Annotated in this window: 93 protein-coding genes, 2 tRNA genes and 9 pseudogenes (2 of these 104 running past the window's edge); 57 read left to right on the forward strand and 47 right to left on the reverse strand. The window is 60.2% G+C overall.

Features of this window, described 5'->3' with window-relative positions:
* On the reverse strand, positions 1-597 hold the 5' end (the start) of the coding sequence (locus ETW23_RS09090) for a penicillin acylase family protein (RefSeq protein ID WP_134829801.1). The gene continues 1,878 nt to the left of window position 1, outside the view; 597 of the gene's 2,475 nt are visible here — the first part of the coding sequence; the start codon lies at positions 595-597; the stop codon falls past the left edge of the window.
* Between the two features lie 116 nt (positions 598-713).
* Here ETW23_RS09090 and ETW23_RS09095 point away from each other — a divergent pair, with 116 nt between their 5' ends.
* Positions 714-1,586, forward strand: coding sequence for an NAD(P)-dependent oxidoreductase (locus ETW23_RS09095; RefSeq protein ID WP_134829802.1), 873 nt, complete (start codon positions 714-716; stop codon positions 1,584-1,586).
* 107 nt (positions 1,587-1,693) lie between these two features.
* Here the strand turns inward: ETW23_RS09095 and ETW23_RS09100 are convergent, their stop codons facing one another.
* Both ETW23_RS09100 and hemB read right to left on the reverse strand, forming a co-directional pair.
* The gene (locus tag ETW23_RS09100; RefSeq protein WP_134829803.1) at positions 1,694-2,269 is read right to left on the reverse strand and encodes a YSC84-related protein; all 576 of its coding nucleotides are present in this window, start codon (positions 2,267-2,269) and stop codon (positions 1,694-1,696) included.
* A 151-nt stretch (positions 2,270-2,420) separates the two neighbouring features.
* On the reverse strand, positions 2,421-3,419 hold the full coding sequence (gene hemB, locus ETW23_RS09105; protein ID WP_134829804.1) for a porphobilinogen synthase: 999 nt from the start codon (positions 3,417-3,419) through the stop codon (positions 2,421-2,423).
* A 183-nt stretch (positions 3,420-3,602) separates the two neighbouring features.
* Here hemB and ETW23_RS09110 point away from each other — a divergent pair, with 183 nt between their 5' ends.
* Both ETW23_RS09110 and mfd read left to right on the forward strand, forming a co-directional pair.
* On the forward strand, positions 3,603-4,145 hold the full coding sequence (locus ETW23_RS09110; RefSeq protein ID WP_134829805.1) for a component of SufBCD complex: 543 nt from the start codon (positions 3,603-3,605) through the stop codon (positions 4,143-4,145).
* A 22-nt stretch (positions 4,146-4,167) separates the two neighbouring features.
* A complete protein-coding gene (mfd, locus tag ETW23_RS09115) occupies positions 4,168-7,632 on the forward strand; it encodes a transcription-repair coupling factor (protein WP_134829806.1) in 3,465 nt (1,154 codons plus the stop codon).
* A 57-nt stretch (positions 7,633-7,689) separates the two neighbouring features.
* On the opposite strand, the gene ETW23_RS09120 is transcribed toward mfd, so the two are convergent.
* From ETW23_RS09120 to ETW23_RS09135, 4 genes and pseudogenes are all read right to left on the reverse strand, one after another.
* Positions 7,690-9,363, reverse strand: coding sequence for a tetratricopeptide repeat protein (locus tag ETW23_RS09120; protein ID WP_134829807.1), 1,674 nt, complete (start codon positions 9,361-9,363; stop codon positions 7,690-7,692).
* Between the two features lie 60 nt (positions 9,364-9,423).
* A complete protein-coding gene (locus ETW23_RS09125; protein ID WP_247676676.1) occupies positions 9,424-10,659 on the reverse strand; it encodes a multidrug effflux MFS transporter in 1,236 nt (411 codons plus the stop codon).
* Positions 10,660-10,811: 152 nt separating this feature from the next.
* Positions 10,812-11,477: a DsbA family oxidoreductase gene (locus ETW23_RS09130; protein ID WP_134829808.1), complete on the reverse strand. Its 666-nt coding sequence runs from the start codon at positions 11,475-11,477 to the stop codon at positions 10,812-10,814.
* Positions 11,474-12,978: pseudogene (locus ETW23_RS09135) on the reverse strand (class I adenylate-forming enzyme family protein). The gene ETW23_RS09130 and the pseudogene ETW23_RS09135 overlap by 4 nt, the downstream one beginning before the upstream one ends.
* 64 nt (positions 12,979-13,042) lie before the next feature.
* Here ETW23_RS09135 and ETW23_RS09140 point away from each other — a divergent pair.
* Positions 13,043-13,666 (forward strand): helix-turn-helix domain-containing protein, encoded by a 624-nt coding sequence (locus ETW23_RS09140; RefSeq protein WP_129370794.1) that lies wholly within the window; start codon positions 13,043-13,045, stop codon positions 13,664-13,666.
* 29 nt (positions 13,667-13,695) lie between these two features.
* On the opposite strand, the gene ETW23_RS09145 is transcribed toward ETW23_RS09140, so the two are convergent.
* From ETW23_RS09145 to ETW23_RS09165, 5 genes are all read right to left on the reverse strand, one after another.
* Entirely contained in the window at positions 13,696-13,926 is a 231-nt protein-coding gene (locus tag ETW23_RS09145; protein ID WP_129370795.1) for a hypothetical protein, read from the reverse strand.
* Between the two features lie 129 nt (positions 13,927-14,055).
* Positions 14,056-14,712, reverse strand: a complete 657-nt coding sequence (locus tag ETW23_RS09150; RefSeq protein ID WP_134829809.1) for an MIP/aquaporin family protein — start codon at positions 14,710-14,712, stop codon at positions 14,056-14,058.
* Entirely contained in the window at positions 14,709-15,185 is a 477-nt protein-coding gene (locus ETW23_RS09155; RefSeq protein WP_134829810.1) for an arsenate reductase ArsC, read from the reverse strand. The genes ETW23_RS09150 and ETW23_RS09155 overlap by 4 nt, the downstream gene beginning before the upstream one ends.
* A gap of 22 nt (positions 15,186-15,207) precedes the next feature.
* Positions 15,208-16,044, reverse strand: coding sequence for a helix-turn-helix domain-containing protein (locus ETW23_RS09160; RefSeq protein ID WP_134829811.1), 837 nt, complete (start codon positions 16,042-16,044; stop codon positions 15,208-15,210).
* A 70-nt stretch (positions 16,045-16,114) separates the two neighbouring features.
* On the reverse strand, positions 16,115-17,830 hold the full coding sequence (locus ETW23_RS09165; RefSeq protein ID WP_205879955.1) for an extracellular solute-binding protein: 1,716 nt from the start codon (positions 17,828-17,830) through the stop codon (positions 16,115-16,117).
* A gap of 426 nt (positions 17,831-18,256) precedes the next feature.
* Between ETW23_RS09165 and ETW23_RS09170 the strand changes: the two genes are divergently transcribed.
* Together ETW23_RS09170 and ETW23_RS09175 are read left to right on the forward strand one after the other, a co-directional pair.
* Complete coding sequence (locus ETW23_RS09170; RefSeq protein ID WP_134829813.1) at positions 18,257-19,030, forward strand: 3-hydroxybutyrate dehydrogenase; 774 nt, start codon at positions 18,257-18,259, stop codon at positions 19,028-19,030.
* A 101-nt stretch (positions 19,031-19,131) separates the two neighbouring features.
* Positions 19,132-20,160 (forward strand): patatin-like phospholipase family protein, encoded by a 1,029-nt coding sequence (locus ETW23_RS09175; protein ID WP_134829814.1) that lies wholly within the window; start codon positions 19,132-19,134, stop codon positions 20,158-20,160.
* 1 nt (position 20,161) lies between these two features.
* Here the strand turns inward: ETW23_RS09175 and ETW23_RS09180 are convergent, their stop codons facing one another.
* From ETW23_RS09180 to ETW23_RS09195, 4 genes are all read right to left on the reverse strand, one after another.
* Positions 20,162-20,872, reverse strand: coding sequence for a DUF502 domain-containing protein (locus ETW23_RS09180; RefSeq protein ID WP_134829815.1), 711 nt, complete (start codon positions 20,870-20,872; stop codon positions 20,162-20,164).
* 80 nt (positions 20,873-20,952) lie between these two features.
* Complete coding sequence (locus ETW23_RS09185) at positions 20,953-21,867, reverse strand: pseudouridine-5'-phosphate glycosidase (RefSeq protein WP_134829816.1); 915 nt, start codon at positions 21,865-21,867, stop codon at positions 20,953-20,955.
* The gene (locus tag ETW23_RS09190) at positions 21,864-22,772 is read right to left on the reverse strand and encodes a PfkB family carbohydrate kinase (protein WP_134829817.1); all 909 of its coding nucleotides are present in this window, start codon (positions 22,770-22,772) and stop codon (positions 21,864-21,866) included. The genes ETW23_RS09185 and ETW23_RS09190 overlap by 4 nt, the downstream gene beginning before the upstream one ends.
* Positions 22,773-22,813: 41 nt before the next feature.
* Complete coding sequence (locus ETW23_RS09195) at positions 22,814-23,623, reverse strand: DUF4198 domain-containing protein (protein ID WP_134829818.1); 810 nt, start codon at positions 23,621-23,623, stop codon at positions 22,814-22,816.
* On the opposite strand from ETW23_RS09195, the gene ETW23_RS09200 reads away from it, so the two are divergent.
* On the forward strand, positions 23,622-24,773 hold the full coding sequence (locus tag ETW23_RS09200; protein WP_134829819.1) for a HupE/UreJ family protein: 1,152 nt from the start codon (positions 23,622-23,624) through the stop codon (positions 24,771-24,773). The genes ETW23_RS09195 and ETW23_RS09200 overlap by 2 nt on opposite strands.
* Before the next feature lie 15 nt (positions 24,774-24,788).
* On the opposite strand, the pseudogene ETW23_RS09205 reads toward ETW23_RS09200, so the two are convergent.
* Positions 24,789-25,420: pseudogene (locus tag ETW23_RS09205) on the reverse strand (thiamine phosphate synthase).
* 181 nt (positions 25,421-25,601) lie between these two features.
* Here ETW23_RS09205 and ETW23_RS09210 point away from each other — a divergent pair.
* From ETW23_RS09210 to ETW23_RS09220, 3 genes are read left to right on the forward strand one after another with little or no spacing between them, the layout of a single operon-like run.
* Positions 25,602-26,354, forward strand: coding sequence for an RNA methyltransferase (locus ETW23_RS09210; RefSeq protein ID WP_134831293.1), 753 nt, complete (start codon positions 25,602-25,604; stop codon positions 26,352-26,354).
* A gap of 60 nt (positions 26,355-26,414) precedes the next feature.
* Positions 26,415-27,560, forward strand: coding sequence for a heme A synthase (ctaA, locus tag ETW23_RS09215; RefSeq protein ID WP_134829820.1), 1,146 nt, complete (start codon positions 26,415-26,417; stop codon positions 27,558-27,560).
* A gap of 3 nt (positions 27,561-27,563) precedes the next feature.
* A complete protein-coding gene (locus ETW23_RS09220) occupies positions 27,564-29,033 on the forward strand; it encodes a carboxypeptidase M32 (protein WP_134829821.1) in 1,470 nt (489 codons plus the stop codon).
* Positions 29,034-29,226: 193 nt separating this feature from the next.
* On the opposite strand, the gene ETW23_RS09225 is transcribed toward ETW23_RS09220, so the two are convergent.
* Both ETW23_RS09225 and gyrA read right to left on the reverse strand, forming a co-directional pair.
* Positions 29,227-29,577 (reverse strand): DUF6614 family protein, encoded by a 351-nt coding sequence (locus ETW23_RS09225; RefSeq protein ID WP_134829822.1) that lies wholly within the window; start codon positions 29,575-29,577, stop codon positions 29,227-29,229.
* A 128-nt stretch (positions 29,578-29,705) separates the two neighbouring features.
* Entirely contained in the window at positions 29,706-32,417 is a 2,712-nt protein-coding gene (gene gyrA, locus ETW23_RS09230) for a DNA gyrase subunit A (protein WP_237454534.1), read from the reverse strand.
* Between the two features lie 223 nt (positions 32,418-32,640).
* Between gyrA and ETW23_RS09235 the strand changes: the two genes are divergently transcribed.
* Complete coding sequence (locus ETW23_RS09235; protein WP_024090192.1) at positions 32,641-32,910, forward strand: usg protein; 270 nt, start codon at positions 32,641-32,643, stop codon at positions 32,908-32,910.
* A gap of 158 nt (positions 32,911-33,068) precedes the next feature.
* Entirely contained in the window at positions 33,069-34,295 is a 1,227-nt protein-coding gene (locus ETW23_RS09240; protein WP_134829823.1) for a hypothetical protein, read from the forward strand.
* A gap of 22 nt (positions 34,296-34,317) precedes the next feature.
* On the opposite strand, the gene ETW23_RS09245 is transcribed toward ETW23_RS09240, so the two are convergent.
* Positions 34,318-35,271, reverse strand: a complete 954-nt coding sequence (locus ETW23_RS09245; RefSeq protein ID WP_134829824.1) for a radical SAM protein — start codon at positions 35,269-35,271, stop codon at positions 34,318-34,320.
* A gap of 140 nt (positions 35,272-35,411) precedes the next feature.
* Here ETW23_RS09245 and zwf point away from each other — a divergent pair, with 140 nt between their 5' ends.
* The 3 genes from zwf to pgi are packed head-to-tail and all read left to right on the forward strand — an operon-like array spanning position 35,412 to position 39,180.
* Positions 35,412-36,887: a glucose-6-phosphate dehydrogenase gene (gene zwf, locus ETW23_RS09250; RefSeq protein WP_134829825.1), complete on the forward strand. Its 1,476-nt coding sequence runs from the start codon at positions 35,412-35,414 to the stop codon at positions 36,885-36,887.
* Positions 36,884-37,555, forward strand: a complete 672-nt coding sequence (gene pgl, locus ETW23_RS09255; RefSeq protein ID WP_129370815.1) for a 6-phosphogluconolactonase — start codon at positions 36,884-36,886, stop codon at positions 37,553-37,555. Before zwf ends, pgl begins: the two co-directional genes overlap by 4 nt.
* 17 nt (positions 37,556-37,572) lie before the next feature.
* Positions 37,573-39,180, forward strand: coding sequence for a glucose-6-phosphate isomerase (gene pgi / locus ETW23_RS09260; protein ID WP_134829826.1), 1,608 nt, complete (start codon positions 37,573-37,575; stop codon positions 39,178-39,180).
* Between the two features lie 45 nt (positions 39,181-39,225).
* Here pgi and ETW23_RS09265 read toward each other — a convergent pair whose 3' ends face one another.
* The 6 genes and pseudogenes from ETW23_RS09265 to ETW23_RS09295 form a co-directional block, all read right to left on the reverse strand.
* Positions 39,226-39,564, reverse strand: a complete 339-nt coding sequence (locus ETW23_RS09265) for a hypothetical protein (protein WP_247676677.1) — start codon at positions 39,562-39,564, stop codon at positions 39,226-39,228.
* A 249-nt stretch (positions 39,565-39,813) separates the two neighbouring features.
* A complete protein-coding gene (locus ETW23_RS25105) occupies positions 39,814-40,779 on the reverse strand; it encodes a Calx-beta domain-containing protein (RefSeq protein ID WP_368075894.1) in 966 nt (321 codons plus the stop codon).
* Positions 40,737-43,235, reverse strand: coding sequence for a Calx-beta domain-containing protein (locus ETW23_RS25370; RefSeq protein ID WP_205879956.1), 2,499 nt, complete (start codon positions 43,233-43,235; stop codon positions 40,737-40,739). The genes ETW23_RS25105 and ETW23_RS25370 overlap by 43 nt, the downstream gene beginning before the upstream one ends.
* A gap of 1,018 nt (positions 43,236-44,253) precedes the next feature.
* A tRNA-Gly gene (locus ETW23_RS09285) sits at positions 44,254-44,327 on the reverse strand.
* Between the two features lie 72 nt (positions 44,328-44,399).
* A pseudogene (locus ETW23_RS09290) lies at positions 44,400-46,447 on the reverse strand (ASKHA domain-containing protein).
* A 145-nt stretch (positions 46,448-46,592) separates the two neighbouring features.
* Entirely contained in the window at positions 46,593-47,759 is a 1,167-nt protein-coding gene (locus tag ETW23_RS09295) for a CaiB/BaiF CoA-transferase family protein (RefSeq protein ID WP_134829830.1), read from the reverse strand.
* A 187-nt stretch (positions 47,760-47,946) separates the two neighbouring features.
* Between ETW23_RS09295 and guaB the strand changes: the two genes are divergently transcribed.
* From guaB to ETW23_RS09310, 3 genes are all read left to right on the forward strand, one after another.
* Positions 47,947-49,395 carry an IMP dehydrogenase gene (guaB, locus tag ETW23_RS09300; protein WP_129370822.1) on the forward strand — a complete coding sequence of 483 codons (1,449 nt, stop codon included), beginning with the start codon at positions 47,947-47,949 and terminating at the stop codon, positions 49,393-49,395.
* A gap of 36 nt (positions 49,396-49,431) precedes the next feature.
* On the forward strand, positions 49,432-50,607 hold the full coding sequence (locus tag ETW23_RS09305) for an RsmB/NOP family class I SAM-dependent RNA methyltransferase (RefSeq protein WP_134829831.1): 1,176 nt from the start codon (positions 49,432-49,434) through the stop codon (positions 50,605-50,607).
* A gap of 205 nt (positions 50,608-50,812) precedes the next feature.
* Positions 50,813-53,014: an ATP-binding protein gene (locus tag ETW23_RS09310; RefSeq protein WP_254695182.1), complete on the forward strand. Its 2,202-nt coding sequence runs from the start codon at positions 50,813-50,815 to the stop codon at positions 53,012-53,014.
* A gap of 52 nt (positions 53,015-53,066) precedes the next feature.
* On the opposite strand, the gene ETW23_RS09315 is transcribed toward ETW23_RS09310, so the two are convergent.
* Complete coding sequence (locus tag ETW23_RS09315) at positions 53,067-53,666, reverse strand: gamma-glutamyl kinase (protein ID WP_134829832.1); 600 nt, start codon at positions 53,664-53,666, stop codon at positions 53,067-53,069.
* A gap of 193 nt (positions 53,667-53,859) precedes the next feature.
* Here ETW23_RS09315 and recA point away from each other — a divergent pair.
* From recA to ETW23_RS09335, 4 genes and pseudogenes are all read left to right on the forward strand, one after another.
* Positions 53,860-54,926: pseudogene (gene recA, locus ETW23_RS09320) on the forward strand (recombinase RecA).
* Between the two features lie 155 nt (positions 54,927-55,081).
* Positions 55,082-57,733 (forward strand): alanine--tRNA ligase, encoded by a 2,652-nt coding sequence (alaS, locus tag ETW23_RS09325; RefSeq protein WP_134829833.1) that lies wholly within the window; start codon positions 55,082-55,084, stop codon positions 57,731-57,733.
* Positions 57,734-57,810: 77 nt separating this feature from the next.
* Entirely contained in the window at positions 57,811-58,098 is a 288-nt protein-coding gene (locus tag ETW23_RS09330; protein WP_027258893.1) for a DUF1330 domain-containing protein, read from the forward strand.
* Positions 58,098-58,580, forward strand: a complete 483-nt coding sequence (locus ETW23_RS09335) for an MOSC domain-containing protein (protein ID WP_134829834.1) — start codon at positions 58,098-58,100, stop codon at positions 58,578-58,580. Before ETW23_RS09330 ends, ETW23_RS09335 begins: the two co-directional genes overlap by 1 nt.
* Before the next feature lie 39 nt (positions 58,581-58,619).
* On the opposite strand, the gene typA is transcribed toward ETW23_RS09335, so the two are convergent.
* Together typA and ETW23_RS09345 are read right to left on the reverse strand one after the other, a co-directional pair.
* Complete coding sequence (typA, locus tag ETW23_RS09340; protein ID WP_129370829.1) at positions 58,620-60,440, reverse strand: translational GTPase TypA; 1,821 nt, start codon at positions 60,438-60,440, stop codon at positions 58,620-58,622.
* A 94-nt stretch (positions 60,441-60,534) separates the two neighbouring features.
* Positions 60,535-60,870: a multidrug efflux SMR transporter gene (locus ETW23_RS09345; RefSeq protein WP_129370830.1), complete on the reverse strand. Its 336-nt coding sequence runs from the start codon at positions 60,868-60,870 to the stop codon at positions 60,535-60,537.
* Between the two features lie 253 nt (positions 60,871-61,123).
* On the opposite strand from ETW23_RS09345, the gene ETW23_RS09350 reads away from it, so the two are divergent.
* Positions 61,124-61,906, forward strand: a complete 783-nt coding sequence (locus ETW23_RS09350; RefSeq protein ID WP_134829835.1) for a class II glutamine amidotransferase — start codon at positions 61,124-61,126, stop codon at positions 61,904-61,906.
* Positions 61,907-61,939: 33 nt separating this feature from the next.
* On the opposite strand, the gene ETW23_RS09355 is transcribed toward ETW23_RS09350, so the two are convergent.
* Genes ETW23_RS09355 through ETW23_RS09365 form a run of 3 tightly spaced genes read right to left on the reverse strand, consistent with a single transcriptional unit; the run spans position 61,940 to position 64,001 of the window.
* Entirely contained in the window at positions 61,940-63,109 is a 1,170-nt protein-coding gene (locus ETW23_RS09355; protein ID WP_129370832.1) for an HD domain-containing protein, read from the reverse strand.
* Entirely contained in the window at positions 63,106-63,348 is a 243-nt protein-coding gene (locus tag ETW23_RS09360) for a hypothetical protein (protein WP_129370833.1), read from the reverse strand. The genes ETW23_RS09355 and ETW23_RS09360 overlap by 4 nt, the downstream gene beginning before the upstream one ends.
* Positions 63,348-64,001 (reverse strand): alpha/beta hydrolase, encoded by a 654-nt coding sequence (locus ETW23_RS09365; RefSeq protein ID WP_134829836.1) that lies wholly within the window; start codon positions 63,999-64,001, stop codon positions 63,348-63,350. The genes ETW23_RS09360 and ETW23_RS09365 overlap by 1 nt, the downstream gene beginning before the upstream one ends.
* A 186-nt stretch (positions 64,002-64,187) precedes the next feature.
* Here ETW23_RS09365 and ETW23_RS09370 point away from each other — a divergent pair, with 186 nt between their 5' ends.
* The 9 genes from ETW23_RS09370 to ETW23_RS09410 all read left to right on the forward strand — a co-directional run bounded on the left by ETW23_RS09370 (position 64,188) and on the right by ETW23_RS09410 (position 72,101).
* The gene (locus ETW23_RS09370) at positions 64,188-64,646 is read left to right on the forward strand and encodes an Rrf2 family transcriptional regulator (protein WP_129370835.1); all 459 of its coding nucleotides are present in this window, start codon (positions 64,188-64,190) and stop codon (positions 64,644-64,646) included.
* A gap of 129 nt (positions 64,647-64,775) precedes the next feature.
* Positions 64,776-65,819, forward strand: coding sequence for a cysteine desulfurase family protein (locus tag ETW23_RS09375; protein ID WP_134829837.1), 1,044 nt, complete (start codon positions 64,776-64,778; stop codon positions 65,817-65,819).
* 14 nt (positions 65,820-65,833) lie between these two features.
* Complete coding sequence (gene sufB, locus ETW23_RS09380) at positions 65,834-67,357, forward strand: Fe-S cluster assembly protein SufB (RefSeq protein WP_134829838.1); 1,524 nt, start codon at positions 65,834-65,836, stop codon at positions 67,355-67,357.
* Between the two features lie 38 nt (positions 67,358-67,395).
* Positions 67,396-67,710, forward strand: a complete 315-nt coding sequence (locus ETW23_RS09385; protein WP_027258903.1) for a heavy metal-binding domain-containing protein — start codon at positions 67,396-67,398, stop codon at positions 67,708-67,710.
* Between the two features lie 75 nt (positions 67,711-67,785).
* Positions 67,786-68,541 carry a Fe-S cluster assembly ATPase SufC gene (gene sufC / locus ETW23_RS09390; protein WP_129370840.1) on the forward strand — a complete coding sequence of 252 codons (756 nt, stop codon included), beginning with the start codon at positions 67,786-67,788 and terminating at the stop codon, positions 68,539-68,541.
* Positions 68,542-69,822, forward strand: a complete 1,281-nt coding sequence (locus ETW23_RS09395) for a SufD family Fe-S cluster assembly protein (RefSeq protein ID WP_134829839.1) — start codon at positions 68,542-68,544, stop codon at positions 69,820-69,822.
* Positions 69,822-70,304, forward strand: a complete 483-nt coding sequence (locus ETW23_RS09400; RefSeq protein WP_134829840.1) for a YIP1 family protein — start codon at positions 69,822-69,824, stop codon at positions 70,302-70,304. Before ETW23_RS09395 ends, ETW23_RS09400 begins: the two co-directional genes overlap by 1 nt.
* Positions 70,304-70,888, forward strand: coding sequence for a YIP1 family protein (locus ETW23_RS09405; RefSeq protein ID WP_134829841.1), 585 nt, complete (start codon positions 70,304-70,306; stop codon positions 70,886-70,888). Before ETW23_RS09400 ends, ETW23_RS09405 begins: the two co-directional genes overlap by 1 nt.
* Complete coding sequence (locus tag ETW23_RS09410) at positions 70,881-72,101, forward strand: cysteine desulfurase (protein WP_134829842.1); 1,221 nt, start codon at positions 70,881-70,883, stop codon at positions 72,099-72,101. The genes ETW23_RS09405 and ETW23_RS09410 overlap by 8 nt, the downstream gene beginning before the upstream one ends.
* Before the next feature lie 117 nt (positions 72,102-72,218).
* On the opposite strand, the gene ETW23_RS09415 is transcribed toward ETW23_RS09410, so the two are convergent.
* Together ETW23_RS09415 and ETW23_RS09420 are read right to left on the reverse strand one after the other, a co-directional pair.
* A complete protein-coding gene (locus ETW23_RS09415) occupies positions 72,219-72,809 on the reverse strand; it encodes an HD domain-containing protein (RefSeq protein WP_134829843.1) in 591 nt (196 codons plus the stop codon).
* Positions 72,810-72,812: 3 nt separating this feature from the next.
* Positions 72,813-73,946 (reverse strand): gamma-butyrobetaine dioxygenase, encoded by a 1,134-nt coding sequence (locus ETW23_RS09420; RefSeq protein ID WP_134829844.1) that lies wholly within the window; start codon positions 73,944-73,946, stop codon positions 72,813-72,815.
* Between the two features lie 98 nt (positions 73,947-74,044).
* Here ETW23_RS09420 and ETW23_RS09425 point away from each other — a divergent pair, with 98 nt between their 5' ends.
* Both ETW23_RS09425 and ETW23_RS09430 read left to right on the forward strand, forming a co-directional pair.
* Positions 74,045-74,914, forward strand: a complete 870-nt coding sequence (locus ETW23_RS09425; RefSeq protein ID WP_134829845.1) for a LysR family transcriptional regulator — start codon at positions 74,045-74,047, stop codon at positions 74,912-74,914.
* A 216-nt stretch (positions 74,915-75,130) separates the two neighbouring features.
* Positions 75,131-76,240 (forward strand): hypothetical protein, encoded by a 1,110-nt coding sequence (locus ETW23_RS09430; protein ID WP_134829846.1) that lies wholly within the window; start codon positions 75,131-75,133, stop codon positions 76,238-76,240.
* 97 nt (positions 76,241-76,337) lie between these two features.
* Here ETW23_RS09430 and ETW23_RS09435 read toward each other — a convergent pair.
* Both ETW23_RS09435 and ETW23_RS09440 read right to left on the reverse strand, forming a co-directional pair.
* Positions 76,338-76,414 (reverse strand) — tRNA-Arg (locus ETW23_RS09435).
* Between the two features lie 168 nt (positions 76,415-76,582).
* Positions 76,583-77,152, reverse strand: coding sequence for a DUF882 domain-containing protein (locus ETW23_RS09440; protein ID WP_129370849.1), 570 nt, complete (start codon positions 77,150-77,152; stop codon positions 76,583-76,585).
* 348 nt (positions 77,153-77,500) lie between these two features.
* Between ETW23_RS09440 and ETW23_RS09445 the strand changes: the two genes are divergently transcribed.
* From ETW23_RS09445 to ETW23_RS09460, 4 genes and pseudogenes are all read left to right on the forward strand, one after another.
* Entirely contained in the window at positions 77,501-79,129 is a 1,629-nt protein-coding gene (locus tag ETW23_RS09445) for a murein L,D-transpeptidase (protein ID WP_134829847.1), read from the forward strand.
* 39 nt (positions 79,130-79,168) lie between these two features.
* A pseudogene (lpxD, locus tag ETW23_RS09450) lies at positions 79,169-80,241 on the forward strand (UDP-3-O-(3-hydroxymyristoyl)glucosamine N-acyltransferase).
* Between the two features lie 48 nt (positions 80,242-80,289).
* The gene (locus ETW23_RS09455; RefSeq protein ID WP_129370852.1) at positions 80,290-80,547 is read left to right on the forward strand and encodes an acyl carrier protein; all 258 of its coding nucleotides are present in this window, start codon (positions 80,290-80,292) and stop codon (positions 80,545-80,547) included.
* Positions 80,548-80,555: 8 nt separating this feature from the next.
* Entirely contained in the window at positions 80,556-81,764 is a 1,209-nt protein-coding gene (locus ETW23_RS09460; protein WP_134829848.1) for a beta-ketoacyl synthase, read from the forward strand.
* A 66-nt stretch (positions 81,765-81,830) separates the two neighbouring features.
* Here ETW23_RS09460 and ETW23_RS09465 read toward each other — a convergent pair whose 3' ends face one another.
* On the reverse strand, positions 81,831-82,469 hold the full coding sequence (locus ETW23_RS09465; RefSeq protein WP_129370854.1) for an invasion associated locus B family protein: 639 nt from the start codon (positions 82,467-82,469) through the stop codon (positions 81,831-81,833).
* Between the two features lie 495 nt (positions 82,470-82,964).
* Between ETW23_RS09465 and ETW23_RS09470 the strand changes: the two genes are divergently transcribed.
* A complete protein-coding gene (locus tag ETW23_RS09470) occupies positions 82,965-84,509 on the forward strand; it encodes a helicase HerA-like domain-containing protein (RefSeq protein WP_134829849.1) in 1,545 nt (514 codons plus the stop codon).
* Between the two features lie 109 nt (positions 84,510-84,618).
* Here ETW23_RS09470 and ETW23_RS09475 read toward each other — a convergent pair whose 3' ends face one another.
* The 5 genes and pseudogenes from ETW23_RS09475 to ETW23_RS09495 form a co-directional block, all read right to left on the reverse strand.
* Complete coding sequence (locus ETW23_RS09475) at positions 84,619-85,941, reverse strand: branched-chain amino acid ABC transporter permease (RefSeq protein WP_134829850.1); 1,323 nt, start codon at positions 85,939-85,941, stop codon at positions 84,619-84,621.
* Positions 85,938-86,948: a branched-chain amino acid ABC transporter permease gene (locus ETW23_RS09480; RefSeq protein ID WP_134829851.1), complete on the reverse strand. Its 1,011-nt coding sequence runs from the start codon at positions 86,946-86,948 to the stop codon at positions 85,938-85,940. Before ETW23_RS09480 ends, ETW23_RS09475 begins: the two co-directional genes overlap by 4 nt.
* 8 nt (positions 86,949-86,956) lie before the next feature.
* A pseudogene (locus tag ETW23_RS09485) lies at positions 86,957-87,664 on the reverse strand (ABC transporter ATP-binding protein); the annotation flags it as partial.
* A gap of 87 nt (positions 87,665-87,751) precedes the next feature.
* A complete protein-coding gene (locus ETW23_RS09490) occupies positions 87,752-88,537 on the reverse strand; it encodes an ABC transporter ATP-binding protein (protein ID WP_129370860.1) in 786 nt (261 codons plus the stop codon).
* Between the two features lie 98 nt (positions 88,538-88,635).
* Positions 88,636-89,829 (reverse strand): ABC transporter substrate-binding protein, encoded by a 1,194-nt coding sequence (locus ETW23_RS09495; RefSeq protein WP_129370861.1) that lies wholly within the window; start codon positions 89,827-89,829, stop codon positions 88,636-88,638.
* Positions 89,830-90,018: 189 nt separating this feature from the next.
* On the opposite strand from ETW23_RS09495, the gene ETW23_RS09500 reads away from it, so the two are divergent.
* Complete coding sequence (locus ETW23_RS09500; protein WP_134829852.1) at positions 90,019-91,122, forward strand: PQQ-dependent sugar dehydrogenase; 1,104 nt, start codon at positions 90,019-90,021, stop codon at positions 91,120-91,122.
* 21 nt (positions 91,123-91,143) lie between these two features.
* Here the strand turns inward: ETW23_RS09500 and ETW23_RS09505 are convergent, their stop codons facing one another.
* Positions 91,144-92,148, reverse strand: a complete 1,005-nt coding sequence (locus tag ETW23_RS09505; RefSeq protein WP_134829853.1) for a GlxA family transcriptional regulator — start codon at positions 92,146-92,148, stop codon at positions 91,144-91,146.
* A 181-nt stretch (positions 92,149-92,329) separates the two neighbouring features.
* On the opposite strand from ETW23_RS09505, the gene ETW23_RS09510 reads away from it, so the two are divergent.
* Positions 92,330-93,700, forward strand: a complete 1,371-nt coding sequence (locus tag ETW23_RS09510; protein WP_134829854.1) for a class II 3-deoxy-7-phosphoheptulonate synthase — start codon at positions 92,330-92,332, stop codon at positions 93,698-93,700.
* A 169-nt stretch (positions 93,701-93,869) separates the two neighbouring features.
* Here ETW23_RS09510 and ETW23_RS09515 read toward each other — a convergent pair whose 3' ends face one another.
* The gene (locus ETW23_RS09515; RefSeq protein WP_134829855.1) at positions 93,870-94,706 is read right to left on the reverse strand and encodes a PAS domain-containing protein; all 837 of its coding nucleotides are present in this window, start codon (positions 94,704-94,706) and stop codon (positions 93,870-93,872) included.
* A gap of 240 nt (positions 94,707-94,946) precedes the next feature.
* On the opposite strand from ETW23_RS09515, the gene ETW23_RS09520 reads away from it, so the two are divergent.
* From ETW23_RS09520 to phoB, 10 genes and pseudogenes are all read left to right on the forward strand, one after another.
* The gene (locus ETW23_RS09520; protein ID WP_134829856.1) at positions 94,947-95,843 is read left to right on the forward strand and encodes a YicC/YloC family endoribonuclease; all 897 of its coding nucleotides are present in this window, start codon (positions 94,947-94,949) and stop codon (positions 95,841-95,843) included.
* A 16-nt stretch (positions 95,844-95,859) separates the two neighbouring features.
* Positions 95,860-96,500 (forward strand): annotated as a pseudogene (gene gmk, locus ETW23_RS09525) (guanylate kinase).
* Entirely contained in the window at positions 96,497-97,018 is a 522-nt protein-coding gene (locus ETW23_RS09530) for a gamma carbonic anhydrase family protein (RefSeq protein WP_129370868.1), read from the forward strand. The pseudogene gmk and the gene ETW23_RS09530 overlap by 4 nt, the downstream one beginning before the upstream one ends.
* A gap of 70 nt (positions 97,019-97,088) precedes the next feature.
* On the forward strand, positions 97,089-98,129 hold the full coding sequence (locus ETW23_RS09535) for an ATP-binding protein (RefSeq protein WP_134829857.1): 1,041 nt from the start codon (positions 97,089-97,091) through the stop codon (positions 98,127-98,129).
* 209 nt (positions 98,130-98,338) lie between these two features.
* Positions 98,339-99,394: a substrate-binding domain-containing protein gene (locus ETW23_RS09540; RefSeq protein ID WP_134829858.1), complete on the forward strand. Its 1,056-nt coding sequence runs from the start codon at positions 98,339-98,341 to the stop codon at positions 99,392-99,394.
* 111 nt (positions 99,395-99,505) lie between these two features.
* Positions 99,506-100,978: a phosphate ABC transporter permease subunit PstC gene (gene pstC / locus ETW23_RS09545; protein ID WP_134829859.1), complete on the forward strand. Its 1,473-nt coding sequence runs from the start codon at positions 99,506-99,508 to the stop codon at positions 100,976-100,978.
* Positions 100,978-102,330, forward strand: coding sequence for a phosphate ABC transporter permease PstA (gene pstA / locus ETW23_RS09550; protein WP_134829860.1), 1,353 nt, complete (start codon positions 100,978-100,980; stop codon positions 102,328-102,330). The genes pstC and pstA overlap by 1 nt, the downstream gene beginning before the upstream one ends.
* A gap of 14 nt (positions 102,331-102,344) precedes the next feature.
* Entirely contained in the window at positions 102,345-103,142 is a 798-nt protein-coding gene (pstB, locus tag ETW23_RS09555) for a phosphate ABC transporter ATP-binding protein PstB (protein WP_134829861.1), read from the forward strand.
* Positions 103,143-103,159: 17 nt separating this feature from the next.
* A complete protein-coding gene (phoU, locus tag ETW23_RS09560) occupies positions 103,160-103,870 on the forward strand; it encodes a phosphate signaling complex protein PhoU (RefSeq protein WP_129370874.1) in 711 nt (236 codons plus the stop codon).
* A 3-nt stretch (positions 103,871-103,873) separates the two neighbouring features.
* On the forward strand, positions 103,874-104,563 hold the full coding sequence (phoB, locus tag ETW23_RS09565) for a phosphate regulon transcriptional regulator PhoB (protein WP_129370875.1): 690 nt from the start codon (positions 103,874-103,876) through the stop codon (positions 104,561-104,563).
* A gap of 79 nt (positions 104,564-104,642) precedes the next feature.
* Here the strand turns inward: phoB and ETW23_RS09570 are convergent, their stop codons facing one another.
* Entirely contained in the window at positions 104,643-105,554 is a 912-nt protein-coding gene (locus tag ETW23_RS09570; RefSeq protein ID WP_129370876.1) for a LysR family transcriptional regulator, read from the reverse strand.
* A 99-nt stretch (positions 105,555-105,653) separates the two neighbouring features.
* Between ETW23_RS09570 and ETW23_RS09575 the strand changes: the two genes are divergently transcribed.
* Positions 105,654-106,874 carry an acyl-CoA dehydrogenase gene (locus tag ETW23_RS09575; RefSeq protein WP_129370877.1) on the forward strand — a complete coding sequence of 407 codons (1,221 nt, stop codon included), beginning with the start codon at positions 105,654-105,656 and terminating at the stop codon, positions 106,872-106,874.
* A 661-nt stretch (positions 106,875-107,535) separates the two neighbouring features.
* On the opposite strand, the gene ETW23_RS09580 is transcribed toward ETW23_RS09575, so the two are convergent.
* Complete coding sequence (locus ETW23_RS09580; protein ID WP_134829862.1) at positions 107,536-109,086, reverse strand: trimethylamine methyltransferase family protein; 1,551 nt, start codon at positions 109,084-109,086, stop codon at positions 107,536-107,538.
* Positions 109,087-109,729: 643 nt separating this feature from the next.
* Here ETW23_RS09580 and ETW23_RS25875 point away from each other — a divergent pair.
* From ETW23_RS25875 to ETW23_RS09605, 5 genes and pseudogenes are all read left to right on the forward strand, one after another.
* The gene (locus ETW23_RS25875; protein WP_237454487.1) at positions 109,730-110,050 is read left to right on the forward strand and encodes a hypothetical protein; all 321 of its coding nucleotides are present in this window, start codon (positions 109,730-109,732) and stop codon (positions 110,048-110,050) included.
* A gap of 243 nt (positions 110,051-110,293) precedes the next feature.
* Entirely contained in the window at positions 110,294-110,875 is a 582-nt protein-coding gene (locus ETW23_RS09590) for an outer membrane protein (protein ID WP_129370880.1), read from the forward strand.
* Positions 110,876-111,175: 300 nt separating this feature from the next.
* Positions 111,176-112,558 (forward strand): cysteine--tRNA ligase, encoded by a 1,383-nt coding sequence (gene cysS, locus ETW23_RS09595; RefSeq protein ID WP_129370881.1) that lies wholly within the window; start codon positions 111,176-111,178, stop codon positions 112,556-112,558.
* Positions 112,558-114,191, forward strand: a pseudogene (gene cimA / locus ETW23_RS09600) (citramalate synthase). The gene cysS and the pseudogene cimA overlap by 1 nt, the downstream one beginning before the upstream one ends.
* Positions 114,181-114,956, forward strand: a pseudogene (locus tag ETW23_RS09605) (squalene/phytoene synthase family protein). The pseudogenes cimA and ETW23_RS09605 overlap by 11 nt, the downstream one beginning before the upstream one ends.
* Before the next feature lie 61 nt (positions 114,957-115,017).
* Here ETW23_RS09605 and ETW23_RS09610 read toward each other — a convergent pair.
* Positions 115,018-115,343, reverse strand: partial view of an MFS transporter gene (locus ETW23_RS09610; RefSeq protein WP_134829864.1) — the final stretch only. The gene runs 892 nt beyond the window's last position; 326 of the gene's 1,218 nt are visible here — the last part of the coding sequence; the start codon falls outside the window, past its right edge; its stop codon occupies positions 115,018-115,020.

The following is a 115,343-nucleotide window of genomic DNA, read 5'->3' on the forward strand; positions in this document are numbered from 1 at the left end:
GATCTCTTCCTTCATGTGGCCGGACAGCTGCAGCGCCATCAGCTTCATGATTGCGATGCTGTCGGCGGGCTGCCAGGGCGCAACCGGCATGTTGAACAGGAACATCTCCGGCGCACCGCGGCCAAGCGCGTCTTCGTTGATCTCCTGCAGCCGGGCGTTGACGCCGGCGGCATAGGCCTTGAGCGCGGTCATCGCTTCGGGCGACTGCACCGCCGCGGATTGCTGCGCCAATCGGTAGATATCCAGCCGGCGCAGATACGTGTCGGTCTCAACCGTGCGGGTGCCGAAGATTTCCGACAGGCGGCCCTTGGCGGTGCGCCGCATCACTGCCATCTGCCACAGGCGGTCCTGGGCATGGGCATAGCCGAGGCCAAAGTAGACATCCTCGTCGCTGGCGCCGAAACTGCCGAAGATATGCGGTACATTGGCGTTGTCGCGGACAATCTCGACAGGCGAGGAGAGGCCGGGCAGGGAAAGCTCTTTGTTGTATTCGGGCAGTGACTGCGAAGCCAGGTAATAGACCAGCAATGCGGCCAGTACACTTAGCAGAATCAGGCCGGCAGCTATGCGCAGAAGCCAGCGGAAAAGATGTCCCATCAGCGGTTGTTTTCCCTTGGGTTTTGTCATTTCCAGCCGCTTGGCAGATTGCGCCCCGCGGCGGCGGTGGTAGGGTTGGCGCCAACATAAGCGAAGACAGATCAAGGGAAAAGCAGATGGCAAAAATCGCGTTTCTGGGGCTCGGCGTCATGGGCTATCCGATGGCCGGGCACCTGCAGGCTGCGGGCCATGAGGTCACCGTCTACAACCGCACCGAAGCCAAGGCCAAGGCCTGGGCCGCCGAGCATGGCGGCCAGTTCGGTGCCACACCGCGGGCGGCTGCGGCGGGGGCGGAGTTTGTAATGGCCTGCGTTGGCAATGACGACGATCTGCGCTCGGTCTGCCTGGGGGCGGATGGTGCCTTTGCCGGTATGCGCGAAGGCGCGGTGTTTATTGATCACACCACGGTGTCGGAAACCGTGACCCGCGAATTGCATGGCGCGGCAGAAGAGAAAGGCGTGTTCTTTGTTGATGCACCGATTTCCGGCGGTCAGGCAGGGGCTGAAAACGGTGTGCTGTCAATTATGTGCGGCGGAGACGAGGCCGCTTACGCCCGGGTTGAGCCGGTGATGGCTGCCTATTCCAAAATCTGCCGCCGGATCGGCGGCAGCGGGGCGGGACAGCTGACCAAAATGTGCAACCAGATCGCCATTGCAGGGCTTGTGCAGGGCTTGAGCGAGGCGCTGCATTTTGCCGAGAAGGCCGGGCTGGACGGGCGCGCGGTGGTCGAAGTGATCAGCCAGGGCGCGGCGGGCAGCTGGCAGATGGCCAATCGTTACGAGACCATGCTGGACGATCATTTCGAGCATGGCTTTGCGGTGGACTGGATGCGCAAGGATCTGGGTATCTGTCTGGACGCAGCGGATGAAACCGGCGCCAGCCTGCCGGTCACAGCTCTGGTGGATCAGTTCTACAAGGACGTGCAAAAGATGGGCGGCGGGCGCTGGGATACCTCGTCGCTGTTCAAACGGCTGCGCAAACTGAACTGAGGGTAAGGTAAAATGGCCTTTCCGGCAGGAAAGGCCATGCCTCCGGCGGAGGTATTTTCAACCAGAAAGAAGCGAAGGCCGTGAGCCTTGGCCGTTTCCCGGGCTGATCAGGGGATGATGCGGGTGTATTTGGTGCCTTCCAAGGTCGCACCAACGCGCAGGCCTGCCTGGGCAAAGACCACTGCAAGCACCGGGGACGTCAGGGTATTGGTGTCGGCACTCAGCGCGTTGCCTTCGTCCTTGATCACATATTCCACATCCGCGCCTGCCGCCCAACCGGACGAGCGGCGGAAGCCGGCCAAGGCGCCTTCGGTCATGAAGAACAGCACGTGGGCATACTGCTGAGCGCCGATCTGCAGGCCCGCATTGCCTTTGTAAGTGGCGTAATAATCGACGGTCACATCGTTGATCCGCAGGGCGCCGCGCCCATAGGCCCCGCCAAATACAAAGCCCGCCTCAGTGACCAGCGGCATTACCAGCATGCCGGTTGCCTTATCGGCCAGGGTACGGGTGTTGGGGTACTGGCTGTACATTTGGTTCAGCGTGCTATCAACGCGGGCGTCGATGGTCGCGCCATTGCTGTTGCCTATGCCGTTGCCGCATGCGGCGGTAACGCCGGCGCCGGCCAGAGCCGTCAGGGCAAAGCCGCGGCGGGTCATGCGGGAAGAGGAAAAACTGCTCATTTCTCAGGTGCCTGTAATGATTTGCTCCAAGGCCGGTATGCTCCGGCTCTGATCGAATGTATACGCGGAAAACCGCTGCCTGTCATCTGCTGCCAGCTGGACAGCGGCGGCTTCCCGCTGAAGTGATCCGCATCTGCATTGAATGACTGGGTCAGCCGTTCAGCAGCCGGGCCGCGGCGGGTGCGAAATAGGTCAGAATGCCGTTGCAGCCCGCCCGTTTGAAAGCCATCAGGCTTTCCATCATCACCTTTTCGCCGTCGATCCAGCCGTTTTGCGCTGCGGCCTGGATCATCGCGTATTCGCCCGAGACCTGATAGGCATAGGTCGGCACGCCAAAGGCGGATTTCACCCGGTGGCAGATGTCGAGATAGGCAATGCCCGGTTTGACCATCACCATGTCGGCGCCCTCCATCAGGTCGCGCTCAATCAGCCGCAGCGCCTCGTCGCTGTTGGCCGGGTCCATCTGATAGGTTTTCTTGTCGCCCTTCAGCGCGCCCGAGGCACCGACCGCATCACGGAACGGCCCATAATAGCCGGAGGCGTATTTGGCGGAATAGGAGAGGATCGCCACATTGTGGTGGCCTGCCTTTTCCAGCGCGCTGCGCATCGCCCCGATCCGCCCGTCCATCATGTCGGACGGTCCGATGATGTTGGCGCCGGCATCGGCCTGAGCGAGCGTCATTTTGACCAGCGCCTCGACGGTGGCGTCATTGACGATCTCGCCATCGACCACATAACCGTCGTGGCCGTTGATATTGTAGGGGTCCAGCGCCACGTCAGTCATCACTGCGATATCCGGCGCCGCATCCTTGATCGCGCGGATTGCGCGATTGGTCAGGTTGTCCGGGTTCCAGGCCTCGGCGCAATCTTCGGTTTTGAGCGAGGCATCGGTGTAGGGAAACAGGCAGATCGCCGGGATCCCCAGGGCCTGCGCCTCAACCGCGGCTTCGGCAATCTTGTCCACCGAACGGCGCACCGCACCGGGCATCGAAGCGATCGGTTCCTCAACGCCTTCCCCTTCACGGACAAACACCGGCCAGATGAAATCAGACGGCGTCAGAGTGTTCTCCCGGACCAGGTCACGGATGGCCTGGCTGGCACGGGTGCGGCGCAGGCGGGCGGCGGGAAAGGGCGCGACGGTGGGCTTCATGGCGGTCTCTCGTTTTGGCTTGCCCATGGGTGGCATGGAAGCGGCCCCGGGAACAAGGGGCACAATCGCCGCGCCCAAAAACTTGTGCGGCAGGCAGGGCTTGCCTGTGCGCGCTTCCCGGTTGATATAGGGCCGGTTGACAAATTCCAGCCCGAGGATCTGCGGGCACAAGCGGGGGCTGGCGTGGATCTGCTTCATATTATCTATGAGATGATTGAGCTGCGGTCATTCTCCAACCTGTGGTACTGGATTGCGCTGGCGGTGCTCTGGTCGACGGCCAGTAACAGGATCCTGGGGGTGCCCTATGATATGGTCCAGCGGGCGCAGCGAAATGGCGGCCAGGCGGAACGCGATCTGGAGGATATGGTCCGGGTCAATGTGAACCGCCTGCTGTACATCTCCGAGGTTTCAGGCCCTTGGCTGGTGGCGCTGTCCTGTTTCGTGATGTCCGGCCTGGCTGTGCTTGGCTTTGTCTTCCTGATGGAGATTGCCCAGGCTGTGTTCCTGCTGGTGTTTCCGATGTCTGTGGTCGGGCTGATCAGCTTTTTGACCGCGCGCCGGATCGCGCAGGAAGGTGCCACGGGCGGGGAGCTGCGCAGAAGATTGGCGTTTTGCCGGCTCTATGTGCAGGTCGTCGGGGTAATCTCCATTGTGGTCACCGCGTTCTGGGGCATGTATCAAAACCTGACCATCGGGCATTTTAACAGGCGGGCTGAGACCGATTGAGGACACCCGGAAAGGAAAAGGCATGGCACAGCGTGCAATCACCATGGGCGGCGCGCCCGAAGGGTTTGATGCCCGGCTGATCCTGAAGGAAGTGCAGAAATCCGGCGCGCCGGTTCTGCATGTGGCGCGTGACGACAAGCGGATGGAGGCAATGCGGTCGGCACTTGCCTTTTTTGCGCCGCAGATGCCGGTGTTTGTCTTTCCCGGCTGGGATTGCCTGCCATATGACCGGGTATCGCCGAACGCCGATATCTCGGCTGCGCGGATGGCCACGCTGGCGGCCCTGGTGCATCAGATGCCCAAGCAGTTTGTGCTGCTGACCACATTGAACGCCGCCAACCAAAGGGTGCCTGCGCGCGGGGTGCTGCGCGAGGCGGCCTTTACTGCCCGTGTCGATCACCGGATTGACGAAGGCGCGCTGCGCAATTTCCTGGTACGCATGGGGTTCACCCAAAGCCCGACGGTGATGGAGCCGGGCGACTATGCGGTGCGTGGCGGTATCATCGATATATTCCCGCCGGGGGAAAGCGGCCCGGTGCGGCTGGATCTGTTCGGCGATGTTCTGGATGGCGCACGGCGGTTCGATCCGGCCTCGCAGCGCACCACCGAGAAACTGGAGGTGGTGGAGCTGGCGCCGGTGTCCGAAGTGATCCTGGACGAGGCGGCAATCACCCGGTTCCGTCAGAATTACCGGATTGAATTCGGCGCCGCCGGTACAGATGATCCGCTATACGAGGCAGTGAGTGCAGGGCGCAAGCATCAGGGGATCGAGCATTGGCTGCCGTTCTTCCATGAAAAGCTGGAAACCCTGTTCGACTACCTGCCGCAGGCGACGGTGACGCTGGATGATCAGGTAACACCGGCACGGCTGGCGCGCTGGGACACCATCGAGGACCAGTTTGAAACCCGCAAACACGCAATGGCGCAGAAGGGACGGATTGATACCGTCTATAAACCCACGCCGCCGGGCCTGCTGTATTTGGATGACGCCGCTTGGGAGACCGCATCGGCCGCGCACCGCGTGGTGCAACTGCACCCGCTGCCGCAGGCCTCGGGTCCTGGCACCGCGGATGCCGGCGGGCGGATCGGGCGCAACTTCGCACCCGAGCGGCAGCAGGAAAGCATCAGCCTTTTCGGTGCTTTGGCATCCCATATTAAGGCGCGGATGCAGGAGGGGCCGGTTCTTATTGCCTCTTACTCCGAAGGGGCGCGCGAACGCCTGACCGGGCTGATTGAGGATGAAGGCCTGGCAGAAGCCATCCCGGTGATGGATGGCACGCGGATCGGCAAAAGCGGCCTGCATCTGGCGGTCTGGGCTCTGGAGCACGGGTTCCAGGCGCCGGACATGACGGTGATCTCGGAGCAGGATGTTCTGGGCGACCGGCTGATCCGGGCACCCAAGAAACGCCGCAAGGCCGAGAACTTTCTGACCGAAACGCAATCGCTCAGCCCTGGTGATCTGGTGGTGCATGTGGACCATGGCATCGGCCGCTACAAGGGGCTGGAAGTAGTGACGGCGGCAGGTGCTGCGCATGAATGCATCCTGCTGGAATATGCCGAAGCGTCCAAACTGTACCTGCCGGTCGAAAACATCGAACTGCTGTCCAAATACGGCCATGACGAAGGTCTGTTGGACCGGCTGGGCGGCGGCGCCTGGCAGGCCAAGAAGGCCAAGCTCAAGGAACGCATCCGCGAGATGGCGGACAAGCTGATCCGCATTGCAGCTGAACGCGCCCTGCGCAAGGCACCGGTGATGGACCCGCCGCCGCATGCCTGGGAGGAGTTTTCTGCCCGCTTCCCCTATCAGGAGACCGACGACCAGCTGCGCGCCATCGAGGACGTGATGGAGGATCTGCACTCCGGCCAGCCGATGGACCGGCTGATCTGCGGCGATGTGGGTTTTGGCAAGACCGAGGTGGCAATGCGCGCGGCTTTTGTCGCGGCGATGTCCGGCCTGCAGGTGGCGGTGGTGGCACCGACTACACTGCTGGCACGCCAGCACGCGGCCTCCTTTGCCGAGCGTTTTCGCGGGTTTCCTTTGCAGGTCAGGCAGTTGTCGCGTTTTGTTAGCACCAAAGAAGCCAGCCAGACCCGTGAAGGGCTGGCCAAGGGGACCGTCGATATCGTTGTTGGAACCCACGCGGTACTGGCCAAGAACATCAGGTTCCAGAACCTCGGGCTGCTGATCATCGACGAGGAACAGCACTTTGGCGTTGGCCACAAGGAACGGCTGAAACAGCTGCGCAGCGACATCCATGTGCTGACGCTGACGGCCACGCCGATCCCGCGCACACTGCAGCTGTCGCTGACCGGTGTGCGGGACCTGTCGATCATCGGAACCCCGCCGGTGGACCGTCTGGCGATCCGCACCTACGTCAGCGAGTTTGACACTGTTACTATCCGCGAGGCGCTGCTGCGCGAGCATTACCGCGGCGGGCAAAGCTTCTATGTGGTGCCGCGGATCACCGACCTCCCGGATGTCGAGGCGTTCCTGCAGGCACAGCTGCCTGAACTCACCTATGTGGTGGCGCATGGGCAGATGGCTGCGGGCGAACTCGACGACCGGATGAACGCGTTTTACGACGGCAAATTTGACGTCCTGCTGGCAACAACGATTGTGGAGTCGGGCCTCGACATTCCGACCGCCAACACGATGGTTGTGCACCGCGCCGACATGTTCGGCCTGTCGCAGCTCTATCAGATCCGGGGCAGGGTGGGGCGTTCGAAAACCCGTGCCTATGCCTATCTCACCACCAAACCGCGTCAGCGGCTTACACCGGCGGCAGAGAAGCGGCTGCGGGTGCTGGGCTCGCTCGACACATTGGGCGCCGGCTTTACCCTGGCCTCGCAAGACCTTGATCTCCGCGGAGCGGGCAATTTGCTGGGCGATGAGCAATCCGGCCAGATGCGCGATGTGGGGTATGAACTGTACCAGTCGATGCTGGAGGAGGCGATTGCCAAGATCAAGGCGGGTGAGATGGAGGGCCTCTCGGACGCTGATGCGCACTGGGCGCCGCAGATCAATCTGGGCGTGCCGGTACTGATCCCGGAGACCTATGTGCCGGATCTGGATGTGCGCCTCGGGCTGTACCGCCGCCTGTCGTCGCTCTCGACCAAAGTTGAGCTGGAAGGATTTGCGGCTGAGCTGATCGACCGTTTCGGCAAGCTGCCGAAAGAGGTCAACACGCTGATGCTGGTGGTGCGGATCAAGGGAATGTGCAAACGCGCAGGCATCGCCAAGATGGACGGCGGGCCGAAAGGCGCAACGATCCAATTCCACAATGACAAATTCGCCTCGCCTCAGGGGCTGGTGGAGTTCATCCAGGGCCAAAACGGTCTGGCCAAGGTAAAGGACAACAAAATCGTCGTGCGCCGGGACTGGAAGAAAGACAGCGACAAGATCAAGGGCGCCTTTGCCATTGCCCGCGACCTGGCAGAGAAAGTCGTGGCAGAGAAGAAAAAGGCCAAGGCAAAAGCGAAAGCTTGATACGCAGAGCCAAGGAAATTCGAATTTCCTTGGCAAATGTCTTCGAAGACATTTTGCTCAGCTGCAGCACCTGTCCGGCTTCATTGCTGCCTGTGCGCAGAAACAGGACGCAGCCACCGCCTGGTCGGCGCGGGCAAGCGCCATATCGAGTTTCTGCTTTATGTGCCGGATTTCAACGGTTTCGCCGCGGGCCTTCAGGCAATCATGCAGGCCTTTCAGGCTCCAAATATTGTCCGGATGGACCGACGCGCGCGGCAGAGTACCATCCAGCCCCAAGTCCGCACGGTAGACCGCCTCGGCTTCTCCCGAGCGGCCCTGCTCAAACAGCAGCGCCCCAAGTGCGTGGCGGCTGGGCTGCATCCAGCCCCAGGGCTCATCATAAGGCAGGTTATCGTCCAGCTCGGCCGAGCGGCGCAAATGGGCAAAAGCCGTGTCATAGTTCTCTTTGCGGTACTCAATCTCACCACGCAGCATTTCGGATGCGATTTCAAGCAGATCCACGACGCGGTTGTTGTGCAGCAGGCGGGTTTCCGGAACGCGGCTCTTGGCGGCGCGGAACAGCTGCTCCTCCGCTTCGGCCTGTGACACCCGGCCAGTTGCGGCAAATGCGATGGCGCGGGCGTAATGGGTGTTGGCGGTCAAGGTGCAATAGAGCGCTGGGTCTTCAGGCAGCTCCAGCGCCATGGCCTCCTCCCAGCGGCCAAAGCGGACCAGGATGTGCGGGTGCATTGCCATGTAGCTTTCAAAGAAATCCGCGATAGGCGGGCTTTCTACCAGCAGCATTTCCGGCGGGGTGGTGTCCAGAATACCCTGATTGGCCTGCAACGCAGGTTCAATCTGCCCCAGGAACATCGCGCCGAAGATGACGAAGTGGTAGTTATGCTGGCGGTAGCCGGTGTAAATGTTGAAGGCGCCCTCACGCGCGTAGAACTTCAGATCCGCCTCAATCGCTTTCCGGTTCCAATGCACCACGCTGTGATAGTCACCGCAAAGCACGTCGATATGGGTCGGCATATGCACCAGATGACCTGCGTCCGGCACCAGCGTGCGCAGGACATCGGCGGCCTTCAGGGCTTTTTCCGGCGCCGGCGACATCTCCATCAGATGCACATAAAGATGCAGCAGGCCGGGGTGCCTCATCGCGCCGGGGTCGTTCTCCATTGCCCATTCCAGAACCTCCTGCGCCTCCAATGTCGCGGCCCCTTCGGCGGGCAGGCCGGTTTGCAAGTCCCACATTTTCCAAGGTGTCAGGTTCAGCAGGCTTTCGGCATAGACCGTGCGCAGATCCAGATGATCCGGCCAGGCGGCAAACGCCGCGCGCATGGCGTCGGCAAAGGCATAGTCCCAGATGTGCATGTCCTCCACCGCCTCGCGCTGGGGATAGCGGGCCTGAAGGGCATGGATCAGCTGCCGCTCGGCCTCTGTGCAGCCCTCTAAACAAGCCAGTGCAGATTGGGCGGCGTCATACGCCTGTGCCAGATCTTCGGCACGGCCTTTGCCGTCCCGCAAGTTCCAGGGCAGATTGTAATTCGGGCCGGTTGCATAGGCCACGCCCCAATGGGCCATGGCGCAGCCGGGATCATACGCCAACGCCTGCTTGAAGCATTTGACGGCTTCTTCGTGGTTGTAGCCATAGGTCCAGACCAAGCCGCGGTCGAACCACTTTTGCGTCTCGGGCGAAGCTGCCGTTACCAGACAGGAATGGCTGCCGAGATCATAATCGTAACCCATGAAAAAACCTCCCCAAGTATTTGGAGAGGTTAGGCAGAGGCGTTGATCCGGACAAGATAGTTATTCTGCGGGCAATTGCGCCTCGGCCCGTGCCATTTGCAGCATCAGCAGGAACGCAAGGCCGGCCATTGTCAGCAGCCCTGCAGCCAGCGGCAGCAGTGAACCGTCAAACAGCAGGCCCACTGGTGCCGCAATGGCAGCGGCCAGAACGGTGGAGATCGCACCAATCACCGAGGCCGCCATGCCGGCAATATGGCCCATCGGCTCCATTGCGATAGCATTGAGATTGCCAAGCGTGGTGCCGGCCAGAAAGAAAACGCTGGTCTGCCAGGCGACAAACAAGCTGAACAGCAGCATTTCCGGCAGCGCCTGACCGCTGAGCACCAGCATCACTGCGGAAATGCAGACCTGCGCAGCCAAGGACCAAGTCACGATCCGGCGCATGCCAACACGGACCACGATGGCCGCATTCAGCAGGCTGGCGGTGCCTGCCATCAAGGCCACAAATCCAAACCAGAAGGGAAAGCTGCCAGCGCGGTCAAAGATCACGTCATAGACCTGCTGCACCATGGTCAGCATGGTGAACAGCATGCCTAGGCAAAGGGTCTGCACAAGAATAGACAGGCGCACAGCCGGGTGGGCGAACATTTCCTTTACCGCGCCCAAAAGCAGCGGCAGACGGAAGGGGCGGCGGTTCTCCACCGCCAGGGTCTCCGGCAGGCGCAGGCCCATCCACATCACGATGAGGATGGCGAAGATGGCAAAGGCCAGGAAGATGCTGCGCCAGCTGGAAAAGGCAATGATGCCCGCGCCCAGCATCGGTGCAAAGGCGGGAACCAAGGTGAAGATCATCATTGCAATCGACATCATCCGGGCCATTTCCCGGCCCGAGTACAAATCCCGCACGATGGCAATGCCGACAACCCGCGGCCCTGCGGCACCCAACCCCATGACGACGCGGGAGGCCAGCAGCAGCTCCAGCGATTGCGCCTGCCAGGCAACGGCAGAGGCTGCGATGTACAGCGCAACACCGCCGGCTATGACAGTCTTGCGGCCAAAAGCATCGGACAGCGGGCCGGTAAAGAATGTGCCGATGCCCATGCCCAGCACAAAAGAAGTCAGCACCAGCTGGGCGCGGTTAATGTCATCCGGGCTAAGTGCCTGGCCGATTTCAGGCAAGGCGGGCAGCATCGCGTCGATGGAAAAGGCGATGGTGGCAAACATCATCGCGATCAGGGCAATGAATTCGGCCTTGGCCATGCCGTGGGCCGGAGAGTGTACCTGGGGTTGTGACATTTGAAACCTCTAACAGCTCTTCAGATGTTTCCGGGGAACAAGGCCGGTCCGGGAGCTGTCCGGCTCCGCTATCACGAATCCGCATACCGGGCCAGCGCCCGGCTGCACAGCAAACTGTGCATTGTTGCGATGCTAAGCAATTTGCCGCGAGGTTATTCGTTCTCTGCGTCTTTCAGCTGCTGCAGAATGTCTTCGATCACCTGCTTCCACAGTTCCGGCGGCTGGGCGCCGGGCACGGCGTGCTGGCTGGCGACAATGAAGGTCGGCACCGAAGTTACCCCCATCTTGCGGGAATGGGCGTCGCGGTCCTGGATGGTCTGCACATCACTGTCGCCTTGCAGCAGGCGTGCGGCGACATCTGCATCCATTCCGGCCTCGCGTGCGACACCGGCCAGAACCGCGTGGTCGCCGATGTCCTTGGCGTCCACAAAGTAGGCTTGGAACAAGGCATCCACCACTTCAGTCTGCTTGCCTTCGATTCCAGCCCAATGGATCAGCCGGTGTGCATCCAGTGTGTTTGGCGTGCGTGTCATCGCCTCGAAATTGATCGTCAGCCCGGCGTTTCCGGCGTGTTCCACCACTGGGGCATAAGCCTTAACCGCGCCGTCCTTGCCGCCGAACTTGCGCTCCAGATAGTCGCGCCGGTCCATGCCTTCGCGCGGCATGTCCGGGTTCAGCTGGAACGGGTGCCATTCGATAACAAAGGGATGATCCGGCACCTCGGCCAGTGCCTTGTCCAGATGGGTCTTGCCGATATAGCACCAGGGGCAGATCGGGTCCGACAGGATGTCGAGCTTGACGGTGGTCATTTGGGTCATCCTTTGAACAGGGCGGGCAGGGCGCGGCGCAGCAGCTTGCCATTGGCGCCTGCAGGCAGCGCGTCGAGATGAACATAAGCGCGGGGCTGCTTGTAACGGGCCAGGCGCTGGGATGCAAAGGCCTGCAGTTCTGCGGCGTTCAACTCTTCGGGACCGGTATAGAAGGCGGCGATGATAAAGGTGTCCGGCTTCACCTCTACCGCTGCGGCGCCGGCTTGTGTGATGCCAGGATGGGCGGCCAAAGCGGTTTCGACTTCAATCGGGGACACGCGGTAGCCGCCCGCATTCATCATGTCGTCAGCGCGTCCCAGATAGCGGATCTGCCCGCCGCCGGTCATTGCGCCCTGATCACCGGTCAGGAACCAATCCCCCTGATAGCGGGCGGCAGTTTCTTCCGGCGCGTTCAGATAGCCAAGCATCAGCCCCGGGTCCGAGCGGTGGATGGCGATGGTGCCTTCCTCATCCACCGGCACCGGTCCGTCAGGGCCGAGAACCGCGACCTTGCGGCCCGGTTGCGGCTGCCCGAGTGCTCCGTCCTGTGCTGGGCAGGACGGCGAAGATGAAATGAAGGTCGAGCATTCAGACATGCCGAAAGCCTCAAACAATCCGCGGCCTGTTGCGGTGTCCCAGGCAGCGTGCAGATGGCGGGAAAGCTTTTCACCAGCGCAAAGCCCATGCCGCAAGTCCGGCAAATCGAGCGGGCCGGATTGCAGCAGTTTCCGGTAGACGCCGGGGCCGCAGCAAAGAGGGTTGCACGGTGGCGGCGCAGCAGCGCGGGCAGGTCCTCTGGCGGGGTTCCGGGGAGTGGGATCAGCGCCGTTGCACCCGCCGCCCAGGGGTCCAGCAGGCCGGTGCCCAGGGTGTAGGTCCAGTTGAACGCACCGGCGTGCAGCAGCCGGTCATCTGCTGTCAGACCGTACCAGCCCTCCACCATCATCTGCCGCGCCCAAACCGCCCGGTGGGCGTGGGCAACTGCACGCGGATTTCCGCTGGTGCCGGAGGTGTAGACCACATAGGCGCGCCGCTCGGGGTTGCCAAAGGCGTAGTCGCAGGGAGGCAGATGGTGCATATCCAGCAAGCGGGCCGTACTGATCTGCAGCGGGTGACTCGCGCAGGGCACAGCCGGGTCGCGCAGCACCGCAGCCGGGTTCAGATCCGCAATCATCCGGGCGGTTTCTGGCGCTGTCAATTGGGATGAGGTGGGCACCGGCACCAGTCCGGCGGCAATGGCGCCGAGGTAGGCAATGGGAAACTCAACCGTGTTCCCCAGCCGCAGCAGCACAATATCTCCAGGTTTCATTCCCGCCTTGAGCAGCCCTGTCCCGGTTCCGCGCACCGCTGCTTCAAGCCGGGCATAACTCCAGTCTTCGCAGGTATCGCCCGCCAGAACCGACAGGGCGGGTTTTTCCGCCAGCCGACGGGCATGGCGCAGCACATGGGCCGCGAGATTGAAAGGCGAAGGGCAGGGCGCAAAAGGCCCCTGATCAAAAACGGACAGCATGGCAATTGGCTAGCCCGCGCCGTCCTGCGTTGCAAGCTGCGCAGGTGCGGCTTATAGAGTGGCTATGACAAGCCGTGACCCGAAGTCCCTGATTACCATCGCCCGTGCAAACGGCGGAGATAACGAAGCAGAGCCATTGGACCTGGGCGCGCGCGTGCGCGAACTGCGCAAAGCGCGGGATTGGACGCTGGAACATGCTGCCAATCAGGCCGGGCTGGCGCGTTCGACCTTGTCCAAGATCGAAAATGGCCAGATGTCACCGACTTACGAGGCGCTTAAGAAGCTGGCGGTGGGCCTGCAGATCTCGGTGCCGCAGCTGTTTACCCAGCCGCAGCGCGGTCAGGTGAACGGGCGGATGACGGTGACCAAATCCGGTGACGGTTCGGCCCATGCCACCGCGACATATGAGCACGAGCTACTGGCGGACGGTATGTCGCGCAAGCAGATGCTGCCGTACCGGGCGCGGGTGCGGGCGCGGTCACTGGATGAGTTTGACGGCTGGGTGCGCCATGACGGCGAGGAATTTCTGTATGTGCTGACCGGGGTGGTTAAGCTCTACACGGAATTTTACGAGCCGATTGAAATGCGCCGCGGTGACAGCGCCTATTACGACGCAGCCATGGGGCACAATGTCATATCTTCCAGCCCCGAAGATGCAATGATCCTCTGGGTGACATCGCTGGCTTGATCCTGAGGCCTGAAACAGCGGCTGCGTTGCTAGTGCGGCCGCCCGTCCAGTTCTCTTAGCAGGCTTTCAATATAAAGGAAGTCGTCCACTTCCTCTCTGGCTTCGTTCAAGGTGAGGTGATGGGTGCGGGCCAGATAGGCAACAAATCTGTCCCGGTCATCCACGAGTGACGGAGCGTTGCAGGCTTTCAGATGCGGAAAGCGCTGTTTGATGCGGGGCATCCTGTCAATCCAGCTGGCAGCTGCTGTCTGTACAGGCATTGGGGGGCCTCCCTGACAAACTGATTATGGTTGTTGGACCCTCATGCTAGCATTTTTTCTGCCGTCGCGTAACGTCGGCTCCGGGGCATCAGCCCAAGGCCGCTGTGTTAAGCGGTTTTTTGCCAGCGCCTAGGCCGGTGCGAACAGCCGGGGCAGCACCAGATGGCCGATTCCAACCGCAATCAGCTGCATCACAATGAACATCGGGATATGCCCCGGATAGATGCCCGCAAAGGTGTCGCTGAAGCCGCGTGCGATGGTCACTGCCGGGTTGGCAAAGCTGGTCGAAGAGGTGAACCAGTAGGCTCCGGTGATGTAGATTCCAACCAGAGCAGGCACTGTATCAGGACGCGACCGCAGCCCGCCGAAGATCACGAACAACAGGCCGAACGTGGCCAGGATTTCGGAAAACCACTGCGCTGTTCCTGTTCGGTGCATAGTCTCAGAGCTTTGCAAAACTGCAAGATCAAACATTGCATGGCAAGCCCAGACCCCCAGGATCCCGCCTCCGATCTGCACCAGAACGTAAGGTGTCACCGCACGCCATTCATGTTCGCCGCGCAGGGCGAAGGCAAGAGTTACGGCCGGGTTGAAATGGGCGCCTGAAATCGGCCCCAGGGTATTGATGATCGCATAAAGCATGCAGCCGGTGGCAACGGCATTGGCCAGCAGGGCCAGCGCCACGTTCCCGCCCGCCAGGTTTTCAGCCATGATCCCGGAGCCAACAACACCGACCAGCAGCATGGCTGTGCCCAGCCCCTCGGCCAGCAGTTTTTGGATAGTCATTGGATTTCTCCGATCAGTTTAAGCTGCTGCGTCAGTTCGGTCGCATTCATGGAGTCAAACGGCACATCGAGCAGCGCCTTGGCGCGCTTTTCCAGCGTGGCATAAGCCGCGCGAAAGGCGGTGTCCCATTCCGGTTGGTCCGCGGCAGCCGGATCTGCGACGCCCCAATGGGCGCGAACCGGTGCGCCGGGCCAGACCGGGCAGGTTTCGCCGGCTGCTGCGGCGCAGACGGTGATCACTATGTCCATTTCCGGTGCGCCTTCAGCGGCAAACACGTCCCAGCTCTTGGAACGGGCACCGGTGGTGTCGTGGCCGAGTTCTTCCAGCAGCACCAGGGATTGCGGATGCACCTTGCCGGTGGGGTTGGAGCCTGCAGAAAACGCGCGGATGCGGCCAGTGCCCAGGGTGTTGAAGATCGACTCCAGCAGGATGGAGCGGGCGGAGTTTCCCGTGCAGAGGACAAGAATGTTCATGGGTTTTGACCGTTCTATAGAGTTAGTCGGAAGAATTCACGCGGCCGATGCCGTCAACCTGATGCTGAAGCGAAATGCGGTCGAGTGTGTCAAAGGGCAGCGCTGCAAAGGCATTGATCCGGTTGCGCAGCAGCCCATAGGCTTGCTGAAAGGCCAGGCGACGTTCGGCATCGGTGCCTGTCGCCCTGACCGGATCTGCCAGCCCCCAATGGGCGCTCATCGGCTGGCCGGGCCAGGCCGGGCATTCCTCATTGGCGGCGTGGTTGCAGACGGTAAAGATGAAATCCATGCCAGGCGCGTCTGCCACGGAAAATTCATCCAGATCCTTGGAACGCAAGGCGCTGGTGTCATAGCCTTTGGCCTGTAGCAGAGAGATTACTTCGGGGCGCGGGCCAGATGAAGAATGGCAGGTCCCTGCTGAATAGGCGCGGAATTTGCCGTCGCCGTATCGGTTCAGGATGGCTTCTGCCAGCAGCGACCGCGCGGAATTGCCAGTACAGATGAACAGAACGTTAAACGGGTGCTCAACCGTCGGCATGACCCTTTCTTCATTCGCGAAAGGGCTGCAGATATCGGGCCGGTTCTGGCAGCAGCCTGTCAGCAAGTTATCAAACATGCCGCGCAAGCCAGGCAGATCGGCGGTGTACATCAGCGATGTTCCGGTACGGCGCTGGCTGATCAGCCCGGCCTGTTTCAGGACTGACAGGTAAGCAGAAGCCGTGTTGGGCTTGAAGTCCAGCGCCGAGGCGATCTCACCCGCCGGAACTGCGTCCGGATAGCGCCGCATCAACAGGCGGAACAGCGCCAGACGGTTCGGATGTGCAAGGGCGCTGAGCTTATCTGCAATATTTAATTCCATATTTCGTGAATTATGGAATTAAAGACCGCAAGTCAACTGCCTCACCCATCGAAAGCCGCTGGTCAGCGCCTCAGTCTGATTGATACCACCAGACATCCGGCATGAATCCGGTCCGGTCGCCGTAGATCGGCAGGTATTCCGGAAACCGCATTTCCTTGACATGGGCGATCCGCCCCGCATCGAACCGCCAGAATGGAATGACATAGCGCCCTGCGGTCAAAACCCGGTCCAGCGCCCGCACGGCGGCGGTGAAATCCTCAGGGTCCTTGGCTGTCAGCATGGCATCAATCATCGCTTCGGCAGCGGGGTTGTCCATGCCCATCAGGTTGCGGCTGCCGGGCTGGCTGACGCCGCCGCTGCCCCAGTAATAGCGCTGTTCGTTGCCGGGGCTTAGCGACAACTCCCGGCGGTAACGGGTGAGATCGAAGTCATAGGCGCTTTGGCGTTCGACATACTGGGCATTATCGACGGTTTCCGCCGTTAGGGATATGCCCAACCGCTCCAGTGCGCGGGCATAGATTTCAGTGATGGTCTTCATCTCGCCGTCGCCTTGGCGGATCAGAACGGTGAACTCCAATGGCGTACCATCGTTCTTGCGCAGCACGCCGTCTGTGACGCTCCATCCTGCATCGGCCAGCAGTTGCATCGCCTTGCGCAGATTTCTGCGGTTGCGCTTGCTGCCATCGCCCTGCGGCAGCGCGTAGCCTTCCAGCGTCCCGGGCAACAGCGTGTCTGCAAACGGGGCCAGCAGTGTGCGAACCTCTCCAGCAGCTGCGCCGGGCAGCATGCCTAGTTCGGATCCCGAGAAATAAGAGGTGATCCGCGGCTGCACGCCGCCAGTCACGGTGCCGTTGATGTATTCAAAATTGAACGCTAGCAGCAGCGCCTCGCGAACGCGCCAGTCATCCAGCGGAGCCCGGCGGCTGTTCATCACCAGCCCGGTCATGCCGGAGGGGCGCTGATGCGGGATTTCGCTTTTGACCACATCGCCGCGGGTCACCGCCGGGAAGTTATAAACACTGTCCCATTTGTCAGCATTGAATTCCCGCACCGCGCTCAGCTCGCCTGCCTTGAAGGCTTCGAACAAAACTGTTGCATCGCCAAAGAAATCCAGGCGCAGTTCGTCAAAGTTCCCGGTACCGCGCCGAAAGGGCAAGTCTTTGCCCCAATAGTCAGGGTTTCTGGACAGGGTAACGAAACGGCCGGGTTCGAAATTCCGGACCACATAAGCGCCGGTGCCAATCGGGGCGCCGGGCAGGTCATCGGCACCGAATTCCTTGTCCTGCCATTGCGCCTTTTTAAGGATCGGGCGCAGTCCGGCGATCAGTGCCAGCTCGCGGTCATTGGCGTTGAAGGTCAGGCGCAGGCTGCGCGGTCCGGTCTGTTCAATCCGCGCCACCTTGGTCCAGAAACCACGATAGCGCGGGTGGCCTTGGGTGCCCAATGTCTTATACGACCAGATCACATCTTCGACGGTCACCGGGCTGCCATCGGAGAATCGCGCCGCCTCCCTAAGGGTGAATTCGACCCAGGAGCGGTCCTCGGGCACCTCAATCGATTCGGCCAAAAGACCGTAAAGCGTAAATGGCTCATCCCAGGAGCGGCCCATCAGGCTCTCGTATCCCCAGAACCTCAGCTGCCACGGCGCGGTCCCCTTAAGGGTGAACGGGTTCAGTGAGTCAAAGCCGCCGGTATTGCCGAAAACCACCTTGCCGCCCTTGGGCGCATCGGGGTTGGCATAGGGTAAAGACACAAAATCGGGTGGCAGCGCAGGCGCCCCATACATAGCTATGCCATGACCTGATTCTGCCTGCGCAAAATTCGCAGCAAAAGCCAAGGTGATTCCGGTCAGTGCCGCACCGGGATTCAGGAAATTTTCTTTTCGCAGTTTCACAACAATCCCGCTCTGCCCTTATTTTCTTGCTTCTGCACGCTACGTGCGCTTTTTCGTCTTTTCAAACTTTTAGCTTGGACGAAAGCCGGAAATTGCTTATAAAGGGATCACTGCTCGATAGGTTTCTTGCCTGTATGAAACCTGCCTCAATAACTAACGCCCGCCTTGTGCGGGCGTTTTTTTTTGGACGTTTCCACACTGCCTCTGACGGGAAATGCCCCTGCGTTGCAAGGGGCGATCCGCTGTCTTACGCGTTTCTTTTGCAGCTGCAGCATGGCACAGTGCCGTCAGTTTCATTCAGCCGAGGGAAAGTTGCCGATGTCCTTGCAAGGGAAGACCGCCGTTATCACTGGATCAAATTCAGGTATTGGCCTGGGGGTTGCGCGCGAACTGGCGCGGGCCGGGGCCGATGTGGTGCTGAATTCATTCACCGACCGGGATGAAGATCACGCGCTGGCAGCAGAGCTCGCCCGTGAATTCAGCGTCAAGACCCAGTACATTCAGGCTGATATGTCCAAAGGGCCGGATTGCCGGATGCTGATTGAGCAGGCCGGCGCCTGCGATATTCTGGTGAACAATGCAGGCATTCAGCATGTGTCGCCGATCGATGTGTTCCCGCAGGACAAATGGGACGCGATCATCGCGATCAACATGAATTCGAACTTTCATACCATGGCCGCCGCCTTGCCCGGAATGCGCGCGGCGGGCTGGGGGCGGATCGTCAATATTGCCTCGGCCCACGGGCTGACGGCCTCGCCGTTTAAGGCAGCTTATGTGGCGGCCAAGCACGGGGTTGTCGGCATGACTAAGACGGTGGCACTGGAAACCGCAGAGGAGCCGATCACCTGCAATGCGATCTGCCCGGGCTATGTGCTGACGCCGCTGGTTGAGGCGCAGATCCCGGACACTATGGAGAAATACAACATGGGCCGCGAAGAGGTGATCAAGAAGGTGATGCTGGAGCGCCAGCCAAGCCGCGCGTTTGCCACTGTGGAACAACTGGGCGGCACCACGGTGTTCCTGTGTTCGGACGCAGCAGCGCAGATCACCGGCACCACGCTGAGTGTCGATGGCGGCTGGACGGCGCTGTAGGCAGTACGTGGAAGCGGCGGGAGGGGGCCGGCCCCCACTTGCCCCAAGGGGGAAATTCACCCCCGGAGTATTTTCACAAAGGTGAAATAGGCAGGTGTATTTTGGTGAAACGCATTAATCTGGCCCTGCAGGGCGGCGGTGCGCATGGGGCGTTTACCTGGGGAGTGCTGGACCGGCTGCTGGAGGATGAAGGGGTCGAGGTGGCTGGGATCACCGGCACCTCGGCCGGCGCGTTGAACGGCGCGGCCTTCAAGTCCGGCATGGTTCAGGGCGGGCGGACCGGTGCCAAGGCGGCGCTGGACAAGTTGTGGGCGCAGATGGGGGCGGTGGGCGACATGCGCTTTGCCCATTGGCTGACCCGGTTTGATGCGGTGGCCTGGACCGGTGCATTGGAGGCTGCCATGCCGTTCTCGCCGCTGGAAACCATGAGCCAGATGATCTCTCCCTATCACTACGGCCCTTTTTACAAGAACCCGCTGCAGGAGGTTGTCGATCAGTTCTGTTTCGATGATGTCTGCGCCGGGGCTGGGCCGGAGCTGTTTGTCTGCGCGACCTGTGTGCGCACGGGCAAGATCCGGGTCTTTGAAGGCACCGGGATCAGCACCGATGCAATTCTTGCCTCGGCCTGCCTGCCGGACATGTTCCAGGCGGTGGAAATCGAGGATCCGGAGACCGGCCGGATGGAGGCCTATTGGGATGGCGGTTTCACCGGCAATCCGGCGCTGTTTCCGTTATTCCGAGCAGAGTTGCCGGGGGATGTGGTGATTGTGAACATCAATCCGCTGGAGCGCGAGGAGGTTCCGAAGACGCCGCAGCAGATCCGCAACCGGGTGAATGAGATCAGCTTTAACTCGTCCTTGCTGCGCGAGCTGCGCGCCATCAATTTTGTGCAGCGGCTGCTGGAGGATGGCACGCTTGAGGCCGGGCGGATGAAGCAGGTTCGGGTGCACATGATTGCCGATGATGATCTGATGACGCAGCTGTCAGTCACCACCAAGCTGTTTCCGGTGCCGCAGATCCTGGCGCGGCTGAAACAGGCAGGGCGGGATGCGGCGGAGAACTTCCTGGCACAGGACGGCGAGAACCTTGGCGTGCGCTCTTCAACGGATCTGCCTGCGATGTTCAGCTAGGTCAGGAGGGTTCTTTCAGGGCTGGTTTCTTGCCGTTTTCCAAAGGTTTTGAAGGATCCTTGGGGTTCGGGTAGACAAGGCCTGCCGAGATTACCAGCTTGGCAGAATCCTCCACCGACATATCCAGCGCGATCACATCTTCTTCGGGGACGAACAGCAGAAAACCGGATGTCGGGTTTGGTGTGGTCGGCAAAAAGACACTGACCAGGCCGCCGCTGGTTTCGACCTTCTTGGCGATCTCACCCTTGGCGTTGGTTGAAATGAAGCCGATCGCCCAGATGCCCTTGCGCGGGTATTGGACAAGGCATGCCTTTTCAAAACTGCGTTCCGATTGGGCAAAGACAGTTTCGGAAATCTGCTTGATGCCCGAATAAACGGTGCGGACCACCGGCATGCGTTCCACCAGGCTTTCGGCAAAGCTGATCAGCGACCGGCCCAGAATGCCCTTGGCGACCCAGCCGACAACAATTGTGAACAGCAGAAAAATGATCAGCCCGACACCGCGCAGGTTGATGCCGATGTATTGTTCGGGCCGGACTGTGTGCGGTACCAGCGGCAGCACCACGCTGTCGATCCAGCCCATCACCGACCACAGAAGCCAGATGGTCAGACCTACCGGCGCAATGACGACGATCCCGGTAAAGAAGGAGGCGCGCAGACTGGCAAACAATCCGCGGCGTCGGTGAGGTTCTTCGTCGAAGGGCGTGGTCATGTGGCTTCTTTGCGGAAATTTCGAGTGGAACCTAGGCACTGATTGCGGGCGGAGCAATGGCATCCGCCCGGAAAATCAAGTCATTGTGCCAGTTTGTTCAGTTCCTGTGCGATCTTTGCCGCCAGCCGGGCGTTGTTGCGCACCAATGCGATATTGGCGGTAAGCGAACGGCCTTCGGTCAGCTCGAAGATGCGGCGCAGCAGGAAGGGGGTCACATCCTTGCCCGAGATGCCTTGTTCATCCGCCTCCGATTGGGCCTGAGTGATGACCGGAGCCAGTTCCTCTGCCGCGATTTCGGCGCTTGCCGGGATCGGGTTGGCGATCAGCTGGCCGCCGGGCAGCCCCATTGCCTGCCGTGTGGCATGGGCGCGGGCAATCTGTGCCGGATCATCCATGCGCAGCGGTGCCTTCAGATCCGACTGCGCCGACCAAAAGGCCGGAAAGCTGTCCTGGCCATAGGCGATGACCGGCACGCCCTGGGTTTCCAGCACTTCCAGCGTTTTCGGCACGTCAAGAATGGCTTTGGCGCCTGCCGCCACCACGGTGACCGGGGTCTGAGCCAGTTCCATCAGGTCGGCGGAGATATCGAATGTGGTTTCCGCGCCTTTGTGGACGCCACCGATGCCGCCGGTGGCAAAGACTTCAATCCCGGCCAGACGCGCGGCAATCATCGTGGCCGCAACAGTGGTGGCACCGGTGCCGCCTGTGGCGATACAGGCCGGCATGTCGGCGCGGGAGATCTTGGCAACCCCCTGCGCCTGGCCAAGCGCCTGCAATTGATCGGGTTCCAGCCCCACATGCAGCACGCCTTTTATAACGGCCATGGTGGCGGGCACCGCGCCACCATCGCGGATGTCTTGTTCTACCTGTGCGGCGACCTCGACATTCTGCGGGTAGGGCATGCCATGGGTGATGATGGTGCTTTCCAGCGCAACAATGGCCTGTCCTGCAGCCTTGGCGGCCTGGACCTCGGATGAAGTGCGGATCTCGATCACAGCGGGGGTTCTCCTGAAACATAGGTGGCCGCAGCCTTGAGGGCGGAGGCCAAAGCGGTCTTGCGGTCTTCGCCCCGTGCCTCGGCAACGATATGGGCGGCCATGAAGGTATCACCTGCGCCGGTCACGCGGGCAACCGTGACGCGGGGCGGGACAAGGGTGATGGCGCCCTGGGCATCGGCTACAGTGGCAGAGGAGCCGCCATCAGTGACCAGCACCCGCGCCGCGCCGCGGTCCAGCATCGCCTTAGCGGCGGTTTCGCTGTCGGTGAATTCGGCCTGGCACAGGATGCCGGCTTCTTCGAGGTTCACATAGAGCGTGCCGCGGGTGCGGTTGAGGAAGGGGCGCAGCCGTTCCGCCTTGCCAGGGGAAGCAGGCGCCACCCGCAGGTCTGCCTTGGCAAAGGCCGGGCTGGCGACAATGTCATCCAGCAGCGACAATGTGAGGTTTCCATCCAGCGCAACCTGACCCGTGTAGGGGGTCTCCGGGGTACCCAGTGCGCCGTTGGACAGCGGGCGCAGGATCTTGTCGCCTGCCGCCTCCAGCGAATGGGCATCGGCAATGGCGGCGATCAGCCCGTTGGCACCTTCAACAGCCATGTAGCGGTCGGTGGGCAGGTCTTCGGAGCGGTAGATGTGGTCGGTGATCAGGCCGAAGTGGCTGCAGGCATGGATCAGCTCGTCGCCTTCGGGATCGCGGCCCACGGCCGTCAGCAGGGCAGGCTGCATGCCGAACCGCGACAGGGTCATGGCGATGTTCATGGCCACGCCGCCGGGCAGTCGGGTGATGCGCCCGGGCATGTCCGAGCCGCGCTGCATTTCCGTTCTGCAACGGCCGATGATGTCCCACAGAACCGATCCGATGCATAGGATGGCAGGTGTCCGGGAATGAGAGGCTTGTGTCATAATGACCTATTGCCGCCTTTACCCGCCCTCTGCAAGCGGCTTCAGCGTAGCGGCACGGCAAAGGTCAGCGCAGCCCAAAGGCTTTCCCACACGTGATCTTTGTCCTCCGGCGCAGGGCGCAGGACCACAGCGTCCAGCAGATAGGTATGCCCCGGTAATACTGGGATGACGGATTTTCCCTGTGAATCTGTCAGCCGGGTGCTGATGGTGACACTGCCGTCCGGGGTTTTGGCAAAGACCTCGACCTGCACCTGCGGGCGCGGGTTGCCCTGGTATAGAACCTGAACCGGAAACCCCGCTGCCAGATCATCGGTATAGGGATTGGCGAGGGCTACGATTTCGGTCTCCATACCGGTGTCCAGATCGGACCCTTCACCGTTGCCGATGGCCACCAGAGCCTTGGCATAGCGGGTGTATTGCTCGGTAAAGCCCGCGTCGGGCAGACCGCGTGCGGTATGCTGACTGGGGATGCCGGCAAAACCCTTGTGGTCAATGAAGGCCTGAAAACCTTCCCATGTGTCATAGGTCAGTGTCTGCGGCTGTGTCTGGTGGATGATCACGGTCAAACCATCGCCGGTCTCATCCGCTGAGAACGCAGGCATATCGCCCATCCGGCCCATATAGGGGGACGCTGATCCGTCCTTTATGACGTCGAACCGGGCGATCCGGTGATCCAGATAGGGCTGCTCGGCACCGTTGAATTCCTGACCGTTGCGCAGACTGGCCACCACTGTAGCACCGGAATTCACTTGATATTTTTCCGGCTCGATCCAAAACTCGTGGGATAACAGCGGGGCGGCCCCCAAAGTCAGCCCGGCAAAGAGAATTGAGCAGAACAGGCGGTATTGCATGAATTTGTCCTTGGCTGTCGGGCGCAGTGTGACTTGGCTGCGGATCCTATTTGCGCTGCTGTTCACAATGGTTGCAATAGGCGCTGGAAGTGCCCGCGCCCATGAAGTCACGCCGGTGATTGCCGATTTCACGGTGAAAGACGGGCAGGTTGCACTGGAACTGCGTCTGAACGTTGAGGCCTTTGTTGCCGGGATCAATCTGGATGGGCTGTCCGATACAAATGAGACCGCACAGGCTGCCGATTATGACGAGCTGCGCGCGCTGGAGGCTCCGGAACTGGAACCGATGGTTCAGCTCTTTGCCGAAGAATGGCTGGAGACCTTTTCCCTGCAGGCCGGCGGCCCGGTAGAGCTGCGCGTCTCTGGAATTTCGATTCCAGAGGCAGGCGACACAAACCTGCCGCGGGCGTCCTTTCTTGAACTGACCGGTGAAATTCCTGCGGGCGCAGACAGCCTGCGCATTGCCTGGCCTGCAGGGTCCGGCGGGGTGGTGCTGCGGCAGAACGGGGTGGAGGAGCCTTACACCGGGTACTTGCAGGGGGGAGAGACCTCACCCCCGATCCCGCTCCAGGGCGGTGCGGCCAAGACGCCGGTCGAGGCCTTTGCGGAATACATCCCCGTCGGCTTTACCCATATCCTGCCGAAAGGGCTGGACCATATCCTGTTTGTTCTGGGGCTGTTCTTTCTCAGCCCGCGGGTGAAGCCGCTGCTGCTGCAAGTAAGTATTTTTACCGTGGCCCATACCATCACCCTGGCGCTGGGCGCTCTGGGGGTGGTCAGCGTCAATGCTGCCATTGTCGAGCCGCTGATTGCGCTGTCGATTGTCTTTGTCGCGGTCGAGAACATCTTTGCCCGCAAGCTTCACAGCTGGCGGACCTTTGTGATCTTTGGCTTCGGGTTGCTGCACGGGCTGGGCTTTGCCAGCGTTTTGGGTGCGTTTGGCCTGCCGTCCAGTCAGTTCCTGCCAGCCCTGATTGGTTTTAACGTCGGCGTGGAGCTGGGTCAGCTAGCGGTGATTGCAGCTGCTTACATCGGCGTGCGCCTGTGGTTCGGGCGGCATCCGAAATACCGCGGCCGGGTGGCAATTCCGGCTTCGGTCACAATCGCGCTGATAGGGGGGTACTGGTTTGCCGAGCGGGTGTTCATGTAACCGCCCGCTGATGGATCAACCCATTGCCCGCATCAGGGTCTTTATCTGGGCAAGCGGATCCTCTGCGTGCCAGATTTCATCGCCAATGCCAAAGAAATCCGTAAAGGGGCAATGCTGCGTATCAGGTCTTCGGTCAAGCCGCCCTCGGCCACGACTGGAACCTCGATCATCTGGGACCACCACTGGAACAGATCGGCCTCGGCCTTGGCGCCGTCGCCCAGACCAGAAGTGCCGACGGGGCCAAAGCTCACATAGTCCACACCTGCCTCACCTGCCACCATACCGTCGTGCTGAGACGCTCCGCAGAAACAGCCGACAATGGCATCCACTCCCAGCGCCTTGCGCGCGGTTCGGACCGATTTAGAAGCGTCGGTCAGATGCACGCCATCCAATCCCAACCGCTCGGCCAGGATCTGGTGGTCCGAAATCACCAGCGCCACATCGCGCTCCATCGTGACCTCGCGCAGCGCGTCACCGGCACGGCTCAGCGTGTCCTCATCGCGGCTGGCCAGATCCAGGCGCACGCAGGCGACATCTATTTCGTCCAGCACCCGTGCCAATTGGCCGGGGAACTTGCCCAGCTCAAAGCTTGGCGGGGAGATCAAATAGATCTGCGGCTGTTCCGGTGCGTCAGAAGGGCTGTCCATGGTGGCGCTCCATTGTTCAGGCGATTGGACGGTGTTTAGCCGATTTGCCGCCGGACGCAAGGATTTGCGCAGCCCGAGGCAGCGGGAAATACCAGCAAGGCAGGTGCCGGACCTTGCCCCGGACGCTTGCGGGGATTACAGCAAGGCGGATTTTAAGCGCAACAGACGGATGACCGCAGCAATGCCCACCGATACGCCTCAGCCCGCCTTTGTCCTTGTCCGCCCGCAGATGGGCGAGAATATCGGCGCCGCGGCGCGGGCGATGTGGAACTTCGGCCTTGACCGGATGCGCATCGTCGCACCGCGCGACGGCTGGCCGAACCCCAAGGCGGTTGCGATGTCCTCAGGGGCAGGCCGCCTGCTGGACGAGGCGCAGCTCTGTGTGGATGTGCCGGAGGCGCTGGGCGATTGCACTTATGTGTTTGCCACGACTGCCCGCCAGCGCGGATTGACCAAACCCGTCTACAGCCCCGAACGCGCGATGCAGATCGCGGCTGAGAAGATCGCGGCGGGGGAGAAGGTCGCGGTGATGTTCGGACCCGAACGCGCGGGCCTCGAGAATGAGGATATCGCCAAGGCCAACGCCATCATCTCGGTGCCGGTGAACCCGCTTTATGCCTCGCTGAACCTGGGCCAATGCGTGCTGCTGACCGGTTATGAATGGATGCGCCAGTCCGCGGATGTGGAGCATGAAACCACTGACCTGGGCCGCAAGGGCGAATGGGCAAGCGGCGTCGAGGTCGAGAAACTGGTGGAGCATTACGAGGACCGGCTGGACGAGGCGGGCTTCTTCTTCCCACCGGAAAAGGCCGGCAGCATGAAGACCAACCTGCGCAACCTGTGGAGCCGGATGCGGATGACCCGTTCCGACGTGCAGATGCTGCACGGGATCATGCGCCAGATGGTCCGTTGGAAAGAGCGCGGCGGCGAGTAAGCCGCTCTGGACCTTTAGATAACCCGCCCCTAGCTTGGCACCACAGACAAAGAGGCAAGCATGAGCAAGCGCAGCATTTTTGAAGAGGTCGAGGGCGAGAAGACGGACGCCCCCGCAGCGCAGCCGGGGCTGATCGATCGCGGCCGCGGCGGCGCCCGCAAAGGCATCCGCGCCTGGTTGATGGTGCTGTTTGCCCTGGTGGTGGCAATGATCGTGGTGGGCGGGTTGACGCGCCTCACGGACTCGGGCCTGTCGATCACCGAATGGCGCCCTGTGACCGGATCCATCCCGCCGATGTCCGAGGCGGAATGGCAGGCGGAGTTCGGCAAATACCAGCAGATCGACCAGTGGCGTATTCAGAACCAATGGATGGAACTGTCAGATTTCAAATCGATCTACTGGTGGGAATGGGGCCACCGGCAATTGGGCCGCGTCATTGGCCTGGTTTGGGCGCTCGGCTTCCTCGGGTTCCTGGTCGCGCGCAAGATCCCGGCAGGCTGGGCAGGACGCTTGGCGCTGCCCGGCATCCTGGGCGGTGTGCAGGGCGCGATCGGCTGGTGGATGGTGGCCTCTGGCGTGACACAGGGCGAGGGGATGACCGCTGTCGCCTCCTACCGCCTTGCCGTGCATCTGGGGCTGGCGTTCGTGATCCTCGGTTTCATTGCCTGGTACATGCTGATGCTGGGCCGCGAGGAGCGCGAGCTGATGCAGGCGCGTCGCGCCAAGGAGGCCAAGCTGTTCAGCCTGTCCACCGGCCTGATGCATTTCACCTTCCTGCAGATCCTGCTGGGCGCACTGGTGGCGGGGATCGACGCGGGCCGCTCCTATACCGATTGGCCGCTGATGGGCGGGCAGGTGATCCCGCCGCAGCCTTTCATGATTGAACCCGTGTGGAAGAATTTCTTTGAAAACCCCGGGCTGGTGCAGTTCATTCACCGGGTGGCCGGCTATCTGCTGTTTGCCTTTGGCGTGGTGGCCTGGTTGCGCGGGCGCGGCTCTGCCCATGCGCGCACCCGTTTTGCCTTCAACGCCGTCTTTGCAGCGCTGTCCGTGCAGGTGCTGCTGGGGATCATCACCGTGATCTATGCCGCACCGCTGCACGCCGCGATCACCCACCAGCTGGTGGCAATCGGCGTCTGGGTGCTGATCCTGCGCGCCCGCTTCCTGTCTGCCTATCCCATTGCAACCTCGATCAAGGATCATTGACCTATGAGCGCATTTGACGAACTGATGGCCTTTCAGCGCGAAACCCAGGCGTTGGGGCAGATTGCGGGCCGGTTGGGCTGGGATCAGGAAACCATGATGCCGCGCGGGGCGGCGCCGCAGCGGGGCGAGGAGATGGCCGCGATCGAAGCCGTTCTGCATGCCCGCCGCAGCGACCCGCAGGTGGCGGAGTGGCTGGAGCAGGCAGTTGCGCCGAATGAGGCAGGGGACGCCCAGCTGCGTGAAATCCGCCGCAGCTATGAGCGCACCGTCAAAGTGCCTGCTGATCTGGCCAAGAAGATCGCCCAGGTGACATCCGAGGCGCAGGGCAAATGGGCCGCCGCGCGGGCGGATGAGGATGTTGCCGCCTTTGTGCCGGTGCTGGAGGAAGTGGTCGCCCTCAAGCGCGAGGAAGGTCTGGCGCTGGCAGTGGGCGGCGATGTCTACGACGCCATGGTCGAGGATTATGAACACGGCATGACCGGGGCAGGGATCGCGGAGATCTTTGACGCTATGCGTCCTGGCCTGGTGGACCTTCGCGCCAAGGTGCTGGAGAAGCCCGCGCCCAAGGGATTGGCAGGCACATTTGACGAAGCGGCGCAGATGAAGCTCACCCGGAAGCTCGCCAAAGCTTTCGGCTATGACATGGCGCACGGGCGGGTCGACAAGGCAGTGCATCCCTTCAGCTCCGGCTCGGGGCTGGATGTGCGGATCACCACCCGGACCAGTGAGGCCGATCCGTTCAACTGCTTCTATTCGACCATTCACGAGGTCGGCCACGGCGCCTATGAGCAGAACATCAGCCGCGACTACCTGCTGACCCCGCTGGGCAGCGGCGTGTCGATGGGCGTGCATGAAAGCCAAAGCCGGATCTATGAAAACCAGATCGGCCGCAGCCGGGCGTTCACCGGCTGGCTGTTTGAGGAGATGAAAGCGGCGTTTGGCGACTTCGGCATTGCGGATGCGGACAGCTTCTATGCCACGGTGAACGCAGTGCATAAGGGTTATATCCGGACTGAGGCGGATGAGCTGCAATATAACCTGCATATCATGCTGAGGTTCGGCCTGGAGCGCGCACTGATGAGCGGCGATCTGGCGGTGAAGGATCTGGAGGCGGCCTGGAATGACCGGTTCGAGGCGGACTTTGGCTATGCTGTCGACAGGCCGTCAAACGGCTGTTTGCAGGACGTGCATTGGTCTGTGGGCCTGTTCGGGTATTTTCCGACCTACAGTTTGGGCAACGTCTATGCCGGCTGCCTGTATCAGGCGCTGCGCCGTGATGTTCCGGGGCTGGATATGCAGTTGGCAGAGGGCGACACCACGGGTGCGACCGGATGGCTGAAAGAAACCCTGCAACAGCATGGCGGATTGCGCAGCCCACGCGATACCATCGTGTACGCATCCGGCATGGAGCCCAGCCACGCACCGCTGCTAGCCTATCTCGAAGAGAAGTTCAGTCTGCTTTACGATCTCTGAAACGGCCTTGCACCACGGCTAAGGCTTTCTGGCGGCAGCGGAAAATCCGCTGCCCCGGAAATGCCGTATTTCAGGTGTATTCTCGGATGCTCATGGGGATGAGAGCAGAGAAATAACTGATGCATACAGCCATAGCCTATCTGATTTTTGCCAGCTTTGTGCTGGCGCCAACCCTGATCTGAAACGCAAACCGTCAGATCAGCGCCATGCGCTCCGCCCGCTCGGGATCCGGGAAGGGACGGTAGAGGCCGGTCTCTGACGTGGCGATCAGGGCTGTGACATAGGAGTAGAGCTTTTCGACTTCCTCGTCATGTTCGCCCAGGACACGGAAAGCCTGATCCAGCTGGGTCATGTCCTTAAACTCAATCTCCAGCAGGAAATCACGGCAAGTGTCGCTGGCCAGGTTCAGCTTGCGCCGCAGCAGCCGCCAGCCCAGGATCACGCCGCGCTCCTGCAGGTAGCTCATCCATTGGTCAACCGCGCTGGCAAAGCTCAGCGCCTTGGCTTCGTGATGCAGGTCGATGGAGCATTGATAGAGGTTCATGGGACGGTCCCTTGGTGCAGACAACTCAAGCGATAGTCTGTCACAGAAAGATTAGGCAGCGGTTAAACACAAAAGCGCCGCCCAGGTGATCCAGGGCGGCGCTGCTTTAGTCAGGCTGAGCGGCGGTGTTACTCTTCGCCGCCGCCGTCTTCCTCATCACCGTTTTCAGCAATCCATGCGACGGACACCACTTCTTCGCCCTTGCCGGTGTTGAACACCCGGACACCGCCGGCCGAGCGTGAACGGAAGGAGATGCCATCCACAGGCACCCGGATCGACTGGCCCTTGGACGTGGCCAGCATGATCTGGTCATCCATTTCAACCGGGAAGGAGGCCACGATTTCACCGCCGCGCATCGCCTTGTCCATCGCGGTGACACCCATGCCGCCGCGTCCGCGCACCGGATAGTCATGCGAGGAGGACAACTTGCCCGAACCGCCTGTGGTGATGGTCAGGATCAGGTTTTCCGCCGCCGACATTTCCGCATAAAGCTCGGTCGAGAAGTTCGGATCCTCGGGCGCATCCTCATCCGAGGCCTCGGCATCGTCGGTCAAACCGGCCATCGCGCGGCGCATCTTGAGGTAAGCGGTGCGCTGTTCCGGCGTGTATTTCGAGTGCCGGATCACCGACATCGAGACCACCCGGTCCTCACCGCTGAGACGGATGCCGCGCACACCGGTGGATTCGCGTGAGTTGAACACCCGCACATCGGTGGAGCGGAAGCGGATGGCACGGCCTGAGTCGGTGAACAGCATCACGTCATCGTCTTCCGAACAGATACGGACATTCACCAGCTGGACCGATCCGTCCTCGGGCAGTTTCATCGCGATCTTGCCGTTGCGGCGGACGTTGGTGAAATCCGACAGCCGGTTGCGGCGTGTATCACCGCCGCTGGTGGCAAAGACCACCTGCAGGTTTTCCCATTCATCATCCGGCACATCGACCGGCATAATCGCCGCGATCGAAACCCCGGTCGGGATCGGCAGGATGTTGACGATGGCCTTGCCCTTGCCGGTGCGCCCGGATTGCGGCAGGCGCCAGGTCTTCAGCTTGTAGACCATGCCGTCGGTGGTGAAGAACAACAGCTGGGTATGGGTATTGGCCACAAAGAGGGTGGTGATCACATCCTCTTCTTTGGTTTGCATACCCGACACACCTTTGCCGCCGCGCTTTTGCGACCGGAAATCAGCCAGCGGAGTACGCTTGATGTAGCCGCCGGAGGTCACGGTCACCACCATGTCCTCGCGCTCGATCAGGTCTTCGTCTTCCATGTCGCCGGACCAATCGACGATCTCGGTGCGGCGCGGCACAGCGAAATTGTCGCGTACTTCGCGCAGCTCATCGCCGATGATGCCCATGATGCGCTCGCGCGAAGACAGGATCTCAAGGTATTCCTTGATCTTACGGGCCAGTTCTTCCAGCTCGTCAGTGACCTCTTTCACGCCGATCTGGGTCAGGCGCTGCAGTCGCAGTTCCAGAATTGCGCGGGCCTGGGTCTCCGACAGGTTATAGGTGCCGTCGTCATTGGCCGTATGGGTCGGATCATCAATCAGCGCGATGTATTCCAGGATCGGCTGGGCCGGCCAGCGGCGGGTCATCAGCTTTTCACGCGCCTCGGCCGCATCGGCAGACTGGCGGATGGTGGTGACGATTTCGTCGATATTGGTGACCGCAACGGCCAGGCCGCACAGGATGTGGCTGCGTTCACGGGCCTTGCGCAGCAGATACGCGGTGCGGCGCGCCACCACGTCTTCGCGGAAGTCGATGAAGGAGGTCAGGAACCGGCGCAGCGTCAACTGTTCCGGCCGGCCGCCGTTCAGCGCCAGCATGTTGCAGCCAAAGTAGGTCTGCATCGGAGTGAAGCGGTAAAGCTGATTCAGTACCACTTCGGGCGTGGCATCGCGCTTAAGCTCAACCACCACACGCACGCCGTTGCGATCGGATTCGTCCTGAACATGGGCGACGCCTTCGATTTTTTTGTCGCGCACCTGCTCGGCGATCTTTTCGATCATTGCCGCCTTGTTCACCTGATAGGGAATCTCGTCCACAACAATGGCATAGCGGTCTTTCCTGATTTCCTCGGTGCGGGTCTTGGCACGGATGACCACACTGCCACGGCCCTCCAGATAAGCCTTGCGGGCACCGGAGCGGCCCAGCATCACGCCGCCGGTCGGAAAGTCCGGGCCGGGCACGTAATCAATCAGCTGTTCGCTGGTCAGGTCGGGATCGTCGATCAGCGCCAGGGTGGCATCAATCACTTCGCCTAGGTTGTGCGGCGGAATGTTGGTGGCCATGCCGACCGCAATACCGCCGGCGCCATTGACCAGCATATTCGGGAACCGGGCCGGCAGAACCGTCGGTTCGCGGTCTTTGCCATCATAGTTGTCCTGAAAGTCGACGGTTTCCTTGTCGATGTCAGACAGCAGGAAGGCCGCCGGCTTGTCCATCCGCACTTCGGTGTAACGCATGGCCGCCGGGTTATCGCCGTCCATCGAGCCAAAGTTGCCCTGGCCGTCCAGCAGCGGCAGCGACATTGAGAAGTCCTGCGCCATCCGCACCAGCGCGTCATAAATCGCGCTGTCACCGTGCGGGTGGTACTTACCCATCACGTCGCCGACCGGGCGGGCCGATTTGCGGTAGGACTTTTCATGCGTGTTGCCGGATTCGTGCATTGCATAGAGAATGCGCCGGTGAACCGGTTTCAGCCCGTCCCGCAGGTCCGGGATGGCGCGGCTGACGATGACCGACATGGCATAGTCCAGGTAGGACGTGCGCATTTCGGATTCAATGGATACCGTGGGGCCGTCATATACGGGCCGTTCCGGCAGGTTTTCGTCCATGTTTTCAGGAGTTTCCGGCGTATCGCTCACGTTGGCTGCCCGCTCTTTCTTCTGGCTCTATATATTGTGTTTGCACCCTATCAGATACCGTATATGGGGCGCAAGCAAACAGCCGGGAAAGCGGAAAACAGGCCGTTCACACAGCGGTAACACACTGTTTTTGGGGAAATTAACCAATAGCAGCCTAGCATCAGTAAGAGGGGGCAAATTTTGGAGGCTGTAAATGGAGACCACAGAGACCGAGCTGATGCTGAAGGGATACGGGCTGACCACGGCGGAGTTCACCTATTGTATGCCCGACTATATCCACGTTCTGAACACCTTTGTGTGGCAGGAGTACGACCTTGCTCCGGACCATCCGCGGCTGTTTGAGTTCATCGAATTCTGGCAGCGGGAAATTGACGGTCCGCTGCATTCTGTTCGGTTCAATCACCGCAAAATGATTGGCCCGGGAGAATGGCGTAACGTGGTCGGAGAGTTCCAGCTGCACTGAACCGGCTGGCTTTTTAAAGGGATTGCAGGGCCGTGCGGCAGTCTTTGCCGTTGCGTGCATGTAGCAGCCGCCCTAATCCTATGCGTGTTTGAAGCACCCGGGCCGGCTCACGGTATTCCTATCGGGACCCGGGGCACAGGGAAAGCAGGCAGGGATTCATGCGCAAGAACTTTTTTGGAAACCAGTTCGAAAACATCTTTGTGGCGTCCTCGACGATCCGGGAGAGTTTTTACGGGCGGGGCGGCGACGATGATTTCACGCTGTATCACGTCAGCCCGTTTCAACCCGTTCCATACAAGACTCTTTATGAGTTGTCTTTTCCGGAGCTGGCCGACCCCATTTTTGCGGGCCTTTGGGATGACACCACCCTCCAATTCGGCGGCACCCCGGATCTGACCGACCGTTTCTTTGGCGGCAGCGGGGATGACACGCTTGACCTGTTGCTGTTTGACCTAAGGGCTGAGGGAACCGAAAGCCTCAGCAAATACAGCCAGCTTAGCTTCGATGGCGGGAGCGGCTACGACACCGTGAAATCCCAGGTGTTAACGGAGGCAACTGGCGGTTCCATCCTGGATCTGAATGCTATCGAAACCAGCGTTATCTCGGTCGAGCACTGGCATTATGATATAATTCTAAACGACTTCACTGAAGATGGCAGTTTCACCATCAATAGCGGTGCAAAGGACGACACGCTAAGGGTTTCCCAGCTGATAAAAGCGGGAGATGCGTCAGTCCGGATTAACACATTCGCCGGCGCGGACAGCGTCCTGTACACCGCGAACGCCGACGTGAGCGACCTGAAGGTGAACACCGGCAGCGGCAAGGACTATTTTGAATTCAACGGCAATTGGGGCGTTACTGCAGATATCACGGTGAAAACCGGCAGCGGCAAAGACACGGTTGTCATCAATGGCTCGACCATTACATCGCCAGGCGGGCTGGACGCGGTGATCAAAACCGGCAGGGGCGCTGATACGGTTGTTCTGGAAGGCATGCATTCGGAAAGTCTGAATGCCGGCGGCGGGTCGGATGACATCTACGTGCTGACCGGCAGCTTTGCGAACGCAGCTGACACCATCAAGACAGGCAACGGCAGGGATCGTCTGTTTGTGGAATTGGATGCCCATTCCACCGTTGCAGTTGTTGAAGATTTTTCCGCTGCAAAAGACGTGTTTGTGTTCGATCGCCAGGAATCCAGCCGGGCGATCCCAAGAGATACAGACGTCCTGTTCAACCGGGACGAATGGGAGGCCGCAGAGGAAGACCGGCTGTTCATGGATAACAGCGCGGACAAGCTCTATTACGGCAGCAACGTCCTGGTGGAATTCGAAACGGATGTCGAATTGACAGCCGGCAATTTCACCGTGGGCAACTGGGACTACTAAGCCCCGCCCAAGAGAGGAGACGTCAGGCCGAGCAGCTGGCGCCTCCCAGAACGCAGAACTTGGCGCAATGGGGGTGGTTCAGCTGCACCGGGCGTTCCGCCTCGGCCAGGGTTTCGCCCATCTCGAACTCAGGTGCATAAGGCAGCAGTGTGCAGGCCAGCACAGCCGGTGCCTTGGCGCCTTTGCGTTTAACGACCATGCGGGATGAGGCGCACATGACGCTGTCCGGGGATTTGCCCAGGATGCCCCAGCAGGCGGTTGTGATTTCGGGCACTTCCACGGTTTCGTCCATCTCGGGAAACAAAACCGTCTGACCCGGGTTATACGCATCAATGGCAAAGCCATGCGCGGCAAACAAAGCGGCATAGCCGTTACGGGCCTCGGCTTCGCTTTCCCCCCAGACAGTGCGGCCTGCCACAGTCATCCGGACGCCGTTGTCGCGCAGCCATTCCATGCCTTCGATGGTTTTGGCAAAACTGCCGGCGCCGCGCTCTTTGTCGTGCAGGGATTCGCGGTGATGATCGACCGAGATGCGCAGTGTCAGCTTGTTCCCGAATTCCTCCCGCAGGGCCAGCAATCCGGATTTCACAGTCTTGCGCATCATCGGGCGCAAGGCATTGGTCAGGATCAGCACGTCAAAGCCGCGCTCCAGCGCCGCCCGGGCCATGGCGATCATCGCGGGGTTCATGAACGGCTCGCCGCCGGTAAAGCCGATTTCGCGGATTGGCCAGTTGCGTTCCCCGATCTGGCTGAGATAGCTTTGCACTTCGGCCTCGGTCAGATAGACCAGTGCGTCATTGGTAGGAGAGCTTAGGATATAGCAGTTTGTGCATTCGATATTGCACAGCGTGCCGGTGTTGAACCAAAGGGTCTCGGGATTGCTGAGCGGCACCGATGCGCGTTGCTGACCATTGGCCGTCACAAAGGCGTCTTGAAACTTGCCTAGGTTCGCGACGGGTTTTTGCAGGTCTTTCATGCGGATGTCCTTTGGGGCAGTTCCTTTCGCGGCAAGCTACCTTATACTACGCAGGAATGGAAAGCAGCCGGGCAGGCACATGACAGGGATGTGAGCGGCGGTGTGCTGCGCCTGCACCGGCTTGAACAGGAAGAACAAGAATGGTTTCGCGTGTGATACCGGTCGACCCGTTTGACCTGGTGATTTTTGGCGGCACAGGCGATCTTGCACAGCGCAAGATCCTGCCGGCGTTGTTCCGCCGTCATTGCGCTGGCCAGCTGACAGGCGCTGAGCGGATTATCGGGGCTGCGCGCTCTGGCTTGTCCAGTGCTGAATACCGCACAATCGTGGCCGAAGCGGTGCGGGCGCACGCGGGCCCCAAGGCCTGCGGCGGCGGTGCATTGGAGGCGTTTCTGGAGCGGATCAGCTATGTTGCGCTTGACGCTTTGGGAGAGGCGGGCTGGCAGGAGTTGAGCCGCCAGTTGCGGCCGGACGATGAGGCGCCGGTCCGCATGTTCTATTTCTCGGTAGGGCCAGGCCTGTTCGGCCCGCTGGCAGAGCGGCTGCACGTCCATGGGCTGGCCAATGCAGATACGCGGATTGTTGTGGAAAAACCGTTCGGCCGGGACTTGGCCTCTGCGCAGGAGCTGAACCGGACGCTGGCCAGCCATTTCGATGAAAGCCAGATTTACCGGATCGACCATTACCTGGGCAAGGAAACCGTGCAGAACCTGATGGCGGTCCGGTTCGGCAACATGCTGTTTGAACCGTTGTGGAACAGCCAGTATGTCGATCACATTCAGATCACCGTGGCCGAGACCGTAGGTGTCGAGGGGCGCGAGGAATATTATGAACGCGCAGGCGCAATGCGCGACATGATGCAGAACCATCTGATGCAGCTTTTGTGCCTGATCGCGATGGAGCCGCCGGCCAAATTCGACCCGGACGCGGTGCGTGATGAAAAGCTGAAAGTGATCCGCGCACTGGACCCGGTTGAACCGCATCACATCGTGCGCGGCCAGTATCAGGCGCGCCTGGATCCGTCAGACCCGCATCCTTCGTACCGAGGGCTGGTCAGCAATCCGCGCAGCAGCACCGAAAGCTATGTTGCCTTGAAGGCGCATATCAGCAACTGGCGGTGGGCGGGCACGCCGTTCTACTTGCGCACCGGCAAGCGGCTGGTGAACCGGTCTTCGGTTATCAATGTGATGTTCAAGGACGCGCCGCATTCGATCTTCGGGGCCGAGGCCGGGCGCCATGCAAACCATCTGAAGATCCGCCTGCAACCCAACGAAGGCATCACGCTGAGCGTGACGATTAAGGAACCGGGGCAGGGCGGAATGCGGCTGATCGACGTGCCGCTGGACATGAGCTTTGCCGAGGCGCTGGGACCTGAGGGCGGCGATCCGCCGGATGCCTATGAACGGCTGATCATGGATGTTGTGCGCGGCAACCAGACGTTGTTCATGAGAGGCGACGAGGTTGAGGCGGCCTGGGCCTGGACGGATCCGCTGATTGCGGGCTGGAAGTCCCGGGGCGATGTGCCTAAACCTTATGAAAGCGGCAGCACCGGACCCGGCGATGCCGATTTGCTGATGCGCCGCGACGGGCGTGAATGGAGAGGGATAAACCCATGAAATTCAACGAATACCCTGATCAGGACATGCTGGCGATCGAAGTCGCCAATGAAATTGCAGGCGATCTGAAAACCCATCTTCTCACACATGATGCGGCTTCTTTTGCAGTGGCGGGCGGAACCACGCCCGGGATGATCTTTGACGACCTGTGCGCTGCCGACATTGAGTGGGACAGGGTGCAGATTATGGCCACGGATGAACGCTGGGTGCCCGCAGACAGCCCGCGCTCCAATGCAGCAATGATCCGCGCACGGTTGCTGCAGAACCGGGCAGCGGCGGCGCAATTGCTGCCGTTTCATGTGCCGGAGCGGCAGCCCGAAGAGGTGCTGGCGGAACTGGAAAGCCAGGTTGTGCCGCAATTGCCGCTGTCCGTCTTGCTTTTGGGCATGGGCGAGGACATGCACACAGCCTCGCTGTTTCCTGGCGCTGAAGGGATCGAGGATGCACTGGCGGCGGATGCGCCTGCGCTTATTGTCATGCGGCCTGACAGTCAGCCCGAAGCGCGTATCAGCCTGACAGCACGGGTGCTGGATGCCGCCATAGCCAAACATTTGGTGATTTTCGGGGACGCCAAGCGCCGGGCGCTTGAACAGGCGCTGGCATTGCCGCCGGAAACCGCGCCAATCCAAGCGGTAATGTCCGAGGTATCCGTGCATTGGGCGCCTTGAATTCAGGAAAGATTGATATGTTCAAGGATTTGAAGTCGCTGCGTTCCCAGGAATGCGGTGAGAGTATTTCCGGGTTGTTTGAAAAAGATCCGAACCGCGCTGATATGTTCAGCGTGCGGTTTGAAGCGCTTTTGTTCGACTACTCCAAGACGCAGATCACCGTCGAAGTGCGCGCGGCGCTGACGGCATTGTGCAGTCAGCAGAATGTAGCCGGGCGGCGTGATGCCATGTTTGAAGGCGGAGAGATCAATGAAACCGAGCAGCGCGCGGTGCTGCATACAGCGCTGCGGGATCCCGACGGTCCTGAACTGATCGTCGAGGGGGAGGATATCCGTGCTCCTCTGCGCGCGACGCTCGGGCGGATGGAGCGTTTGGCGCGGCGTGTGCGCTCGGGCAAACTGGCAGGCCCCGGCGGCCCCTTTACCGATGTGGTGAACATTGGCATCGGCGGGTCTGACTTGGGGCCGGTGATGGCGGCGCTGGCGCTGGCACCGTATCACGACGGGCCGCGGTGCCATTTTGTGTCCAACGTCGACGGCGCTCACATTCACGACATCCTGCAACGGATTGATCCGAAAACAACTTTGGTGATCGTGGCCTCCAAAACTTTTACCACAGTCGAAACCATGACCAACGCCGCGACCGCGCGGCGATGGATCGAGGCCGGCGGCGGTGAACCTGCGCGCCAATTCCTGGCGCTGTCGACTTCCGAAGAGGAAACCGCCGCCTTCGGCATCCCGCGGGAGCATGTGTTCGGGTTTGAGGATTGGGTCGGCGGGCGTTATTCGGTGTGGGGCCCGATCGGGCTGAGCCTGATGCTGGCGGTCGGCCCGGACCGCTTCCGTGAATTCCTGGCTGGCGGCAAGGCGATGGACGACCATTTCCGCACGGCCCCCTGGGAACAGAACATGCCGGTGATGCTGGCTTTGACCGGCATTTGGCACAATCAGGTCTGCGGCCATCCGACCCGCGCGGTGCTGCCGTACGACCAGCGGCTGCGGCGCCTGCCGGCCTATCTGCAGCAGCTGGAGATGGAATCAAACGGCAAGTCTGTTGCGATGGATGGCGCGCCTTTGCCGTATCCCTCAGGGCCTGTCGTATGGGGCGAGCCGGGCACCAACGGGCAGCATGCTTTTTATCAGCTGCTGCATCAGGGCACGTCGGTCGTGCCTGCAGAATTCCTGGTTGCAGCCAAGGGGCATGAACCGGAGCTGGAGCCGCATCACCGGTTGCTGGTGGTCAACTGCCTGGCCCAGTCCGAGGCTCTGATGCGCGGACGCAGCCTGGAGGAAGCCAGCGCGCTGATGCGGGATGCTGGGTATGAAGGCGCCGAGCTGGAACGTCAGGCGCGCCACCGGGTTTTTCCGGGCAACCGGCCTTCAACCACGCTGATCTATCCGCAGCTGACACCCTATGTGCTGGGCCAGATCATCGCGCTTTATGAACACCGGGTGTTTGCCGAAGGCGTGATCCTTGGCATCAATTCCTTTGACCAATGGGGCGTGGAACTGGGCAAGGAACTGGCAGACTCCCTGATGCCGCTGCTGGCGGGTGAGAAAGATGATGCGGGCAAGGACGGGTCCACCCGTGCCTTGCTGGACTTCGTGCGTAATTCCAAGGCCTGAGACAGGCATTAGTGCAGGCAGGGCAGGTCAAGCCCCGCCGCCAATTCAGGGCAGTGTCACGCTGCTGGTGATGGTATTGACGAATTTCCCGGTTTCCGGGTCTGTCATTGACGAGAAGCCGCCGCCGCCCTCGGCATCCGACCAGTGGCCAGTGCCGCCAGTCAGTTTCCAGCTGCCGGTCAGGGCGCCGGACGGATCCATTGCTTCAGCAGTCCAATGCAGCACAACCTTGTCACCGGTACTGCTGGTAAAGGCGCATATGCCGCCGCCGTCAACGCTGCCGGACGCAATCTCAACCGCGCCGAAACACGGCCCTGACGCACCGTTCATCGGGTGGCCGGCATCTGCCATTTCCATGTTGTCATAAGAACTGCTGATTTGCATGACCATGTGCCCGTCGGCAATTTCAGTTACAGAGCTGGTCGAGATACCCGTTCCAGTGCCTGCCTGGTCCCAGGTCGTGCCGGCAAGTCCGCCTCCCGCGCTGAAGGCGCAAAACAGTGCCATAAACAAACAATGACGTTTCATACTGGTTCCCTCTCAAAACAATCCGCCTGCATTGCACAGACGGACCGCGTCAGGTTAGCACAGTTTTGCAGAACCACGCGCTGGCAGGTGGCAATGGGGCCGCACTCAGAATATCAGATCCCGCGCGCCGAATACGTCCAGGCCATCAAAATCTATTCGCATCTCAGCAGCCGGGTCACCGTCCAGATTGATTTCCAAGAGCGACCGGGCGGTATCGAACCTGACTTCGCCAGCGCCTGAGAATTCCGCATCCCGGCCAATCCACATCAGGTCCTGAACCCCGGGTGCATCGCGGTCGCCGTCGATTTCGCTGAGATCGGCCTTATCGCCCTGCTTGCGATTGAAATCGGTGACCGTGTCGCGTTTGTTTGGCCCCGTACCGGAATCTCCGCTGTAAAAGACAAAGACATCCGCTCCCTTGCCACCGGTTAGGTCATCAGCGCCTTTGCCTCCGGTCAGACTGTCGCCGCCTTTACCGCCATGCAACCTGTCGTTCCCGGATTTGCCCAGCAGCGTATCGCCGCCGCTGCCGCCGGTCAGCGTGTCGTTGCCTGTGCCGCCGTCCAGCCAGTCTGCGCCGCCGCGGCCATTCAATTTGTCGGATCCGCCGCGGCCATAAATTCCCTCCGACCCGCCAGTTCCGTCGATGTCGTCCTTTCTGCCTGTGCCTCTTATGTCATCGTCAAGGATCCGGGCCTTGGCGGCGGTGATGCTGCTGGCCACGTTCAATCCGGCTGGAAAGCTGCCCTGCTTCAGCACCAGCGAGAAGGCTTCTGTCCCTTCCGCCCGGTAATCTGGCAGCAGCTCCACGTTCACAGCTGCCTTGGTTTGGCCGGGCGCAAAGGTTAAAGCCCCTTTGGTTTCCACGTAATCCTGCCCGGCTTTGGCCTTGTTGTCCTTGGTGGTAAAGCGGATTTTCTCAGTGCTGCTGAAGGGGTCGGACAGGGTCACTTCAAAGACTGCAAACCGGCCGTCTTGAGAGGGCTCCTCAGCCTGGGTCGCGGTTACCAGAATGCTGCGGTCCAGGTTCACGCCGTCATCATCAAGGATAAAAGCATCGCTGCGCAGCACCCGGCTGCCGCCTGCGAAAACTGCGCCCTCGAGACCGGAAAGTTCGATGCCGAAACTCTCGTCGCTCTCGATCTCGCTATCATGCCGCACCCGCACGCCGACAGTCTTCGATGTCTCGCCGGGGCAAAGACCAATGTGTCAGCGAATGCCGGGTAGTCGACGCCTTCGGTCGCTGATCCGGCTGCCGAATTGTAATCCACCGTCACTGCCTGAGAGGAAGGTTTGGACAAGGTCAGGGTGAAAACCACAGTACCGCCGAAACCAGCCCCGATGCTTTCGACGGCATCTGTTGCCGAAACCGATAGCACCGGGCGTTTGCCGCCGCCATCATCGTCCAGAATAACCGCCGTGCCCACCAGCCCCTTAACGGTGCTGCCAAGGCTGGTGGCCGGCTCCACAGCCAGACTGAAGAACTCAGACGGCTCGATTGTCCTGTCACCGGTCAGTTCCACCTCGACGACCGCTTTGGTCTGGCCGGGCGCAAATCGCAGCTTGCCGCTTTGCGCCACGTAATCGTCACCTGCGGCAGCACTGCCGTCGCGGGTTTTGTACTCATAGACCAGCCTGTTGACGGACGGTTCCGAGATTTGCACCTCGAACAGGGCTGTGCGGGTGCCGCCATTGCCCTCGGCAATGACAGGAGAGGAGACCATCAGTGCACGGTCGAGATTGACGCCATCGTCATCCAGGATAAAGGCGTCCGCGCGCAGCACCTTGGAACTGCCGGTGAAGACGCCGCCGACAGGGTCGAACAGTTCGATGCCAAAGCTCTCGTCGGTCTCAGAAATATTGTCGTGCCTGACCCGGACCTCAACCGTTTTGGACGTCTCGCCAGGCGCAAAATCCAAGGTGCCATTAAAGCCCGGATAATCAATAGCCTCGTCGGCGGAACCCGACCGCGAACGGTAGTTGACGGTCACCGTGTCAGCGGCGGCTTTGGACAAGGTCACGGTAAATTCCACGATTCCGCCAAAGCCGGCTCCGATGCTTTCCACTGCGTCGGCCGCGGCCAGCGAAATAACCGGCTGGCCGCGGCCGCCATCATTGTCCAGGATCGTTGCGGTGCCGGTCAGCCCATTGGCCGACGTGCCGAGCCCGCTGCCCGGGGACACCGACAGATGAAAGAACTCGCTTGGTTCCACTGCCTTATCGCCGGTCAGCTCAACTTCAACTACCGTTTTGGTCTGACCAGGGGCAAACCTCAATTTGCCCGACGCAGCCGTATAGTCTTCCCCTGCCGTCGCGCTGCCATCGCGGGTTGCGTAGTCAAACACCAGCTGCGTTGCCGCAGGATCTGACAATTGCACCTCGAACAGTACCGAACGTGTGCCGCTGTTGTTCTCTAAAACTATGGGCGAGGACACGGTCAGCGCCCGGTCCAGATTGGTGCCATCATCATCCAGAATGAAGGCCGAGGCGTGCAGCACCTGGGCGCCGCCCGCAAATGCGGCTCCGGTTGGATCAAACAGCTGGATGCCGAAATCCTCATCGGTTTCTATGAGACTGTCATGGTGCACCCGGACCTCGACGCTTTTCAGCGTCTCTCCGGGGGCAAAGGTCACAGTGCCGTCAAACCCAGGGTAGTCGATATCTTCGTCAGCAGCGCCCGCTATTGACCTGTAGTTCACCTCGACCGCATCTTCGGCGGGCCGCGACAGCATCAGCGTGAAAACAACCGTGCCGCCAAACCCCGAACCGATGCTTTCCACTGCATTGGCTGAGGTCAGCGACAACACCGGTAAACCGCTGCCGCCGTCGTTGTCCAGGATCGTGGCCGTGCCCGAAAGACCCGATGCAGTTCCGCCAAGACTGGCATCCGGACCAACGATCAGATGAAAAAACTCTGATGGTTCCAAGGCAGTGTCTCCGGTCAGGTCGACCCGGACCGTCTTCTCCAACTGCCCGGCCTGGAAGGTGACACTGCCGGATTTGGCAAGGTAATCCTCGCCTGCGATCGCACTGCCGTTCTTGGTCCGGTAATCCAGCGTGAGGCTGCTGGCGGCCGGTTCGGACAGGCGGATGGTGAAATCCGCTTTCTGGGTGCCGCCATTTCCCTCTACCACAACCGGTGAGGAAACAAAGACCGCCCGGTCCAGACCCGCGCCGTCATCGTCTAATACAAAAGCGCTTTGCCGCAGCACGGCTGACCGCCCCGCAAAGGATGCGCCGGCCGGGTTGAAAAGCTCCAGAACAAAGGCCTCGTCAGTCTCGTCGAGGGTGTCATGCCTGACACGGAATTCGACCGTCTGGGTATCTTCGCCCGGAGCAAAGGTGATGGTGCCGGATGTTTTCGGGAAATCGATGCTTTCATCCGCACTGCCTCCGATGGTGCGGTATTGGACAGTGACCGTGTCGGCCGGAACCTCGGACAGCGTGACCGTGAAGGTTACCAAACCGCCGAATCCGGATCCGATGCTTTCAATTGCGTCTGCGGACGTTATGCTGATCGTCGCCATTTTGCCCCCTGCTGGCCTGCGCTGCCGTAAGCGGCGCGTTAACTGGACCGCCCCAGGCATTCCGCAGCCGTCCTGCGATCCCCTTTTTGGCGGTCCCTAACAGTCAAAGCATCCCGGCCGCTGCAAGGCGTGGCTGATAGGCGAAACGGATATCACGACTGGCAGGCGGACGACTGCTGTGCGGCCACTGGCAATGCAGTGCCGGACAGGGCCGTTTTCAGTAGATTAGCATCTCCAGGAAACACATTGCCCTGCCATAAAAGGCAGAACCCGAAACCAGAACCATCTCCAATTACCCCAAGAACCAACAACACCCAACGCGGGAGATACCGTTAAAAATGTAGTGTCTTGCAGTTGTTTTTGTCAACAATAGCGGGAACAATTCATTATTGTTCGTAAAATTGCTGAACGTTTGCAAATGATCCGGTTTCTTTGACGGTTGAGTTTCCAAAGCATGCTATGCCGGTTATCTGCGGGAGTGTTCAACGCTTCGCCGCCGCACGCAGAATGGCAGTGAAAGCATCCCTTTCGCGGAATTCTGGTGGCAAAGTGAGGCCGGATTGAAGTGAAGCCGGTTTGAAGATGCGGCCCGCCAAGCTGATTAAACATTCACTCGTTACCTGCGGGCCGCTGCCCCTGTTGGTTAAGGGACCATTTAAGGGTAGGGCGAGGAGCTCGTCTTTTACGGGGAATTTTCGTCTGCGAAGGTCAAGACTGGCGGGGCGCTCGCTGCAAACCTATGATTTGCCTGCCCTTAGGGGTGCTGACGCATGCAGCTTATAACCGGACTGCACGCAGCCGCTTCTGGTGGAATGCTGGCAATCCTGTGTTTCTGGATGGGCGCAAGGGGCGGCGCCTCAGTGCAGTAGACAAATACTCTGGGAGTACTTCCGGGTCTCACGCTCCAGAAGCTGGCTTTGTGGCCCCGATTTTGCCTTTTAATGCAGTTTCGTCAATCGGAACTGCAGGGGCAGCTTCCACTATCACATTGAAAGCAAGGAAAAAGTGTTGGGAGATTTGGAGCGGGTAGCGGGAATCGAACCCGCGCCTTAAGCTTGGGAAGCTCGCATGATACCATTTCACCATACCCGCTCGTTGAGCAAAGGACTATGCCGCGACGCCAGTGAGGTCAAGGGCATCGCAGCGTATTTTCATGCGGAAAAGTCAGCCGCGCCGGCGGCGGCGGCGGCCTCCGCCAGCGCCTTCGCTGTCTCCGCCGCCGGTGTTGAAGTTCACTTGCGGCAGGGTCACCACGGTGCCAAGGATCGGGAACGGTTCAGCTGAGTTTGGAATGGCTGATGCGTTCACGAAATGCTCCTGGAAGCGCGGCTCCACGGCGGTTTCGATCTTCTCGATGTTGCGGACGGTTTCCTCGATCTCGCTGCGTGCTTCAGTGTTCAACAGGGCAATGCGGGCCCCGGTGCCTGCGGCGTTGCCAGCCGAGGTTACCTTGTCCAGCACACAGTCGGGGATCATCCCCAACACCATCGCGTGCTTGGCTGAAATATGCGCGCCGAATGCACCGGCCAGAACCACCCGGTCTACCGTTTCAACGCCGAATTTGTCCATCAGCAGGCGCGCACCGGAATAAAGCGCCGCCTTGGCCATCTGGATCGCGCGGATATCCGGGTTGGTGACGGTAATGGTCGGACCGCCGTCGGCAGAGCCGTCCCACAGCATATAAGCGTTGGTGCGCCCGTCCTGGATGCAGCGGGCCGTGCCGGCCTGTTCTGCCGAACCAATCAGGCCGGAGGCATCCAGCACCCCGGCCAGGCGCATCTCGGCTATCGCCTCGATTATGCCGGAGCCGCAGATCCCGGTGATGCCAGTGGTGGCAATGGCTTCGCCAAAACCGTCCTCATCCGACCAGATTTCCGAGCCGATCACCCGGAAGCGGGGTTCCTTGGTCTCGGGGTTGATCTCGACGCGTTCGATGGCGCCGGGGGCAGCGCGCTGACCGCTGGAGATCTGCGCGCCCTCGAATGCGGGGCCGGTGGGGAGGAACAGGCCAGCACCTTTTCCTTGTTGCCCAGCAGGATCTCGGCGTTGGTGCCGACATCGACGACCAGAACCAGATCTTCAGACTTATCAGGTGCTTCGGACAGTGCCACCGCGGCAGCGTCAGCGCCGACGTGGCCGGCGATGCAGGGCAGCAGATAGACGCGGGCGGCGGGGTGGATGTTCAGATCCAATTCCACTGCGCGCAGCGCCAAGGAATTGGAGGTTGCAAGCGCAAACGGGGCCTGGCCCAGCTCAAACGGGTCGATGCCAAGGAACAGATGGTGCATTACCGGGTTGCAGACAAAGACCGCATCCACGATCAGCGCCTTGTCAATCTCCGCCTCAGCCGCGATTTGGGTGAACAGCGCGTTCATGCCCTCACGCACCGCGCGGGTCATTTCCTGATCGCCGCCCTTGTTCATCATCGAATAGGACACCCGGCTCATCAGGTCTTCGCCAAAGCGGATCTGCGGGTTCATGATGCCGGAGGAGGCGACGACCTCGCCGGTCTTCAGGTCGCACAGATGCGCGGCAATGGTGGTAGAGCCGAGATCAACCGCGAGGCCGTAAACAGTGCCTTCGTAGAAGCCTGGCCAGATATGCATGATCTTGGGCGGGTGGCTTGCGTCGCCCAGATGCACGGCCACGGTCACCTTCCAGCCGCCCTTGCGCAGGGCAGGCTGCAGGACATGCAGGATATGCAGATCGGTCTTGACGCCCTTCAGCTGCCACTGGGCCTCCAGCGCCTCGATCAGCCGTTCCATGTCACCGGTCGGTTTATGCATGTCGGGCTCTTCGACCTCGACATAGAACAGGCGGGTGGAAGGGTTCATGGTGATGTCGCGGGCCTCGGCGCGCTTGCGCACCACCTGGCGGTGGACCTGGCTTTCCGGCGGCACGTCGATCACGATATCGCCCTGCACGGTGGCCTGGCAGCCCAAACGGCGGCCGTCGATCAGGCCGCGCTTGTCCTTGTAGCGCTGTTCAACCTTGTTCCATTCGCTCAGCGCGCCTTCTTCGGCGGTCACGCCATGTTTGGAAAACTCACCATAGGACGGGGTGATCTGGCATTTCGAGCAGATCCCGCGGCCGCCGCAGACCGAGTCGAGGTCGACCCCAAGCTGCCGCGCGGCGGTAAGGATCGGCGTGCCCGCGGGGAAACGCCCGCGCTTGCCGGATGGGGTAAACACAACGAGGGGTTCGTCAGTCATGCCTGTAGCCTTCTCATTCCGCAATTTAGGCGGAGCATATGGGCTTTTGCGGCAGGCGAAAGGCAAGGGGCGGCATTTTCCCGTCTGCTGGCGCCATTTTTCCATATTTGGTGACTTTGGGATGCGGTTTTTATCAGGCCGGCTGTCAGGGGGCGGCTTGTGCCTCAACCTCTTTCAGCCACGCCAGAATCTCTGCCCGGTTGCCATCCAGCTGCGGAGCAGGGGCGCGGGTTGCCGGATCTGCCAGACCGCTCATTTTTATCGGATTGCCAGCCGACAATTTTGCGGATTGGCCGTTTTTCCCCAGAACTTCGACAACCATATTACGGGCCAGGATCTGCGGGTCCTTCATGACCTGATCCACCGTCTGGATCGGCCCTGTCGGAATGCCCGCCCCGGTCAGAACCCCGATCCAGTGGTCTTTGCTGTTCCCTAAGGTTATCGCTTCGATCAAGCGTTTCAGAAGGCGTGCATTTTCGCAGCGCGCCGGATTGGTGGCAAAACGCGGGTCTTCTGCAAGCGGCAAATCCAGCGCATCACAGAGCCGGGCAAACAGCGTGTCGTTGCCGGCAGCAATCACAAACAGCCCGTCTGACGCGTGGAACGTCTCAAACGGGGTGATTGACGGATGCCGGGCGCCGGAGGGCTGCGGGGCTTGTCCGGTGACCGATGTGATAGCGATGGCGTGCTCCAGCAGCGCCAGCTGACTGTCCAGCATGGCGACGTCGATGAACCGGCCCTGACCGGTTTTCTGCACGTCCAGAAGGGCTGCCAGGACGCCGTGCCCCAGAAACATGCCGGCAACGATATCGCCGATCGAGGCGCCGACGCGCACCGGGTCGCGGTCCTTTTCACCGGTGATCGACATCACTCCGCCGCGGGCCTGGACCACCATGTCATAGGCCGGCCTCAAAGCATCGGGGCCGGAGTGGCCAAAGCCCGACACGGCACCATAGATCAGCCGCGGGTATCTGGCGTGCAGATCTTCCCAGCCATAGCCCAGCCGCTGCATCACGCCGGGGCGGTAGTTCTCCAGCAGCACGTCGGCCTGCGCCAGCAGCCGCTCAAAAACCGCGCGGTCCTCGGGCGCCTTCAGATCCAGTGCAATGCTTTTCTTGCCGTGGTTGATGGTGGCGAAATAGGCGCTTTCTCCCTCCTTGAACGGCGGGAAGGTGCGGGTGTCGTCGCCTGTTCCGGGGCGTTCCACCTTGATGATTTCAGCGCCAAGATCCGACAGGATCATTGAACAGTAAGGACCGGCCAGAACATGGGTGAGGTCCAGCACGGTGACGTTTTCCAATGGGGCGGGCATGGCAATATCCTGCATCATCCTTGCAGGTTTTCTGATACGCCAAGCAGGCCTGCGCGCTTTGACCCAGATCAGAGCCGCCTGAAAGAGATTGCTGCACTGCAGGAATTCTTGCCCGCTGCCTCTTTCCCCCCGGTGGGTTCTGTGCCATAGGGTCACCGCCAAACGGGGTTATGCATGAGGATGACCAATGCAGATTCGTGAGGCTCTCACCTTTGATGATGTTCTACTGGTGCCAGGCGCGTCGAGCGTACTGCCCAATACCGCTGATACGCGCACCCGGGTGACGCAGTCGGTATCGCTGAACATCCCGCTTTTAAGCTCGGCCATGGATACAGTGACCGAGTCCCGCATGGCGATTGCCATGGCCCAGGCCGGCGGCATGGGGGTGATCCACAAGAACCTGAACGTGGAAGAGCAGGCCCGCGAAGTGCGCCGGGTCAAACGCTTTATCTCGGGCATCGTTTACAACCCCATTACGCTGACCGCAGACCAGACCCTGGCTGATGCCAAGGCGCTGCAGGAACGCTACCGGGTGACTGGATTCCCGGTGGTGGATGGCGCGGGCCGCGTAGTTGGTATCGTTACCAACCGCGACATGCGCTTTGCCTCGGATGACAGCACACCGGTGTCGGTGATGATGACCTCTGACAATCTGGCGATGCTGCAGGAGCCGGCCGATCTGGAAGAAGCCAAATCGCTGATGAAGGCGCGCCGGATCGAAAAACTGCTGGTCTCCGACAAGGATGGCCGGCTGACGGGGCTGTTGACCCTCAAAGACACCGAACAGGCTGTGCTGCACCCGACCGCTTGCATGGATGAGCTGGGCCGCCTGCGGGTTGCCGCCGCCAGCTCGGTCGGCGACAGCGGCTTTGCCCGCTCCGAGGCGCTGATCGACGCAGGTGTTGATATCGTCGTTGTGGATACGGCGCATGGCCATTCGGCGGGCGTGATCGACGCGGTAAAGCGGATCAAGGCACAGTATGGCGCGGTGCAGGTGATTGCCGGCAACGTTGCCACGGCTGAAGCCACCCGTGCGCTGATTGATGCGGGCGCTGATGCGGTCAAGGTCGGCATCGGCCCGGGTTCGATCTGCACCACCCGCATGGTGGCCGGTGTCGGCGTGCCGCAGCTGACTGCGATCATGGATTGCGCAAATGCGGCCGGTGATATCCCGGTGATCGCCGACGGGGGCATCAAATTCTCGGGCGATTTTGCCAAGGCGATTGCGGCGGGTGCCTCCTGCGCCATGGTTGGATCGATGATCGCGGGCACGGATGAATCCCCGGGCGAGGTGATCCTGTATCAGGGCCGCTCGTTCAAATCTTACCGCGGCATGGGCTCGATGGGGGCGATGGCGCGCGGCTCGGCGGACCGGTATTTCCAGAAGGACGCCGCCAGCGACAAGCTGGTGCCGGAAGGCATCGAAGGCCAGGTCCCCTACAAAGGCGGCGCCGGGCCGGTGGTTCACCAACTGGTCGGCGGTCTGCGTGCAGCAATGGGCTATACCGGTTGTGCGACCGTGGATGAGATGCGCAAGAACTGCAATTTTGTCCGCATTACCGGCGCCGGGTTGAAGGAAAGCCATGTGCATGACGTGCAGATCACCCGCGAAGCACCGAACTACCGGGCAGGATAAGCTGATGATGGCCGCGTGCAATCAAAAGGCAGGGGCATGACCCCCGCCGCCCGCCTGCAGGCGGCCATTGAGGTTCTTGACCGGATTCTGGAGGGCGAGGCTGCGGAAAAGGCGCTGACCTCCTGGGGACGCCGGAGCCGGTTTGCCGGATCAAAAGACCGCGCCGCGGTGCGTGACCATGTGTTTACAGCGGTGCGGTGCCAGCGGTCGCACGCAGTCCTTGGCGGCGCGCACAGCGGCCGGGGGCTGGTTTTGGGCGCCTTGCGGGAAGCGGGGCAGGACCCGGACGAGTTCTTTAGCGGACAGGGGTATGGGCCTGCACCTTTGACCGAGGCGGAACGTCAGCTGCCGTCTCCGCCGGAAGCGGCAGAGGCACTGGATATTCCCGATTGGCTGTGGCCTGAGTTCAGCAGCAGTCTTGGGGATCAGGCTGAGGCCGCAGCGCTGGCTCTGCGCAGCCGTGCGCCGGTGCATTTGCGGGTGAACATTGCCCGCGCCACGCTTGTGCAAGCGCAAGAGGCGCTGAGCGCCGACGGCATCGCCACCCGGCCGCATCCAGCCGCCGCCACAGCGCTGGAAGTGACCGAAGGCGCCCGCAAGCTGCGCAACACCAAAGTGTACCAGGACGGTCTTGTTGAATTGCAGGACGCAGCGAGCCAGGCTGTCACCGCGCTGTTACCATTGCAAGACGGCATGAAAGTGCTGGATTACTGCGCCGGCGGCGGCGGCAAGGCATTGGCAATGGCCGCGCAGGCGAACCTCCGGCTGTTTGTCCATGATGCCGATCCCAAGCGCATGAAAGACCTGCCCGAACGCGCGGCCCGGGCGGGTGTGCAGGTGCAGCAGCTGTTGACTGCGGAGCTTGACAGCAGCGGGCCGTTTGACCTGGTGCTGTGCGATGCCCCCTGTTCCGGCTCCGGGTCCTGGCGGCGGGCACCGGAAGGCAAATGGCGGCTGACGCCTGAAAACCTGCAGGACCTGCATCAGGCCCAAGCAGATATCTTGCACACAGCGGCACAGCTGACGGCGCCTGGCGGGACCCTGGCCTATGCCACCTGCTCGGTGCTGGATGGCGAAAACTCTGAGCAAGTTCAAAGGTTTTTGCAAGAGAACGAGGGCTGGTCGCTGGCGGCGCAGCAAAGCTGGCACGTGCAAAACGGCACCGATGGTTTCTTTGTTGCTGTGTTGACGCGCGCAAAGGGCGGTTGTTAGGGTCGCCGCCGGGAAACCTTTGTGTTTCTTAACGTGGTTTTAACCAAAACCGCCGCGTTATGGCGTCACTTTGCATTGTCCATGGAGCCGTAATGTCCGGTCGCCAAGAAACTTCCGTTCCGGAACTGCGGGTTTATGCCCCGAGCACGTCCGGCTGGCCGCGACACTGCTGCTGGCCCTGCTGCTGCTGTCAGGCCCCTGGCTGATGCCGCTGCCCGATTGGATGGGCCGCGGTTTTGTCATGGTGGGGCTGACACTTGCGGCTGTGGCGGTGCTGATGGTTATTCAAACCCGGATGCGTCTGAATGCGCGGTCGATGGCGGCGGAGCTGCTGACCGGCTTTATCGAGAAAGATGCCACGCCAAGTTTTGTCACGGACGGCGATGGAGTGATCCATGCCTGCAACGGGGCCGCTGTAAAACGGTTCCAGGACGGCAGCCGCGACACATTGGCAGGAACTTTGCGGTCGATCCTGGCCAACCCGTCGGCGGTCTTGTACCGGCTGCAAAGCCGCGCCCGCGTTGATGGTGCCGCCCGCGAGGATATCGTGACCCGGCGCGGCCATGTGCGGCTGGCGGTTCACCAGATGAACGGCGGCAGCTTTCTGTGGCGGGTGGAAGATATCCTTGACCGCGGCGGCAACGGGCGCGGTGCGGAAACGATGCCGGTTCCGATGATCACGGTTGGCCGCACTGGCGCTGTTTTGTTCATGAACGAGGCGGCCCGCAGCCTGATCGGCGAGCGTGTGAAATCCACCGACCGTTTGTTCCCTGCGCTGCCGGTCATGCCCGGGCAGATCAATACGCTCAGCACCAAATCCGGCCCGGTCCAGGTGCTGGTCAGCGAGAAAAACCGCACCCAGGGCCGCAGCGAACTGTTTCTGATGGAAGTGGATGAAGGCAGTTTCGACTCTGCCCAAGCCGGGTTGGAAGCGCTGCCTGTGCCGTTCCTTAAGGTTGCTCCTACAGGTGAAATTCTGACCAGCAACCGCATGGCCCTGCGTCTTTTGGGGATTGAAAGCTGTGCCAATCTGAAACTTGGCCAGCTGATGGAAGGGCTAGGCCGCCCGATGTCGGACTGGCTGCGCGATACCGCCGACGGGCTGGCGCCGAACAAGTCTGAATTCCTGCGCCTGTCGCGTGCTGACAAGGAAGTCTTTGTTCAGGTGACTCTCACCCGGGTGGTGGAAGAGGGCACTCCGATGCTGATCGCAGTGCTGAATGACGCGACCGAGCTGAAGACGCTGGAAGCGCAATTTGTGCAAAGCCAGAAGATGCAGGCAATCGGGCAGCTGGCGGGCGGTGTTGCGCATGACTTTAACAACCTGCTGACCGCGATTTCCGGCCACTGCGATTTGCTGTTGCTGCGCCACGATCAGGGCGACCAGGACTATGGCGATTTGATCCAGATCCACGAGAACGCCAACCGGGCCGCCTCGCTTGTCAGCCAGCTGCTGGCGTTTTCGCGCAAACAGACCCTGCAGCCGGAAACCCTGGATGTGCGGGACACGCTGTCGGACCTGACCCATCTGCTGAACCGGCTGGTGGGTGAAAAGGTCACCCTGACCCTCAGCCACGATCCGGTGATGAAGTCGATCCGGGCTGATAAGCGGCAGCTGGAACAGGTGCTGATGAACCTGGTGGTGAACGCGCGTGATGCGATGCCGCAGGGCGGTGAGATCCGGGTCGAGACGGAAGTGATCGCGCTGGATAAGCCGCTGGAGCGGAACCGCGCCACAGTTCCGGCCGGCGATTGGGTCACCGTGAAAGTGTCCGATGAAGGTGTAGGGATTGCTCCGGACAAGCTGCAAAAGGTGTTTGAACCCTTCTACACCACCAAACGCACGGGCGAGGGAACCGGTTTGGGCCTGTCCACGGCCTATGGCATTATTAAGCAGACCGGCGGCTACATCTTCGTCGACTCGGTCAAGGGGCACGGCACCCAGTTCACCCTGTTCTTTCCGGTCAACAAACAGCAGGCCGACCAGCTTGCCGCTGAAAAACCGGCCGAGATCACGGAGAAGACTGTTGCCGCCCAGCACGGCGAGGGCGTGGTGCTGCTGGTCGAGGATGAGGCTCCGGTGCGGGCCTTTGCGTCCCGGGCTCTCAGGATGCGGGGCTATACGGTGCTGGAAGCCGAATCCGCCGAGGACGCATTGCGCACGCTGGAAGATCCCGGCCTGACGGTGGATGTGTTTGTCACCGATGTGGTGATGCCCGGCATGGATGGGCCCAGCTGGGTGCGCCAGGCGCTGAAAGAGCGCCCTGATACCCGGGTGGTGTTTGTCTCAGGTTATGCCGAAGGGGCCTTTGGCGAGGCTGACCCGGATGTTCCGAATTCGGTTTTCCTGCCCAAGCCGTTTTCGCTCAACCAGTTGACCGAAACGGTTCATGCGCAACTGCATTAAGGTTGAGAAATCCAGATCTGTAAAAGCCGCCGCTTCCGGCGGCTTTTTATGGTCAACGGGCTGGAATAGAATCGTACAGTTCAAATTCCGCAGCACGCTTTCGCCGGACATGGTTCTGGGCTTCCGGGCTTAGTGTCAGACTTGCCTGAGGGCTGACATTTTTGCGCTCCAACCCGATTTCCACGTCCAGGCGCAACTCCAGGAACTGCTTCAACGTGTTCTGATCCTCATAGCGGAACAGATGGCTGACCTTGCAGCCATTTGGCTGTGGCTCCAGGAATTTCGCTTGACTGCCAACATTGGCAAAGGCGGGTGGTTTGCCTTTGCAATAGGCGTGCAGAAAGTCGTCAAAGCTGACATCCTTGGTCGAATTCGGGTTGCCATCCAGCGCCGGCCGCTGCCGGTACCTGTACCAGCTGCCCAGCCAGCTGACCGGCTCCCGCATCACTGCGGCGACCTCAAGTTCGGCTCCGCAGACCTTCTCAAACATCGGCCGGATCCAGCGGTTGTAGCGGTACAGCGGCGCGTGTTTCAGCTCCGGCGGGTCGGAGATCACCAGATCCGCCCGGTTGCGCAACGCCGCCTGAAAGGCGGTGGTGCCGGTTTTGGGAACGGAGAGGAGCGCCAGCCGTTCTTTGAAAAATATCATCATTCCGTTAACTGCCCGGTAAAATTTCTTGCTGCGGATTAACCATCAATCTTTCTTTAACACCCAGAGTTTGATGTGGGTACACAGAGTTTTCTGTTGCAATGTTCTCTTTTTGATCTCATAAGGAACAAGAGGTGAACAAAGCAGTGATTGCCGCACGCCCCGGTGTGTGACACATAGAAAGGGACAAGGGACTATGGCGGATCTTTTGACCATGAAAAATAAAGTAAGCGGTGACAAGCAAAAGGCGCTCGACAGCGCGCTTGCCCAGATTGAGCGGCAGTTCGGCAAGGGCTCCATCATGAAGCTTGGCGATGGCACGGCCTTGCAGGAGATCGAGGCCAGCTCGACCGGATCGCTGGGCCTGGACATCGCGCTGGGGATCGGCGGCCTGCCGATGGGGCGGATCATCGAAATCTACGGTCCGGAAAGCTCGGGCAAGACAACGCTGACGCTGCATTGCATTGCAGAACAGCAGAAAAAGGGCGGTGTCTGCGCCTTTGTCGACGCGGAACACGCGCTGGATCCGCAATATGCGGCCAAGCTGGGCGTCGACCTGGACGAGCTGCTGATTTCGCAACCCGATACCGGCGAACAGGCGCTGGAAATCACCGATACGCTGGTGCGCTCCGGTGCGGTGAACATGGTCGTCGTCGACTCGGTGGCGGCGCTGACCCCCAAATCCGAGCTTGAGGGCGATATGGGCGACAGCAGTGTCGGCGTACAGGCCCGGCTGATGAGCCAGGCAATGCGCAAGCTGACCGGTTCGATCAGCCGGTCCAAATGCATGGTGATCTTCATCAACCAGATCCGCATGAAGATCGGCGTGATGTTCGGCTCGCCGGAGACCACCACCGGCGGCAACGCGTTGAAGTTCTACTCCTCCGTCCGCCTGGACATCCGCCGCATCGGTGCGATCAAGGACCGGGACGAGGTGGTCGGCAATTCGACCCGCGTCAAAGTGGTAAAGAACAAGGTGGCGCCGCCGTTCAAGCAGGTGGAATTCGACATCATGTATGGCGAAGGCATCTCGAAGATGGGGAATTGCTGGACCTTGGTGTGGCGGCGGGTGTTGTCAACAAATCCGGCGCCTGGTTCTCCTACGGGGATGAGCGGATCGGGCAGGGGCGTGAAAACGCCAAAACCTTCCTGCGGGACAATGCGGCGATTGCCATTGATATCGAAGACAAGATCCGCGCCTCGCACGGGCTGGAGTTCGACCGTCCGGATGTGAGCGGCACAGACGATATCCTTGAGGCCTAAGCGCCCGGTAATCTGATCAAATATTTGAAATGCGAGGGCGTGGCGCAAGCTGCGCCCTTTTTCATGGGAGACGCCGCTTCGCGCTGTAGACAGTGCGCCGGCTGGGGGGTAAACCTGCCCGGACCGCTTATTTAAGCCCGCAAGAGATCCTGCATATGCCGACGCTCAACGATATCCGCTCAACCTTTCTGAATTACTTTGCCAAACAGGGGCACGAAGTGGTGGATTCCAGCCCGCTGGTGCCGCGCAACGACCCGACCCTGATGTTCACCAACTCAGGCATGGTGCAGTTCAAGAACTGTTTTACCGGGGTTGAGACCCGCGACTACAAACGCGCAACCTCCTCGCAGAAATGCGTGCGCGCCGGCGGCAAGCACAATGACCTCGACAATGTGGGTTACACCGCGCGCCACCACACGTTTTTCGAGATGCTCGGCAATTTCTCCTTTGGCGACTATTTCAAGCATGAGGCGATCCCCTTTGCCTGGGAGCTGATCACCAAGGAACTCGACGTTCCCAAAGACCGGCTTTACACCACCGTCTATCACACCGACGATGAAGCCTTTGAAATCTGGAAGAAAATCGGAGTGCCCGAGGACCGGATCATCCGGATCGCAACCTCGGACAACTTTTGGCAGATGGGCGATACCGGCCCTTGCGGTCCTTGCACCGAAATCTTTTATGACCACGGCGATCATATCTGGGGCGGCCCTCCGGGTTCGCCTGAGGAAGACGGCGACCGGTTCATTGAGATCTGGAACCTCGTTTTCATGCAGAACGAGAAATTCGCAGACGGCTCGATGGTCGATCTGGAGATGCAGTCGATCGACACCGGCATGGGGCTGGAGCGGATTGCGGCGCTGCTGCAGGGCACCCATGACAACTATGAAACCGATCTGTTCAAATCGCTGATTGAAGCTTCGGCAAATGTTACGAATTCCGATCCGTTCGGCGATCAGAACGTGCACCACCGGGTGATCGCGGACCACCTGCGCTCGTGTTCTTTCCTGATCGCTGAGGGCGTGCTGCCCTCGAACGAGGGTCGCGGCTATGTGCTGCGCCGGATCATGCGCCGCGCGATGCGCCATGCGTCGCTGCTGGGCGCCACCGATCCGGTGATGCACAAACTGGTGCCGGCACTGGTGCAGAAGATGGGTGCGGCCTATCCGGAACTTGGCCAGGGCCAGGCGCTGATCGAAGAGACCTTTGAGCAGGAAGAAACCCGGTTCCTCAGGACGCTGGACCGAGGCTTGAAGCTGCTGGATGAGGCCTCGGGCGATTTGGGCAAGGGCGATGTCCTGCCCGGTGAAACTGCGTTCAAACTGTACGACACATTCGGTTTCCCGCTTGACCTGACGCAGGACGCGCTGCGCGCCAAGGAGATCGAGGTCGATACCGATGGTTTCGATGCGGCGATGCAGGCGCAAAAGGAGAAATCCCGCGCTGGCGGCATCGGTCTGGGCGAAGCGGCGGATGTGAAGGTTTACTTCGATATTCTTGACGCAAATGGGCCGACCGAATTCCTGGGCTATGAGACAGAAAAGGCCGAAGGCCAGGTTGCCGCTATCGTCAAGGACGGTGCGCAGGTTCAATCGGCGGGCAAGGGGGAAACTGTTCAGATCATCCTGAACCAGACGCCGTTCTACGGCGAAAGCGGCGGCCAGGTTGGCGACAGCGGCGTTCTGACCGTCGAAGGCGGCGCGGCCCGTATCACCGACACCAAAAAGGTGGAGGGGTTGTTCCTGCACATTGCCGAAGTGATCGAAGGCGAAGTTTCTGTCGGCCTGGGTGCCGCTATGGAGGTTGATCACGCGCGCCGCAGCCGGATCCGGGCCAATCACTCGGCCACGCATCTGCTGCATGAGGCGCTGCGCAACGCACTGGGGGAGCATGTGGCCCAAAAAGGTTCGCTGAATGCTGCGGACCGTCTGCGGTTTGATTTCAGCCACAACAAGGCGATGAGCGCAGCTGAGCTGACGAAGGTCGGCACAGAAGTAAATGATTTCATTCGCCAAAACACCCCTGTTTCGACCCGGATCATGACGCCGGATGATGCGCGGGACTTGGGCGCGCAGGCGCTGTTCGGCGAGAAATACGGCGATGAAGTCCGTGTGGTATCCATGGGCCGGGCCGAAACCGGCAAGGGCCATGATGGCGACACCTATTCCATCGAATTGTGCGGCGGCACCCATGTGAAGCAGACCGGTGACATTGGCACCTTTGTGATCCTTGGCGACAGCGCATCCTCGGCTGGCGTGCGCCGGATCGAGGCGCTGACGGGTGCCGCGGCGTTTGAGCATCTGGAGCGTGAAGCGGGCCGGATGGCCGAGATTGCAACTGCGCTGAAGGCGCAGCCTGCGGATGTTATGGACCGTCTGAAAGCGATGATGGACGAACGTAAAGTGCTGCAGAACGAGATTTCGAATCTCAAGCAGCAGGTTGCGATGGGTGGTGGTTCCGGCAACGGCGCCGATGCCAAGGACGTCAACGGCAAGAAGTTCCTGGCCCAGGCCCTGAAAGGGGTGTCCGGCAAGGATCTCCGCGGCCTGATTGATGCACATAAGCAGAACATCGGCTCTGGTGTGATCCTGCTGATCGCCGAGGAAGATGGCAAGGTTGCTGTGGCCGCTGGTGTGACCGACGATCTGACTGGCGAAATCTCAGCTGTGGACGTGCTGAAGGCGGCTGTTCCGGCTGTGGGCGGCAAAGGCGGAGGCGGCCGTCCGGATATGGCCCAGGGTGGCGGCAAGGATTTCTCCGGCGCCGACGAGGCGATCAAGGCAGCCGAGGCTGTGCTGGCTGGCTGACCATTTGGTCAAAAAATACTTGGTCTTTCCGGCAAATTGCCTAATCTGCCGGAAAGATCATAACTTGGGAGGCTCCGATGCCCGCACTTTGGATTGCACATGTGACCGTCACCGACGCTGATGCCTATGGCAAATATGCCGAATTGGCGGGGCCTGCCATCGCCAAGCACGGCGGCACGTTTGTCGCCCGCGGCGGGCGTTTCGTGCAGCTGGAGGGTAAGGAGCGCCCGCGCAATGTGGTGGCCAAATTCCCAAGTGTCGATGCCGCAGTCGATTGCTATCACAGCCCGGAATACCAGGAAGCGCTGAGCCATGCGCGCGGCGCGTCCGAGCGCGAACTGATGGTGGTGGAAACCTCCGAATAATGATCACCGCTTTTGCGGAGATGCTGAAACGCCACGCCGGCCAGGGCCGGGTGGCGTGGATCGGCCTGCGCCCTGCGCGGCGGGAAGAAATTCTGACAGTGGAAACTGCGGATGTAACTGCAGCGGGCCTTTGCGGCGATCACGCCAAAGAGGGCAAACGCGCCGTTACATTAATCCAGGCCGAGCATCTGCCGGTGATTGCGGCCCTTGCCGGGCTGGATAGGTTACAGCCGGAAGTGCTGCGCCGGAACTTTGTCATTTCCGGGATCAATCTGGCGGCTTTACGCAAAGCCAAACTGCAAATCGGCAGCGCTGTTTTGCAGGTTACAGGCCCCTGTCCGCCCTGTTCGCGGATGGAAGAGGTGCTGGGCCATGGCGGTTACAACGCGATGCGCGGGCATGGCGGCTGGTATGCCGAAGTGGTGGAGCCGGGCAGGGTGGCTTTGGGCGCCAGTGTCACGGCGTTGACTTCAGCAGAATAGAAAACGGCGGCAGAGATTTCTGCCGCCGTTTCTTGTTTATCAGGCGTTGGCCTTGGCCATCCGCTTACGCTCATGCGGGTCCAGGTAGCGCTTGCGCAGGCGCACGGAATTCGGCGTCACCTCGACCAGTTCGTCGTCGTTGATATAGGCAATCGACTCTTCCAGCGACAGTGTCACCGGGGTGGTCAGACGCACTGCGTCATCGGTGCCCGATGCACGCACGTTGGTCAGTTTCTTGCCCTTCAGCGGGTTCACTTCGAGGTCGTTCTCGCGGGAATGCTCGCCGATGATCATGCCGGTGTAGACGTCGGCCTGAGCGCCGATCATCATTTTACCGCGGTCTTCCAGGTTCCACAGGGCAAACGCAACAGATGTTCCGTTCTCCATCGAGATCAGAACACCGGCGCGGCGGCCAGGGATCGCGCCCTTGTGCGCGGTCCAGCCGTGGAACACACGGTTCAGAACGCCGGTGCCGCGGGTATCGGTGAGGAATTCGCCGTGATAGCCGATCAGCCCGCGCGAGGGCACATGCGCGATAATGCGGGTCTTGCCTGCGCCTGCCGGTTTCATCTCGACCAGCTCGCCTTTGCGGGTGCCGGTCAGCTTTTCAATCACCGCGCCGGAGTATTCGTCATCTACGTCGATGGTGGCTTCTTCGACCGGCTCCATGCGGACGCCGTCGACGTCCTTCATGATCACCTGCGGGCGGGAAATCGACAGCTCGAACCCTTCGCGGCGCATGTTTTCGATCAGGACGCCCATCTGCAGTTCGCCGCGGCCCGAAACCTCAAACGCCTCGCCGCCGGGAGTGTCGGCGATTTTGATTGCGACGTTGGACTCGGCCTCTTTCATCAGGCGGTCGCGGATAACGCGCGACTGGACTTTCTTGCCGTCACGGCCAGCCAGCGGGCTGTCGTTGATGCCAAAGGTCACGGTGATGGTCGGCGGGTCAATCGGCTGAGCATCCAGCGGGTCATCCACGGCGAGGGCGCAGATGGTGTCGGCCACGGTCGCCTTGGCCATACCGGCGATGGAGACGATGTCGCCAGCCTGTGCTTCCTCAATGTCCTGCTGGGCCAGGCCGCGGAACGCCTGGATACGGGTCACGCGGAACTGCTCGATCTTTTGGCCGATGCGGGTAAGGGCCTGCACGGTGGCGCCGACCTTCAGTTTGCCGGATTCGACGCGGCCGGTCAGCAGGCGGCCCACAAAGGGGTCGCTGCCCAGGGTGGTGGCCAGCATCCGGAAATCTTCGTCCTGACGTTTGATCTGTTTCGGCTCGGGCACGTGGTTCACGATCAGGTTGAACAGCGCATGCAGATCCTTGCGCGGGCCGTCCAGTTCCGCATCGGCCCAGCCGGATCGGCCGGACGCATACATATGCGGGAAGTCCAGCTGGTCTTCGGTGGCTTCGAGCGAAGCAAAAAGGTCAAAGCATTCGTCAAGCGCACGGTCGGGTTCGGCGTCCGGCTTGTCGACCTTGTTCAGCACCACGATCGGACGCAGGCCCAGGGCCAGGGCCTTGGATGTCACGAATTTGGTCTGCGGCATCGGGCCTTCGGCGGCGTCCACCAGCAGCACCACACCGTCGACCATCGACAGGATCCGCTCAACCTCGCCGCCGAAATCGGCGTGGCCGGGGGTGTCGACGATGTTGATACGGGTGCCGTTCCACTCGACCGAGGTGGGCTTGGCAAAAATGGTAATGCCGCGCTCGCGCTCCAGATCGTTGCTGTCCATGGCGCGTTCCGCCACAGCCTGATTTTCGCGGAAGGCGCCGGATTGTTTCAGCAGCTCGTCGACCAGGGTGGTTTTGCCGTGGTCAACGTGAGCAATGATCGCAATGTTGCGCAAGTCCATGACGTTCGCCTTTGTAAGGAAGTTGGGCCGCGCATAGCCCGAACCCCGCACAAAGGCCAGAGGAAATCCGTCCAAAGAAGCCGCAAATGCGGATCTAATGGGCCGAAGACTTGGAAAACAGGTGAATGATGATGATGCCGGACATGATCAGCACCATGCCGATAACAGCTGGCAGATCCAGCTTCTGCCCAAAAACAATGAAGGCAATAACAGCTATCAGCAGGATGCCAAGACCCGACCAGATCGCATAGACAATACCCACCGGCATGAATTTGAGCGTCAGCCCCATCATGTAAAAGGAAAACGCATAAGCGACCAGAACGATCAGCGACGGTCCAAGTTTGCTGAACTGCTGACTGGCCTGCAGGGCCGTTGTGCCAATGGTTTCTGCAGCAACCGCAATAATGAGGTAGATATAGTGAACCGGCATCTCTGCCTCCGTGTGCGCGTTTTGCCCGCCTGTGGCGGAGCAGTGTTCCTTTCTCCGGTACCGTATTCAATGCAGTGCAGGAAGTCCCAATGCGTCACTGTTTGCCTTGTTTTCGGCCGCCGCGGCAATGAACAGATGACTGTGCGCAGATACGCTGTACTAAAAAGCCAAGCTAAATTAGATGAATGTTCCAAGTTTAGCGTCAGGAATAGAATAGAAGTCCTGATCAGATCTTCAACACAAGGAGCAACATATGTGCCGCTGGGCTGCCTACACCGGTGCCAAAGTCTTTTTGGAAGACATCATTTCAATACCTGCGCATTCGCTGATAGCGCAAAGCCAAAAGGCGGTCGAATGTAAGACTGCGACCAACGGCGACGGGTTCGGCATTGCATGGTACGGGCAGCGGACCGAGCCGGGGCTCTACCGCGATGTTTCCCCCGCCTGGTCGGACTGTAACTTGCGAGCGTTGGTGAGTCAGGTTCAATCCGGTCTTTTCCTGGCGCATGTTCGGGCCTCAACCGGATCCGCTACCAGCCGTAACAATTGCCATCCTTTCGCAGCCGGGAGATGGAGTTTCATGCACAACGGCCAGGTCGGCGGGTTTGAGAATTTCCGCCGCCATGCAGACATGTGCATCCCTGATGAGCTGTATCAACACCGCAAAGGGGCTACTGACAGCGAAGTGCTGTTTCTTCTGGCCCTGCGCGAAGGCCTGGACATTGATCCGAAAGCGGCGCTGGAACGGGCGGCGGGCCGCATGGAGGCTTTGTCGCGGGCTCGGGGCCGAACACCGCATATGCGGCTGTCCGTAGCCATGTCGGATGGAGAGACGCTTTATGCGGCGCGCTACTCCTCTGACAGTATCGCACCTTCGGTCTACTACCGCTGGAGCCACAGACTGAAGGGATGGGCGGTTGTATCGGAACCGCTTGAGGACACAGGTGAAGCATGGAGTGAACTGCAACCGGGGGAGTTTTTGACGCTGACCTCCCAAGGCGCGGAAACGCAGCCGTTTCAGCCGTTTCTGGAGTGAAGCGCAGCCCCGAACCGGAGTTGCGGCCAGTGTTTACAAACGTCCGGCCGCGCGGAACCAAGGTTCAATCTTTGCCCGGACATAGGTCCAGACGTCCGGTGTGCCGCGGCTGACCTTGCCGCCGACGCGGGTGTCCAGCTGCGGCAGGCTCACGTCATAGTCGACCCAGCTGCCGCCGCCGTTCAGCAGGTTGAGCAGCACTGGCTGGACCCGGTCGATGGATTTGGCGAAAACAGCGTCAGCACTCTCTGCCGCCTCGAACTCTTCCCAGATCGCCCGCATCGGCAGGCCTTGATCGGCAGGCAGCAGGCCAAACAGGCGGTCTGCGGCTGCTTCTTCCTTTGCCGCAAGCGCGGCAAGGGCTGCGGGATCAGTCACGCCGTGGATCGGCGCATCACCGGCGTCGATCTCCACGAGATCATGCAGCAGCAGCATTTGCAGCACCCGGTCCACATCTAGCGGGCCGGCGCTGTGTTCTGCCAGAATCCAAGCATAAAGCATGATGTGCCAGCTGTGCTCGGCTGAGTTTTCGTGGCGTGACCCATCGCCCAGTTTGGACGCGCGGGTGATCAGCTTCAGTTTATCCGCCTCATTCAGGAAGGGCAGGCGGGCTGTCAGGCGGCTGCAGTCAAAGCTGGTATCTTCGTTCAGGAGAGCCAATGCGTGGTGATAGGCTTCGGGGAAATCCTGCTCCAGCGCGGCTGCGCGCCCGCCATTCAGATTTTGCCGGACCACATCGACATGCCAATCCAAAGGATTGGTGCCGTAAAGCGTTTGGAAAATCGGCTGGCAATGGTCCACCCGTTTAGCAAAACGCGCATCGGGGCTTTCCGCGGCCTCGAATTCCTGCCACAGGCCTAACAAGTCAGTGCCCTGATCTGCGGGAAGAAGGCCGAACAGGCGCTTGGCGGCGGCGTCTTCTGCCTGTGCTACAGCGTCCCAATCGACCTTATCCGTGATCGGATGATCGCCGGCGTCGATTTCGACCAGATCATGCAGCAGCAGCATCCGGACAGCGCGGAGAATATCCACCTCTGGCGCAGCAAACGGTGCCAGCACCAGCGCATAAAGCGCCAGATGCCAGCTGTGTTCCGCCGAGTTTTCGCGCCGGCTGCAATCAATGATCAGGTTTTGGCGGTCAATGCGGCGAAGCTTGTCCGCTTCCAGCAAGAAGGCGAACTGCGCGTCCAGCCGGTCGCTCATGCTTCGCCCTTTGCGTCAAGCTGCGCCTGAATTGCGCTGACTTTCTGATTGAGAAACTCCCGCGCCTTGCGTTCGGCCAGACGCACGCGCATTTCGGTCAGAAACGCTTCTTCGAGCGATTGGGAGGCGGCGCCAAGCACTTGGCCCACCTCCACATACAGCCGGTCTTCGCCGCTGGCCTCCTGCACCTTGATCGTATCGAGCGCCAGTTTTTGGGCCAGCGTTTCGATCGTGCCCATCAGCGGCTGTTCTCGGTCAGGCGGCGCTTCACGTAATCGGACACATCGCCGATCATCGTGTCCATATGCGGCTCCTGGAAGAAGTGATCCGCACCCTCGATCTCGTTATGAGTGATGGTGATCCCCTTCTGCTCATGCAGTTTGCCAACCAGATTGGCGGTATCTGCAGGCGGCGCCACACGGTCGGATGTGCCGTTGATGATCAGACCGGAAGACGGGCAGGGCGCCAGGAAGGAAAAGTCATACATGTTGGCCGGCGGCGCAACTGAGATGAAGCCGGTAATCTCCGGGCGGCGCATCAACAGCTGCATGCCGATCCAGGCGCCGAAGGAAAATCCCGCAACCCAGCAATGCTTGGAATTGGTGTTCATCGACTGCAGGTAATCCAGCGCCGACGCCGCATCCGACAGCTCGCCCACACCTTGGTCGTATTCGCCCTGGCTGCGGCCGACGCCGCGGAAATTGAACCGCAGAACCGTAAAGCCCATGTTGTAGAACGCGTAGTGGAGGTTATAGACCACCTTGTTGTTCATGGTTCCGCCGAACTGCGGATGCGGGTGCAGCACGATGGCGATCGGGGCGTCTTTTTCTTTTTGCGGGTGATAGCGGCCTTCGAGGCGGCCTTCGGGTCCAGGAAAGATGACCTCGGGCATGGGTGGTTCAAATCCTACTCTCGTTCTCGCGACTGCCGGCAGAAAACTTGACGGGTTCCGTCGGGCATCTTAGAACAGTTCTAATCAAGGGCGCTGGCCTCGCCATACACCGTCAGGCTGAGATACGCACAGACGCGGGGAAGGTCAATGTTTTCGCACTCGCGCCCTGGTTTTGAGGGATAAAATATGAAGCTTTCAACCAAAGGGCGCTATGCAATGGTTGCGCTGGCAGATATCGCGCTGCAGCCGCAGGGCAAATTGGTGCCGCTGGGGGACATCTCCAAGCGGCAGGATATCTCGCTGCCGTATCTGGAGCAGTTGTTTGTCAAGCTGCGCCGTGCGGGTCTGGTCGAGTCGGTGCGCGGACCTGGCGGCGGCTACCGCCTGGCGATGGTGCCATCAGAGATCCGGGTGGTCGATGTGCTGTCTGCCGTGGATGAAACGGTTGATGCGATGCACAAAGGGGCGGGCGCCTCGGGCGCGCTGTCCGGCAGCCGGGCGCAGTCGCTGACCAACCGTTTGTGGGAGGGTTTGAGTGCGCATGTTTATGTGTTTCTGCATCAAACCCGTCTGTCGGATGTGATCAAGAATGATCTGGCGCCATGCCCGGCGGTGCCCAGCCTGTTTGCTGTCGTGGATGAATGAGGTGCAAAGAATTCACCTTCTTTGTCTTTCCGGACCCTTCAATGGTACCGCACAAATTTCGCGGGAAAGCTTTGCGAAATGCTGCAAGGCCGCGTATGAGGCGGCAGCGATCCGTAAAAAGATGACTCTATGACACGCGTTTATCTTGACCATAATGCCACCGCCATTCTGCGCCCCGAGGCGCGGGCGGCTATGATCGCGGCGATGGATGTCTGCGGCAACCCGTCGTCGGTGCATGCCGAAGGCCGTGCCGCCAAGGCGCTGGTTGAGAAGGCGCGGGCGCAGGTGGCGGCTGCTTTTGGAGCTGACGGCGCGGATATCGTGTTCACCTCCGGATCCACGGAAGGTGCATCGCTGGCATTGGCGGGCCGCGATCTGCATGGCGCCCCGGTAGAGCATGATGCGGTGCGCGCCTGGACGGTGGAAGATCTTGAGGTAAGTGCCGATGGGACGGTCAGGGTTACCGATCCCGCATCCTGCACAGTACAATTGGCCAATTCCGAAACCGGCATTGTGCAGCACTTGCCGGACGGGCTGGCGGTGACGGATGCGACCCAGGCTTTTGGAAAATTGCCAGTGGCGTTCAACTGGCTGGGCGCGCAAATGGCGCTGATTTCTGCACATAAACTGGGCGGCCCCAAGGGGAGCGGCGCGGTTGTGATCAAACGCGGTACCGACCTGCCTGCGCAGATCAAGGGTGGCGGTCAGGAAATGGGCCGCCGGTCGGGCACTGAAAATGTCATTGGAATCGCGGGTTTCGGCGCCGCAGCTGAAGCAGCGGCAAAAGATCTGGCAAATGGTGTCTGGGACAGGGTTGCAGAACTTAGAAATATTCTAGAAAAGGCGCTTGTGTCTGGCGCAAGCCATACTATTTTTGTCGGGAAGGATCAGAGGCGGCTGCCGAACACCCTGTGTTTTGCGACGCCGGGCTGGAAGGGCGAAACCCAGGTCATGCAGATGGATCTGGCGGGATTTGCCATCAGCGCGGGCAGCGCCTGTTCCAGCGGCAAGGTGCGCGCCAGCGCGGTGCTGACCGCAATGGGATATGACGAGGCAACGGCGCAGGGCGCAATCCGCGTGTCGCTGGGGCCTGAGGCAACAGAAGAAGACGTGCTGCGCTTTGCCGATGCGTGGCTGTTAAAAGAAAAGAAACATCGCGCCCGTGCGGCGTGAGTGAGGAGATGACAATGGCCGCTTTGGACCAGACCCAAGTCAAGGATGGTGTTGACCAGGAAACCGTGGACGCAGTCCGCGAGGTTGGCGGTGCTTACAAATACGGTTGGGAAACCGATATCGAGATGGAATACGCCCCCAAAGGGCTGACCACGGATATTGTCCGGCTGATTTCGGAAAAGAACGAAGAGCCGGAATGGATGCTGAACTGGCGGCTGGAAGCCTATGAGCGCTGGCTGACCAAGGAAGAACCCGACTGGGCGATGGTGGATTATCCGGAAATCGATTTCCAGGATCAGTATTATTATGCCCGCCCCAAGTCGATGGAAGTGAAGCCCAAGTCGCTGGACGAGGTCGATCCCAAGCTGCTGGCGACTTATGAAAAGCTGGGTATCCCGCTGAAAGAACAGATGATTCTGGCCGGCGTTGAAGGCGCTGAAAATGCGCCCGCCGAGGGCCGCAAGGTTGCCGTGGATGCTGTGTTCGACTCCGTTTCCGTCGGCACCACCTTCCAGAAAGAGCTGAAGGAAGCGGGCGTCATCTTCTGCTCGATTTCCGAAGCCATCCGCGAGCATCCTGAGCTGGTCAAAAAGTACCTCGGCTCGGTGGTTCCGGTTTCCGACAACTTCTATGCCACCTTGAACTCTGCCGTGTTCTCAGACGGCTCGTTTGTCTATGTGCCGCCGGGCGTGCGCTGCCCGATGGAGCTGTCGACCTATTTCCGCATCAATGCTGAAAACACCGGTCAGTTCGAACGCACCCTGATCATTGCCGATAAAGGCAGCTATGTCAGCTACTTGGAAGGCTGCACTGCCCCGGCACGCGATATCGCCCAGCTGCATGCCGCGGTGGTGGAAATCATCATCGAAGAAGACGCCGAGGTGAAATACTCCACTGTCCAGAACTGGTATCCGGGCGATGAGAACGGCAAGGGCGGCATCTACAACTTTGTCACCAAACGCGCCGACTGCCGCGGCGACCGCGCCAAGGTGATGTGGACCCAGGTGGAAACCGGCTCTGCCGTGACCTGGAAATACCCCTCCTGCATCTTGCGCGGCAATGAAAGCCAGGGCGAGTTCTACTCTATCGCCATCGCCAACAATATGCAGCAGGCCGATACCGGCACCAAGATGGTGCATCTTGGCAGAAACACCAAATCGCGCATTGTTTCCAAAGGGATCAGTGCCGGTAAGGCGCAAAATACCTATCGAGGGCTGGTGTCGATGCACCCAAAAGCCAAGGATAGCCGCAACTACACCCAGTGCGACAGCTTGCTGATCGGCGGCAACTGCGGCGCCCACACGGTTCCCTATATCGAGGTCAAGAACAACTCCTCGCGCGTGGAGCATGAGGCGACCACGTCCAAGGTGGATGACGACCAGCTGTTCTACTGCCGCCAGCGCGGCATGGACGAGGAAGAGGCGGTGGCCCTGGTGGTCAACGGCTTCTGCAAGGACGTGCTGCAGGCGCTGCCGATGGAGTTCGCCATGGAAGCGCAGCAGTTGGTTGCGATCTCGCTGGAAGGGTCTGTCGGCTGATGGCTGGCCCTTGGGCAGCACCGCAAGGAGACAAGAGTATGATCGTCACGACCACACCAAGCGTCGAAGGCTACCAGATCGCCGAATACAAGGGCATCGTGGTGGGCGAGGCGATCATGGGCGCCAATGTTGTGCGCGATGTCTTTGCCTCGATCACCGACATCGTCGGCGGCCGCTCGGGCGCCTATGAAGGCAAGCTGCAGGATGCCCGCGAAACGGCGCTGGCCGAACTGGAAGACCGGGCTCGGGACAAGGGTGCCAATGCCGTTGTCGGCGTGGATTTGGATTACGAAGTGGTCGGGCAGTCCATGCTGATGGTCTCGGCCAGCGGCACCGCTGTGGTGCTGGGATAAAAATGCAACGGCTCCAGCCGGGGCCATGGAATATCGCAGGCTGTATGCCCGCAAGACATGTGAGACGAGGAAAAAATGCTCGAAATCAAAAACCTGCACGTCAAACTTGAAGACGAAGACAAGCAGATCCTGAAAGGCGTCGACCTGAAAGTCGAAGCAGGCAAAGTACACGCCATCATGGGGCCGAATGGTTCGGGCAAATCCACTCTGTCTTATGTGTTGTCCGGCCGCGACGGTTATGAGGTCACCGACGGTTCTGCCGAGCTGGAAGGCGCAGACATTCTGGAGATGGAGCCGGAAGAACGCGCCGCAGCCGGCATGTTCCTGGCGTTCCAGTACCCGGTGGAAATCCCCGGTGTCGGCAACATGACCTTCCTGCGCACCGCGGTGAACGCACAGCGCAAAGCCCGTGGCGAGGAAGAGCTGTCGGCCTCCGACTTTTTGAAAATTATCCGCGCCAAAGCCAAAACCCTGAAAATCGACGCCGACATGCTGAAGCGCCCGGTCAACGTCGGATTCTCCGGCGGTGAGAAGAAGCGTAACGAGATCCTGCAGATGGCGATGCTGGAGCCGAAGCTGTGCATCCTGGACGAGACCGACTCCGGCCTTGATGTCGACGCGATGAAACTGGTGGCCGAAGGCGTGAACGCGCTGCGCGACGAGGGCCGCGGCTTCCTGGTGATCACCCACTACCAGCGCCTGCTGGACCACATCAAACCGGACGTGGTTCACATTCTGGCAAACGGCCGCATCGTCAAGACCGGCGGCCCAGAATTGGCGCTGGAAGTTGAGAACAACGGCTATGCCGGCATCCTGGCAGAGGAGGCGTAAATGGCCCTGCCGGAAGTAAAGCAAAGCGCAACCGAGGCGCGGTTGTCCGCGCTGACCCTGCCGGAAAGCGGCTGCCTGAAGGCGGCCCGGCAGGCAGCGCTGTCGCGGGTCCAGACCATGGGCCTGCCCAGCCGCCGGGATGAGTATTGGAAATACACCCGTCCCGAAACCCTGGTGCAGGCTGAGGCTCTCAATGCCGCAGTGTTCGCTGCGGAGGAAACACCAATGTTCAGCGCTTTTGAGCGGTTGAACATTGTTTTTGTCGATGGCGTTTTCGACGCTGAAGCCTCGGATGATTTGTCGTTGGAAGGTTTGACCATCGACCGGATCGAGGATATCTGCTGCAAAGATATCCATTGGGCCAAAGACTTGTACGGTGTTCTTGAAGCACGTGGCCAAACCCCGGTGGAACGCCCGCTGGCTGCGCTGAACACCGCTTTTGCCACCGATGGCGTGGCGATCCGGGTGACCGGCAAGGTCTCCAAACCGATCAACTTTACCTATGTGCACTCGGATGAGAGTTCCGACGCGATCCTGCATCACGTGATCCGCGTGGAAGATGGCGCCGAGGTTACAATCCTGGAAAACGGCCCGGCAGCCTCGCGCTTTAACAAATGCATGGAGATCGACATTGCCGACGGTGGCAAGCTGCATCTGGTGCGGGCACAGGGCCGCGACCACGAGCGCCGCGCGGCAACGCATCTGTTCACCCGTCTCGGCACCGAGTCTGTGTTCAAGTCATTTACTCTGACCGTGAACGGTGTGCTGACCCGCAACGAGGCGGTGATTGAGCTGACTGGCGACGATGCGGTTGCGCATATTGCGGGCGCTTGCGTCGGCGATGGCGACTTTCACCACGATGACACCGTGTTCATCACCCATGACGCGGTGAACTGCGAAAGCCGCCAAGTGTTCAAGAAGGTGCTGCGCAACGGGGCTACTGGTGTGTTCCAAGGTAAAATCCTGGTGAAGGAAGGCGCGCAAAAGACTGACGGGTATCAGATTTCCCAATCCTTGCTGCTGGACGGCGACAGCCAGTTCCTGGCCAAGCCGGAACTGGAAATCTATGCTGATGACGTCGCCTGCTCGCATGGCTCCACCTCAGGTGCGATCGACGAGGAAGGCCTGTTCTACCTGCGCTCGCGCGGGGTTCCCCATGCCGAGGCGACCGATCTGATGACGTTGGCCTTTCTGGCCGAAGCGGTGGAAGAGATCGAGGACGCGGAGATCGCGGCCGACATCGTCTCCCGCCTCGAAGGCTGGCTGGCCCGGCGCCGCTGATGTCCGTTACCACGGATATCCCGGCGACCTACAGGGGGCCGCGCAAGGTGTTTGCGCGGCTTCTGGACATGGGCGTGCGCGAAGACCGGCTGTTGATTTTCCTGCTTAGCGGCTGTGTGCTGACCTTTGTGGCGCAGATGCCGAGGCTGGCGCGCGAGGCGCATCTGTCGGGTCAGGAGCTGAATATGCTGCTGGGCGGGTCATTGCTGGGCATCGTGTTTATCGCGCCGCTGATCCTGTACGTGCTGGCACTGGCCGCGCATTGGATTGCCCGCGCGGCAGGCGGGCAGGGCGAGGCCTATTGCGCCCGGCTGGCGCTGTTCTGGGCTTTTCTGGCAGCCAGCCCGCTGATGCTGCTGAACGGGCTTGTCGCCGGCTTCATCGGGACTGGTCCCGCCTTGAACCTGGTGGGGGCACTGTGGTGTGCGGTCGTTCTGTGGTTCTGGGTGTCCGGCATGATCCAAGGGTATTGGGCAAAGTAATGAACGCACTGGCCGCCTTTGCCCTGCTGACGGTGAAATCGCCGCGGGATGCTGCGCATCAAATCCTCGCCCAGGATTGGCCGCGCGAGGCGCTATGGACAGGCTTTCTGCTGTCAGTGGTGCTGAACACTTGCGTCTATACACTGCAGCAAGTGCTGTTTCCGCTGCCGCCTGAGGTTCTGATACCGCGGTTTGCGCCTGGCGCCTATTTTGCGGTTATCCTGCTGCTGCAAATCAGCTTCATCGCCATGCTTGCAACCACTGGCCGATGGCTGGGCGGTCAGGGAAATCTGGCTGAACTGCTTGCACTGGTGACCTGGCTGCAATTGCTGCAAGCAGGCCTTAACGCAGCTGTTGTCGCGATGCTGCTGGTTTTGCCGGCCCTGGCTGCCCTGCTGAATATTGCGGCGAACATCATGGTGTTTTTTATCCTCTTGCACTTCGTCAATGCGGCGCACAAATTCGGCTCTGTCTGGCGGTCGCTTGGGGTCGTCATGATGGCCAGCATGATCCTGGTGTTTGCCCTTCTCTTTATCGTGGGTCTGATCGGCCCAGCCAATCTGGGACTTCCCGAAAATGTATGACGTGGAAAAAATCCGTGCCGACTTTCCGATCCTTGCGCGGGAGGTGAACGGCAAGCCGCTGACCTATCTGGACAACGGTGCGTCAGCCCAGAAGCCGCAGGCCGTGATCGACGCGGTAACACGCACCTATTCCGAGGAATATTCCAACGTTCACAGAGGCTTGCACTTTCTTTCTAACCTCGCGACCGAGAAATACGAAGCCGTGCGCGGTGTTATCTCCCGCTTCCTGAATGCAGGGGATGAAAACACTATCGTGCTGAATTCAGGCACCACCGAGGGCATCAATCTGGTCGCCTACGGCTGGGCCATGCCGCGGTTTGAAGCGGGGGATGAGATCATCCTGTCGGTGATGGAACATCATGCAAACATCGTGCCCTGGCACTTCCTGCGTGAACGCCAGGGCGTGGTGCTGAAATGGGTCGACGTGGCAGATGACGGCAGCCTGGACCCGCAGAAGGTGATCGACGCGATCACCCCCAAGACCAAGCTGATTGCGGTCACGCAATGCTCAAACGTGCTGGGCACTGTAGTGGACGTGAAGGCGATTACCCAAGGCGCCCATGCCAAGGGTGTGCCGGTACTGGTCGATGGCTCGCAAGGGGCGGTCCATATGCCCGTCGACGTGCAGGATATCGGTTGCGACTTCTACGCAATTACCGGTCACAAGCTGTACGGCCCCTCCGGCTCGGGCGCGATTTATATCAAGCCTGAACGCATGGCTGAGATGCGCCCGTTCATCGGCGGCGGCGACATGATCAAGGAAGTTTCCAAGGAGCAGATCATCTACAATGATCCTCCAATGAAGTTCGAGGCCGGCACGCCGGGCATCGTTCAGACCATCGGCTTCGGCGTAGCGCTGGACTACATGATGGATCTCGGCATGGACAATATCGCCAGGCACGAGGGCGGGCTGCGCGATTACGCAATGCAGCGTCTGACCGGCCTAAATTGGGTGAATGTGCAAGGGCAAGCTGTTGGGAAGGCTGCGATTTTCAGCTTTACAATGGAGGGTGCCGCACATCCTCATGATGTCTCTACCATTCTCGACAAAAAAGGTGTGGCGGTGCGTGCAGGCCATCATTGCGCCGGACCGCTGATGGATCATTTGGGTGTGTCCGCCACTTGCCGTGCCTCTTTCGGCCTCTACAACACCAAGGAAGAGGTCGACACACTGATCGACGCGCTGGAGCTGGCACACGAGTTGTTTGCCTGACGAGCTGCCACTGACCCGCGAAAACGGCGCCCAATGGGCGCCGTTTTGTGTTCCAGAACTGAGGCAGCTGGGAACAGAAGTCTTCAGCTAGTCCCGGCAGATTCATTTTGCGAAATTTCAAGCATTCATGTGTTTGTCGACCATTCGCTGCACCATCGGCGCAAAATGCCAGTAATCGGGCGTTTCCATGTCCGCGCGTTTACCAGCCTCGTCCAGGTAGCGCACGGCGATGATCTGCTTGAGGTTTGGGTTCTTCTCCATCTCGGTCACTTCTTCCGCATTCATCGGCCCGCCTTGCAGGTTCAGCGAATGCACGGAAGCCTCTGATAAACGGCTAAAATACTCGGGCTTGGTGGCGCAGAGATAGCGTTTGGCCGCCACATGGTACCGCACGCAGTCGGTGATCACAGAAGGGAAGAACTGTTCCAGCACCTCGGCGCCGGCCTCCTCGTGAAACCGGTCTTCGGTGTCATCCATTGAGAATGTCCCGAACTCGCTGGTGAAATGGCCAATATCGTGGAGAAGCGCCCCTACGATGATCTCTTCCGGCTGGCTGTTCGCTTCGGCGATGGTGGCGCCTTGCAGCATATGTTCGGTCATGGTGACCGGCTCTCCCAGGTATTCTTCGTCGCCGCGGCGGTCAAAGATATCGCCGATGAAGGCGACAATGTTGTCCTGGGTCAGTGTGCTGAAATCCGGCTTGTTCATTGTTCAGCCCTCCAGCTGGGCATTCAGAACGTTCAGGGTCGACAGCAGCCCGTCCTTGTCAGCGTAGCATCCCTGCAGCCAGCGCGAACCGGAACCGGAATACCCCAGACGCGCATGCATCACCCGGGTGTTGTCGACGATAAAGCTCTCGCCCGGTTCCAGCTTGAAAGAAACCCCCATGTCCGGATCATCAATGAATTCGCCCAACCGCCGGTAGGCCGCGTAATAGGTCTCCATCTTTTCAAAGGGCACGTCGACAAACGGTGCGGAGGAGCGGTTGTTGAAGCGCATGCCGGTCAACTCACCATCAGGCGCGAGTTCAATCATCGGGCGGCGCGAGCGCAGATGCACGCCGTCGGAGCCTTTGTATTCGAACCGGGCCGGGTAGCCGGCAAGCAGCGCAAAACCTTCCGGGTCCTCTTCGCGCAGCCGTTCCGCCGCGCGGAACCCGTCCACCACGATGCTGTCGCCGCCTTCTGCCGAATTTTCCAGGCAATACAGGATCTGCAAGCTTGGCACCGGATCGCGGTAGGGGTTATCAGTATGCGCCTGCAGCCCCAGGCCGGTATAAGCGAGGTTGGTCGGGTTCACCTCGGTTCGTACTTCAAAGAAGCGTCCGTAATTGGTTTCACGCACAAAACCGAACATCTCCGCACAGTCGATCAGAGCGCCTTCCTTGACGGGGCCGTTCACCAGCTTTGCAAAGCCGAGACGGGCAATCGCATCCAGCCAATCGCGCTTGACCATGGGGTCGGTCTGCACGTCGTTCCAGTCAAAGGCGGGCGCCGGTAGGCTGCTGTTCCAGGTCTGAATGTCTGGTGCAGTGCGGCCAAATTTACTATCTTTGTCAATGTCATAGGCGTGTGATTTCAACCATTCCTCAGGGAAGGTCACAGTCTTGCCGTCCGGCGCAAAGGTCACTGTCAGGGCGCCGTCTTCCACCAATGCGGTGCTGATCCTGGTGTCCGCGGGTATATCGCCGATGGTGATCAGGCGCTGGCCGTTACCTGGTGCGCGGGTTTCTGGATCCAGCGCATTATCGCGCAGCCAGATCGCGTGAAAACGGCACTGTTGGCCGTCTTCAAAAGTCAAAGTCAGAAAACTGCCGGATGTGTCAGCGGTTACGGAACGGGGCATGGGATCTCTCCGGTTGGCTTGGTTCTCCCTTGCGCTAATACCGAGGCTGAGCCATCAAGAGAACGACGGAAATCGGGGTTTGAGGGTTAGGTTTTCTAATGCCCAGGAAAGCGACCAAACAGGGCTTGCCGCCGCTTGATTGGCTGAAGGTGTTTGAAGCAGCTGGCCGGCTTGGCAGTTTCACAGCTGCGGCGGAGGAATTCGGCGCCACACAGGCCGCGGTCAGCCAGCGGATCCGGAACCTGGAATCCCGGCTGGGGCGGCAGTTGTTTATTCGCTCGGCACGCGGTGTGACGCTGACCGTGGATGGCGAAAGTTACCTGCCGCTGGTTCATGATACTCTGCTCGCATTGGAACAGGGCACCGATAATCTATTCGGTCAAAGCGCCAGGGAGCTGAGGGTTGCGGCCTTGCCATCGCATCTGGAGATGCTTTTGCTGCCGCGGCTGGGTCTGTTTTCAAAGACCTACCCGGACTTGCGCCTAGTTACGGAAACCGTTCCAAAACGACTTGAGTTCGAGGCGGCCGACGGGGCTTTGCACATCCGCTACGGACGCGGCGGCTGGCAGGGGCGCGACGGGGTCTTGCTGGCAAATGAAGTGCTGCAACCAATGACAGCACCTGGAAAAGCGGCCGGGTGGCGGCAGCTTCCGGTCATAGAATTGCGTGGAGAACGGCCGGGCTGGGCGGAGTGGGCCAGAGTGACGGGTGAATCGGAGCCTGATGCCGGTCCTGTGTCTGTAGACTCCATGGCGCATGCCTTGCGGGCTGCCCGGTTGGGGATGGGTGTTGTTTTGGGATCCAGGGCTTTGGCTGCAAATCTCTTGCAAACAGGGCAATTGGAATGCGCGCCTGCGCCGGAACTGGCTATAATTGAAGGTTATTGGCTGACTTGGCCGCCGAGCCTTGGCAAATCGCCACGGCAAAGAGCCCTGCTGGAGGCATTTAGCCAGGCACTTCGGCAGTAGGAATGCAATGCTGTGAAGCTTTACCCGTGCAAACAGCAGGGTATCTATGGGCGTTTGAGGCACCGTTGTCAGCTTGCGGGGGAAGCAAAGCCGCTGGATTGAAACACAACCCACGGCTGCGGGCATTTTTGAGAAATCCTGAACTGGCGGTAGAAAGTCAGAGCCAACGCCATAGTTTCTCTCTTGCCGGTTATCGGCACAGCGGAGGGTGTTCTAATGCGGGTGACAAAATATGCTGCGGCGGTGAGTCTGATTGCCGCAACATTTTTGCCCGGTATTGGGCATTCCTCTCCCGATGTGACCCAGGTTCAAGCACGGTTCCGAGCGTTGGAGGCGCTTTACTTCCTGCCGTTGGGGGCCTTCCCTGCAAGAGAGCTTCATACGATTTATCCGGGCGATCTGATTGATGTAGACAGAGGCACAAGGATCCTAGGGGCCGGCAGTAGTAAGAAAAACACATGTTATCCTGCGCTTACGATTAAAGGTCCCCATGACAGTAAGGAGGCAGGGTTCTTGGGGACAATGAGCGCTGAACTGCTTGTCGGTGGATCAGGCGGCGCAGGGCCAGGGGGCCTCATAGCAATCGACGCTGCTGGGCGTTTTGAGATGTCTAAACTCGCCAAATTCGACGTCGAACGCTTGACCCAAATGGATCCTTCTGCCGGAGAAAGCGTATTGTATCATCCTGAAGCCACTCCGGAATGCAGCCCTTATGCTGACGTCCTGGCGTATGATTTCCGTGGGCGGGCGATAATCTCAAGGGTTTTCAGAGGCCGGGAAGTGCTGGTCGCGGGCATCTCTCTAAATGCAGGGGTCTCTGGCTCCATTGAAAAGTCCGAACTTTTATCGGTTCTTGAAGCCGCGGCTGGCATTAGCGCTCTCCCTATAGATTCCGTGACGGTTTCGGCAGATGGACGAAGCGCCGGTTTCAACGTGATTTCAAAGCCTGGAAAGGGACATCTCGCCCTGGGATATCTACCGATGCATCTGAACAAGCGCCAAGTTGCCGCGGTGCATTATTCCCTGCAAGGCCAGCGTGGCACTGAACTTAGGAGTTTGGTCAATGCGGCGCTGAACACACCTGAACCAGGGGTATTTGCGGATATCGTTCAGGAAATCCGAGCGCTCTTCGGAGGTGAGCTGGACGATGAAGCTTGGGCCAACAGGTTTCTTTCAGCTCCGCCAGAACTTGCCGGGGATTTCATGCAACCGGCTGAGGAGGTGTTGAAAGCGTTTGGCGAGGAGGCTCCGGACTATCTACGCAGCCTCGCTTATTACGCGGCGGCAGCTGAACTATCCAGCGCAGTTAACGATTTTCAAGAGTAAGGCGCAGGAGGCTTGGAGGGCGGGCATTCCAGCACAGTATAGGCAACAAGCGCTGGTATCCCGGACGGACAGGTATAGGTAGATTTTCAGGGAATTTTGGCGCACCTGAGAGGATTCGAACCTCTGGCCTCTGCCTTCGGAGGGCAGCGCTCTATCCAGCTGAGCTACAGGTGCGTCGTTAAAGCGGGGTATAACCGTGCTTCGCAGCCTCTGCAACGGGAAAAACCGGCTGTTTACAATTTCATGGCCAAAGCTGGAGGCGTTCCGGGCTGGCGTGTGTTCTCAAACCTAAAAAGCCCGCACTAGAATATGCGGGCTTGCATTCTTGCAAAGATATGGCAGTCAGCCGCGCCAGGTGCGAACAACACCGCAATCCATATGCACGAAATTCGAACGCTGGTACTTACCGACACCGCCGGCGTGGCAGGCCTCGGCGGCCTTAGCCATTTGCGACACTGACCGTGATGCCAGCCGCAGATCTGCAGCCTGGCCGCGCATGTGCAGGGAGTTTTTTGCAACTCCGCGCGAGCGGCTGCGCAGCATTGCATTGGTTTTCGGGCTGCGGTAGCCGGACAGCAGCATAAAGGGCTCGTTCACATCCAGCAGATTGTGCGAGGCGGCCATGATATCAATGGTGCGAAGGTCCATGTCCTTGACCTGATCCGTCCGCCAATCGCGCATGAAATGATTGACTTCCCTGACCGCGTCTTTGATGTACTGGCCGTCGATCCAGTAGACCATGTCCAGACGTTCGCCGGTACGGCCGGAATACATGCGGATCCGGCGGATATCACCGCCGCCTCGCAAGAAGCCTGCTGCATTGGAAAAAGTCGGGGCTGCTGCCACTGCGGTTGCAGCAAATACACCCAAAAGAGAACGCCGGGAGATCCCCGTGCCCGTGGTTTTCGCCATTTTCACTGCGCCGTCCCGTACGCTTCTAGTCCTGCCTAATCGCCCGATGTTACGGGCTCGCCAACTGTCTTAGTTAACGTGCGGCATGTATGGCACAGCCTGAATCTGGTTCCAACATTTCTTTGCCGCACTAGAACGGATAGCCCGTTTTTCGGCAATTTCTTGCGCAAAAGGGGAGGGGCATGGAACTTTTCCCCGCGACTGTTGCAACAGGGCTTCTTAGACGCGGCATCGGTGCATCAATGTTAACATTTCGCAAATGTGAATGGACAACACCGGCTGGCATTTACCAGAATTTCAGATAGGCACCGCTAAGATTAGTAAAAAACGGCTCAAGGACCGGATATTATGACGCGCGCATCCGCAGGAAACTTTTTGCCGGGGATTAAGGCCGGGCTATTTACCCTGGCCTTGGGCAGCCTGACCGCGGGGACTGTTTCCAGTTCAGCGCAGGCCGAAATTTCGGCGGCTTTCCGCCAAGCAGTGGCTGAAGCCGCCTCCGGCAGCGATGCCGTGGCCAAATTCTACCGCGAAAACGGATATCAGGCGATTTGGACAGGCACGGATGAGGCGTCGCGCCAGCGCCGAACCGCCTTGTTAGCGGCGTTGAACGAAACCAATGCCCATGGTCTGCCGGACCGTTCAGCCGAGGTCAGCGCGCTGCTGCAGCAAATGCGCGGTGTTCGCACCACACGTGATATCGGCACCATCGAGGCCGCGCTGAGCCAGGCACTGGTGGACTATGCGACAGACCTGCAAACCGGCCTGCTGGTGCCATCGCGGATCGACGATGGCATGGTGCGCAAGAAACATACGGTTGACGGGACCGGCTTTCTTGAGGGCATCCGGGATCAGCAGCCTTATGCTTATATGCGCAGCCTGGTGCCGGCATCGCCGCAATACCGCGGTTTGATGCGCGAAAAACTGCGGCTGGAGCAGATCCTTGCGGCGGGCGGCTGGGGGCCTGGTGTCAACGCCAAGAAACTGGAACCTGGTGATCAGGGGCCGGCTGTCATTGCCCTGCGGAACCGTCTGATGGCGATGGGGTATTTGCAGCGGAGCGCTGCACGCAGCTATGACGCCGCGCTGGAACAGGCTGTGCAAAGCTTTCAATCCGATCATGGATTGGAAACCGACGGCGTGGCTGGTGCTGGCACAATCGCCGAGGTAAACAAACCTGTCTCCAACCGCTTGAAGTCCATAATCATCGCGATGGAGCGTGAGCGCTGGCTGACACCGGACCGGGGTGAGCGGCACATTCTGGTCAACCAGACCGACTTCACCGCCAAGATCGTTGATAATGGCGATGTGACCTTTGAAACCCGTTCGGTAATCGGCAAGAATACACATGACCGCCGCAGCCCGGAATTCTCCGACGAGATGGAGCATATGGTGATTAACCCGAGCTGGTATGTGCCGCGCTCGATCATCACCAAGGAGTATCTGCCCAAGCTGCAGAGCAACCCTAATGCGGTCGGCCATATCCAAATCACCGATCGGCGCGGCCGGGTGGTAAACCGAGGGTCCGCTGATTTTTCACAGTATACTGCGCGGAACTTTCCGTTCTCCATGCGGCAGCCCCCCAGCAGCCGCAACGCGCTGGGACTGGTCAAATTCATGTTCCCGAACAAATACAACATCTATCTGCACGACACCCCGCAAAAGAGCCTGTTTGCCCGCGAAGTGCGCGCTTTCTCGCATGGCTGCATCCGGCTGGCGCAACCGTTTGAATTCGCCTATGCATTGCTGGCCAAGCAAAGCGAAAACCCGAAAGATTTCTTCCACCGTATCCTGAGCAGCGGCAAGGAAACCAAGGTGGAGCTGGAGCATAAGGTTCCGGTGCATATCATTTACCGGACTGCGGTTGTTTCGGGCAAAGGCCGCGCGGAGTTCCGCCGTGATGTCTATGGCCGCGACGCCAAGATCTGGGCGGCGCTGGAACGGGCAGGGGTGGTGCTGCCCGGCGTTCAAGGGTAAGTAGCAGGCCCACACAGGATTATTCTGAAAGGGCCTGCCATGTTCACTATCCGCCAGATCGCTGAGTCCCTGGGAATTGAAGCACAGGGCGACCTGGACCTGAAAATTGCGGGCGCGGCGGAGCCGCAGGATGCAAAGGCAGATCAGATTGCCATGGCCATGGCGCCGAAATACGCCGATGGCCTGACGGCAGGCGGGGCGCAGGCCGCGGTGCTGTGGGAGGGGGCGGACTGGCAAGCCTTCGGACTGAAAGCCGCGATTTTTGCGCCGCGTCCGCGCCTGACCCTGTCCGGCGTGACCGCCATTCTGGACCGCGGCCAGGGTTTCGCTGCCGGTATTCACCCCTCTGCAGTGATCGACCCCACGGCTAAGCTGGGAGAGGACGTGTCGGTTGGCCCGCTGGCTGTCATCGGTGCCGGCGCCGAAATCGGTGCCCGTTCGGTCATCGGTCCGCATTGCTACATCGGAACAGATGCGGTGATTGGCGAGGACGCCCAGTTGCGCGAAATGGTCTCGATCGGCGCCCGGGCAACCATCGGCGACCGTTTCCGCGCCCAGCCTGGCGCACGTGTCGGCGGCGATGGTTTTTCATATGTCACACCCGAAGTTTCCGGCGCTGAAAACGCCCGCAAGACTATGGGCGATCAGGGCGAAGCCAGGGTGCAGGCCTGGGTCCGCATCCACTCTTTGGGGGCGGTCACCATTGGCGATGACGTGGAAATCGGCTCCAACTGCACTTTGGACAACGGCACCATCCGCGATACGGTGATCGGCAATGGCAGCAAGCTCGACAATCAGGTGCATGTGGGCCACAACACCCGGGTCGGGAATGATTGCCTGCTATGCGGCCAGACCGGCATTTCCGGCTCTGTTGATGTCGGCAACAATGTGGTGCTGGGCGGCCAATGCGGCGTGGTCGACAATATTTTCATCGGCGACGGGGTGATCGCCGGCGGCGGCACCAAGATCCTGTCGAACGTGCCCGCGGCCGGGTGATCATGGGCTATCCCAGCGTCAAGATGGAGACCCACACTGAGATGTATAAAGCACAACGCCGCCTGCCGCGTTTGATGCGTGACATCGAATTGTTAAAAAAGGCTGTTTTCAAGTAACGGCGGAATTACTACATCTGCCTCAGCCACAACGTCGGGGATCTTCACATGAGCACGCAGGACAAGGTCATTGCAATTATTGCCGAACAGGCGGTTCTTGAGCCGTCGGATGTGACCCTAGACAGCACGTTGGAGGATCTGGGCATTGATAGCCTGGGCCTGGTGGAAAGCATCTTTGCCATTGAAGAGGAGTTTGATGTTTCTATCCCTTTCAATGCCAATGAACCCGAAAACAGTGATTTCAACATTTCCAATGTCGCGGCGATCGTCGAAGGCATCGACAAGCTGATTTTGGAAAAAGCGTAAGAAAGCCGATGAAGCGCGTCGTCATCACCGGGGCTGGAACCATCAATGCCCTGGGACATTCCGTGCCCGCCACACTGGAGGCCATGCGCGAAGGCCGTTGCGGCATTGGAGAATTGGAGTTTCGCGATGTGGACCGCCTGGCAATCCGCATCGGTGGTCAGGTCCGCGGATTTGAGGCAGAAGGGCGGTTCAACCGCCAACAGATGAGCCTCTATGACCGGTTCACCCAGTTCACCTTGACCGCGGCCAAAGAGGCGATCGAGCAATCAGGCCTGGAGTTCCATGGTGATCTGTCTGCCAAGGCCGGCGTGGTTCTGGGCAACTCCGGCGGCGGCATGCAAACGCTGGATGAGAACTACCGCAGCGTTTACGAGGACGGCAAGAACCGGGTGCACCCCTTTGTGGTGCCCAAGCTGATGAACAATGCGGCAGCCGGGCATGTGTCTATGCAGTTCAACCTCAAGGGTCCCAGTTTCACCGTGTCCACGGCCTGTGCGTCCTCCAATCACGCGATGGCGCAGGCGTTCCAGATGGTGCGCTCGGGTATGAGCCCGGCAATGATCACCGGCGGCTCTGAATCCATGCTGTGCTTTGGCGGGGTCAAGGCTTGGGAAGGGCTGCGGGTGATGTCCAAGGACGCCTGCCGCCCGTTCAGCGCCAACCGCAATGGCATGGTTCAGGGCGAGGGCGCGGGCATTTTTGTGTTCGAAGAGTATGAGCACGCCAGGGCACGCGGTGCAGAAATTCTGTGCGAAGTCATCGGCTTTGCCATGTCCTCGGACGCTTCCGACATCGTGATGCCCAGCAAGCAGGGCGCCGCCCGTGCCATTTCGGGTGCTTTGCTGGATGCCCGTATCAGCGCGTCTGAGGTAGGATATATCAACGCTCATGGCACCGGCACTGCCGCCAATGACAAGACCGAATGCGCTGCTGTCGCGGATGTATTCGGTCCCCATGCGGACAGCCTGATGATCTCCTCCACCAAGTCCATGCATGGCCATCTTATCGGCGGCACAGGTGCGGTGGAGCTGCTGGCCTGCATCATGGCGCTGCGCGACGGGGTGATTGCTCCGACTATCGGCTATGAAGAGCCTGATCCGGAATGTGCGCTGGATGTGGTGCCGAATGAGGCCCGCGAGGCCAAGGTCGATGTGGCCCTGTCCAACGCCTTTGCCTTTGGCGGGCTGAACGCGGTGCTGGCCCTGCGCAAGGTCTGAACCAAGCAAAGAAAAACGCCGCGGCCCGAAGGCGCGCGGCGTTTTCAGTTTTCAATGCCAGCAGGCTTATTGCTTGACCACGTCCACAACGTCAAAGCCGGCGGTGAAACCGTTCAGCGACAGTTTCATCTGCACCACTTGATCCGGTGCCGGCGCCGGACGCAGCGACAGAACGGCTTCCTTGCCTTTCCGGAAAGCGTCGATGTCGCCCTGTGTCAGGCCGATTTGCGCCACACAGCCCAGCTGGTTGCAAAACGAATAGTTGTAGCGTTTGGCCGGGGCGCCATCGATCGAGATCGTCAGAGCCGCGGGCAGCAGGGTTTCCAGCGGCACGATGACAGTGGCTCCGGCAACGGCCTGGCCGCCTTGCTGATCAATCCGGAACAGAGACACTTCGGCAATCGGGTTGCCTTGCGGACCTGCCAGCACCTGCAAAAGCGAGCAGGGATCGGTGCCGCTGTCAGTTTTGATGCAGGCCAGATCCCAATCGCCGTGCGTTTCCTTGGAATAACGGTCGCCAGCCCGGGGGCCATCGCTGACCGGTTCGCCCAGGTCCAGCAGCTGATCTGCAGTTGATTCTGTTTGTTCTGTCTGCTCAGCGGATTCCGCCCCCGCAGTCTCTTCCGCGGCTGTTTCCTGTGCCGCCAGCGGGGCGGACATGGCCAGCACTGCGGCAAGCGTGATCGGGGTCAGGGACTTCAACATGAATGCCTCATTTTTCTAAAGACGCTGGTTTTGCGTTTACCACGCCGGCCGGGTGGTGTCAGGCCAATAACAAATGATCTGCGGGGAAATCCGCGCAAAATGTTTCAAGCCCGGAAGTCACTGTACCGGAACAAAAAAGGGAACCGGATGGCCCCCTTTTTCGTGTTGTGTCTCCCCGTCGGACTGGCCGACTTAGTTATTGCGTAGGACGTTACGAAAGGGCTGGCCATCGGTCAACATGCAAGTTCAAAAAAAGTCGTGCAGACTTCAATTTAGGGGGAATGGAACCCTGGCTGTCCGGATCGCCGCGGTTTTTGCCTGTTTTGCAGGCAGTCCCGTCAAAAAAGAAGGCCGTGCACAAGGCACGGCCAGTCTGACAGGGAGGAAATGTCCGCCACTGCAACCGCATTTGCGGGGCGGGCAAGATTGACTATCGCACTGAAAAGTTAACGTTGTATTGTTATCCACAGGGAAAAAGACAGGCAGGGGACGGGCATGGCAGACAGTATCTTTCTGGGCGGCGGCGGCGAGGGGTATGGCACGCCGCAAGGGTTGGCACTGAAATACGCCAACCGGCATGGGCTGATCGCCGGGGCAACCGGCACAGGCAAGACTGTCACTCTGCAAATCCTGGCTGAAGGGTTTTCAAATGCCGGCGTGCCGGTGATCCTTGCTGATGTGAAGGGAGATCTGTCCGGCTTGGCAAAGCCTGGATCACCAAGCCACAAACTGCATGACGCCTTCACTTCGCGCGCGGAAAGAATCGGGTTTTCTGATTACTGCTATCATGCCTGCCCGGTCGCTTTTTGGGATCTCTATGGTGAGCAGGGCCACCCTGTGCGTACAACTGTTGCGGAAATGGGGCCGCTGCTGTTGTCCCGGTTATTGGAGCTGAGCGAAGCGCAGGAAGGTATTTTAAACATCGCGTTCAGACTGGCAGATGAAGACGCCTTGCCGCTGCTGGATTTAAAGGACCTGCAATCGCTGTTGGTCTGGATCGGCGAAAACCGGGCGCAGCTGTCCCTGCGCTACGGCAATGTGTCCCCGGCTTCTATCGGTGCTATCCAGCGGCGTCTGCTGGTACTGGAAAATCAGGGCGGTTCCGGCCTGTTCGGGGAGCCGGCATTGGCGCTCAGCGATCTGATGCGGTGCGATGATGCAGGTAAGGGCGTGATCAACATCCTGGCCGCAGACAAGCTGATGGCGGCGCCGGGGCTCTATTCAACCTTTTTGCTGTGGCTGCTGAGCGAGCTGTTCGAAGACCTGCCCGAGGTGGGCGACCCCGAGAAACCGCGCCTGGTGTTCTTTTTCGATGAAGCGCATCTCTTGTTTGAGGATGCGCCGAAAGCGCTGGTCGACAAGGTGGAACAAGTGGCGCGGCTGATCCGGTCCAAAGGGGTGGGGATCTATTTCGTCACCCAGAATCCGGCCGATGTGCCGGAGGATATCCTTGGCCAGCTTGGCAACCGTATCCAGCACGCGCTGCGGGCTTTTACTGCCAGAGACCGCAGAAATCTGAAACTGGCGGCGGAAACCTACCGCGAGAACCCTCGTTTTTCCACCGGAGAGGCAATTCGCGAGGTTGGCGTCGGGGAAGCCGTCACCTCAATGCTGCAGAAAAAAGGCGTGCCTGGCGTCGTTGAACGCACGCTGATCCGTCCGCCAAGTACACAGCTTGGACCGCTTACGGTTCAGGAGCGGGAGGAAATGCTGAAAGATTCGGACATGGCGGGGAAATACGACAAACCGCTGGACCGGCGGTCGGCCTATGAAATCCTGGCACAGCGAGCGGAGGCGGCGGCAGAGGAAGCGGAAACTTCCGAGGCTGCGGCAGAAGAAGCCCCGCAGCCGATGGCGCGGGAATTCAACGCCGCCCGCCGGTATTCCGGGTCTCGGGTCAGCCGCTCGTCTGCAAAGGTTTTCCGCAAGAAAGACACCTTTACCTCGGCAATGTCTGACGCGGTGATCAAGGAGCTGAAGGGCACGACCGGACGCCGGATTGTCCGCGGCATTCTCGGCAGCCTGTTCAAAGGGCGCTGAGCAAAGAAAAACGGGTTTGGCTTTACGCCAAACCCATGCCTCCGGCGGGAGTATTTTTCACCAGAAAGAAGCCAGAAGCGCCGCCCGGACTTCCAGGGCGGCGCTTGTTTTACTTTTCAGGGATCAGCCCGCGCGGACTGAATCTGAGGACAAGCAGCAGTATCAAGCCCATCGTGAACAGCCGCATGTGCGAGGCGCTCTCTACCAGATGCGCCTTCAGAGCGCTGCCTTCGGCCATGCCGGAGGTGACAGCTTCCATCAGCAGAATGCCCATCGGCTCCACTTTGATCCAGAAGAACCAGATCAGCATACCGCCCAGCACCGCGCCAAAGTTGTTGCCGGAACCGCCGACGATCACCATTACCCAGATCAGGAAGGTGAAACGCAGCGGGTTGTAGGTTCCCGGTGTCAGCTGGCTGTCGAGTGTGGTCATCATCGCGCCGGCAATGCCACAGATTGCGGAACCCAGCACGAAGATCTGCAGATGGCGGCGGGTCACGTTTTTGCCCATTGCCTCGGCTGCGGTCTCGTTGTCGCGGATTGCGCGCATCATCCGGCCCCAGGGGCTTTTCAACGCCATCTGCGCCATCCACAACAGCGCCAGCAGAACAGCGGTGAACATCAGCGCATAGCCTGCCTTGACGTAGATGGTTGAGGCTAGAACCGGGTCGAGACCAAATCCCGCAGCGCTCTCAACGAAACCCGGATCGTTCTGCAGATCCACTTCATAAGGCAGGGGACGGGGCAGGCCGACCACGTTCTTCACACCGCGCGACAGCCAGTCTTCGTTCTTGAGCACGGCAATGATAATCTCGGCGATGCCCAGCGTGGCAATCGCCAGATAGTCCGAACGCAGGCCCAAAGCGGTCTTGCCAATGAGCCAGGCAGCGCCCGCGGCCAGCAGCCCGCCGGCAGGCCAGGCCAGCAGCACTGGCAGGCCCAGGCCGCCAATGTTGCCCTGCAGTGCCGGGTTGATCGCCTCAACCGAACCAACCGCCGGATCAAAGATCGCACGGTAGACAAAGAAACCCACGATCATCATACCAGCCAGAACCAGCGCACGCAGTTTTCCCGCGGGCATGAACTTGGTGATCATGACCGCCGCCGCAACCGTCAGTGCGCCCATCACCAGCGCCATGACGATGCCTGCGCCGCCCGAAGACCAGGCCGCGGGGATCACCGGTGTCGACACCAATACCACAGCGAGCCCGCCAAGTGCTGTAAAGCCCATGATGCCGACGTTGAACAACCCGGCAAAGCCCCATTGGATGTTCACGCCGATCGCCATAATAGCCGAAATCAGCCCCATGTTCAGGATCACCAGCGCCGAGTTCCAGGAGCCGGAGAAGAACAGAAAGTCGGTCATGCCCTCAGCCAGGATCATCACGCCGACAAAGACGAAAAGAAGGGTATGTTTCATGGTATCGGTCATACCGCTTTCCCTTTGAAAAGGCCGGTGGGCTTGAACAGGAGGACAACAATCAGGATCGCAAAGGAAACCGCAAACTTGTAGTCGGTGCTGAGGAGCTGAACCAGCCCGTCAGGCGCCAAGCTGTCCGGCAGCCCGTAATTCAGAACCTTTTTCCAGGCATAGGTGATCGTCACTTCGGAAAACGCGATGATGAACCCGCCGGCAATTGCGCCCAGCGGGCTGCCGAGGCCGCCAACAATGGCCGAGGCAAAGATCGGCAGCAGCAGCTGGAAATAGGTGAAGGGTTTGAACGACTTGTCGAGGCCGTAAAGCACGCCTGCTATGGTCGCCAGCGCCGCCACAATCATCCAGGTGTACATCACCACGCGCTCCGGGTTGATGCCCGACAGCAGCGCCAGATCCTCGTTATCCGAGTAGGCCCGCATGGATTTGCCGGTGCGGGTTTTGTTCAGGAACCAGAACAGGGCCGCCACCACGATGATCGCGGTGATCACCGTGATGCCTTGGGTGGTCTTGATCGCCAGGCCTTCGTTCAGGCCGGTCATCTGCTTGAAAGCGCGCGCCTTGATGATGAAGCGCTCGCCGTCGGCAAACCGCTGGTCGCCGGGGCCGATGATGAAGCGCACGATGCCGTTCATCATGAACATCACCCCCAGCGAGACCATGACAAAGATCACCGGTTTGGCTTTCTGCTCGCGGTAAAAGCGATAGACGGTCCGGTCGGTCAACAGTGCCAGCCCGATGGTGCCCAGGATACCAAAGGGCAGGGCCAGCAGTGCCGTCGGCAAGACGCCAAAGCTGATGCCCATCGACTGAAAGGCCCAAGTGATCAGGATAGTAACCATGGCGCCGAACGCCATGGTGTCGCCATGGGCAAAGTTCGAGAACCGCAGGATCCCGTAGATCAGCGTCACCCCCAGCGCGCCAAGCGCCAGCTGGCTGCCATAGGCCAGCCCGGGGACAAGAACAAAATTGGTAAGCGCCACGAGGGCGTTGAGAAGATCCATCTATCAGCCCCCAGGAAAGATTTGCGCACTTCGGGATCCGCCAGCAGCTCTTGGCCGGTGCCGGTATAGGCATTGCGCCCCTGCACCAGAACATAACCTTTGTCTGCGATCTCAAGTGCTTGTTTGGCGTTCTGCTCCACCATCAGGACCGGCAGCCCGGTGCGGGCAACCTCAATGATCCGGTCGAACAGCTCATCCATCACAATGGGCGACACGCCCGCTGTGGGTTCGTCCAGCATCAAGACCTTGGGCTTGGTCATCAGCGCGCGGCCCACGGCCACCTGCTGCCGCTGGCCGCCTGACAGCTCACCCGCCGGCTGGTTGCGCTTGTCGCGCAGGATCGGGAACAGGCTATAGATCTGCTCAATTGTCCCTGAAAAATCATCGGTTCGGATAAAGGCACCCATCTCCAGGTTCTCCTCCACCGTCATCGAGGTGAAGATGTTGCTGGTCTGGGGCACAAACCCCATCCCCTTGACCACCCGGTCCTGCGGCGACAGCGCTGTGATATCCTCGCCGCCCAGCCGCACAGTCCCTGAATGCACGTTCAGCATCCCGAACACTGCCTTCATGGCGGTGGATTTACCGGCCCCGTTCGGGCCAACAATGACGGCGATCTCGCCGGGGTTCACGGCGATGGTGCAGTCATGCAGAATATCCGGCCCTTTGCCGTATCCGCCTGTCATGCAGTCACCTATCAGAAATGGTTCAGACATTCGCTGCCCCTTTCATCTTTCTGAAAATACTCCGGGGGAGCCGCGCAGCGGCGGGGGCAGAGCCCCAATAAGCAGCAAAGCAATCCATCACGTGTTTTCCAGCTTGTCTTTGTTCTTCAGGCCAGTGCCCAGGTAGGCCTCGATCACCTGCTCATTCGCTTTAATCTCGTCCAGGGTGCCTTCGGCCAGCTTTTTGCCTTCGGCCATGCAGATCACCGGATCGCACAGGCGGCCGATGAATTCCATGTCGTGCTCAATGACGACAAAGGTATAGCCGCGCTCCTCGTTCAGACGCTTGATCGCATCGGCGATGGTATAAAGCAGGGTGCGGTTCACGCCGGCGCCGACCTCATCCAGAAAGACGATTTTGGCATCAACCATCATGGTGCGGCCCAGTTCCAGCAGCTTCTTCTGGCCGCCGGATACCTGTCCTGCCTTCAGATCGGCGATATGGCTGATGGTGAGGAACTCCAGCACCTCATCCGCTTTGGCCCGCAGCGCGCGTTCCTCGTCAGCGATGCGTTTGCGGCCGAACCAAGTGTTCCACAGGGTCTCGCCTGATTGCGCGCCCGGCACCATCATCAGGTTTTCCCGGCACGTCATGGATGAGAACTCATGCGCGATCTGGAAGGTGCGCAAGAGCCCCTTGTGGAACAGCTCATGCGGCGGCAGGCCGGTGATATCCTCACCATCCATGGTGACACGGCCAAAGGTCGGCGGCAAAACACCCGCGATTACATTGAACAAAGTGGTCTTGCCGGCCCCGTTCGGGCCGATCAAACCGGTTATGGACCCCTTAGCGATTTCCAGCGAAGCGCCGTCCACCGCATGGAACCCGCCGAAGTGCTTATGCAAGTCCTCGACGACGATCATGACATTTCATCCCCTGCCGCGGTTTTGCGGCGTTTTAAATTTGGAACAGCCCGGGCGGAACCCGGGCTGATCATTTTCTGTGTCTTTTCAGGTTCGTATCAGCGGAACTTGACGGTTTCGATCTTGCCGCCTTTGACTTCAACTTCGCGGTAAGAACCCGCGCTTTCACCCGGTCCGATCAGCTCAACGCCGGTTGCGCCCTGATAATCAATCTCACCGCCGGCGGCGAGGATTTCCAGTGCCTTGCCCAATTCGCCGGGGTTGATCGGCTCGCCGGGACCATTGGCAACATCAAGGATCTTGCCCATGTAGTCCGCCGGTTTGGTCGAATTGGCAGCCTGCATCGCCAGCAGGAACAGCGCAGCGGCATCATAGGATTCCGGCGCATAAGCCGACGTGCCGTCAAAACCTGCTTCCTTGGCCATTTCAGCAAATACCTTGGAGCCTTCGCTGTCCGAGCCTGCGATCTGGCCGAAAGAACCATCCAGGTCCGGGCCGACGTTCTGCGGCAGGGAATCCCCGATCATGCCGTCGGGCAGGCCGAACATGTCAAACGCGCCGCTGTCCAGCGAGCCTTGGATGATGCCCAGACCGCCCTGGTCCAGGTAACCGGCAACAACCAGCACGTCGCCGCCAGCCGAGGCCAGCGCGCCGACTTCAGCCGAATAATCGCCCTTGCCGTCTTCGTGGGCCGCAACGATGGTGACTTCGCCGCCGGAGGCTTCGAAGGCGGATTGGATCGAATCCGCAAGACCTTTGCCGTAGTCGTTGTTGGTGTAGGTCAGTGCGATCGACGAGACGCCGCGCTCTTTCAGCACGTCTGCCATGATCTCACCCTGGCGCGCGTCCGAAGGCGTGGTGCGGAAGAACAGGCCGTTGTCTTCCATCGTGCTCAGCCCGGGCGAGCTGGCGGAAGGAGAAATCATCACCATGCCGTTCGGAATGGCCACGTTCTGCAGAACTGCGCCGGTCACGCCCGAGCAATCGCCGCCGACGATGCCGTTGACGCCTTCTGAGATGATTTTCTCGGCGTTGGCCACAGCCAGGCCGTTGTCGACACAGCCGTTGTCAGCACGAACAGAGCTGACGGTCGCGCTGTCCAGCAGTTTGCCGGATTTGGTGACTTCTTCCATCGCCAGTTCAGCGCCGCTGGCCATTGCCGGTGTCAGCGATTCAATCGGACCGGTGAATCCGAACAGGATGCCGAGCTTAACTTCCTTGGCGTGGCCGCCGGCATATGCGGTGCCAGCCGTCAGCGCAGCGGCCGCGGTGGCCATCAGCAGTTTCTTCATTTGAAAACTCCCATTGTTGGAACAAAAATGTTCACATCGGACCCTAGGCAAGCCGGTTCCAAAAGAAAAGTCCTATTGAACCGGAACAGTTTTCCCCGGGCCGCTTGGTTTATGCTGCACCTCCATATGATCCCCGGATGCAGCGCGGGCGTGGATTTACAAGGGAATCAAGAGAAGGAAAAGACCTCAATGCTGCAGTATTCACGCCTTTTGACGGTAGCCGCCGCGCTGATGACGGTTTTCACGGCTTCTTATGCAGAAAACCTGCCGACCAGTCAGGGCGGCCTGAGTGTGACCCGGATAGCCGATGGATTTGATGTGCCCTGGGCATTTGATTTTCTTCCCGGCGGCGGCCTGCTGGTGACAGAACGCGATGGGCAGTTGTTTCATGTCCGCGCAGGGCGCAAGGAACGTATCAAAGGGGTGCCGCCCGTTGCCGCCGAAGGGCAGGGCGGCCTGCTGGATGTGATGGTGCCAAGGGATTTCGCCCAAAGCCGCGAGGTTTTCTTGACCTTTGCCAGGCGCCAGGGCCGCGGTGCAGGCACCGCGCTGGCTGTTGGGCGGCTCAGCCAGGACAACAGCCGGCTGGAAAACGTCCGGGTTCTGTTCGAAGCCGCACCGGGCGCATTAGGCGGGCGGCATTTCGGTGCCCGCGTGGTGGAGGCGAAGGACGGCAGCCTGTTCGTTTCGCTGGGCGAGCGCGGCGACCGGCCCAGTGCCCAGAACTTGCGGCTGCACCAGGGATCGGTGGTGCGGATCAACCGCGACGGCTCGGTGCCCGCCGGCAATCCGTTCACTGGCACTCAAGGCGCGCAGCCGGAGATCTGGTCCTACGGGCACCGCAATCCGCAGGGCATGGCGCTGGATCTGCAGGGCAACCTGTGGGTTGCGGAACACGGTGCCAAAGGCGGCGATGAGGTGAACCGGGTCCGCAAGGGCGCCAACTACGGCTGGCCGGTGATTTCTTACGGGCGCCATTATTCGGGGAGCAAAATCGGCGAAGGCACCGCGAAACCAGGAATGGAGCAGCCTGAATGGTATTGGGATCCCTCCATCGCACCGTCCGGCATGATGATTTACTCCGGCCGGATGTGGCCGCAGTGGCGCGGAGACATCTTCGTAGGCTCGCTGAAGTTCGACTATATTTCCCGGCTCTCGGGAACACCGCTGAAAGAAGCAGAGCAGCTGCGCAGCAGTGAAACCGGGCGCATCCGCGATGTGCAGGAGGCGCCCGACGGCAGCATCTGGTTTGCGTCTGAAAGCGAGGGCGCGGTGTTCAGGCTCGCGCGCTGACAGGCCGGAAGGCCGCGCGGATCACACCTTATAGGATGCCGCCTTGCTGCCGCGTTCGCGGTAGGGGGTGGTGTCGTAATGCGCCCGGTAGCATTTGGAAAAATGCGACGGCGAGGCAAAGCCGCAGGCCAGTGCCACGTTGATCACGCTCATATCTGTCTGCATCAGCAGGTTGCGCGCCTTTTGCAGCCGGATTTCCATGTAATAGCGCTTGGGTGAGCGGTTCAGGTAACGGCGGAACAGACGTTCCAGCTGGCGGGTGGACATGCCGACGTCCTGCGCCAGAACCGACGGGCTGATCGGCTCTTCGATATTGGCTTCCATCATCTGGATCACCATCGACAGCTTCGGATGGCGCACCCCGATGCGGGTCGGGATCGACAGGCGCTGGGTGTCCTGGTCGGTCCGGATGGAAGAATAGATCAGCTGGTCGGCCACCGCATTGGCCAGCTCCTCGCCATGGTCATTGGCAATCAGCTTGAGCATCAGATCGATGGACGAGGTGCCGCCGGCGGTGGACAGCCGGTTGCCATCAATCACAAAGACCGATTTGGTCAGGTCAACCTCGTCGAACTCCTCGGCAAAGCTGTCGGCGTTTTCCCAGTGAATGGTCGCCTTCTTACCGTCCAGCAGACCGGCCTTGGCCAATGTGTAAGATGCGGTGCACAGCCCGCCGATGGTCAGTCCTTTGCGTGCTTCGCGGCGCAGCCAGGCCAAGAGCTTTTTGGTGGTGGATTCCTGCACATCAATGCCAGAGCACAGCATGACCACATCATCGCGGTGCAGGTCGTTCAGATCGCCGTCCAGATTGAACGTGGTGCCGGCCGAACAGGTCACCGTTTCACCGCCTTCACCGATCAGCGTCCAGGCATAGGTGTCCTTCCCATGCATCCGGTTGGCAATCCGCAGGCATTCGACAGCCGATGCATAGGAAAGCATCGTGAACTTGTCGAGAAGCACAAAAACGAACCGCTTTGGCTGGCCGGCGTCAACTCCAGAATCAGCAGGCTTGCGTGGCGTCTGCATGGCGGGCGTCCTTCAAGAAACAATTCGGGCCGCGGCAGCACGCTCCGCGGCAGGTCGGAAAACCGTGCTCACAGCTTGGACCCGGGGTCAAGTGGGCGCAATTCTAAACTGGTCACTCCGATGCGGATTTTGTATAGAGCACTCAACCTGATCTAAAGACCTCTGATGCGGAGATAAAGTCATGAGCGAATGGCAAAAAACGGACTGGCGCAACAAGCCGCGGGTTCAAATGCCGGACTATACCGATGCGGCGGCGCTGAATGCGGTCGAGGCTCAGCTTTCCAAATTCCCGCCGCTGGTCTTTGCCGGCGAAGCGCGCCGCCTTAAACAGCACCTGGGTGCTGCAGGGCGCGGTGAAGCTTTTCTGCTGCAGGGCGGCGATTGCGCCGAAAGCTTTGACCAGTTCAGCGCTGATGCGATCCGCGACACCTTCATGGTGATGCTGCAGATGGCGATGGTGCTGACCTATGGCGCCAAGGTGCCGGTGGTGAAAGTGGGCCGTATGGCCGGCCAGTTCGCCAAGCCGCGCAGCGCGCCAACCGAAACCATTGATGGCGTTGAGCTGCCCAGCTACCGCGGCGACATCATCAACGAGCTGGACTTTACCTCTGCCGCGCGCATTCCCAACCCGCAGAAGATGCTGCAGGCCTATACCCAGGCCGCTGCAACGCTGAACCTGCTGCGCGCTTTCTCCACCGGCGGGTTTGCCGACATGAGCCGGGTGCATTCCTGGACCCTGGGCTTTACGGATGAACAGGAAGTCCAGAAATACAGCGAAATCGCAAACCGTATTCAGGATACGATCGATTTCATGGCTGCCGCCGGCATAACCGCCGACACCACCCACGAATTCTCGACCGTGGATTTCTACACCAGCCACGAAGGGCTGCTGCTGGAATATGAGGAAGCGCTGACCCGGCTTGATTCGACCTCCGGCAAATGGCTGGCCGGTTCCGGCCACATGATCTGGATTGGCGACCGCACCCGACAGCCTGACGGTGCCCATGTGGAATTCTGCCGCGGCGTGCTGAACCCGGTTGGCCTCAAATGCGGCCCGACCACCACCGCCGAGGATCTCAAGGTGCTGATGTCGCGCCTTAACCCGGAGAACGAAGAGGGCAAGCTGACGCTGATCGCCCGCTTCGGCGCAGGCAAGGCCGGCGAGCACCTGCCGCGTTTGGTCAAGGCGGTCAAGGAAGAGGGCGCCAATGTCACCTGGGTCTGCGACCCGATGCATGGCAACACCATCAAATCCTCCACCGGTTACAAAACCCGCCCCTTCGACAGTGTTCTGCGCGAAGTGCGCGACTTCTTCGGCGTCCACAAGGCCGAAGGCACTATTCCGGGCGGCGTGCATTTCGAGATGACCGGCCAGGACGTGACCGAATGCACCGGCGGCGTCCGCGCGGTGACTGATGAGGATCTGAGCGACCGCTACCACACCGCCTGCGATCCGCGCCTGAACGCCAGCCAGTCGCTGGAACTGGCCTTCCTGGTGGCCGAGGAACTGTCTGCATTGCGGGCCGCGCAAAACACCCGCCAGGCTGGCTGAGAACCTGGACAGGCCGCGCGCTGTCACGGCGCGTGGCTTTTTGAAACATTGCTCATGTAAAAAAGGCGCCCCGGGGTTCTCCCTCGGGGCGCAGTCGCTTCAAGTGCTATGACCTTGGACTTGAATTGAAAATACTTATGCGGCGGGACCGTATTCCGGCGCCCGCATGTCAGTCGCGGCTAACAATCAAACGCAGATGCGAAGCCCCTTTGCGCTTACCTTTGTTCGGGTCCGCCGCCTTTGCGGTTGTATCTGCCGGTTCGCCAAGTTTACCTGCGCGGCTGCGTTCCAGCAGCGCCTTGGCCTCGTCCATAATTGAACGTTCAGGTTTGAACCGCGCCTGGGTTTCTGCAAAACCCGGGTTTGGCTGGTTTGCGTCCCGGCCCTCGTCTGCGGCTGAAACCCGCGGTTTGGCTTTGAACCCGGCAGCACCAGGGGCTTTGCCGACCGCGCGCATTTCGATCGACGAGATCGAGAAACGCTGCGAGGTGGCGGCCGCCCCGTCATCCGCGACCAGAACCCCCAGAACCCGGCTGATATCGCCCAGGTCGCTGCGCAATGGCAGCAGCAGCATGCGGGCGTCGCGCGGTGTGCGCTGGCGCGGCGCTTCGATTTGCAGCTCCAGCTCAATAATGGCGGGGGTTTCGAACATGTGCTCCATGGCCGAGCTTAGCTGTTTGCGGGCCTCGGTGGTAAAAAACGCCGTCACCGGCATGCCGCGCACTTCCATACCCGCCATTTCGTTCACCAGCGTTCCGGCAAGGCGGAAGCGGGCAATACCAGGTGCGATCCGTTCCAGAATGAATGTATTGCTCAGGATGTTTTCCAGCCCGCGCGGATCAATCTGCGAGCGGCTGGGCACATCATCACCGCGCCGCAGCGCGGTCCAATAGGCTTCCGCTTGGCGCAACGGCGATTGTGAACCGCCTTTGCGGAAGCGGTTCATGGAAATAACCTTGTCTTGACCTGTCTGCACTTCAGTTCCGCTGCGGCTGCCAAAAAACATATCTTCATCCCCTTCAACCCCGGCCTTCCCTTTGGTCGCGGCAACCGGTGGCTGCGTTAACTCTTAGGGCCGGCTTGGTTACCCTGAAGTTAAGATGACACAATCTAAATCAAATTTGGACTACTTCTTTAAGCAATGGTTAACGCGATAGGCGCGCTGCGGTTATGCGATTGGACTTGCACCCTATACTTTCGAGACAGTAGAGCTGATCAATCACCAGCGACTAAGAGGGCCTGCCCGATGACCATCCGCAGCATGACCGCCTTTGCCTCGGCGCAGGGCAGCTCTGATCAGCACAGCTGGAGCTGGGAGCTCCGATCGGTCAACGCCAAGGGTTTGGACCTGCGGCTGCGGGTGCCGGATTGGCTGGAAGGTCTTGAAAATCTTATCCGTTCGACACTGGGTAAGGCGTTGGCACGGGGAAATGTCTCGCTCACTTTGCGCATTTCGCGCAACGAAGACGGCGCCGGTCAGATGCAGGTAAATGCCGCCATTCTTCAATCGGTGATCAAATCCTTGGCTGAGACACAATCCATTGCCAAGCAGAACCGGGTGGAAATCCGCCCGGCCTCAGCCGCCGAAGTTCTGACCTTTAAAGGGGTGCTGGAGCAGTCGGCAGGCGGCGATGATCCGGCGCCGCTGGTTGCTGTACTCAGCAAGGAACTGGAAACTCTTGTGGCGGAATTCGTGCAAATGCGCGAAGCCGAGGGTGCCGCACTTGCCCAAATCCTTAACAGCCAGCTGCAGCAGGTCGCCGCGCTGACGGCCCAGGCCGGGGAGCGTGCCGAAGAGCGCAAGTTGAAAATGGCGGAGACGCTTAAGGCCAACCTGGCGCGCGTCATGGACAATGCCGATGGCGCGGATCCTGACCGTGTGGCCCAGGAGCTGGCCCTGATCGCGGTCAAGGCGGATGTGACAGAAGAACTCGACCGTCTTGGTGCCCATGTGACCGCTGCCCGCGATCTTCTGGCCAAGGGCGGCGCGGTGGGCCGTAAATTCGACTTCCTGATGCAGGAGTTCAACCGCGAGGCCAACACGCTGTGTTCAAAAGCGCAGCACAGCGCCTTGACGGCGGTCGGGCTTGAGCTGAAAACCGTGATCGACCAGATGCGCGAGCAGGTGCAGAACATAGAATAAGAAAAGGAGTGCCCAGATGGCGGACCGCCGCGGCCTTTTGATCATCCTCTCATCGCCTTCGGGCGCCGGTAAATCCACTTTGGCCCGCCGCCTGATGGCCTGGGACCCGGGCCTCAAATTCTCGGTCTCGGCCACCACCCGCGCGCCGCGCCCGGGGAGGAGCACGGCCGCGAGTATTTCTTCATGTCCGAAGATGAGTTCCGCCAGAAGGTGGCCGAAGGCGGCATGCTGGAGCACGCCCATGTGTTCGGTAACTTTTACGGCTCCCCCGCAGGCCCGGTAAAAGACACCATCGAGGCCGGCCAGGACGTGCTGTTCGACGTCGATTGGCAGGGTGAAATCCAGATCCGAAATTCGGACCTGGGCAAGCACGCGCTGTCGATCTTCATCCTGCCGCCGTCGATCCCCGAACTGCGCCGCCGTCTGGAGACCCGTGCCCAGGACAGCGACGAGGTGATTGGTAAGCGGATGCAGAAAAGCTGGGATGAGATCAGCCATTGGGGCTACTATGATTACGTGCTGGTCAACGATGATCTGGATGAGACCGAGGCGCGGCTGAAAACCATTGTCGAGGCGGAGCGTATGCGCCGCATCCAGCAGCCCAGGCTGCAGGATCACGTCCGCAACCTGCAAACCCAGTTCGAGGAACAGTCATGACCCTGTACGCTCTTGGTGAGCATCAGCCGCAGATCCACGCAGACACCTGGGTCGCCCCGGACGCCAATCTGATCGGCAAGGTGGTAATGGAAGCAGGCGCCTCGGTCTGGTTCGGCGTCACCATTCGCGCCGACCACGAGGAAATCCGGATCTGCGAAGGCACCAACGTGCAGGAAAACGTGGTGATGCACATTGATGCAGGCTACCCGCTGACCATCGGAAAGAACTGCACCATCGGCCACAAGGCGATGCTGCATGGCTGCACTATCGGTGAAAACACCCTGGTTGGCATGGGCGCCACCATCCTGAATGGTGCGAAGATCGGCAAGAACTGCCTGATCGGGGCAGGGGCATTGATTACCGAGAACAAGGAAATCCCCGACAACTCGCTGGTGATGGGAAGCCCTGGCAAGGTGGTGCGTGAAGTGGACGCCGAGCTGGCCGAAAAACTCACCCAAAGCGCGCTGCTGTATCAGGACAACATGCGCCGCTTCCGCGCAGAGCTGAAACCGCTGTAATCGGGCCGGCTGCCACATCAGCTTTACACAGCGGCGCTAGACAGGCCGGGAATGTAATCGCGGGGTACAGATGACGACCGATCAGATTGACGGGTTTCTGGCGGCGATCCCGCTGCCTGCCGTGATGGTGGATCAGACCGAACGCTTCATCGCTGTGAACAGCGGCGCCGAGACGCTGCTGGGGCAGGCGATCAGGGGCCGCCACTTTGCCACCATCCTGCGCCAGCCCAGCGTCGCCACAGCCATTGAGGCCTGCCTGAACGACAAGGAGTCCCGGACCGCGCGGCACCTGTCCAACGATGGCGCCCAAGACACTGCTTACACGGTCACCCTGCGATATGTCCCTGGCATTGGCGCTGTTGGCGGCGGCGCGGCCCTGGTTTGTTTTGATGACATTACCGAGCGTGAGCAAGCCAGCCAGATGCGCCGCGATTTTGTGGCCAATGTCAGCCATGAGCTGCGCACGCCGCTGACGGCTTTGATCGGCTTTATCGAAACCCTGCGCGGCCCGGCCAAAGATGATGCCGCTGCCCGGGACCGTTTCCTGACGATTATGGAGGGTGAGGCCAGCCGGATGAACCGCCTGGTCGGGGACCTCCTGTCGCTGAACCGGGTCGAAAGCGAAGAACGGGTGCGCCCCAAGCAGAGCGTCGATCTGGCCGCCCATCTGGCGACGACGCTGAAAACCCTCGCTCCGGTCGCCGAGGCGCGCGGCGTATCAATGGGCTTGAAGGTGCCGCAGGACAGTGCGACGGTCACCGGCGACCCCGATCAGCTGCAGCAGGTGTTCACCAACCTGGTCGAAAACGCGGTCAAATACGGAGGCGATCGGGTCCGCGTCGAGCTTAGCTTTACAGAACGGGAGCCGTCGGTGCGCGTGCCTGCAGCCCGTGTTCAAGTGATCGACAACGGGCCTGGCATCGACCCCGTTCATCTGCCGCGCCTGACAGAACGGTTCTACCGCGCCGACAGCCACCGCTCGCGTGAGATGGGCGGAACCGGGCTGGGGCTGGCCATTGTAAAACACATCATCAACCGCCACCGCGGACGGCTGCGGGTGGAAAGCGATCTGGGCCAGGGGTCTGTTTTCACAGTGATCCTGCCCAAGTAGGCCGTCTATCTGAAAACACTGCTTGGGCATTCAAGCCGCCGCCGGACGCCCCGGCGGCGGTTTTCTTCTTTCGTGTTACTTTTTTGCTGCCGAAACGCGGTTTGTCATGCCGCTGTTACACTGCCGTCACAAAAGGCTCATCAGCGGCTTCTACGAGGGGCCTGGATCATCGACGCGGTGATCGACCTTAGAAACTCTTGGAGACACAAATGTCCTTTGTGAAACTGACCGCTTCCACCCTGGCAATCGCCGCCGTTTCAGCCACCGCAGCAGCTGCCCGCGACCAGGTGCAGGTTGCCGGTTCGTCGACCGTTCTGCCCTATGCTTCGATCGTGGCAGAAGCGTTTGGCGAAAACTTCGATTTCCCGACCCCGGTTGTGGAATCCGGCGGCTCCTCCGCTGGTCTCAAGCGCTTCTGCGAAGGGGTGGGTGAGAACACCATCGACGTCGCCAATGCCTCGCGCAAGATCAAGGACAAGGAAATCGCCGCCTGCGCCGAAAACGGCGTGACCGGCATCATTGAGGTCCGTATCGGTTATGACGGCATCGTTTTTGCCTCGGACATCAACGCGCACTCTTTTGAATTCACCCCGACGGACTGGTTTCTGGCGCTGTCCGACAAGATCATGGTCGACGGCGAACTGGTCGGCAACCCGAACACCACCTGGGCCGACGTGAACCCGGATTTCCCCGCCGTGGACATCCAGGCTTTCGTTCCGGGCACCAAGCACGGCACCCGCGAAGTCTTTGAGGACAAGGTGATCCTGGCCGGCTGCGAAGCCACCGGCGCGTTTGAGCACCTGCTGGCCCACGCAACCGGCGACAGTGACAAAGCCAAGAAAAAAGCAGCCGAGAAAGCCTGCATCGCCCTGCGCACCGACGGTAAATCGGTCGACATTGACGGCGACTACACCGAGACCCTGGCCCGTATCGAGAGCAACCAGGACGGCATCGGCGTCTTTGGCCTGGCGTTTTATGAGAACAACACCGACAAGCTGCAAGTTGCCACCATGTCCGGCATCGTGCCTTCGACCGAAAGCATCGCAACCGGCGAATACCCGGTCTCCCGCCCGCTGTTCTTTTACGTGAAGAAAGCCCACATCGGCGTGATCCCGGGCCTGAAGGAATACGCGGAATTCTTCGTTGCTGACGAAGTTGCCGGCGAAGACGGCCCGCTGGCCGAATACGGTCTGGTTGCCGACCCGGAACTGGCGGACACCCAGGAATCTGTTTCCAACGAGGCCGTGATGGGCGGCAACTCCTAAGACGCCCTGTGTGCGATTGACACCCGCCGGGGCGGAGCCATCCACCCCGGCGCTTTCTTTCCGCGGCAGGGCTGCCGCAGCAAATACGCCACCGCCAAACCGGAGCTTTTCATGCCCACTTTCTGGCTTGTTGCCCTCCTGTCCGCGCTGTCTGCCGCTGGCTTTTACGGCGGCCGCCGCCGCGCGATTGCCGCTGCAAACGGTGATGTGAGGGACCTGCATTCGCTGCCGTCATATTATGGCTATCATGTTGCAATGGCCGCCTTTGTTCCGGCTATCGCGGCGTTGGCCATCTGGCTTCTGGCGCAGCCGATGTTCATCGAGACCCGCGTCTCCGGCACAATCCCGGCTGCAGCGGTTCCGGAAAATTCCACCCTGGGCCTGGTGATGAGCGACGTGCGCCGCGTCGCCGAGGGGCTGGACAGCGCAGTAGAGCAGGGGCTGCTGACCGCCCGCCAGGCGCGGGACATCAGCAGCGGCGAACAGAACGTGCGTGCCCTGCTGGGGGAGGTTGGCGTGGCCCTTGGCTCGGACGTGCAGCCCGAAGTCCTGACGGCGGCCCAGACCTACCGCAACCTATCGCACACCGGCCGGACCGCCATGACCGTGGTTGTCGCGCTGCTGGCATTTGGCGGTTTTGCTTGGGCCTACAGCCGCACCCACAAGGATTTCCGTGCCCGGAATGTGGTGGAGCGGGCCATTCTGGCGCTGCTGATCCTCGCCGCCTCGCTTGCGATCCTGACCACCCTCGGCATCGTTCTGTCGATGCTGTTTGAAACTAAAAACTTCTTTGGCCTGCACAGTTGGACGGATTTCTTCTTCGGCACCACCTGGGCGCCCAACTTCCGCGGCGACAGTGAGCTGTCGATCCTGCCGCTGTTGTGGGGTACGCTCTATATCTCCTTCATCGCCCTTTTGGTGGCGGTGCCGGTTGGCCTGTTTGCAGCCATCTATCTGTCGGAATACGCCAGCGGCACTGTACGGGCCTTTGCCAAGCCGCTGCTGGAAATCCTCGCAGGCATCCCGACCATCGTTTACGGCCTGTTTGCGCTGCTGACGGTTGGTCCGGCATTGGCGGACCTCTTTGGCAAGGGCGGTCTCTTGGGAGTCGAGTGGATGGCCGGCGCCACTTCGGTGCTGACTGCCGGGCTGGTGATGGGCATCATGCTGATCCCCTTTGTTTCCTCGCTGTCTGATGACATCATCAACGCGGTGCCGCAGGCGCTGCGCGATGGCTCGCTGGGGCTCGGCGCCACCAAATCGGAAACGGTGCGCCAGGTGGTGATACCGGCTGCCCTGCCAGGCATCGTCGGCGCCGTGCTTCTGGCCGCTTCGCGCGCCATCGGCGAGACCATGATCGTGGTGATGGGGGCAGGGGCGATTGCCAAGTTCTCTGCCAACCCGCTGGAATCGATGACAACCATCACCACCCGCATCGTCAGCCAGCTGACCGGCGACACCGACTTTGCCAGCCCGGAAACGCTGGTTGCCTTTGCCTTGGGCCTGACCCTGTTTGTCCTGACCCTCGGCCTGAATGTCCTGGCGCTGTATATCGTGCGCAAATACCGGGAGCAGTACGACTGATGACCGATCTCAGCCAATCCCCCTCCGCGCCGCGCAAACACGGCGGCTCGCTGCTGCAGCAGACCCCGCACACCAAAAAACGCAACGCAGCGGAAACCCGGTTCAAGGCCTATGGTATTGCTGCCATTGCTGCCGGCCTGCTGATGCTGGCGATCCTGGTGACCACCATCGCCGGCAAGGGCACCGGTGCCTTCCAGCAGACTTTTGTCACCCTGAAAGTGGACCTGCTGGAAGCCAAGCTCGACAAGAAGGGCAACCGCGATCTGGCCGATATCAAGAAGGTCTCCACCTTCGGTTATGCCCCGATCATCAAAGGCGCGATGACTGCCGCGGTTGCGGAGCTGGGCATTGAAACCAGCCTCAAACCCAAACAGCTGGCCGGCATCCTGTCCAAGGATGTGGCCGCCCAGCTGCGCGACTACGTGATCGCCAACCCGGAACAGATCGGCCAGACGGTTGAATTCCGTTTCCTCGCCTCCAGCCGGGTGGACGGCTACCTGAAGGGCCGGGTGACCCGCGGCAGCATCGTCAATGACAAGAACATCTCCGCAGAACAGCTTGATCTTGTTGACGCTTTGGCCGCCGCCGGTGTGCTGGAAAAAACTTTCAACCTCGACTTCATCCTGGGTGCCGACGCCTCCGATGCCCGCCCCGAAGCGGCCGGTATCGGAGTTGCGATGCTGGGTTCGCTGTTCATGATGCTGGTGGTGCTGGCGCTGGCGCTGCCGATTGGCGTCGCCGCCTCAATCTATCTTGAGGAATTTGCGCCGCAGAACTGGCTCACCGATATGATCGAGGTGAACATCTCCAACCTCGCCGCAGTTCCGTCCATCGTCTTCGGCATCCTGGGCCTTGCGGTGTTCATCAACTACATGCACCTGCCGACCTCGGCGCCGCTGGTGGGTGGTCTGGTGCTGACGCTGATGACCCTGCCGACCATCATCATCTCCACCCGCGCCTCGCTGAAGTCGGTGCCCCCGTCGATCCGCGACGCAGCTCTGGGGGTCGGGGCGTCGAAAATGCAGGCGGTGTTCCATCACGTGCTGCCGCTGGCCGCGCCCGGCATCCTGACCGGCACCATCATCGGCCTGGCGCAGGCGCTGGGGGAAACCGCGCCGCTTCTGCTCATCGGCATGGTCGGCTTCATCGCCTCCAACGCGCCGGAAACCCTGGCCGACGGCCTGCTGGCGCCGAACTCCGCCATGCCTGCCCAGATCTACGAATGGGCCAAACGCGCCGACCCGGCGTTCTATGAACGCGCTTGGGGCGGCATCATCATCCTTCTCATCTTCCTGGTGACCATGAACACGCTTGCCGTGATCCTGCGCCGCCGCTTTGAACGCCGCTGGTAAGGGGGCATAGTGCAATGAACGACATGACCTTGATGGATAACACCGTGGACACACAGAAAATCAAAATCGCCGCCAAGGACGTCAACGTCCACTACGGCGACAGCCACGCGATCAAAGACGTGAATGTGCAGATCGAGGACAAGACGGTCACCGCCTTTATCGGCCCCTCGGGCTGCGGCAAGTCGACCTTCCTGCGCTGTCTGAACCGGATGAACGACACCATTGATATCTGCCGGGTGAAGGGCGACATCCTGCTGGATAGCGAGGACATCTATGACCGTCGCGTCGACCCGGTACAGCTGCGCGCCAAGGTCGGCATGGTGTTCCAGAAGCCGAACCCGTTTCCGAAATCGATCTACGACAATGTGGCTTATGGGCCTCGCATTCACGGCCTTGCCAAGAACAAGGCGGAACTGGATGAGATCGTTGAAAAATCCCTGCGCCGCGCAGCCATCTGGGATGAGGTGAAAGACCGCCTTGATGCCCCTGGCACCGGCCTGTCCGGCGGTCAGCAGCAGCGCCTGTGCATCGCCCGCGCCGTGGCCACTGAACCCGAAGTGCTGCTGATGGACGAACCCTGCTCGGCGTTGGATCCCATCGCCACCGCCCAGGTTGAAGAACTGATAGACGAGTTGCGCAGCCGCTACTCGGTGGTAATTGTGACACACTCAATGCAGCAGGCCGCGCGCGTCAGCCAGAAAACCGCCTTTTTCCATCTTGGCCATCTGGTGGAGTTTGGCATCACCGGCCAGATCTTCACCAATCCCGAAGACCCCCGCACCGAAAGCTATATCACCGGTCGTATCGGCTGATTGCAAGGAAAATCAACATGGTAGAACAGCATATTGCATCGGCCTTTGACCGCGATTTGGAGGCTATTCAGGCCCGGATCATGAAAATGGGCGGCTTGGTTGAGGACGCCATCCGCGAAGCCGCCAAAGCGTTGGAGACCCGCGACGAGGAGCTGGCGCTGACCGTCCGGCAAGGCGACAAGGCCATTGACGGGCTGGAAGAGCTGATCAACGAGGAGACCGCCCGCCTGATCGCATTGCGTGCTCCTGCGGCTTCGGATCTGCGGCTGGTTTTGTCGGTGATGAAGATTGCCGGCAACCTGGAACGCATTGGCGACTATGCCAAAAACATGGCCAAGCGCACCGGCGTCCTGGCGCAGGGGCCGAACATCAGCGAAGGCACCTCTGCCCTGCGCCGGATGGCCCGAGAGGTCGAGCGGATGTTGAAGGACGCGCTCGATTCCTACATCCAGCGCGACGTTGAACTGGCCCGCGACGTGATAGAGCGCGACCGCGACGTGGATCAGATGTACAACGCCCTGTTCCGTGAATTCCTGACCCATATGATGGAAGATCCGCGCAACATTTCGGCCTGTATGCACTTGCATTTTATCGCAAAAAACACTGAACGCATGGGCGACCATGTGACCGCGATTGCAGAACAGGTGATCTATCTGGTCACCGGCGAAAAGCCGGAGGAAGACCGCAAGAAATTCGACACCACCTCAACCACACCGCAGGAGATCTGACCAATGGCTGCCGATCAGCCCACTGTTCTGGTTGTAGAAGACGAAATGGCCCAACGGGAAGTGCTGGCCTATAACCTTGAAGCGGACGGCTTTCGTGTGCTCAAAGCCAAGGACGGCGAGGAAGCCTTGCTGATGGTTGAGGAGGACATGCCGGATATGATCATCCTCGATTGGATGATGCCCAACCTCAGCGGCATTGAAGTGTGCCGCCGCCTTAAGACCCGCGCGGAAACCCGCAATATCCCGGTGATAATGCTCTCCGCGAGGTCCGAAGAAGTGGACAAAGTGCGCGGTCTGGAAACCGGCGCCGACGATTACGTTGTGAAACCCTATTCGGTGGCAGAGCTTATGGCCCGCGTGCGCAGCCAACTGCGCCGGGTGCGGCCCTCTACTGTGGGCGTGCGGCTGGAATACGATGATATCGTACTGGACGCCGAAACCCACAAGGTCAGCCGGGGCGGCAATCCTCTCAAGCTGGGGCCGACCGAGTTCCGCCTGCTCTCCACCTTCATTGAAAAACCGGGCCGGGTGTGGAGCCGTGAACAGCTGCTGGATCGCGTCTGGGGCCGTGACATCTATGTCGACACCCGCACCGTCGACGTCCACATCGGCCGATTGCGCAAGGCGCTCACCCAGCATGGCGGCGACGATCCGGTCCGTACGGTGCGCGGCGCTGGCTACGCCCTGGGCTGAAACCAGGGCTGAAACCTGGGCTGAACCGGCACCAGGGGACACGGATGGTGGAAAGGGGGGCATGCATGTCCCCCTGATTTTAACGCGGCAGCGGGTCTTCGGGCTGGGCCTTCCCAGCCAGCCAGGTGCGGAATTTCATCAGCGCGGGCGCGTTGGATTTCCGCTCGGGCCAGACCAGGTAATAGGCGCCTTCGGTTTCCACCGGCTCCGGATGCAGCGCCACCAGGCGGCCTGTCGCCAGATCCTGCTCGACCAGATAATCCGGCATCAAGGCGACGCCCAACCCATGCAGCGCAGCCTGGGTGATGGTTGCGAATTGATCATAGATTGTACCACCCAAACCGGCACCAGCTTCAATACCATTCTGCTCAAACCAATCGGTCCAGGCGCTTGTCCTGGTCTGAATGTGCAACAGCGGCAGCTTCAGGATGTCTTTGGCCTCATCAATGCTGCGCCCTTCCAGAAGCAACGGTGCGCAGACCGGCAAAAGCTGCTCGTGCTTCAACAGCAGCGATTGCGTGCCCGGCCAGGATGCATCCCCAAAATGTATCGCTGCATCAAAGGGTTCATTGGCGAAGTTGAAAGGTTCCAGCCGGGTCGCCATGTTGATGGTCACATCCGGGTGCAGCCGGGCAAATTCCGGCAGCCGCGGCATCAGCCAGCGCATGCCAAAGGCCGGCAGGATTGCCAGGTTGAGCGACCCGGCCAGCGGCGCGGCCTGTAAACGCAGGGTGGATTGCACGATCTGGTTCAATGCCTGGCGGATCTCGGCGGCATAATCCTGCGCCTCTGCGGTCAGGGCCAGCCGTTTCTGGTCCCGTTGCACCAGTTCCATCCCCAATTGCCGTTCCAGCGTCTGCAGCTGGCGGCTGACGGCCCCTTGTGTCAACGCCAATTCATCTGCAGCCGCCGAGGCGCTGCCTAGCCGGTCCACTGCCTCCAGCGCGCGCAGCGAGGAGATCGAGGGCAGGAATTTACGTGGCACAGACATGTATGAGTGTTTGTCATGCTTGCTTGCGAAAGTCTCGCTGTTTTTTCCGTTCACCTGGCGTTAGGGTTTGCTCAATTCGCGAACCACTGAGGTGACAAGATGACTGACAAACCCGCCCTGCGCGCCAAAGATGCCCCGGACCTGGGCCGTTTCAATTGGGAAGACCCGTTGCGCTTGGAGGATCAGCTGACTGAAGACGAGCGGATGATCGCCGCCTCGGCCCGCGCCTATGCTCAGGAAAAACTTCAACCTCGAGTGCTAAGCGCTTATGAAAACGAGGAAACTGATCCGGAAATTTTCCGCGAGATGGGCGAGATGGGCCTGTTGGGCACGACCATCCCGGAGGAATACGGCGGGCTTGGCGGCGGCTATGTGTCATACGGCCTGGTCGCCCGCGAGGTGGAGCGGGTCGACAGCGGCTACCGCTCAATGATGTCGGTGCAAAGTTCTTTGGTGATGTATCCGATTTACGCATACGGAAGCGAAGAACAGCGCCGGAAATACCTGCCAAAGCTTGCTGCCGGCGAATGGATCGGCTGTTTCGGCCTTACTGAACCGGACGCGGGTTCTGATCCAGCCGGTATGAAAACCCGGGCTGAAAAGACCGAAGGCGGTTACCGTCTGACCGGTTCCAAAATGTGGATCTCCAACGCGCCCATCGCTGATGTTTTTGTAGTCTGGGCAAAATCCGAAGCCCACGGCGGCAAGATCCGCGGTTTTGTGCTGGAGAAGGGCTTGAATGGTCTGAGCGCGCCGAAAATAAAAAATAAGGCCAGCCTGCGCGCGTCCATCACTGGTGAGATCGTGATGGACGGTGTTGAGGTCGGCGAGGATGCGTTGCTGCCGCATGTTCAAGGGCTCAAAGGGCCGTTCGGCTGTTTGAACCGCGCGCGGTATGGCATCAGCTGGGGCGCAATGGGCGCGGCTGAGGCTTGCTGGCACGCCGCCCGGCAATATGGCCTGGATCGCACACAATTCGGGCGTCCGCTGGCCAATACTCAGTTGTTTCAGCTGAAACTGGCGAACATGCAGACGGAAATCACCTTGGGTTTGCAGGCATCATTGCAGGTTGGCCGTTTGATGGATGCTGCCAATGCGGCGCCGGAAATGATCTCGATCATCAAGCGCAATAACTGCGGCAAGGCGCTGGATATCGCCCGGATGGCACGGGATATGCACGGCGGCAATGGCATCAGCTTGGAGTTCAATGTCATTCGCCACATGGTGAACCTGGAGACGGTGAACACTTATGAAGGCACCCATGATGTGCATGCCTTGATCCTAGGCCGCGCTCAAACCGGATTGCAGGCCTTCTTCTAAGCATGCCAAGCAGCGCGGGGAAATGTCCCTGCGCTGCATTTATGCATTATTGAAATGCATTTTCGCAATAGGGTTGCACACCGGGCGTTCCGCAAAGGCTGGCAGGGATGTAGTGCGAAACATGCCAGTGGCTTTGGATCCGAAAGTGTTAACTGAGTAGGCGGGCAGAGGGCCAGAACTTTAAAGAATTTCGGCAATAGTTCACCTGGTGGTTAATTTTAATAAATCCTATCGGCATTCTATGGGGTTTCTCAGGTGATCATATGCCCCTGCCTAGCAGTAGCGCAATCGAACGCTAATGAGATTGAAGCCCCAATCACCTTGCAGTTTCGCAAACCCAACCCGCAAAACGCTAGGTCAAATGCAGGTACCTTTGCAGTTATTCAAAGTCATTTTGCTCAAATACAGGCGTGTTTTTGCAGGTTGAACGCCGTATTTTGGCGAGGAGTCCTGAAAATTTTCGCTTGTTAATAAAAGGTTATCATCCTTTTCGGTGTGACAGAAGTGCTTTGTGAAAATTTTCTTAACTTACAGGCTGAGATAACTGAGGGGGCAGGAAGACGCCCAGAGTTCCCGAACCCGCCGTCCTGCTTATTGTGCCGGTCACAAAAAAAACGGGCCGGAAAATTCCGGCCCGTGTCAGCGCATCTGGAAGATCCGGTTAAGCCGGAAGGTAGATGTTGAACGTCTCGCGGATTGCCATGTCGGTTGCGGCATCAAACCGTGCGGATGCGCGCTGGGACAGGATCTTCTCCTTCTTGGCAATAGCCTTTTGGATCAGGTCAGGCTTTTCAAGCTCCACCCATTCCTTGGGAGATGTCCGGTCGCCCAGATCCGGATAAACATAGTCGACCTGCATCCGGCTGAGGGTTTGATCGGTGCCCAGATAATGGCCAGGTCCGCCCATGCAAGTGGCGCGCATCTGGTCCAGAGCGAGGGTTTCATCGTTCACCTCAATGCCGCGGACGCATCTCTGCGCCTGGCCGAGAAGGTCGTTGTCCAAGATCAGCGATTCAAGGCAAAACCCCAGCAGTGACGCGTGCATTCCGGCAGCTTCATAGGCCATGTTGAGGCCGGAAAGCCCCGCCATAACCGCAGAGCACATCTGCTCCCAGCCGGCCTGCATATCCGGCAGTTTGGAATCCGATGCGCCAGCCGCGGCGCCGCCTGGCAGATTGTAAAATTTATGCATCTGAGCACAGCCTGCAGTCAGCAACGCCTGTTCGCCGGAGCCCACGGACATCGCGCCGGTACGCAGATCAAGACCAAAGGGCCAAGTGCCGAAAATAGCGGGTGCGCCTGGACTTACAGCGTTAACATAAACCAGGCCGGCGAGACATTCCGCTACCGCCTGGGTGATGGCGCCGGCGATGGACGATGGGGCGGTTGCCCCGGCCATGCCCGCCGACAGCAGCAGCACCGGCATGCCGCCTTTGATGCATTCCTCCATCACTTCACAGGATTCGGTCGCAAACTTCATGGGAGGCACAACAAAGCAGTTTGAGTTCGACACAAAAGGCCGCTCGCGCCATTTGTCTTCGCCGCCCGCAATCATGTGCAGCAGCTCCAGTCCCGGCTTCACGAAATCCGGTTCGCTGAAAGAGACGCCGACATGTTTGGTTGTGCCTGCGGTGGTCGCGTAGATGGAGTTCAGGTCCATCTCAAGATTGTCGGGGATGTCGCGGCATACCATCGGACGCTGGACAAAGTGGATATTGTCCAGCTGATCACAGATGCGCGCAGCGTCGTGCAGATCCTGCACAGTTGAATCGCGGTATTCCTTGCCGTGGACGTCTACCACGCTGACCGCGGCGCCAGCAGTGCCATAGTGAACCCGGCCGCCAGACAACTGCAGGTCAGACTTGCCATCCCGGCTGAACAGGGTGACGGAGCGGTTTGCCTTGGCGATGGTGTCTTCGACCAGCGCGCGCGGGAACCGGATGCGGCCGTCATCACCCAGCACGCAGCCGGCGGAAGTCAGGTAGTCGATGCCGCTTTGCGGCGCGTCGGCAAGACCGATTTCTTCCAGCGCGGTCAGGGCGGCCTCATGGATTTTTTCCATGTCAGCCTGGCTGAGCAACTTCAGCGCAGTGGATTCCATGCCGGGGCGGACCGGGCGCAGGTGTTCCGGCAATGCAGCAGCGCGGGCTGCACGGCGCGCATTGCGCCCTCCGCTGCGGGCAGTGCGGGACGGGGAGGCTTGATCGTTCATTGTGTGAGCCTTTCAGAAGAAATGAATTGAAGTGCTGAAACGTCAACTCACTGCGGCCGCCCCCTTGCCGCACGGCCCCGTGCCGCACCAATGGTGCGGCAGATAAGGCTGACATGGCAGCGTTCACCTTGCATGCGGACTCCTGTTCAGTTCCCTGCAAATTGGCACGCTTTTGCGTCGTTTCTAGCACAATAGCGACCTTGGTGAAAAAAACGACATGGTTTTCATTTGGACGGAGGGTGCCAAGAGACCGAGAAGCCGCATGCTTTTTCCGAAAATTTCATCATTTTTAATGCAGTAACCTTGATTTTTAACGCTTCACGGAGTGGTTCATTGTTGGCAAAGTGAGTTCGGGAACCAAATATTAAGCATTAATGGCTATACTGGATATCCTGGGGATGAAGCGCTGATCCAGCGCATTTCAAAAAGGCACAGCCACATGCCGATGGTTAAAAAGGCCAGACACAGGTGCTCTCTAGCCGCGGTACTTGCGGCGGCGGCTCTGATTTCTCAGACATCTGCCGCGGAAGAATGGCGGCCGTTGCCCTCCGGTTTCACAGGTCAGCCGGCTGCTGCAACTGGCAGCAGGCTAACAAGTGAAGCACGCTCCTTCCAATTTGCATATGGCCGCCATTTGGGGGGAATGATCCTGGCCGGCACTGTCACGATGGAGCAGTCAGGCCTGCTGACACAAGCGGTGCAAGCGGAAGAGACCCGCCAGCTGCGGTTGCACGCCGGTTATGACTTTGGTCCCGCAACAGGGTTCGTCACCCTGGGCCGGGTGCAGGCGGAAACGTCCAGCGGATCGCGGCAAGGACCGCTGTTTGGCCTGGGCATGCGGGTTTCGCTGAACCGCGCGCTGCAGGTGACCGGAGAATTGCTTCACCACGAGGCCGGACCAAGGGACGGCACTGCCAGCCCGCGCGGGGAGACCTTGTCGGTGAGTGCCGCTTTCCGGTTTTGACCCGGTCTATTAAACATTAGACAGCGTTGCCGCCACTAGGACCGGAGAGGCCGGTTTTCAATGGCTTGGCAATTTCCTGCCTGCGGATTCCGGCGGAAAGACGCACGTGTCCGGGAATTTTCGGCCAGTCACTGCCAGTTCAGCAGGCGTGATCAACGCGGCTCTGGAAGTTCCTGTGCAGAACCCTTTTGTAGCTGACACCGGCGCACAGCTTGCGCCGGGACTGCAAAAGGAGAAGTCTGAATGACTCGTTTCGTAGCTATGACAGCCATCGCCGCCGTAATGGGCAGTGCGGCCTTTGCCGGCAATGTAAGTGATCCGGTGATTGAACCCGCTCCAGCTCCGGCGCCTGTTCCGGTGGCCAACGATGGCGGCGACTGGACCGGTTTCTACCTGGGTGGCCAGGTCGGCCAGCTGGATGCAGACGCCAGCAACGGCGCCTCTGGAGACGATACCGCTTATGGTATCCACGGCGGCTACAACCATGATTTCGGCCGTTTCGTATTGGGCGGCGAACTGGAATATGATGCAACCGACCTGGATCTGGGCGGCGGTGCGACTGTTGACTCGGTTGCCCGTGCCAAGGTGAAGGCCGGCTATGACTTTGGCAATGTGCTGGCATATGTGACCGGTGGCGTGGCCGAAGCTGACAGCTCTCTGGGCAGCGAAACCGGTGAGTTCTACGGTGTCGGCATTGCCTATCAGGTGACCGATCAGTGGCAAATCGGCGGCGAAGTGCTGGAGCATGAGTTCGACCAGTTCGGCAACTCGGGCGTGGGGGCGGATGCCACATCGGTATCGCTGCGCGCGTCCTTCAAGTTCTAAGCCTGACAAAATTACGGGCGCGGCACTCCTGTTCCGCCGCGCCCTAGGCTGCCCGGTCCGGGCCCAAGACGGACCGGGCGGCCGTTGCTGATTGAGGCAAAAGGCTTGGCGGGCGGAATGTCCCGTGCTAAGCAACCTGCATGAACCAGAATTGCACCATCATTAACTGCTGCATTACCTGCTGACATATCAGCGGGCCGGTTTCTGTCGTTTTCATTTCTCTGACAAGTTGCTAAGCCCGCGCTGCGCGCAACGGGTGATGCCGGCCGTTTGTGGCTGGGCATGGGAGAGGAACCGGGCATGGGTACCATGGACATAGAGATCAAGCTGCAGAATACGAAGACCCGCAAGAAGGAGGTCTTTGAGCCGATCAACGCCAGCAATGTGCGGATGTATGTCTGCGGTCCCACGGTCTATGACCGGGCGCATCTGGGCAATGCGCGTCCAGTGGTGGTGTTTGATGTGCTATATCGTCTGCTGCGCGAGGTTTATGGAGCGGCGGAAGTGACTTACGCCCGGAACTTCACCGACGTGGATGACAAGATCAATGCACGCGCCACCGAAAGCGGACGCCAGATCGGCGATATCACCGCCGAGACCACCCAGTGGTTCCTGGATGACATGGGTGAACTTGGCGCGCTGCAGCCCAACCACATGCCGCGCGCAACCGAATACATCCCGCAGATGGTGGCGATGATCGGGAATCTGATCGCCAAGGGCCACGCCTATGCGGCTGAAGGCCATGTGCTGTTTGCTGTCGACAGCTGGAAAGAGTCGTACGGCAAACTATCGGGCCGGTCGGTGGACGACATGATTGCCGGCGCGCGGGTGGAAATCGCGCCCTACAAAAAGAACCCGATGGATTTTGTGCTGTGGAAACCTTCCACTGATGACTTGCCAGGCTGGGACAGCCCCTGGGGCCGCGGACGGCCTGGCTGGCACATTGAATGCTCGGCAATGTCATATGAGCTTCTGGGCGGGACCTTTGACATTCACGGCGGCGGCAATGATCTGATGTTCCCGCACCACGAGAATGAAATTGCGCAAAGCTGCTGCGCCAATGGCGACGATAGCTTTGCACGGTACTGGCTGCACAACGAGATGCTGCAGGTCGAGGGTAAGAAGATGTCCAAGAGCCTGGGCAACTTCTTCACCGTGCGTGACCTGCTGGATCAGGGCTATCCGGGTGAAGTGATCCGGCTTGTGTTTTTGCAGACCCATTACCGAAAACCAATGGATTGGACTGACAAAAAGGCAAAAGAGGCCGAGGCGACGCTGCGCAAGTGGCGGGCGCTGACCACGGGCATCGAACCCGCGTCCAGCGCTGCTGCCGCGGTTCTGGCGGCTTTGGCGGATGACCTGAATACCGCTGGCGTCATTGCGGAGCTGCACAAGCTGGCGGCAGCTGGTGACGCAGCCGGTCTGCTGGCATCTGCCAATTTGCTGGGGCTGCTGACAAATGAGATGGGTGCGTGGGCTGCCGGACCAGCAGTGGATCTCTCCGGCTATGAAGAGATCCTTTTCAAAGCGCGCCAGAACGCCATGGAAACGAAGGATTTTTCCGAAGTTGATCGTCTGAAGGCGGCCTTGATAGAAGCGGGTCTGGAAGTGCGGATGAGCAAGGCGGGTGTCGAACTGGTGCCGGGGCCCGGATTTGACCCTGCGAAACTGGAGGCGCTTTGATGGCCAAAGAACGCCTCTACCTCTACGACACAACCTTGCGGGACGGGCAGCAGACCCAGGGGGTGCAATTCTCAACTGCAGAAAAAATTCAAATATCCCATGCGCTTGACGGACTTGGTGTTGATTACATCGAAGGCGGCTGGCCGGGGCGAACCCGACCGACAGTGCGTTTTTCAACGAGGCGCCTGATACACGCGCCACGATGACTGCGTTTGGTATGACCAAGCGGGCAGGACGGTCAGCGGAAAACGACGATGTTCTGGCGGCGGTGATGAATGCCGGAACGCCAGCGGTGTGTCTGGTGGGCAAGAGCCATGACTACCATGTGACCCAGGCGCTGGGGATCACCCTGGACGAGAACTTGGAAAACATCCGTGCCTCGGTCGCCCATATCGTAGCACAGGGGCGCGAGGCGTTGTTTGATGCCGAACACTTCTTTGATGGATATAAGGATAACCCCGGTTTTGCGCTAAATGCTTGCCGGGCAGCACTGGAGGCCGGGGCGCGCTGGGTGGTGCTGTGCGACACCAATGGCGGCGTCCTGCCATCCGAAGTGAAACGGATTGTCTCAGAAGTTGTTGCCGCCGGAATTCCAGGTGAGAAACTTGGCATACATACCCATAATGACACGGAAAACGCTGTCGCTTGCTCGCTTGCGGCTGTGGAAGCTGGAGCGCGGCAGGTGCAAGGCACACTGAACGGCTTGGGTGAACGCTGCGGCAACGCCAACCTGACTGCGCTGATCCCGACACTGCTGTTGAAGGAACCCTATGCCAGCCGGTTTGAGACAGGCGTCACCCATGAAGCTCTGGAAAGCCTGACCCGGATCAGCCGGATGCTGGACGATATCCTGAACCGGGTTCCGGTGCGGCAGGCGGCTTATGTGGGGGCCTCGGCCTTTGCCCATAAGGCGGGTCTGCACGCCAGCGCGATCCTCAAGGATCCTTCGACCTATGAACACATAGAGCCGGGCACGGTTGGCAACGCGCGGGTTATACCGATGTCGAACCAGGCCGGTCAGTCGAACCTGCGCAAGCGGTTGACTGATGCGGGTCTGAGTGTGGACAAAGGCAATCCGGCACTGGCGCTGATTTTGGAACGGATCAAGACGCGTGAGGCAGAGGGTTATTCCTATGACACCGCGCAGGCGTCGTTTGAGCTGCTGGCGCGCAAGGAGCTGGGGCAGCTGCCGGAATTCTTTGAAGTCAAACGCTATAAGGTCACCGTTGAGCGGCGCAAGAACAAATACAACCGGATGGTCAGCCTGTCAGAGGCGGTTGTGGTGGTGAAAGTAGATGGCGAAAAGCGGCTGTCTGTCAGTGAATCCCTTGATGATACCGGCAGCGATCGTGGTCCGGTCAACGCGCTGGCGCGAGCGCTGAGCAAGGACCTGGGGCGCTATTCTGCACAGCTGGAAGATATGCGGCTGGTCGATTTCAAGGTGCGGATCACCCAGGGCGGCACCGAGGCTGTGACGCGGGTTATCATCGACAGCGAAGACAGCCAGGGCCATCGCTGGTCGACGGTTGGTGTCAGCCCGAACATCATCGATGCGTCGTTTGAGGCGCTGCTGGACGCGATCCGCTGGAAGCTGATCCATGACGGCGGGGCCGGGCAGGCGGATGACGTTTGATGCTGATCTGACGGCCTGCGCCGAGCTGGTCCAGCAAAGCGACCCGGACCGGTTTTTGGCCACGATGGCTGCGCCGGTTCAGGCGCGGCCGTTGCTGTTTGCGCTCTATGCTTTCAATATCGAACTGGCGCGGGCACCCTGGGCCAGCCAGGAGAGTATGATTGCCGAAATGCGGGTGCAATGGTGGCGCGATGCAGGCGCCGAGATTGCCGAGGGGGGGCTGTCCGCCGCCACTATGCGGCCACGCCATTGGGGCGGCTGCTGAAGCCGGAACTGGCTGCCTGCATCGACGGCATGGCCGAGGCGCGGCGTTGGGATATATACAAGGATCCCTTTGCTGATGAAGCTGAATTTGATAGCTACATTGATCGCACCAGCGGTTCGCTGATGTGGATGGCGGCTGCGTCACTAGGTCAGGCGGATGAAGCCGTTGTACGGGGTTTTGCCTATGGCGCGGGCATTGCGAATTGGTTGCGCGCCATTCCGGAACTGGAAGCGCAGAAGCGGATTCCGCTGCTGGATGGGACCTTGGAAGGTGTGCAGGCTTTGGCGCGCAAAGGGTTGCAGCAGCTGACTAAAGCCCGCGTGGATCGAAGCGCGGTTTCGAAACAGGCAGGCAGGGCGTTGCTGGCGGGATGGCAGGCCGAGGCCATTCTGAAACAGGCGGAGAAACAGCCAGAGCGGGTGGCGCAGGGTGCATTGGGGCAAAGCGAATTCCGGCGAAGAACAGGCCTGATGCGGCGGGCTGTCCTTGGCCGCTGGTAGATAGAAATCAAAGAGAAAGGCGCCTGATCGGGCGCCTTTCTTGTTATTGCAGGAGGATACATCAGGCCTCTTTGGGGCGCATCACCAGCCACATCAGCGCGCCGCCTGCCAGCACCAGGAAGGGCGCCATCGCCATGTTCACGGCGCTCCAGCCGTCGGCGGGGTTGCCGCCCGAGCAGTTCATCAGCCCGCCCGAAGCCAGCGACGCCATGGTGACCCCGCCAAAGACCAGAAGGTCATTCAGCCCCTGCATCCGGCCGCGCTCATAGCTTTCATGTGCGCCGGCCAGCATGGTTGTGGCGCCGATAAAACCGAAGTTCCAGCCCACGCCCAAAAGCACCAGCGCAATGAAGAAGTTCTCGATTTCAACGCCTTGCAGGGCAACAG

Source organism: Leisingera sp. NJS201, assembly GCF_004535885.1.
Classification (GTDB): Bacteria; Pseudomonadota; Alphaproteobacteria; order Rhodobacterales; family Rhodobacteraceae; genus Leisingera.

Coding starts and splice junctions, on each gene's coding strand:
- zwf (WP_134829825.1), top strand. CDS start 35,412: ATGGTTTCGCGTGTGATACCGGTCGACCCGTTTGACCTGGTGATTTTT.
- ETW23_RS09240 (WP_134829823.1), top strand. CDS start 33,069: ATGCGCAAGAACTTTTTTGGAAACCAGTTCGAAAACATCTTTGTGGCG.
- ETW23_RS09350 (WP_134829835.1), top strand. CDS start 61,124: ATGTGCCGCTGGGCTGCCTACACCGGTGCCAAAGTCTTTTTGGAAGAC.
- ETW23_RS09540 (WP_134829858.1), top strand. CDS start 98,339: ATGTCCTTTGTGAAACTGACCGCTTCCACCCTGGCAATCGCCGCCGTT.
- ETW23_RS09535 (WP_134829857.1), top strand. CDS start 97,089: ATGACGACCGATCAGATTGACGGGTTTCTGGCGGCGATCCCGCTGCCT.
- ETW23_RS09330 (WP_027258893.1), top strand. CDS start 57,811: ATGCCCGCACTTTGGATTGCACATGTGACCGTCACCGACGCTGATGCC.
- ETW23_RS09505 (WP_134829853.1), bottom strand. CDS start 92,148: ATGCAGACGCCACGCAAGCCTGCTGATTCTGGAGTTGACGCCGGCCAG.
- pstC (WP_134829859.1), top strand. CDS start 99,506: ATGCCCACTTTCTGGCTTGTTGCCCTCCTGTCCGCGCTGTCTGCCGCT.
- ETW23_RS09575 (WP_129370877.1), top strand. CDS start 105,654: ATGACTGACAAACCCGCCCTGCGCGCCAAAGATGCCCCGGACCTGGGC.
- ETW23_RS09235 (WP_024090192.1), top strand. CDS start 32,641: ATGGAGACCACAGAGACCGAGCTGATGCTGAAGGGATACGGGCTGACC.
- ETW23_RS09430 (WP_134829846.1), top strand. CDS start 75,131: ATGCGGGTGACAAAATATGCTGCGGCGGTGAGTCTGATTGCCGCAACA.
- ETW23_RS09420 (WP_134829844.1), bottom strand. CDS start 73,946: ATGCCCCGTTCCGTAACCGCTGACACATCCGGCAGTTTTCTGACTTTG.
- ETW23_RS09530 (WP_129370868.1), top strand. CDS start 96,497: ATGACCCTGTACGCTCTTGGTGAGCATCAGCCGCAGATCCACGCAGAC.
- ETW23_RS09515 (WP_134829855.1), bottom strand. CDS start 94,706: ATGTTTTTTGGCAGCCGCAGCGGAACTGAAGTGCAGACAGGTCAAGAC.
- ETW23_RS09510 (WP_134829854.1), top strand. CDS start 92,330: ATGAGCGAATGGCAAAAAACGGACTGGCGCAACAAGCCGCGGGTTCAA.
- pstA (WP_134829860.1), top strand. CDS start 100,978: ATGACCGATCTCAGCCAATCCCCCTCCGCGCCGCGCAAACACGGCGGC.
- ETW23_RS09480 (WP_134829851.1), bottom strand. CDS start 86,948: ATGGATCTTCTCAACGCCCTCGTGGCGCTTACCAATTTTGTTCTTGTC.
- gyrA (WP_237454534.1), bottom strand. CDS start 32,417: ATGGACGAAAACCTGCCGGAACGGCCCGTATATGACGGCCCCACGGTA.
- ETW23_RS09405 (WP_134829841.1), top strand. CDS start 70,304: ATGAACGCACTGGCCGCCTTTGCCCTGCTGACGGTGAAATCGCCGCGG.
- ETW23_RS25370 (WP_205879956.1), bottom strand. CDS start 43,235: ATGGCGACGATCAGCATAACGTCCGCAGACGCAATTGAAAGCATCGGA.
- pgl (WP_129370815.1), top strand. CDS start 36,884: ATGAAATTCAACGAATACCCTGATCAGGACATGCTGGCGATCGAAGTC.
- ETW23_RS09385 (WP_027258903.1), top strand. CDS start 67,396: ATGATCGTCACGACCACACCAAGCGTCGAAGGCTACCAGATCGCCGAA.
- guaB (WP_129370822.1), top strand. CDS start 47,947: ATGCAGATTCGTGAGGCTCTCACCTTTGATGATGTTCTACTGGTGCCA.
- ETW23_RS09145 (WP_129370795.1), bottom strand. CDS start 13,926: ATGCCTGTACAGACAGCAGCTGCCAGCTGGATTGACAGGATGCCCCGC.
- ETW23_RS09220 (WP_134829821.1), top strand. CDS start 27,564: ATGAGCGCATTTGACGAACTGATGGCCTTTCAGCGCGAAACCCAGGCG.
- alaS (WP_134829833.1), top strand. CDS start 55,082: ATGCCGACGCTCAACGATATCCGCTCAACCTTTCTGAATTACTTTGCC.
- ETW23_RS09120 (WP_134829807.1), bottom strand. CDS start 9,363: ATGGGTTACGATTATGATCTCGGCAGCCATTCCTGTCTGGTAACGGCA.
- ETW23_RS09590 (WP_129370880.1), top strand. CDS start 110,294: ATGACTCGTTTCGTAGCTATGACAGCCATCGCCGCCGTAATGGGCAGT.
- pgi (WP_134829826.1), top strand. CDS start 37,573: ATGTTCAAGGATTTGAAGTCGCTGCGTTCCCAGGAATGCGGTGAGAGT.
- ETW23_RS09190 (WP_134829817.1), bottom strand. CDS start 22,772: ATGACACAAGCCTCTCATTCCCGGACACCTGCCATCCTATGCATCGGA.
- ETW23_RS09180 (WP_134829815.1), bottom strand. CDS start 20,872: ATGACCACGCCCTTCGACGAAGAACCTCACCGACGCCGCGGATTGTTT.
- ETW23_RS09580 (WP_134829862.1), bottom strand. CDS start 109,086: ATGAACGATCAAGCCTCCCCGTCCCGCACTGCCCGCAGCGGAGGGCGC.
- ETW23_RS09170 (WP_134829813.1), top strand. CDS start 18,257: ATGTCCTTGCAAGGGAAGACCGCCGTTATCACTGGATCAAATTCAGGT.
- ETW23_RS25875 (WP_237454487.1), top strand. CDS start 109,730: ATGATCCTGGCCGGCACTGTCACGATGGAGCAGTCAGGCCTGCTGACA.
- cysS (WP_129370881.1), top strand. CDS start 111,176: ATGGGTACCATGGACATAGAGATCAAGCTGCAGAATACGAAGACCCGC.
- ETW23_RS09360 (WP_129370833.1), bottom strand. CDS start 63,348: ATGGGCACGATCGAAACGCTGGCCCAAAAACTGGCGCTCGATACGATC.
- ETW23_RS09335 (WP_134829834.1), top strand. CDS start 58,098: ATGATCACCGCTTTTGCGGAGATGCTGAAACGCCACGCCGGCCAGGGC.
- ETW23_RS09425 (WP_134829845.1), top strand. CDS start 74,045: ATGCCCAGGAAAGCGACCAAACAGGGCTTGCCGCCGCTTGATTGGCTG.
- ETW23_RS09365 (WP_134829836.1), bottom strand. CDS start 64,001: ATGCCCGAGGTCATCTTTCCTGGACCCGAAGGCCGCCTCGAAGGCCGC.
- ETW23_RS09470 (WP_134829849.1), top strand. CDS start 82,965: ATGGCAGACAGTATCTTTCTGGGCGGCGGCGGCGAGGGGTATGGCACG.
- ctaA (WP_134829820.1), top strand. CDS start 26,415: ATGAGCAAGCGCAGCATTTTTGAAGAGGTCGAGGGCGAGAAGACGGAC.
- pstB (WP_134829861.1), top strand. CDS start 102,345: ATGAACGACATGACCTTGATGGATAACACCGTGGACACACAGAAAATC.
- ETW23_RS09410 (WP_134829842.1), top strand. CDS start 70,881: ATGTATGACGTGGAAAAAATCCGTGCCGACTTTCCGATCCTTGCGCGG.
- ETW23_RS09440 (WP_129370849.1), bottom strand. CDS start 77,152: ATGGCGAAAACCACGGGCACGGGGATCTCCCGGCGTTCTCTTTTGGGT.
- ETW23_RS09400 (WP_134829840.1), top strand. CDS start 69,822: ATGTCCGTTACCACGGATATCCCGGCGACCTACAGGGGGCCGCGCAAG.
- ETW23_RS09195 (WP_134829818.1), bottom strand. CDS start 23,623: ATGCAATACCGCCTGTTCTGCTCAATTCTCTTTGCCGGGCTGACTTTG.
- phoU (WP_129370874.1), top strand. CDS start 103,160: ATGGTAGAACAGCATATTGCATCGGCCTTTGACCGCGATTTGGAGGCT.
- ETW23_RS09315 (WP_134829832.1), bottom strand. CDS start 53,666: ATGATGATATTTTTCAAAGAACGGCTGGCGCTCCTCTCCGTTCCCAAA.
- ETW23_RS09490 (WP_129370860.1), bottom strand. CDS start 88,537: ATGATCGTCGTCGAGGACTTGCATAAGCACTTCGGCGGGTTCCATGCG.
- mfd (WP_134829806.1), top strand. CDS start 4,168: ATGGCACAGCGTGCAATCACCATGGGCGGCGCGCCCGAAGGGTTTGAT.
- ETW23_RS09295 (WP_134829830.1), bottom strand. CDS start 47,759: ATGCCCGCCCCATTGGAAAACGTCACCGTGCTGGACCTCACCCATGTT.
- ETW23_RS09155 (WP_134829810.1), bottom strand. CDS start 15,185: ATGAACATTCTTGTCCTCTGCACGGGAAACTCCGCCCGCTCCATCCTG.
- ETW23_RS09570 (WP_129370876.1), bottom strand. CDS start 105,554: ATGTCTGTGCCACGTAAATTCCTGCCCTCGATCTCCTCGCTGCGCGCG.
- ETW23_RS09225 (WP_134829822.1), bottom strand. CDS start 29,577: ATGAACCTCTATCAATGCTCCATCGACCTGCATCACGAAGCCAAGGCG.
- ETW23_RS09165 (WP_205879955.1), bottom strand. CDS start 17,830: ATGTATGGGGCGCCTGCGCTGCCACCCGATTTTGTGTCTTTACCCTAT.
- ETW23_RS09465 (WP_129370854.1), bottom strand. CDS start 82,469: ATGTTGAAGTCCCTGACCCCGATCACGCTTGCCGCAGTGCTGGCCATG.
- ETW23_RS09125 (WP_247676676.1), bottom strand. CDS start 10,659: ATGTCACAACCCCAGGTACACTCTCCGGCCCACGGCATGGCCAAGGCC.
- ETW23_RS09355 (WP_129370832.1), bottom strand. CDS start 63,109: ATGAGCGACCGGCTGGACGCGCAGTTCGCCTTCTTGCTGGAAGCGGAC.
- ETW23_RS09455 (WP_129370852.1), top strand. CDS start 80,290: ATGAGCACGCAGGACAAGGTCATTGCAATTATTGCCGAACAGGCGGTT.
- ETW23_RS09210 (WP_134831293.1), top strand. CDS start 25,602: ATGCCCACCGATACGCCTCAGCCCGCCTTTGTCCTTGTCCGCCCGCAG.
- ETW23_RS09100 (WP_134829803.1), bottom strand. CDS start 2,269: ATGAGCAGTTTTTCCTCTTCCCGCATGACCCGCCGCGGCTTTGCCCTG.
- typA (WP_129370829.1), bottom strand. CDS start 60,440: ATGGACTTGCGCAACATTGCGATCATTGCTCACGTTGACCACGGCAAA.
- sufB (WP_134829838.1), top strand. CDS start 65,834: ATGGCCGCTTTGGACCAGACCCAAGTCAAGGATGGTGTTGACCAGGAA.
- ETW23_RS09345 (WP_129370830.1), bottom strand. CDS start 60,870: ATGCCGGTTCACTATATCTACCTCATTATTGCGGTTGCTGCAGAAACC.
- ETW23_RS09200 (WP_134829819.1), top strand. CDS start 23,622: ATGAATTTGTCCTTGGCTGTCGGGCGCAGTGTGACTTGGCTGCGGATC.
- ETW23_RS09095 (WP_134829802.1), top strand. CDS start 714: ATGGCAAAAATCGCGTTTCTGGGGCTCGGCGTCATGGGCTATCCGATG.
- ETW23_RS09415 (WP_134829843.1), bottom strand. CDS start 72,809: ATGAACAAGCCGGATTTCAGCACACTGACCCAGGACAACATTGTCGCC.
- ETW23_RS09160 (WP_134829811.1), bottom strand. CDS start 16,044: ATGGAATTAAATATTGCAGATAAGCTCAGCGCCCTTGCACATCCGAAC.
- ETW23_RS09140 (WP_129370794.1), top strand. CDS start 13,043: ATGACAAGCCGTGACCCGAAGTCCCTGATTACCATCGCCCGTGCAAAC.
- ETW23_RS09150 (WP_134829809.1), bottom strand. CDS start 14,712: ATGACTATCCAAAAACTGCTGGCCGAGGGGCTGGGCACAGCCATGCTG.
- hemB (WP_134829804.1), bottom strand. CDS start 3,419: ATGAAGCCCACCGTCGCGCCCTTTCCCGCCGCCCGCCTGCGCCGCACC.
- ETW23_RS09245 (WP_134829824.1), bottom strand. CDS start 35,271: ATGAAAGACCTGCAAAAACCCGTCGCGAACCTAGGCAAGTTTCAAGAC.
- ETW23_RS09265 (WP_247676677.1), bottom strand. CDS start 39,564: ATGCAAATCAGCAGTTCTTATGACAACATGGAAATGGCAGATGCCGGC.
- ETW23_RS09460 (WP_134829848.1), top strand. CDS start 80,556: ATGAAGCGCGTCGTCATCACCGGGGCTGGAACCATCAATGCCCTGGGA.
- ETW23_RS09130 (WP_134829808.1), bottom strand. CDS start 11,477: ATGACCCAAATGACCACCGTCAAGCTCGACATCCTGTCGGACCCGATC.
- ETW23_RS09520 (WP_134829856.1), top strand. CDS start 94,947: ATGACCATCCGCAGCATGACCGCCTTTGCCTCGGCGCAGGGCAGCTCT.
- ETW23_RS09375 (WP_134829837.1), top strand. CDS start 64,776: ATGACACGCGTTTATCTTGACCATAATGCCACCGCCATTCTGCGCCCC.
- ETW23_RS09305 (WP_134829831.1), top strand. CDS start 49,432: ATGACCCCCGCCGCCCGCCTGCAGGCGGCCATTGAGGTTCTTGACCGG.
- ETW23_RS09500 (WP_134829852.1), top strand. CDS start 90,019: ATGCTGCAGTATTCACGCCTTTTGACGGTAGCCGCCGCGCTGATGACG.
- ETW23_RS09495 (WP_129370861.1), bottom strand. CDS start 89,829: ATGAAGAAACTGCTGATGGCCACCGCGGCCGCTGCGCTGACGGCTGGC.
- ETW23_RS09475 (WP_134829850.1), bottom strand. CDS start 85,941: ATGACCGATACCATGAAACATACCCTTCTTTTCGTCTTTGTCGGCGTG.
- phoB (WP_129370875.1), top strand. CDS start 103,874: ATGGCTGCCGATCAGCCCACTGTTCTGGTTGTAGAAGACGAAATGGCC.
- ETW23_RS09310 (WP_254695182.1), top strand. CDS start 50,813: ATGCCGCTGCCCGATTGGATGGGCCGCGGTTTTGTCATGGTGGGGCTG.
- ETW23_RS09395 (WP_134829839.1), top strand. CDS start 68,542: ATGGCCCTGCCGGAAGTAAAGCAAAGCGCAACCGAGGCGCGGTTGTCC.
- ETW23_RS09445 (WP_134829847.1), top strand. CDS start 77,501: ATGACGCGCGCATCCGCAGGAAACTTTTTGCCGGGGATTAAGGCCGGG.
- sufC (WP_129370840.1), top strand. CDS start 67,786: ATGCTCGAAATCAAAAACCTGCACGTCAAACTTGAAGACGAAGACAAG.
- ETW23_RS09370 (WP_129370835.1), top strand. CDS start 64,188: ATGAAGCTTTCAACCAAAGGGCGCTATGCAATGGTTGCGCTGGCAGAT.